Annotated in this window: 104 protein-coding genes and 3 pseudogenes (2 of these 107 cut by a window edge); 60 read left to right on the top strand and 47 right to left on the bottom strand. The window is 55.4% G+C overall.

From position 1 onward, the window contains the following. The 14 genes and pseudogenes from flhA to flhD form a co-directional block, all read right to left on the bottom strand. Nucleotides 1-189: the start of a flagellar biosynthesis protein FlhA gene (gene flhA, locus ACUTSU_RS07745; protein WP_445650503.1), read on the bottom strand. It extends 1,890 nt beyond the left edge of the window; the window shows 189 of its 2,079 coding nt (coding positions 1-189); its start codon is at nucleotides 187-189; its stop codon lies beyond the left edge, outside the window. Continuing rightward, nucleotides 182-1,333, bottom strand: coding sequence for a flagellar biosynthesis protein FlhB (gene flhB / locus ACUTSU_RS07740; protein WP_445650502.1), 1,152 nt, complete (start codon nucleotides 1,331-1,333; stop codon nucleotides 182-184). Before flhB ends, flhA begins: the two co-directional genes overlap by 8 nt. A gap of 176 nt (nucleotides 1,334-1,509) precedes the next feature. Further along, on the bottom strand, nucleotides 1,510-2,154 hold the full coding sequence (gene cheZ / locus ACUTSU_RS07735; RefSeq protein WP_445650501.1) for a protein phosphatase CheZ: 645 nt from the start codon (nucleotides 2,152-2,154) through the stop codon (nucleotides 1,510-1,512). 11 nt (nucleotides 2,155-2,165) lie between these two features. After that, nucleotides 2,166-2,555: a chemotaxis response regulator CheY gene (gene cheY, locus ACUTSU_RS07730; protein WP_012145701.1), complete on the bottom strand. Its 390-nt coding sequence runs from the start codon at nucleotides 2,553-2,555 to the stop codon at nucleotides 2,166-2,168. An 85-nt stretch (nucleotides 2,556-2,640) separates the two neighbouring features. Beyond that, nucleotides 2,641-3,690: a protein-glutamate methylesterase/protein-glutamine glutaminase gene (locus ACUTSU_RS07725; protein WP_445650500.1), complete on the bottom strand. Its 1,050-nt coding sequence runs from the start codon at nucleotides 3,688-3,690 to the stop codon at nucleotides 2,641-2,643. Further along, nucleotides 3,690-4,562 (bottom strand): protein-glutamate O-methyltransferase CheR, encoded by an 873-nt coding sequence (cheR, locus tag ACUTSU_RS07720; RefSeq protein ID WP_445650499.1) that lies wholly within the window; start codon nucleotides 4,560-4,562, stop codon nucleotides 3,690-3,692. The genes ACUTSU_RS07725 and cheR overlap by 1 nt, the downstream gene beginning before the upstream one ends. Nucleotides 4,563-4,599: 37 nt before the next feature. Then, on the bottom strand, nucleotides 4,600-6,216 hold the full coding sequence (locus ACUTSU_RS07715; protein ID WP_445650498.1) for a methyl-accepting chemotaxis protein: 1,617 nt from the start codon (nucleotides 6,214-6,216) through the stop codon (nucleotides 4,600-4,602). Between the two features lie 218 nt (nucleotides 6,217-6,434). Further along, nucleotides 6,435-7,986: pseudogene (locus ACUTSU_RS07710) on the bottom strand (methyl-accepting chemotaxis protein); the annotation flags it as partial. Nucleotides 7,987-8,141: 155 nt separating this feature from the next. Further along, the gene (gene cheW / locus ACUTSU_RS07705; RefSeq protein WP_012145706.1) at nucleotides 8,142-8,642 is read right to left on the bottom strand and encodes a chemotaxis protein CheW; all 501 of its coding nucleotides are present in this window, start codon (nucleotides 8,640-8,642) and stop codon (nucleotides 8,142-8,144) included. Nucleotides 8,643-8,674: 32 nt separating this feature from the next. Continuing rightward, entirely contained in the window at nucleotides 8,675-10,648 is a 1,974-nt protein-coding gene (gene cheA / locus ACUTSU_RS07700; RefSeq protein WP_445650497.1) for a chemotaxis protein CheA, read from the bottom strand. 4 nt (nucleotides 10,649-10,652) lie between these two features. Continuing rightward, nucleotides 10,653-11,618 carry a flagellar motor protein MotB gene (motB, locus tag ACUTSU_RS07695; protein WP_445650496.1) on the bottom strand — a complete coding sequence of 322 codons (966 nt, stop codon included), beginning with the start codon at nucleotides 11,616-11,618 and terminating at the stop codon, nucleotides 10,653-10,655. Continuing rightward, complete coding sequence (gene motA, locus ACUTSU_RS07690; protein ID WP_445650495.1) at nucleotides 11,615-12,505, bottom strand: flagellar motor stator protein MotA; 891 nt, start codon at nucleotides 12,503-12,505, stop codon at nucleotides 11,615-11,617. The genes motB and motA overlap by 4 nt, the downstream gene beginning before the upstream one ends. A gap of 158 nt (nucleotides 12,506-12,663) precedes the next feature. Beyond that, nucleotides 12,664-13,245 carry a flagellar transcriptional regulator FlhC gene (flhC, locus tag ACUTSU_RS07685; RefSeq protein WP_445650494.1) on the bottom strand — a complete coding sequence of 194 codons (582 nt, stop codon included), beginning with the start codon at nucleotides 13,243-13,245 and terminating at the stop codon, nucleotides 12,664-12,666. 2 nt (nucleotides 13,246-13,247) lie between these two features. After that, nucleotides 13,248-13,598, bottom strand: a complete 351-nt coding sequence (gene flhD, locus ACUTSU_RS07680; RefSeq protein WP_044552100.1) for a flagellar transcriptional regulator FlhD — start codon at nucleotides 13,596-13,598, stop codon at nucleotides 13,248-13,250. Nucleotides 13,599-14,984: 1,386 nt separating this feature from the next. On the opposite strand from flhD, the gene ydgT reads away from it, so the two are divergent. The 28 genes from ydgT (at nucleotide 14,985) to ACUTSU_RS07540 (ending at nucleotide 49,048) form a co-directional block, all read left to right on the top strand. After that, nucleotides 14,985-15,200, top strand: coding sequence for a transcription modulator YdgT (gene ydgT, locus ACUTSU_RS07675; RefSeq protein ID WP_445650493.1), 216 nt, complete (start codon nucleotides 14,985-14,987; stop codon nucleotides 15,198-15,200). 152 nt (nucleotides 15,201-15,352) lie between these two features. After that, nucleotides 15,353-15,772: a universal stress protein UspC gene (uspC, locus tag ACUTSU_RS07670; protein ID WP_135317048.1), complete on the top strand. Its 420-nt coding sequence runs from the start codon at nucleotides 15,353-15,355 to the stop codon at nucleotides 15,770-15,772. A gap of 76 nt (nucleotides 15,773-15,848) precedes the next feature. Further along, a complete protein-coding gene (locus ACUTSU_RS07665; RefSeq protein ID WP_445653983.1) occupies nucleotides 15,849-16,883 on the top strand; it encodes an NADP-dependent oxidoreductase in 1,035 nt (344 codons plus the stop codon). Between the two features lie 1,276 nt (nucleotides 16,884-18,159). Next, nucleotides 18,160-18,660 (top strand): type VI secretion system accessory protein TagV, encoded by a 501-nt coding sequence (tagV, locus tag ACUTSU_RS07660; protein ID WP_445650491.1) that lies wholly within the window; start codon nucleotides 18,160-18,162, stop codon nucleotides 18,658-18,660. A gap of 26 nt (nucleotides 18,661-18,686) precedes the next feature. Beyond that, the gene (gene tssJ, locus ACUTSU_RS07655) at nucleotides 18,687-19,217 is read left to right on the top strand and encodes a type VI secretion system lipoprotein TssJ (RefSeq protein ID WP_445653982.1); all 531 of its coding nucleotides are present in this window, start codon (nucleotides 18,687-18,689) and stop codon (nucleotides 19,215-19,217) included. Nucleotides 19,218-19,257: 40 nt separating this feature from the next. Continuing rightward, nucleotides 19,258-20,604: a type VI secretion system baseplate subunit TssK gene (gene tssK / locus ACUTSU_RS07650; protein ID WP_445650489.1), complete on the top strand. Its 1,347-nt coding sequence runs from the start codon at nucleotides 19,258-19,260 to the stop codon at nucleotides 20,602-20,604. Between the two features lie 21 nt (nucleotides 20,605-20,625). Further along, the gene (locus ACUTSU_RS07645) at nucleotides 20,626-21,828 is read left to right on the top strand and encodes a DotU family type VI secretion system protein (protein ID WP_445654017.1); all 1,203 of its coding nucleotides are present in this window, start codon (nucleotides 20,626-20,628) and stop codon (nucleotides 21,826-21,828) included. Further along, the gene (gene tssM, locus ACUTSU_RS07640; RefSeq protein WP_445653981.1) at nucleotides 21,828-25,466 is read left to right on the top strand and encodes a type VI secretion system membrane subunit TssM; all 3,639 of its coding nucleotides are present in this window, start codon (nucleotides 21,828-21,830) and stop codon (nucleotides 25,464-25,466) included. The genes ACUTSU_RS07645 and tssM overlap by 1 nt, the downstream gene beginning before the upstream one ends. 18 nt (nucleotides 25,467-25,484) lie before the next feature. Next, nucleotides 25,485-26,204, top strand: coding sequence for a type VI secretion system-associated protein TagF (gene tagF, locus ACUTSU_RS07635; protein WP_153860951.1), 720 nt, complete (start codon nucleotides 25,485-25,487; stop codon nucleotides 26,202-26,204). 23 nt (nucleotides 26,205-26,227) lie between these two features. After that, the gene (gene tssA, locus ACUTSU_RS07630; protein WP_445650487.1) at nucleotides 26,228-27,253 is read left to right on the top strand and encodes a type VI secretion system protein TssA; all 1,026 of its coding nucleotides are present in this window, start codon (nucleotides 26,228-26,230) and stop codon (nucleotides 27,251-27,253) included. A gap of 104 nt (nucleotides 27,254-27,357) precedes the next feature. After that, complete coding sequence (gene tssB / locus ACUTSU_RS07625; RefSeq protein WP_012145725.1) at nucleotides 27,358-27,894, top strand: type VI secretion system contractile sheath small subunit; 537 nt, start codon at nucleotides 27,358-27,360, stop codon at nucleotides 27,892-27,894. A 3-nt stretch (nucleotides 27,895-27,897) separates the two neighbouring features. After that, nucleotides 27,898-29,403: a type VI secretion system contractile sheath large subunit gene (gene tssC / locus ACUTSU_RS07620; RefSeq protein ID WP_261282731.1), complete on the top strand. Its 1,506-nt coding sequence runs from the start codon at nucleotides 27,898-27,900 to the stop codon at nucleotides 29,401-29,403. Nucleotides 29,404-29,683: 280 nt separating this feature from the next. Continuing rightward, nucleotides 29,684-30,166 (top strand): Hcp family type VI secretion system effector, encoded by a 483-nt coding sequence (locus ACUTSU_RS07615; protein ID WP_445650486.1) that lies wholly within the window; start codon nucleotides 29,684-29,686, stop codon nucleotides 30,164-30,166. A 277-nt stretch (nucleotides 30,167-30,443) separates the two neighbouring features. After that, the gene (gene tagH / locus ACUTSU_RS07610) at nucleotides 30,444-32,195 is read left to right on the top strand and encodes a type VI secretion system-associated FHA domain protein TagH (protein ID WP_445650485.1); all 1,752 of its coding nucleotides are present in this window, start codon (nucleotides 30,444-30,446) and stop codon (nucleotides 32,193-32,195) included. Beyond that, complete coding sequence (locus ACUTSU_RS07605) at nucleotides 32,195-32,968, top strand: PP2C family protein-serine/threonine phosphatase (RefSeq protein ID WP_445650484.1); 774 nt, start codon at nucleotides 32,195-32,197, stop codon at nucleotides 32,966-32,968. Before tagH ends, ACUTSU_RS07605 begins: the two co-directional genes overlap by 1 nt. 30 nt (nucleotides 32,969-32,998) lie before the next feature. After that, the gene (locus ACUTSU_RS07600; RefSeq protein ID WP_445653980.1) at nucleotides 32,999-33,985 is read left to right on the top strand and encodes a type VI secretion system-associated protein; all 987 of its coding nucleotides are present in this window, start codon (nucleotides 32,999-33,001) and stop codon (nucleotides 33,983-33,985) included. A gap of 17 nt (nucleotides 33,986-34,002) precedes the next feature. Further along, the gene (locus ACUTSU_RS07595; protein WP_445650482.1) at nucleotides 34,003-34,821 is read left to right on the top strand and encodes a type VI secretion system accessory protein TagJ; all 819 of its coding nucleotides are present in this window, start codon (nucleotides 34,003-34,005) and stop codon (nucleotides 34,819-34,821) included. Continuing rightward, complete coding sequence (locus ACUTSU_RS07590; protein WP_017893256.1) at nucleotides 34,821-35,396, top strand: type VI secretion system baseplate subunit TssE; 576 nt, start codon at nucleotides 34,821-34,823, stop codon at nucleotides 35,394-35,396. The genes ACUTSU_RS07595 and ACUTSU_RS07590 overlap by 1 nt, the downstream gene beginning before the upstream one ends. A 4-nt stretch (nucleotides 35,397-35,400) precedes the next feature. After that, entirely contained in the window at nucleotides 35,401-37,287 is a 1,887-nt protein-coding gene (tssF, locus tag ACUTSU_RS07585) for a type VI secretion system baseplate subunit TssF (protein ID WP_445653979.1), read from the top strand. After that, a complete protein-coding gene (gene tssG, locus ACUTSU_RS07580; RefSeq protein WP_445650479.1) occupies nucleotides 37,284-38,357 on the top strand; it encodes a type VI secretion system baseplate subunit TssG in 1,074 nt (357 codons plus the stop codon). The genes tssF and tssG overlap by 4 nt, the downstream gene beginning before the upstream one ends. Nucleotides 38,358-38,409: 52 nt before the next feature. Next, complete coding sequence (gene tssH, locus ACUTSU_RS07575) at nucleotides 38,410-41,073, top strand: type VI secretion system ATPase TssH (RefSeq protein ID WP_445653978.1); 2,664 nt, start codon at nucleotides 38,410-38,412, stop codon at nucleotides 41,071-41,073. A 48-nt stretch (nucleotides 41,074-41,121) separates the two neighbouring features. Next, complete coding sequence (locus tag ACUTSU_RS07570; protein ID WP_445653977.1) at nucleotides 41,122-42,567, top strand: serine/threonine protein kinase; 1,446 nt, start codon at nucleotides 41,122-41,124, stop codon at nucleotides 42,565-42,567. 84 nt (nucleotides 42,568-42,651) lie between these two features. Beyond that, the gene (locus ACUTSU_RS07565; protein ID WP_445650476.1) at nucleotides 42,652-44,589 is read left to right on the top strand and encodes a type VI secretion system Vgr family protein; all 1,938 of its coding nucleotides are present in this window, start codon (nucleotides 42,652-42,654) and stop codon (nucleotides 44,587-44,589) included. Nucleotides 44,590-44,602: 13 nt separating this feature from the next. Beyond that, the gene (locus tag ACUTSU_RS07560; protein WP_445653976.1) at nucleotides 44,603-45,409 is read left to right on the top strand and encodes a DcrB-related protein; all 807 of its coding nucleotides are present in this window, start codon (nucleotides 44,603-44,605) and stop codon (nucleotides 45,407-45,409) included. 3 nt (nucleotides 45,410-45,412) lie between these two features. Beyond that, nucleotides 45,413-46,651, top strand: a complete 1,239-nt coding sequence (locus ACUTSU_RS07555) for a polymorphic toxin type 46 domain-containing protein (protein ID WP_445653975.1) — start codon at nucleotides 45,413-45,415, stop codon at nucleotides 46,649-46,651. Then, entirely contained in the window at nucleotides 46,644-47,024 is a 381-nt protein-coding gene (locus ACUTSU_RS07550; RefSeq protein ID WP_445650474.1) for an immunity protein Tsi6 family protein, read from the top strand. Before ACUTSU_RS07555 ends, ACUTSU_RS07550 begins: the two co-directional genes overlap by 8 nt. 615 nt (nucleotides 47,025-47,639) lie before the next feature. After that, entirely contained in the window at nucleotides 47,640-48,122 is a 483-nt protein-coding gene (locus ACUTSU_RS07545; protein ID WP_012145741.1) for an Hcp family type VI secretion system effector, read from the top strand. Between the two features lie 14 nt (nucleotides 48,123-48,136). Further along, on the top strand, nucleotides 48,137-49,048 hold the full coding sequence (locus ACUTSU_RS07540; RefSeq protein ID WP_445650473.1) for a hypothetical protein: 912 nt from the start codon (nucleotides 48,137-48,139) through the stop codon (nucleotides 49,046-49,048). 140 nt (nucleotides 49,049-49,188) lie between these two features. Here ACUTSU_RS07540 and kynA read toward each other — a convergent pair whose 3' ends face one another. The 10 genes and pseudogenes from kynA to ACUTSU_RS07490 all read right to left on the bottom strand — a co-directional run. After that, on the bottom strand, nucleotides 49,189-50,031 hold the full coding sequence (gene kynA, locus ACUTSU_RS07535) for a tryptophan 2,3-dioxygenase (RefSeq protein ID WP_445650472.1): 843 nt from the start codon (nucleotides 50,029-50,031) through the stop codon (nucleotides 49,189-49,191). Nucleotides 50,032-50,228: 197 nt separating this feature from the next. Next, the gene (locus tag ACUTSU_RS07530; protein ID WP_445650471.1) at nucleotides 50,229-50,744 is read right to left on the bottom strand and encodes a MaoC family dehydratase; all 516 of its coding nucleotides are present in this window, start codon (nucleotides 50,742-50,744) and stop codon (nucleotides 50,229-50,231) included. Beyond that, nucleotides 50,738-51,694, bottom strand: coding sequence for an ornithine cyclodeaminase family protein (locus ACUTSU_RS07525; protein WP_445653974.1), 957 nt, complete (start codon nucleotides 51,692-51,694; stop codon nucleotides 50,738-50,740). The genes ACUTSU_RS07530 and ACUTSU_RS07525 overlap by 7 nt, the downstream gene beginning before the upstream one ends. Next, nucleotides 51,691-52,692, bottom strand: coding sequence for a 4-hydroxy-2-oxovalerate aldolase (dmpG, locus tag ACUTSU_RS07520; protein WP_445650469.1), 1,002 nt, complete (start codon nucleotides 52,690-52,692; stop codon nucleotides 51,691-51,693). Before dmpG ends, ACUTSU_RS07525 begins: the two co-directional genes overlap by 4 nt. Then, nucleotides 52,676-53,563, bottom strand: a complete 888-nt coding sequence (locus ACUTSU_RS07515) for an acetaldehyde dehydrogenase (acetylating) (protein ID WP_445650468.1) — start codon at nucleotides 53,561-53,563, stop codon at nucleotides 52,676-52,678. Before ACUTSU_RS07515 ends, dmpG begins: the two co-directional genes overlap by 17 nt. Continuing rightward, entirely contained in the window at nucleotides 53,560-54,423 is an 864-nt protein-coding gene (locus ACUTSU_RS07510) for an HpcH/HpaI aldolase/citrate lyase family protein (RefSeq protein ID WP_445650467.1), read from the bottom strand. The genes ACUTSU_RS07515 and ACUTSU_RS07510 overlap by 4 nt, the downstream gene beginning before the upstream one ends. Continuing rightward, nucleotides 54,420-55,643 (bottom strand): 8-amino-7-oxononanoate synthase family protein, encoded by a 1,224-nt coding sequence (locus tag ACUTSU_RS07505; protein ID WP_445650466.1) that lies wholly within the window; start codon nucleotides 55,641-55,643, stop codon nucleotides 54,420-54,422. Before ACUTSU_RS07505 ends, ACUTSU_RS07510 begins: the two co-directional genes overlap by 4 nt. After that, nucleotides 55,643-56,497 (bottom strand): cupin-like domain-containing protein, encoded by an 855-nt coding sequence (locus ACUTSU_RS07500; RefSeq protein WP_445650465.1) that lies wholly within the window; start codon nucleotides 56,495-56,497, stop codon nucleotides 55,643-55,645. Before ACUTSU_RS07500 ends, ACUTSU_RS07505 begins: the two co-directional genes overlap by 1 nt. Before the next feature lie 44 nt (nucleotides 56,498-56,541). Next, the gene (locus ACUTSU_RS07495) at nucleotides 56,542-57,768 is read right to left on the bottom strand and encodes an MFS transporter (RefSeq protein WP_445650464.1); all 1,227 of its coding nucleotides are present in this window, start codon (nucleotides 57,766-57,768) and stop codon (nucleotides 56,542-56,544) included. A 519-nt stretch (nucleotides 57,769-58,287) separates the two neighbouring features. Beyond that, nucleotides 58,288-58,464: pseudogene (locus ACUTSU_RS07490) on the bottom strand (IclR family transcriptional regulator); the annotation flags it as partial. Nucleotides 58,465-58,661: 197 nt separating this feature from the next. On the opposite strand from ACUTSU_RS07490, the gene ACUTSU_RS07485 reads away from it, so the two are divergent. The 3 genes from ACUTSU_RS07485 to ACUTSU_RS07475 all read left to right on the top strand — a co-directional run bounded on the left by ACUTSU_RS07485 (nucleotide 58,662) and on the right by ACUTSU_RS07475 (nucleotide 60,432). Continuing rightward, complete coding sequence (locus tag ACUTSU_RS07485; RefSeq protein WP_445650463.1) at nucleotides 58,662-58,841, top strand: hypothetical protein; 180 nt, start codon at nucleotides 58,662-58,664, stop codon at nucleotides 58,839-58,841. Nucleotides 58,842-59,059: 218 nt separating this feature from the next. Further along, nucleotides 59,060-59,656, top strand: coding sequence for a hypothetical protein (locus ACUTSU_RS07480; RefSeq protein WP_445650462.1), 597 nt, complete (start codon nucleotides 59,060-59,062; stop codon nucleotides 59,654-59,656). A 2-nt stretch (nucleotides 59,657-59,658) separates the two neighbouring features. Then, nucleotides 59,659-60,432, top strand: a complete 774-nt coding sequence (locus ACUTSU_RS07475; protein ID WP_445650461.1) for a DUF3307 domain-containing protein — start codon at nucleotides 59,659-59,661, stop codon at nucleotides 60,430-60,432. A 27-nt stretch (nucleotides 60,433-60,459) separates the two neighbouring features. Here the strand turns inward: ACUTSU_RS07475 and mgtA are convergent, their stop codons facing one another. Together mgtA and ACUTSU_RS07465 are read right to left on the bottom strand one after the other, a co-directional pair. Beyond that, nucleotides 60,460-63,159 carry a magnesium-translocating P-type ATPase gene (gene mgtA, locus ACUTSU_RS07470; protein WP_445653973.1) on the bottom strand — a complete coding sequence of 900 codons (2,700 nt, stop codon included), beginning with the start codon at nucleotides 63,157-63,159 and terminating at the stop codon, nucleotides 60,460-60,462. Nucleotides 63,160-63,357: 198 nt separating this feature from the next. Further along, nucleotides 63,358-64,056: an MgtC family protein gene (locus ACUTSU_RS07465; RefSeq protein ID WP_445650459.1), complete on the bottom strand. Its 699-nt coding sequence runs from the start codon at nucleotides 64,054-64,056 to the stop codon at nucleotides 63,358-63,360. Between the two features lie 581 nt (nucleotides 64,057-64,637). Between ACUTSU_RS07465 and ACUTSU_RS07460 the strand changes: the two genes are divergently transcribed. Continuing rightward, nucleotides 64,638-66,821 (top strand): glycoside hydrolase, encoded by a 2,184-nt coding sequence (locus ACUTSU_RS07460; RefSeq protein ID WP_445653972.1) that lies wholly within the window; start codon nucleotides 64,638-64,640, stop codon nucleotides 66,819-66,821. A gap of 62 nt (nucleotides 66,822-66,883) precedes the next feature. After that, nucleotides 66,884-68,272 carry a CoA transferase gene (locus ACUTSU_RS07455; protein WP_445654016.1) on the top strand — a complete coding sequence of 463 codons (1,389 nt, stop codon included), beginning with the start codon at nucleotides 66,884-66,886 and terminating at the stop codon, nucleotides 68,270-68,272. Nucleotides 68,273-68,274: 2 nt separating this feature from the next. Here ACUTSU_RS07455 and ACUTSU_RS07450 read toward each other — a convergent pair whose 3' ends face one another. Continuing rightward, nucleotides 68,275-69,147, bottom strand: coding sequence for a LysR substrate-binding domain-containing protein (locus tag ACUTSU_RS07450; protein WP_445650457.1), 873 nt, complete (start codon nucleotides 69,145-69,147; stop codon nucleotides 68,275-68,277). A 100-nt stretch (nucleotides 69,148-69,247) separates the two neighbouring features. Between ACUTSU_RS07450 and ACUTSU_RS07445 the strand changes: the two genes are divergently transcribed. Both ACUTSU_RS07445 and rcsA read left to right on the top strand, forming a co-directional pair. Next, on the top strand, nucleotides 69,248-70,681 hold the full coding sequence (locus ACUTSU_RS07445) for a pyridoxal phosphate-dependent decarboxylase family protein (RefSeq protein WP_445650456.1): 1,434 nt from the start codon (nucleotides 69,248-69,250) through the stop codon (nucleotides 70,679-70,681). A 726-nt stretch (nucleotides 70,682-71,407) separates the two neighbouring features. Next, nucleotides 71,408-72,037 (top strand): transcriptional regulator RcsA, encoded by a 630-nt coding sequence (gene rcsA, locus ACUTSU_RS07440; RefSeq protein ID WP_174353649.1) that lies wholly within the window; start codon nucleotides 71,408-71,410, stop codon nucleotides 72,035-72,037. A gap of 199 nt (nucleotides 72,038-72,236) precedes the next feature. Here the strand turns inward: rcsA and dsrB are convergent, their stop codons facing one another. Continuing rightward, nucleotides 72,237-72,458 carry a protein DsrB gene (dsrB, locus tag ACUTSU_RS07435; protein WP_445650455.1) on the bottom strand — a complete coding sequence of 74 codons (222 nt, stop codon included), beginning with the start codon at nucleotides 72,456-72,458 and terminating at the stop codon, nucleotides 72,237-72,239. A gap of 345 nt (nucleotides 72,459-72,803) precedes the next feature. Continuing rightward, a complete protein-coding gene (gene cspE, locus ACUTSU_RS07430) occupies nucleotides 72,804-73,016 on the bottom strand; it encodes a transcription antiterminator/RNA stability regulator CspE (protein WP_004946278.1) in 213 nt (70 codons plus the stop codon). 560 nt (nucleotides 73,017-73,576) lie between these two features. Here cspE and ACUTSU_RS07425 point away from each other — a divergent pair. The 3 genes from ACUTSU_RS07425 to ACUTSU_RS07415 all read left to right on the top strand — a co-directional run bounded on the left by ACUTSU_RS07425 (nucleotide 73,577) and on the right by ACUTSU_RS07415 (nucleotide 75,846). Continuing rightward, nucleotides 73,577-73,960 carry a hypothetical protein gene (locus ACUTSU_RS07425; protein WP_445653971.1) on the top strand — a complete coding sequence of 128 codons (384 nt, stop codon included), beginning with the start codon at nucleotides 73,577-73,579 and terminating at the stop codon, nucleotides 73,958-73,960. Nucleotides 73,961-74,470: 510 nt separating this feature from the next. Next, nucleotides 74,471-74,680 carry a hypothetical protein gene (locus ACUTSU_RS07420; protein ID WP_012145776.1) on the top strand — a complete coding sequence of 70 codons (210 nt, stop codon included), beginning with the start codon at nucleotides 74,471-74,473 and terminating at the stop codon, nucleotides 74,678-74,680. Between the two features lie 158 nt (nucleotides 74,681-74,838). Further along, on the top strand, nucleotides 74,839-75,846 hold the full coding sequence (locus ACUTSU_RS07415) for an NAD(P)H-quinone oxidoreductase (protein ID WP_445650453.1): 1,008 nt from the start codon (nucleotides 74,839-74,841) through the stop codon (nucleotides 75,844-75,846). A gap of 40 nt (nucleotides 75,847-75,886) precedes the next feature. Here ACUTSU_RS07415 and ACUTSU_RS07410 read toward each other — a convergent pair whose 3' ends face one another. Further along, nucleotides 75,887-76,966 (bottom strand): endonuclease/exonuclease/phosphatase family protein, encoded by a 1,080-nt coding sequence (locus tag ACUTSU_RS07410; protein ID WP_445650452.1) that lies wholly within the window; start codon nucleotides 76,964-76,966, stop codon nucleotides 75,887-75,889. A 109-nt stretch (nucleotides 76,967-77,075) separates the two neighbouring features. Then, nucleotides 77,076-78,128, bottom strand: coding sequence for an SDR family oxidoreductase (locus ACUTSU_RS07405; RefSeq protein ID WP_445650451.1), 1,053 nt, complete (start codon nucleotides 78,126-78,128; stop codon nucleotides 77,076-77,078). 115 nt (nucleotides 78,129-78,243) lie between these two features. Here ACUTSU_RS07405 and ACUTSU_RS07400 point away from each other — a divergent pair, with 115 nt between their 5' ends. Beyond that, nucleotides 78,244-79,176: a LysR family transcriptional regulator gene (locus ACUTSU_RS07400; protein ID WP_445653970.1), complete on the top strand. Its 933-nt coding sequence runs from the start codon at nucleotides 78,244-78,246 to the stop codon at nucleotides 79,174-79,176. Nucleotides 79,177-79,179: 3 nt separating this feature from the next. Here the strand turns inward: ACUTSU_RS07400 and ACUTSU_RS07395 are convergent, their stop codons facing one another. The 4 genes from ACUTSU_RS07395 to ACUTSU_RS07380 all read right to left on the bottom strand — a co-directional run bounded on the left by ACUTSU_RS07395 (nucleotide 79,180) and on the right by ACUTSU_RS07380 (nucleotide 82,138). Continuing rightward, a complete protein-coding gene (locus ACUTSU_RS07395) occupies nucleotides 79,180-79,569 on the bottom strand; it encodes a YidB family protein (protein WP_445650449.1) in 390 nt (129 codons plus the stop codon). Between the two features lie 94 nt (nucleotides 79,570-79,663). Then, nucleotides 79,664-79,912: a GlsB/YeaQ/YmgE family stress response membrane protein gene (locus ACUTSU_RS07390; protein WP_017893301.1), complete on the bottom strand. Its 249-nt coding sequence runs from the start codon at nucleotides 79,910-79,912 to the stop codon at nucleotides 79,664-79,666. A 496-nt stretch (nucleotides 79,913-80,408) separates the two neighbouring features. Beyond that, a complete protein-coding gene (locus ACUTSU_RS07385) occupies nucleotides 80,409-81,311 on the bottom strand; it encodes a LysR family transcriptional regulator (protein WP_445650448.1) in 903 nt (300 codons plus the stop codon). Between the two features lie 53 nt (nucleotides 81,312-81,364). Beyond that, nucleotides 81,365-82,138: an SDR family oxidoreductase gene (locus ACUTSU_RS07380; protein ID WP_445650447.1), complete on the bottom strand. Its 774-nt coding sequence runs from the start codon at nucleotides 82,136-82,138 to the stop codon at nucleotides 81,365-81,367. 271 nt (nucleotides 82,139-82,409) lie between these two features. Between ACUTSU_RS07380 and ACUTSU_RS07375 the strand changes: the two genes are divergently transcribed. Beyond that, nucleotides 82,410-82,826, top strand: coding sequence for a VOC family protein (locus ACUTSU_RS07375; protein ID WP_445650446.1), 417 nt, complete (start codon nucleotides 82,410-82,412; stop codon nucleotides 82,824-82,826). Between the two features lie 54 nt (nucleotides 82,827-82,880). Here the strand turns inward: ACUTSU_RS07375 and ACUTSU_RS07370 are convergent, their stop codons facing one another. Beyond that, nucleotides 82,881-83,075 carry a hypothetical protein gene (locus ACUTSU_RS07370; protein ID WP_445650445.1) on the bottom strand — a complete coding sequence of 65 codons (195 nt, stop codon included), beginning with the start codon at nucleotides 83,073-83,075 and terminating at the stop codon, nucleotides 82,881-82,883. Nucleotides 83,076-83,260: 185 nt separating this feature from the next. Here ACUTSU_RS07370 and ACUTSU_RS07365 point away from each other — a divergent pair, with 185 nt between their 5' ends. Together ACUTSU_RS07365 and ACUTSU_RS07360 are read left to right on the top strand one after the other, a co-directional pair. After that, nucleotides 83,261-84,811 carry a sensor domain-containing diguanylate cyclase gene (locus ACUTSU_RS07365; RefSeq protein WP_445650444.1) on the top strand — a complete coding sequence of 517 codons (1,551 nt, stop codon included), beginning with the start codon at nucleotides 83,261-83,263 and terminating at the stop codon, nucleotides 84,809-84,811. A gap of 321 nt (nucleotides 84,812-85,132) precedes the next feature. After that, nucleotides 85,133-86,029 carry a Kdo hydroxylase family protein gene (locus tag ACUTSU_RS07360; RefSeq protein ID WP_445650443.1) on the top strand — a complete coding sequence of 299 codons (897 nt, stop codon included), beginning with the start codon at nucleotides 85,133-85,135 and terminating at the stop codon, nucleotides 86,027-86,029. Here the strand turns inward: ACUTSU_RS07360 and ACUTSU_RS07355 are convergent. Together ACUTSU_RS07355 and paaZ are read right to left on the bottom strand one after the other, a co-directional pair. Beyond that, the gene (locus ACUTSU_RS07355) at nucleotides 86,026-87,123 is read right to left on the bottom strand and encodes an AAA family ATPase (protein ID WP_445650442.1); all 1,098 of its coding nucleotides are present in this window, start codon (nucleotides 87,121-87,123) and stop codon (nucleotides 86,026-86,028) included. The two genes, ACUTSU_RS07360 and ACUTSU_RS07355, sit on opposite strands and share 4 nt — an antisense overlap. Nucleotides 87,124-87,183: 60 nt before the next feature. Further along, entirely contained in the window at nucleotides 87,184-89,256 is a 2,073-nt protein-coding gene (gene paaZ, locus ACUTSU_RS07350; protein WP_445650441.1) for a phenylacetic acid degradation bifunctional protein PaaZ, read from the bottom strand. Between the two features lie 317 nt (nucleotides 89,257-89,573). On the opposite strand from paaZ, the gene paaA reads away from it, so the two are divergent. The 14 genes from paaA (at nucleotide 89,574) to pdxR (ending at nucleotide 102,610) form a co-directional block, all read left to right on the top strand. Continuing rightward, on the top strand, nucleotides 89,574-90,512 hold the full coding sequence (paaA, locus tag ACUTSU_RS07345; protein ID WP_445650440.1) for a 1,2-phenylacetyl-CoA epoxidase subunit PaaA: 939 nt from the start codon (nucleotides 89,574-89,576) through the stop codon (nucleotides 90,510-90,512). 12 nt (nucleotides 90,513-90,524) lie between these two features. Next, nucleotides 90,525-90,812 carry a 1,2-phenylacetyl-CoA epoxidase subunit PaaB gene (paaB, locus tag ACUTSU_RS07340; protein ID WP_017893307.1) on the top strand — a complete coding sequence of 96 codons (288 nt, stop codon included), beginning with the start codon at nucleotides 90,525-90,527 and terminating at the stop codon, nucleotides 90,810-90,812. Nucleotides 90,813-90,820: 8 nt separating this feature from the next. After that, the gene (gene paaC / locus ACUTSU_RS07335; protein WP_445653969.1) at nucleotides 90,821-91,579 is read left to right on the top strand and encodes a 1,2-phenylacetyl-CoA epoxidase subunit PaaC; all 759 of its coding nucleotides are present in this window, start codon (nucleotides 90,821-90,823) and stop codon (nucleotides 91,577-91,579) included. 9 nt (nucleotides 91,580-91,588) lie between these two features. Further along, entirely contained in the window at nucleotides 91,589-92,086 is a 498-nt protein-coding gene (gene paaD, locus ACUTSU_RS07330) for a 1,2-phenylacetyl-CoA epoxidase subunit PaaD (protein ID WP_445650438.1), read from the top strand. Between the two features lie 8 nt (nucleotides 92,087-92,094). Further along, on the top strand, nucleotides 92,095-93,153 hold the full coding sequence (paaE, locus tag ACUTSU_RS07325; protein ID WP_174353668.1) for a 1,2-phenylacetyl-CoA epoxidase subunit PaaE: 1,059 nt from the start codon (nucleotides 92,095-92,097) through the stop codon (nucleotides 93,151-93,153). A gap of 9 nt (nucleotides 93,154-93,162) precedes the next feature. Continuing rightward, a complete protein-coding gene (gene paaF / locus ACUTSU_RS07320) occupies nucleotides 93,163-93,936 on the top strand; it encodes a 2,3-dehydroadipyl-CoA hydratase PaaF (protein WP_445650437.1) in 774 nt (257 codons plus the stop codon). A gap of 3 nt (nucleotides 93,937-93,939) precedes the next feature. Beyond that, the gene (gene paaG, locus ACUTSU_RS07315) at nucleotides 93,940-94,731 is read left to right on the top strand and encodes a 2-(1,2-epoxy-1,2-dihydrophenyl)acetyl-CoA isomerase PaaG (RefSeq protein WP_445653968.1); all 792 of its coding nucleotides are present in this window, start codon (nucleotides 93,940-93,942) and stop codon (nucleotides 94,729-94,731) included. A gap of 2 nt (nucleotides 94,732-94,733) precedes the next feature. Continuing rightward, entirely contained in the window at nucleotides 94,734-96,254 is a 1,521-nt protein-coding gene (locus ACUTSU_RS07310) for a 3-hydroxyacyl-CoA dehydrogenase (RefSeq protein ID WP_445653967.1), read from the top strand. Beyond that, complete coding sequence (paaI, locus tag ACUTSU_RS07305; protein ID WP_445653966.1) at nucleotides 96,251-96,691, top strand: hydroxyphenylacetyl-CoA thioesterase PaaI; 441 nt, start codon at nucleotides 96,251-96,253, stop codon at nucleotides 96,689-96,691. The genes ACUTSU_RS07310 and paaI overlap by 4 nt, the downstream gene beginning before the upstream one ends. Then, nucleotides 96,688-97,893 (top strand): 3-oxoadipyl-CoA thiolase, encoded by a 1,206-nt coding sequence (pcaF, locus tag ACUTSU_RS07300; RefSeq protein ID WP_445650434.1) that lies wholly within the window; start codon nucleotides 96,688-96,690, stop codon nucleotides 97,891-97,893. Before paaI ends, pcaF begins: the two co-directional genes overlap by 4 nt. Before the next feature lie 17 nt (nucleotides 97,894-97,910). Next, nucleotides 97,911-99,218 (top strand): phenylacetate--CoA ligase PaaK, encoded by a 1,308-nt coding sequence (gene paaK, locus ACUTSU_RS07295; RefSeq protein WP_445654015.1) that lies wholly within the window; start codon nucleotides 97,911-97,913, stop codon nucleotides 99,216-99,218. A 78-nt stretch (nucleotides 99,219-99,296) separates the two neighbouring features. Beyond that, nucleotides 99,297-100,235: a phenylacetic acid degradation operon negative regulatory protein PaaX gene (paaX, locus tag ACUTSU_RS07290; RefSeq protein WP_445650433.1), complete on the top strand. Its 939-nt coding sequence runs from the start codon at nucleotides 99,297-99,299 to the stop codon at nucleotides 100,233-100,235. A 188-nt stretch (nucleotides 100,236-100,423) separates the two neighbouring features. Continuing rightward, entirely contained in the window at nucleotides 100,424-101,020 is a 597-nt protein-coding gene (gene paaY, locus ACUTSU_RS07285; protein ID WP_445650432.1) for a phenylacetic acid degradation protein PaaY, read from the top strand. A gap of 81 nt (nucleotides 101,021-101,101) precedes the next feature. Next, nucleotides 101,102-102,610, top strand: coding sequence for a MocR-like pyridoxine biosynthesis transcription factor PdxR (gene pdxR, locus ACUTSU_RS07280; protein ID WP_445653965.1), 1,509 nt, complete (start codon nucleotides 101,102-101,104; stop codon nucleotides 102,608-102,610). A 100-nt stretch (nucleotides 102,611-102,710) separates the two neighbouring features. On the opposite strand, the gene ACUTSU_RS07275 is transcribed toward pdxR, so the two are convergent. From ACUTSU_RS07275 to ACUTSU_RS07245, 7 genes and pseudogenes are all read right to left on the bottom strand, one after another. Beyond that, nucleotides 102,711-103,613, bottom strand: coding sequence for a DMT family transporter (locus tag ACUTSU_RS07275; RefSeq protein WP_445650430.1), 903 nt, complete (start codon nucleotides 103,611-103,613; stop codon nucleotides 102,711-102,713). Nucleotides 103,614-103,707: 94 nt separating this feature from the next. After that, on the bottom strand, nucleotides 103,708-105,108 hold the full coding sequence (locus ACUTSU_RS07270; protein WP_445650429.1) for an amino acid permease: 1,401 nt from the start codon (nucleotides 105,106-105,108) through the stop codon (nucleotides 103,708-103,710). Nucleotides 105,109-105,124: 16 nt separating this feature from the next. Then, complete coding sequence (locus tag ACUTSU_RS07265) at nucleotides 105,125-105,274, bottom strand: hypothetical protein (RefSeq protein WP_445654020.1); 150 nt, start codon at nucleotides 105,272-105,274, stop codon at nucleotides 105,125-105,127. Further along, nucleotides 105,249-105,419: pseudogene (locus ACUTSU_RS07260) on the bottom strand (aromatic amino acid aminotransferase); the annotation flags it as partial. The gene ACUTSU_RS07265 and the pseudogene ACUTSU_RS07260, both read right to left, overlap by 26 nt. A 56-nt stretch (nucleotides 105,420-105,475) precedes the next feature. Then, the gene (locus ACUTSU_RS07255) at nucleotides 105,476-105,847 is read right to left on the bottom strand and encodes a RidA family protein (RefSeq protein WP_409326509.1); all 372 of its coding nucleotides are present in this window, start codon (nucleotides 105,845-105,847) and stop codon (nucleotides 105,476-105,478) included. Nucleotides 105,848-105,850: 3 nt separating this feature from the next. Next, nucleotides 105,851-106,645 (bottom strand): alpha/beta hydrolase, encoded by a 795-nt coding sequence (locus tag ACUTSU_RS07250; protein ID WP_445653964.1) that lies wholly within the window; start codon nucleotides 106,643-106,645, stop codon nucleotides 105,851-105,853. A gap of 155 nt (nucleotides 106,646-106,800) precedes the next feature. Beyond that, nucleotides 106,801-107,706, bottom strand: a complete 906-nt coding sequence (locus ACUTSU_RS07245; RefSeq protein WP_445650426.1) for a LysR family transcriptional regulator — start codon at nucleotides 107,704-107,706, stop codon at nucleotides 106,801-106,803. Nucleotides 107,707-107,804: 98 nt separating this feature from the next. Between ACUTSU_RS07245 and ACUTSU_RS07240 the strand changes: the two genes are divergently transcribed. Both ACUTSU_RS07240 and ACUTSU_RS07235 read left to right on the top strand, forming a co-directional pair. Next, nucleotides 107,805-108,422 carry a glutathione S-transferase gene (locus ACUTSU_RS07240; RefSeq protein ID WP_445650425.1) on the top strand — a complete coding sequence of 206 codons (618 nt, stop codon included), beginning with the start codon at nucleotides 107,805-107,807 and terminating at the stop codon, nucleotides 108,420-108,422. A gap of 5 nt (nucleotides 108,423-108,427) precedes the next feature. Continuing rightward, complete coding sequence (locus tag ACUTSU_RS07235) at nucleotides 108,428-109,342, top strand: pyridoxamine 5'-phosphate oxidase family protein (protein ID WP_445653963.1); 915 nt, start codon at nucleotides 108,428-108,430, stop codon at nucleotides 109,340-109,342. Nucleotides 109,343-109,428: 86 nt separating this feature from the next. Here the strand turns inward: ACUTSU_RS07235 and ACUTSU_RS07230 are convergent, their stop codons facing one another. Next, entirely contained in the window at nucleotides 109,429-109,641 is a 213-nt protein-coding gene (locus ACUTSU_RS07230) for a glycogen synthesis protein (RefSeq protein WP_445650423.1), read from the bottom strand. Nucleotides 109,642-109,857: 216 nt separating this feature from the next. Here ACUTSU_RS07230 and gabD point away from each other — a divergent pair, with 216 nt between their 5' ends. Then, nucleotides 109,858-111,333, top strand: coding sequence for an NADP-dependent succinate-semialdehyde dehydrogenase (gene gabD, locus ACUTSU_RS07225; protein WP_445653962.1), 1,476 nt, complete (start codon nucleotides 109,858-109,860; stop codon nucleotides 111,331-111,333). Between the two features lie 186 nt (nucleotides 111,334-111,519). Here the strand turns inward: gabD and ACUTSU_RS07220 are convergent, their stop codons facing one another. Then, nucleotides 111,520-113,436, bottom strand: coding sequence for a hypothetical protein (locus tag ACUTSU_RS07220; protein ID WP_445650421.1), 1,917 nt, complete (start codon nucleotides 113,434-113,436; stop codon nucleotides 111,520-111,522). A 637-nt stretch (nucleotides 113,437-114,073) separates the two neighbouring features. Between ACUTSU_RS07220 and ACUTSU_RS07215 the strand changes: the two genes are divergently transcribed. Continuing rightward, nucleotides 114,074-115,343, top strand: partial view of a glucose/quinate/shikimate family membrane-bound PQQ-dependent dehydrogenase gene (locus ACUTSU_RS07215; RefSeq protein WP_445650420.1) — the 5' portion only. Its footprint extends 1,106 nt past the window's final position; 1,270 of the gene's 2,376 nt are visible here — the first part of the coding sequence; its start codon is at nucleotides 114,074-114,076; its stop codon lies off the right edge, out of view.

Genomic DNA, 115,343 nt, shown 5'->3' with positions numbered 1-115,343 from the left:
CATCGCGACCAGCAGCACCATGATCGACAAGGCAATATTGAAGGTGAACAACAGATCGAGGATAAATGCCGGTAACGGCAGCACCATCATCGACAGGATCATCAGAATCAGTATCGGCCCGGCCAATACCTGCCACTGCGTATCTTTAAAACTGCCCGGCAAACGAAGCAAGGCGGCCAAATTAGCCATTAGTGTCACTTTCTCCAGCAAAATCCAGTGCTTCCGGCACCGGTAAACGTTCAGGTTTTTTCGGGATCAGCCCCCCTTCGCGCCGCCAGCGTCTTAGCTGGTAAACCCAGGCCAGAACTTCGGCCACGGCGGCATACAGGGTGGCGGGAATATGTTGTCCAATCTCGCTGTGTCGATACAGCGCACGCGCCAGCGGTGGCGCCTCCAACATCGGGATGCGGTGTTCCATACCCAGTTCGCGGATTCGCAGCGCAATTTCACCGGCCCCCTTGGCCAGCACTTTCGGCGCGCTCATTTTTTTGTCGTTGTACTGCAGTGCGACGGCGTAATGGGTTGGGTTGGTGACGATAACATCGGCCTTCGGCACGTCGGCCATCATGCGCCGCCGGGCTATGGCACGCTGCTGTTGGCGAATACGCCCTTTAACGTGCGGATCGCCTTCCTGGTCCTTGAACTCGTCGCGGATGTCCTGTTTGGTCATCTTCAGCTTTTTGAAGTGGCTCCACAGCTGATAAAACACGTCAAACGCCACCATCGGCGTTAGCGCCAACACCACCAGCAAACCGCAAAAGATGATCATCTGCAGCGCATTCGCAAGCGCGTCGAGCGGCTGTTGCGTCACCAGATGCAGCATCGCCGCCCAGTTGTGCCACAGATATAAACCGGTGACCCAGCCCACCAGCGTCGCCTTCAGGATGCCTTTAAGCAGTTCCGCCAGTACCTGGCTGGAAAAGATCCGTTTCAGACCGGACAGCGGATTCATACGCTTTAAATCGAACTTGAGCGATTTGCCGCTGAGCAGCAGGCCACCGAGCAGCATCGGCGCGGTAATGGCCACCAGCGTCAGCCCCGCCATCACCGGCAACAGCGCCCATACCGCCTGGCGTAACAGCATCCCCAGCTGGCGCAGCATCTGTTTATCATTGCTGACCATGCTGTGATCGAAATTCAGGCCCTGCGTCAGCATCATCGCCAACTGTTGCGACATATTGCCGCCAGCTACCCAGATGATCGATAAGCCCGTCACCAACATCAACACCGACGTCAACTCGCGCGAACGCGGGATCTGGCCATCTTCGCGCGCCTTTTCCACCCGGTGGGGTGTGGGGGCCTCGCTCTTTTCCAGATCGCTGTCTTCAGCCACGGATGCGCTTCCTGTGCCGGGAGAGAATAAAATTGCCGCCAGCATGCCAAAAAATCACGGATGTCATTGATGGAACAGCGGGGAAAAAGGCGGGTTATTTGCTGGATGAGTGAATGGTGAAACGTTAAGACCCTTTCTGATACCTGGGACGCAGCAAAGCCGCGCCCCAGAGAACATCAGAAACCGAGGCTGTCGAGCAGGTCGTCCACCTGCGCCTGGTCGGCGATCACACCGGCACCGTTCTGGTCGAGCTGCGGACCATTGAGCAGGCTGTCGTTCGGCTTTTTCTCTTTCGCTGGCTGTTCAGGAATATTTTCCATCAGCACCATCAGCAACTGCTTTTCAATCTCCTGCACCACGTCCATCATGCGTTTGATCACCTGACCGGTCAGATCCTGGAAGTCCTGCGCCATCATGATTTCCAGCAACTGGGCATTGGTGAATGCCGTATGCTCCGGCACCTGCTCCAGATATTGACGGGTGTCGGTGACCAGTTCGCGCGCATCGTCCAGTTCGATCGGATCGGCGAACCAGTCGTCCCAGCGGCCTTTTAACGCCTTGGCCTCTGATTCCAGCGACGCCTGACGCGGCTGCGCGGCTTCCACACAGTTCAACGCCCGTTCCGCTGCCTGCGCCGTCATGGTGACCACGTAATCCAAACGATCGCGTGCATCCGGGATTGCCTCTGCCGCCTGGGCGATCGCCTGATCAAGCCCCAGTTCGCGCATGCTGTCGCGCAACATGCGCGTCAGTTGGCCAATGCGGGAGATAATTTCTCCCGCGGTTGCCGCATCGCTGGCAGGCATTGGAATGTCTCTCATCGCCTCTCTCCTTACATGCCCAGTTTTTCAAAGATCTTGTTGAGTTTTTCTTCCAGCGTTGCCGCCGTAAAAGGTTTCACCACGTAACCGCTGGCACCGGCCTGCGCCGCCGCGATAATGTTTTCTTTCTTGGCTTCCGCCGTGACCATCAATACCGGCATGCTCGCCAACGCACCGTCGGCACGAATGGTTTGCAACAGCTCCAGGCCGTCCATGTTCGGCATGTTCCAGTCGGAGACCACAAAGTCGAAATCACCGGCACGAAGTTTGTTCAGTGCGTCCGCGCCGTCCTCGGCCTCTTCAACGTTGTTGAATCCCAACTCTTTCAGCAAGTTTCTGACGATGCGACGCATAGTGGAAAAGTCATCGACCACCAGAAACTTGAGGCTCTTGTCTGCCATTTTTATTCCCAACCTTTAAATTATTCAAAACAACGGCCACCTCACGGCAGCCATTAGCGATAGCCCAGTAAAAAAGGGCACTAAATCAAATACGTAATGCCTGACCACCGGCAATTTGCGCCAGCATGCGTTGGCTCATGCGATCCAACTCCACCACTTCGTTGACGCCACCGGTAGCAATCGCCTCGCGCGGCATACCGAATACCACGCAACTGGCTTCGTTCTGCGCCAAGGTATAAGCACCGGCGCGATGCATTTCCAGCATGCCCATTGCGCCGTCATTGCCCATGCCGGTCAGGATCACGCCCACGGCATTGCGTCCGGCGTACTGCGCGACCGAGCGGAACAGCACGTCCACCGAAGGCCGGTGACGGTTGACCGGCGGGCCATCGTGCAGTTTCACCTGGTAATTCGCCCCGCTGCGTGACAATTCCAGATGGCGATCGCCCGGTGCGATATAGGCATGGCCCGGCAGCACCCGCTCGCCGTCTTCGGCCTCTTTCACCGTGATCAGGCACAGCTTGTTCAGTCGTTCGGCAAACGAACGGGTAAAGCCCGGCGGCATATGCTGGGTGATCAATAACGCAGGGCTGGTCGCCGGTAGCGGCTGCAATACCTGGCGGATCGCTTCGGTACCGCCGGTAGAAGCGCCGATGGCGATCAGCTTTTCACTGCTCAACAGCGGTGTATGACTGAGGATCGCCGGGGCTGGGCTAGTGGAACGCTGCGGTAGCCGCGCCTTGGCCGCCGTACGGATTTTCTCGGCAATCAGTTCGCTGTAAGCCAGCATGCCCTCACGAATACCCAACTGCGGTTTGGTGACGAAATCCACCGCACCCAGCTCCAGCGCACGCAGCGTAATTTCTGACCCCTTGCCCGTCAGTGATGACACCATCACCACCGGCATCGGCCGCAGACGCATCAGTTTCTCAAGGAAGTCGAGGCCATCCATGCGCGGCATTTCGACGTCCAGCGTCAGCACCTGGGGGTTAAATTTTTTGATCAGATCGCGTGCGACCAGCGGATCCGGCGCGCTCGCCACCATTTCCATATCGGGGTGACTGTTGACAATCTCGGTCATCAACTGCCGCATCAGGGCCGAGTCGTCCACGCACAATACTCTGATTTTATTCATTACTTCTCCTTGGTCAGGCCATACACGGTCTGCCCACGCAAGTAGAAATCCCGGCTGATCTGGCTGAAGTTCTCTGAGTGGCCGGCAAACATCAGCCCCCCAGGTTTAAGCAAGGGCACGAAGCGACGCAGAATGCGCTCCTGTGTCGCCTTGTCGAAATAGATCATCACGTTGCGGCAGAAAATGGCGTCAAATTGCCCCGGCAGTGCCCATTCGGGTGCCAATAGATTGAGCGACTGAAAATTCACCCGCCCCGCCAGTTCCGGTCGCACCCGAACCAACCCCTGATGCGGCCCGGTGCCGCGTAGGAAATAACGCTGCATCTGTGTCGGCGTCAGGGTACGCAAGTCTTCCTGGCGATAAACCCCCGCTTCGGCCTTTTCCAGGACCTGGGTATCGATGTCGCTGGCCCATACCTGGCAACCAGTGGCACGTTGTCCCAGCACTTCACTGAGCGTGATGGCGATCGAGTAAGGTTCTTCACCGGTCGATGCCGCAGTGCTCCACACGCAATAACCGTTAGGCCGCGATCGCGCATGCTCCGCCAGGATCGGGAAGTGATGCGCTTCGCGGAAAAAAGCCGTCAGGTTGGTGGTCAGCGCATTGATAAACGCCTGCCATTCAGCGCTGTTCGGATCGCTTTCCAATAGCGCCAGATAGTCGCCAAAATCGTTCAGGCCCAACAGTCGCAGACGTCGTACCAAACGGTTGTAAACCATCTCGCGTTTGTGCTCTGCCAGCACGATACCGGCGCGCTGGTAAATAAGCTGGCTGATACGGCGGAAATGTACATCCAGCAACGGCAGGCGCTGTGCCATCTGCGTCAATAAGGTCGCTGGGTCCCGGTTAGGGGCTGAGAGTGCCGGCTTCATACCATCTCACTCAAAAAAAACGGGCTGCTTATACGGTTTAACAATCTGGGGCTTCCTTTTCCACGGGTGAAAGTGCGTTTTGAGCGTTGGCCGGGGCGGTGAAGTTATCGTCCACGAGGCGGAATACCGCTACCGCGTCGGCCAGGGTAATTGCCTGTTCCTCCAGCGCGACGGCCGCCGAGGCCGCTTCCTCCACCAATGCGGCGTTTTGTTGTGTGACCTGATCCATCTGGGTTACCGCCTGCGTCACCTGTTCAATACCGCGGCTCTGCTCATCAGAGGCCGAGGCGATCTCCCCCATAATGTCGTTAACCCGGGTGACCGAACGCACGATGTCCTGCATGGTGGCACCGGAGTTTTCCACCAGCACCGACCCTTGCTTGACACGGCTGACCGATTCGTCGATCAGCCCTTTGATTTCTTTCGCCGCCTGTGCGCTGCGCTGTGCCAGGTTGCGTACTTCACCGGCCACCACCGCAAAACCTCTGCCCTGCTCACCGGCGCGCGCCGCTTCTACCGCTGCATTCAGCGCCAGAATATTGGTCTGGAAAGCAATGCCGTCGATCACGCTGGTAATGGCGCCAATCTTCTGCGAACTGTTGGCGATGTCATGCATGGTAGTGACCACGTCGCCCGCCAGCTCGCCGCCTTTGGCCGCCGTGGTGGAAGCATCACGCGCTAGTTGTGAAGCCTGGCGTGCGTTATCGGCGTTCTGTTTCACCGTGGCAGTCAGTTGCTCCATGCTGGCAGCGGTTTCCTCCAGCGAGGCGGCCTGTTGCTCGGTACGGGAAGAGAGATCGTTATTGCCCTCGGAAATGTCCTGCAGGCCGATCAGGATCGACTCCGCCCCGTCGCGCACCGCACCCACGGTGCCGATCAGCGACTGCTGCATGCGCTGCAGACTGGCGAACAATTGGCCGATTTCGTTACGGCCGTACACCTGGATCGGCGTCGCCAGATCGCCGGCGGCAATGCGGTCAAAATGACTGCGCATGATATCCAGCGGTCTTACCAACATGTTACGCAACCACCACAAGACACTACCGGTGACCACAATCAGCATCAGTACCGTACCGGCCACCAGCCAGCCGGACAGGGTAAAGGAGCGCTGATTCGCCGCATTGGCTTCGCTGACATTGGCGCTCACCAGTTGCAGGTACTGGACAAAATCGGCTTCAAACTGGTCCTGGGTTTTCTGCGTCGGCTGGTCCATAAACGCCTGCAGGTTATCGTTCTCCAGGAAGCCAATCAGCTCACGCAAGGTGTTGCGCAGCCGGTCATAGCTGGCCTTGGTGGTTACCGTCAGCTGTTGTTCCTGTTCGCTGTTACGCGGTATCGCCAGGAACTGGTTGAAATAGAGATCGGCTTTTTGCAGCGAACTACGCGCGTTGCCCATCAGCGCATTGACTTGATCCTGCGGCAGCTTGAGCGCCGCACGGGTTCCGGCGCGGTTGAGCGTATTGCGAGCCTGTAACAGCGATACCCAGCTCAGGCTGAGGGCATCGCGCTGCTGGCTGCCGAGGGTGATCAGATTCAGGTTGTGGTTATCGGAACGAAAAGCGGTGTACGACAAGCCGCTGGTGGCCAACTGCATAACACAAAAAGTCATCAACAACAGAAACAGACTGGTAGAGACGCGGATTCGGTTAAACACTGTGAACCTCCTTGCAGCCGGCCGGTGGCCAGCTCAGATTTCTGGCAAAGCAGACGGGGATTCGGCCTCCTCCCGAACAGCAAGGAGGCCCAATGCCGGTTAGAACGTTTCCCAGTTATCCTGCGGATCGCTGGCGTTAATTTTTTTATGATTGAGTTCCGGAGTGACTGTTGCCTTGCTGCTGGCGGACATTTTGAATTCGTCCTGGCCTGCCGCTTTTAAGCGGAACACCGCCACCGACTGGGTCAGCATGCTGGCCTGCTCTTCCAGCGCGGCGGCCGCAGAGGCGGACTCTTCCACCAACGAGGCGTTCTGCTGGGTGACGCGGTCCATTTCCGCCACCGCCTGGCCGACCTGATCGATACCACGGCTTTGTTCGTCGGACGCCGAGGCGATCTCACCCATGATGTCGGTAACGCGGGTGACGGCATTGACGATATCGCCCATGGTTTCACCGGCACTTTCTACCAGTACCGAGCCCATATCGACGCGATTGACGGAATCTTCGATCAATCCTTTGATTTCCTTCGCCGCCTGGGCACTACGCTGTGCCAGATTGCGCACTTCGCCAGCGACCACCGCAAAACCACGACCCTGTTCACCGGCGCGTGCCGCTTCTACCGCCGCGTTCAAGGCCAGGATGTTGGTCTGGAAGGCAATACCGTCGATCACGCCGGTAATGTCGGCAATTTTCTGCGAACTGCCGGCGATGTCATGCATGGTTTGCACCACATTGGCCACCACCTTGCCGCCTTTTTGTGCGGTTTCGGAGGCGCTCAACGCCAGTTGGCTGGCCTGACGGGCATTTTCGGCGTTCTGTTTCACCGTGGCGGTCAGTTGCTCCATGCTGGCAGCGGTTTCCTCCAGTGAGGCGGCCTGCTGTTCGGTACGTGAAGAGAGATCGTTGTTGCCGGCGGCAATTTCAGATGCACCGCTATAAATAGCGTCGGCCCCCTGACGCACGCCGCTAACGGTGTCGATCAGTTCGTTTTGCATATGCTTGAGGCTGGCGGCCAGTACGCCCATTTCATTGCGGCTGGTCACGGCGATCGACTGAGTCAAATCGCCGGCGGCAATCATTTTGATGTGTTCAATCATGCGGTTCAGCGGACGTACCAGAATGTGGTGAATGCCACTCCACACCAATACAATCACCGCCAGCACCACCAACAGCACCACCGCCAGCGTCCAGATAGCGAAGCTGAACGAGTTGTTGCTGTCTTCCACCGCGCTTTGGTAAAGCTTGTCGTTTTGCGCCAGGTAGGTGGTGTAGATGTCTTCGAACGCGTTCTGATAGCTTTGCGTCGGCTGGTCAAAGAAGGCGTTGATCTTTCCTTCGCCCAGCAGTTGAACCAACTCGGACAACGCGCCGTGCAAAATACCGTATTGCTGTTTGAGTTTTTCGGCAGACTGCGCGTCCTGGCGAGGATTTAGAGGGATTTTGTCATAAGCGGCATAATGTTGTTCCGCCACCAGCAGGTTGTTCTTGGCCCCAGCCAACAGTTCGGTAACGCTGGCGCCGCTGCCAATATTATTGCTATCCATCATGTGGCGGATACCGGCACGGTTCAGCGTGTTGCGCGCCTGCAGCAGGTTGACCCAGCTTTCGTTCAGCTCGGACTGTTGCTGACGAATGCTCTGCAATACGGTGACGTTTTCTTTGTCATTCTTCAGTGAGGAAAAGAAGAGCCCGCCTGAAACCAGCTGCAAGGCGCCAAATAACACCAGCACCAGTAACAGGCTGGTGACCACCTTCATACGATTAAACATTTTTTCCCTTGATAGACGCCCGCGCGGACAGGCCCTGATTACGTTGATTGACAGAGTTATCGGCGCGGTGGGGAAGAACTTTATGTGGGGAGGTAACTATTTTTATGTAGGTTTCAGGGCGCAGCATGCAGCGCCCCTACAGAGGGTTCGACAGATCAGGCGCTTTTTGCCACGCTGTCGACCAGGGACATCTCTTCGCTGCTCAGCAGCTTTTCGATATCCACCAGGATCAACATACGGTCACCCAGCGAACCCAAGCCGGTCAGGTATTCGGTCGCCAGTGTCACGGCAAACTCCGGTGCCGGACGGATCTGCTCGGTGGTCAGCGACAGCACGTCGGATACACCGTCAACCACGATACCCACCACCCGTTGACCAAAGTTCAGCACGATCACCACGGTGTTTTCATCGTAAGACACATCCTGCTGAGCAAACTTCACCCGCAGGTCGATAATCGGCACAATCACGCCGCGCAGGTTGGTGACGCCCTTGATAAAGGCCGGCGTATTGGCGATGCGGGTCACCTGATCGTATCCACGGATCTCCTGCACCTTGAGGATATCAATGCCATATTCCTCATTGCCCAAGGTAAAAATCAGGAATTCTTGCCCTACCGTTTCGCCAGCCAGTTTGCTGACGGTTGCCAGTCCTGCCATGTCATTCACCCTTCAAATCAATAGATTAATTATTATGCGGCCACGCCGGTCTGACGCTGTTCACGGTTCAGCGTTTGCAGCGCCGAGACATCGACAATCAGCGCCACGCTGCCATCACCGAGAATAGTGGCGGCGGAAATACCCGGCACTTTGCGATAGTTGCTTTCCAAATTCTTTACCACTACCTGATGCTGACCGACCAATTGATCGACCAGCAACGCATAGCGACGACCGGCACTTTGCAAGATCACCACAATGCCCTGGGTGGCATCGGTTTTGGCGCCGGCCACTTCGAACACCCGGAACAGCTCCACCAGCGGCAGATATTCACCGCGCACCTGCAACACCCGCTCGCCACCGGCCAATGGATGCAGATCTTCGGCCTGCGGCTGCAAGGATTCCATCACCGCGTTGAGCGGCAGGATAAACACTTCGTCGTTCACCTTGACTGACATACCGTCTAGGATCGCCAGCGTCAACGGCAGCAAAATGCGGATCGCGGTACCCTTGCCTGCCTGCGAATGGATTTCTACATGCCCACCCATCTCCTGAATATTTCGCTTCACCACGTCCATGCCGACGCCGCGACCGGACACATCGGTGACCTGTTCGGCAGTGGAGAATCCCGGCGCAAAGATCAACATGCCGACGTCTTCATCGCTCATGCTGTCACTGACGGCCAGCCCCTGCGAGGCCGCCTTGGCGAGAATTTTCTCACGGTTCAGACCGGCGCCGTCGTCGGTCACCTCGATGCAGATATTGCCGCCCTGATGTTCCGCCGACAGGATCAGATTACCCACCGCCGATTTCCCGGCAGCGACACGCGTATCGGGATCTTCAATGCCGTGATCCAGACTGTTGCGCACCAGGTGGGTCAAGGGGTCGATAATCCGTTCGATCAGGCTTTTATCCAGTTCGGTAGAACTGCCCTGCAGTTGCAACTCCACCTGTTTATTCAATTTGCCGGCCAGATCGCGCACCAACCGCGGGAAGCGGCTGAACACGTACTCCATCGGCATCATGCGGATCGACATCACCGACTCTTGCAGGTCGCGCGCGTTGCGTTCCAACTGGCTCATGCTGTTGAGCAGGTCACCATGATTCACCGGGTCCAGGCTGTCCGAACGCTGCGCCAGCATCGATTGGGTGATCACCAGTTCACCGACCAGGTTGATCAATTGGTCCACCTTCTCTACCGCTACGCGGATGCTGGTGGATTCACTGGCTTTGGCCCGTGGTTTGGCAGCTTCGACAGCCGCAGGGGCCGGTTTGACCACCGGCGCTACCGCGGCGGCAGGCGCTGACGGTGCGGGTGCGACTGGAGCGACTTCGGCCTGCGGCGGTGTGGCGAAGCTGATTTGCTCCGGCTCCAGCACAAAACAGAGTACCGCGCTGATGTCATCTTCGCTGGCGGAGGTCAGCAGCGTCACTTCCAGGCTGTTTTCGGTCTGCTGCGGGTTTTTCACCTCACCCAGATTCCCCAGCTCTTCGAGCATCAGCGGGACTTCGCTGGGCTTGAGGCCACTTAGGCAAATTCGCATCCCGCCTTCAATAGCCGCAGGGACCGCGACGGCATGTTCCGTGGCCGGATGCGCTGCGGGGGCATCCTGTTGCTGCGCGTCCAACGCCAGCTGCCGCAACGCCTGGCAGATGTATTCAAAGCTGTCGGCGTCAGGTTTTTGCGACGTTTTATAGGCGTCCAGTTGCTCCTGCATAATGTCTTTGGTTTCCAGAAACAGGTTGATAATCTCAGTGCTCAGGCTCATTTCCTGACGCCGCGCACCATCGAGCAGGTTCTCCAGCAAATGGGTGGTTTCCTGCAGTACCGTAAAACCAAAGGTAGCCGCACCACCTTTGATGGAATGCGCTGCGCGGAAAATGGCGTTCAGCGGCTCAATGTCCGGCGCCAGCGGATCCAACTCCAGCAGGTGTTGCTCCATATCGGCCAGCAACTCGTCTGCTTCATCAAAAAAGGTCTGATAAAACGCACTAATATCCATGCTCACGGGATCACCTCTGCTGTGAGTCGCTGTTAGTCGGTACAGGGTCAGCCGCCGGCTGCTCCGGTGCAATGAGGGTGGCCGGAGCCGTCGCCGCTGGGACCAGCGACTTTAGCTCGGCCGGCTGAGCGACATCCATCGCATTGCTTTCGCCATTTTCGTGTTCAATGCCCTGCTGGGTTTGCTTGTTCAGCACCAGCACGGTGATGCGGCGGTTGATGGCGTCATCGGCACCGTGTTGTTTCAGACTCATGGTGGCAGCCATGCCCACCACCCGCAGCACCTTCCCTTCCGACAGTCCACCGGCGATCAGCTCACGCCGTGAAGCATTGGCGCGATCGGCCGAAAGCTCCCAGTTGCTGTAACCCCGCTCACCCGTGGCATAAGGAATGTCGTCGGTGTGGCCGGACAGGCTAATTTTATTCGGCAGATCATTGAGGATCGGGGCAATCGCCCGCAGGATGTCACGCATATAACTTTCAACCTGCGCACTGCCGGTTTTGAACATTGGGCGATTCTGGCTATCGATGATCTGAATGCGCAGACCTTCATCCATCATGTTGATCAGCAGATGCGGGCGCAGCGCTTTCAACCGCGGATCGGACTCAATCAGCTCATCGAGCTTTTCCCGCAGCTTGTTCAACCGCAGTTCCTCGTCGCGTTTCTCCAGCGTATCAATCTGCCTTTTCACCAGTCCGTCCTGCTGAGTCGGGTCATCGCCACCGCCGGGGATCGGGCTGCTTTCAGAGCTGCTCTTGTCGCCGCTGGTCAGTGCCACTTTTAACGGTGTGCGAAAATATTCGGCAATTTGCGTGAGCTCCTGCGGGCTGGCGATAGCCAGCAGCCACATCACCAGGAAAAACGCCATCATCGCCGTCATAAAATCGGCGTAAGCAATCTTCCAGGAGCCGCCGTGATGGCCGGCCTGGTGCGACTTGCGTTTTCTGACCAAAACAACCGGGTGATTCTGCTTCATGCCTGTTCTTCTTCCGTCGCCTGCTGTGCCGGCGCTTTCACACTGCGCACATGTTCTTCCAGTTCGACGAAGGACGGACGCTCGGTGGTGTACAAGGTTTTACGGCCGAATTCGACGGCAATCTGCGGTGCGTAACCATTGAGGCTGGACAGTAAAGTGACCTTGATGCACTGCATCATTTTGACGTTTTCTGCACTTTTCTGACGCAGCAGGGTGGCCAACGGCGAGATAAAACCGTAGGCCAGTAAAATACCGAGGAAAGTGCCGACCATGGCGTTGGCGATCAGTGCCCCCAGCTCGGCTGCCGGGCGATCGGCCGAGGCCAGCGCATGTACTACCCCCATCACCGCCGCCACAATACCGAAGGCCGGCAACGAGTCACCGACCATCGCCAGGCTGCCTGCCGGGACTTCGCTTTCCTGCTCAAAGGTTTCGATCTCTTCGTCCATCAACGCTTCGATCTCAAACGCATTCATGTTGCCGCTCACCATCAGCCGTAAATAATCGGTAATAAACTCTACGAGGGTGTTATCGGCAAGAATGCGCGGATAATTAGAGAAAATTTCACTTTCTTGCGGATTATCAATATCGAATTCGAGGGACAGCATGCCCTGCTGACGAGATTTGGCCAGCAGCAGGAAGAGCAGCGCCATCAGGTCCATGTATAAATCTTTACTGTATTTCGAACGACGCATCAGCTTGGGGATGGCACGCAGCGTGGATTTTATCGCCTTACCATTGTTGCCGACGATAAAAGCGCCGATACCCGCGCCGCCGATAATCAAAAATTCTGCCGGCTGATAAAGCGCGCCCAGATGGCCCCCCACAATCAGGTAGCCCCCAAAGACCGTACCCAATACCACGAGATAACCCAAAATAACTAGCACACGCATTCCTTAAATTAACAATGTGGATGGAAGGTGGGATAAGCGCGTGTTTGAGACGCACCGACGCAGCAGTCTGGGCTGCGTCGATGGGTTCGGTATGCCGAACCTTGCGTGTCACAAATCGATTTAAGTCTGGATAAACCGGCGCTGTCGCCGGCTCAAATCACGCGTTTAACCTGCTCGTCCAGCAATTGAGGAATAATATCGGCCAGTTGCGGAGAAAGTTTACGTCTTTTTACTGCGCGGGATGGGGGCTGGCATAAACTGCATACAAAACTGTTCAACGGCTGGTGCGCGTGGGTGATGAAAGTGCCGCCGCAGCAGTTGCAGGCAGAGAGCTGCAGCATGCTGCTATCGACGAAACGCACCAGCGTCCAGGCGCGGGTCAGCGCCAATAACGGTGCCTCTCCCGGTTGGTGTGGACACTGTTCCAAATACAAACGATAGGCTTTAATCACCGCCTCAACGCCAGTGCAGTGCCCACTCTTCATCAGGAAGCTGTAAGCGTTATAAAACATCGATGAATGGATGTTCTGTTCCCAGGTCATAAACCAGTCGGTCGAGAACGGCAACATCCCTTTCGGCGGCGGACTGCCCCGCAATTCTTTATACAGTTTGATCAAACGCCCGCGGCTGAGCTGAGTTTCGCTTTCCAGCATCTGCAAACGGGCACCCAGCGTAATCAGCTCCATTGCCAGCTGAATATCCTTGGCTTCCTGAACAATACTTTTCTCTGTCATCTTCAAGCTCTTTTCTTCGTTGCACTACCGTCTTTAGCCGATAGTTCTTGCAGTAAGTGGCTTGATAGCAAAATGCCGGTATGGATTTGCTGCAGATCGTCCACGCGCGATTCTTTCGTCAGGCGCTCGATCGTCTGGTGATCGTTAAAACGGAAATGGCAGACCAGTTGGTTGGTCTCAGCCAGTTTAACCATTTGTGGCAACGTAAGTTGAGCAAGCGCATCAGCCATGGTCTCGTCGATCCCCAGACGGAACATTGCCGATGCTTTTTCATCATTAATCAGACGCTGTGCTAAAAGTAAATATGACAAATTGATGTCATAAATATGCTTAAGTAATTCAGACGTACCCATATTCCCCATCCCGACAGACTATGTTTAAAAACATACGCTGGGTGATAATTTTTATCGCCCGTGACCTGGGTTTGTTCCCTACGTTGGCAAATGAATCCCTGAATAACGACCGTTATAAATTTATCAACATCACTAATTTCGAACCGTCATTCAGTATTTGATACGTGCGTAAACCTACGTGTATGGATGTACAGCATTTTGCTTCAGCAGCGTGTAATCACTGTGAAACTATTTTTACAAAGTTAATAAGATTATTCCTAATGCAGCGCAACTCTACCCCCGAACCGTTAGCACACACAATGTAAGTGATAGGCAATTTTAAACACAATGTGACATACATCACAAATATAAAAAATAATTAAGCCAAATATCTCAATCTCCGCCTATTTTTTAACCTTGAGATTGACTAAAAAACAACCGCAAGTAAAAAAACGTCTTAAAAGCAATGCATATAAGCCAAAAAATCATCTTTTTTAGATCAATTCGAACAAAAGCATTACCAAACTAAAATAACAGAACAAAAATCTGCTCGTAGTCGATAAAGACAGTATAAATAACCATTAAATAAGTCATGAACTATCCACCTTGAAAAGTAACGTGCGTAAACTATATGGTTATGAGGTTTCGGATTTGACTTAAAATCGGCGTCGTTGGTTGTTTTAATTTTCATCTATTGTTCTTATTTGGTTAACAATAAATCGCTTAAATTGTGAACAATAAAATAGACGTAACTATATATTTCCAGGCTGAGAAAATGAAAGCGGCAGGTTTCGATATTTTTCGTAAAAATTATCTTAGAACGTTTTATCGGCAATGTTGATTTAAAACTTAATTGTTTTTTATCAAAATTAAAAATGACTAAAGCTTGGCTTATATTTATCAATCAATAGAGGTCACTATCACTCTTATAAATCATAATGCAGTTTCGTTTTATTTTATACCCGCGTTTCATCTAGGCCCTGTGGATTTGAAGTGACCACCAGACGGCCAGTCCATCCGTTTTGCCCTGGGTCGGGTATACCGCATGCAACATAATCGCTTACGTAAAGGCAAGATCCCAAGGCTTGATTTCGGGATCTTGGGCCTCCACGCCGCAGCAGGCAGTGGTCAGGGAAAATCCCCAGCTTCGAGCCACCTGGATTGATCGGCCCTGAAAATTTCCCTATTTTGCATGCCGAATGACAGCCAGGCATTGCCGACAATCCACGGGCATATTATTATTCGCCATGCAGGGCCACCTTGCACTCAGCCATTTATTACCGTATTGAAATTTATTTATTTGAAATTAATTTTTCAGGTCACACATCACACTCTTTTGCTACTGGCATGATGACAGGGTGATGTTTCTTCGTCCGACTACAACTATTAATAGGTTATATTTTAATCATGACTGATACCCTGGATTACCTGATGACATTCCGGAAATGCACCAGCCTGGACAGCGTAGAGAAAGTGTACGACAAGCTTAACTACTCCCTTGATAATGATATTGAAATCAGCAACATGTATCGTGCTGCCGATCATCGTCGGGCAGAGCTGGTTGCCGGGAAACTGTTCGATTTGGGCAAGATACCCAAAACGCTGTGGGCGCAGGTGCTATAATTTTCTTTAATTACACGCGCGTGCCTGTTTATCATTTATTGCTAAATAACGGCAATGCCCCATGATTTATTGACGCGCGTGATACAAAACACATTTATTAGTTTCGCCAGGCTCTACTCTTTTACCTTAACGACAGGAAACAGGAGCGGAAGATGGGATATCAAAACGTTTTGGTTACCGTCGCCGTGGCGGCAGACAGCCATCGCCTGGTTGAAAAAGCCGTCTCCATCGTGCGCCCCTACAACGGCAAAATTACCCTGCTGAGCATGATCGCCAATCCAGAAATGTACAATAACTTCGCCGGGCCGATGTTGGGCGATCTGCGTGCCTTAATGGAGGAAGAAACGCTGCTGTTTATGGAAGAATTACGGCTGCGGGCCGATTATCCAATAGCCGATACGTTGATCGTCCACGGCGAGTTGGGGGATAGCCTTAACTACGCCAGCCGTCAGCAACCTTTTGATCTGGTGGTTTGCGGCAATCATAGCGACAGCATGATGAACAAGGTTTCCTGCTCTGCAGCACGCTTTATCAATACCAGCCATATCGACGTACTGATCATTCCTCTTTAACGCTGAGCACATTCGGTTATTTGCTCTGGTTAATGATTGACTAGACTTGGGATCCTATCCTCATAAGGAATGTCTGATGTCCCAGTCTATGCAACACAACCGCCGTTTTTTACTTGCCTCACGCCCGCATGGTGAGCCTACCGCAGACAATTTCCGCCTGGAAAAAGTAGCGACACCGCAACCTGCTACAGGCCAGTTGCTGTTACGCACTGTCTATCTGTCACTGGATCCCTACATGCGCGGCCGGATGAGCGATGCCCCTTCTTACGCGCCACCTGTAGAGATCGGTGACGTGATGGTTGGCGGCACGGTATCGCGTGTTGTTGCGTCACAGCATCCTGACTTCAAACCCGGTGACTGGGTGTTGGGCTACGACGGTTGGCAGGATTATGCTTTATCTGACGGCAGCGGCTTGCGTAATCTTGGCCCGGATCAGAAACACCCTTCCCGCTTGCTCGGCGTCTTGGGCATGCCGGGCTTCACCGCCTATATGGGTCTGTTGGATATTGGTCAGCCAAAACCCGGTGAAACCCTGGTGGTAGCCGCCGCCAGTGGCGCTGTCGGTTCCGTCGTCGGGCAGGTCGCCAAACTGAAAGGTTGCCGCGTGGTCGGCGTGGCCGGCGGTAAAGAAAAATGCCGCTATGCCGTAGAAGAGCTGGGCTTCGACGCCTGTGTCGATCACCGGGCCCCTGATTTCGCCCAGCAACTGGCTGCCGCCTGCCCGCAAGGTATCGACATTTACTACGAGAACGTCGGCGGTGCAGTGTTTGATGCGGTGATCCCGCTGCTCAATACCCAGGCACGAATTCCGGTATGCGGCATTATCGCCCACTACAACGCCACCGCATTGCCTGCCGGCCCGGATCGCCTGCCGATGATGCAGGGGTTGATCCTGCGTAAACGCATCCGCATGCAGGGCTTCATTATTTTTGATGACTATGCAGAAGGCTTTGGCGAATTCCTGCAGCAGATGGGCGAGTGGGTCGAGCAAGGAAAAATCAAATTCCGTGAAGATCTGGTCGACGGACTGGAGAATGCTCCACAGGCGTTCATCGGCCTATTACAAGGCAAGAACTTCGGCAAGCTGGTGATCCGCGTCGGCGACGAGTAACACTAAAATCGGCAAGGGTCGAACATAGCTTCGACCCGATTTAATCCATTGATTAGGCTCGCGGGCGCAGCATGCGACGCCCCTACCATGAAACACTGAACACTTTACCAACAGGTTAAACGCGACCCTGCGCTCGCGTGGTTATACGGTACCCTCGGTCAACTCAATCTTCCCCCTTTTCACCGTTCTTCATCCATTCTGCTGCGCTAACAGCCATGCCAATCCCCTTGTGCAGGTGGCTTTGCACCCAGACCAATAGGAATACTCCTAAATTACATTCTCGCCATTTATATATTTAATCATCTTAATCCTTCAAATGGTAAGTACATAAAACAGCCTGTCACTTTGTTTTTGTTAAAAAAAGGTTGTTATTTAAGTGAATTGGCTAAAGTGTTACAAAATTATTTCATGGTATTACCAATGATCCATAAAATTAAAAAGAAAAAACAATCAATTCGCAACACTATGTTTTATATGAATTAAATAAAAAAAGCTGAGTAAGCTAACGAATTAAGCATTGATCCGGAAGGTTATTTTGCAAATTTTCAGGGCTATTGTAGACTGCAGATTCTCTGAATATATGTAAAGTTTGTTAATTTTTTCGTCAGGCCATGTCTCAAATCGTGACAGATACGCTATCGGGATCGCGCGTCAATTCTCGTGCGGTAGCTATGCCTAAAGCCATTAAAAGCACGAAATTATCTTATCATTGCTTGGTTATTCTCATCCGTTTAACAATGGTTTAAACATCTTCTGATACGAGAATTTCGCTGGCGCTTTTGAGTCTTGAAAACCTGACCACCACGGCGTACAAGCAGCCACCAGCATCAAGATTGTGAAGTAACCTGATATCTATTAAACCGGAAAACGGGATTGTTTTTGAGCGATGCAGTCAACTGTTCGCTGATATTTACAGGAAGCCTGACACACACAATGAAACTCATAAAAATATTGCGTCCAAGCGTACCTTATCGTTTTTGCCACCGGCAGGAACAACATCACCCGGATGTCTCCATTTTGGTGCTAACCGATATGGGAGTTTCCCCGCGTCTGCGCCCAGAGGCTGAAATACGGCTCCTCGCCGGTGAGGAGCTACGGCTTAATAGTGGCCCCCTCATCTCGTCATTCTCAAAGCCAAACTCCATCTGCAAAACTCCACGACTGCGTTGAGCACGCCCCCCCCAGTCGGTCAGAGATATTGCTGTTTGTCCCCTGAAATAGACGTTTTTATTACACAGCCCTTCATTTCTGCTCATAAAAAGATCAAGAGGAAATTGTGAAAACACGGATTACCCTAACGCTGCTAGCCGCCCTGACGCTCGCCGGTTGTTCCACCCCGCCACCACCGCCGCCGGCTCTTGATATCAACGCCCTGATCAGCAGCGAAGTGGATGGCGTCAAGCTTCAGCACCGCGCAGCCATCCAGGCCCCGCAACAGTTCAAACCCATCGGCAAGGAATACCGCAGCCTGTACGCGGCCAGCATCATGAGTAGCCCGGGTTACAACGGCAGCGCCATCGGCAGTCTGGACAATGCCGCCGTTTTCTATGTGCTGGGGGAAGTAGAAAATCATTGGCTGGCGATCACAGAAGCCAAGGGTGGAAACCTGATGGGCTACATCCAGACCAACGCCGGCGTGCCGGTTTCACGTTACAAATCAACACTGCGTAAAGATTTACCACGTCGTAATCGCGCGACCCGGCAGGACTGCGTGAAAGTCGGCGGTGACAGCAAAGCCTGTAAAGACAGCGGCTCTGCTACCTGGATCCTCCAGTAGTTTCTCCCTGGTTGACGAGACTCACCATGATAACAACACCCAACACCTCCGGCTGGTGCGGGATAGTGTTCCTGCTAATGGGCGCATTGCTGCTCAACGGCTGCATGTCCTCTGCCAAGAACGTGCCTTCGCGTTATAGCCTGGTCTTCGAGGCCGACAGCCAGGTGAACGCCGCGGCTGGCCAACGGCCGGCACCGATAAAAATTCGTGTACTGTTGCTACGTTCCGATGCCGAATTTATGGACGCCGACTTCTTCAGCCTGCAGAGCGATGCCAAAAGCGTGCTTGGCAACAGCCTGCTGGACAGCGACCAGTTCTTCCTGACGCCAGGCCAGAGAGGAAAAAAACTCGGTGGCCAAAGCACACTGGAAACCCGCTATATCGGCATCATCGCCGAATACCAGAACCTCGATGGCAAAGCATGGCGCATTTCACTGCCGCTGCCGGAACCGACCGAAACCAATTTCTACAAGGTGTGGCAATTCTCGCCGGATGAGCTGGAAGCCCGCATTGTGGCAGGCATTAATGGCCTGCACTCAGTGAAAGATCCCGACTGACCCGCCGCCAGGCCCAAGCGAAGTAACCATAGGTGTGACCATGAAAGATGCTCATAAGGTCGTCTGGACTGAAGGGATGTTTTTACGTCCTCATCATTTCCAGCAGGCGGAAAACTATCTCGAAAGCTACATGCGTAATTGGGGCCAGGCCCACCAGGGCTATTTTTGGGGCTTCCTCCATCTGGATTTGGATCAAACCCTGCTGCGTCAGGGCAAAATTGCGCTTAACGCCGCCAGCGGCATCATGCCGGACGGCACGCCCTTTCGTTTCTCCGGCGCCCAACAGGCACCGGCTCCGCTGAATATCGCCGAAAACAAGACCGGCGAAAACGTGGTTCTGGCGTTGCCGACCTACCGCGCGGGCCGTGAAGACGTGATTTTTCAGGAAGCACCGGACGCGCTGGCGCGTTATCTGGCCTATGAAAACGAAGTCGACGACCTGAACGCTGTTTCGGTCGGCAGTGCGGCATTGCAGTTTGGTCAGTTGCGTCTGCGTCTGATGCTGGAAAGCGAACTCAATGCCGAATGGACGGCCCTTGGCGTAACCCGTGTGCTGGAAAAACGCGGTGATGCCAGTCTGCGTCTCGATCAGACGCAAATTCCACCGATGCTGAACTGTCAGGGAAGCCCGGTGCTGAAAACCTTTATCAACGATCTGCAAGGCCTGCTGCAACAGCGCAGCCAGCAGATGAGTCAGCGTCTGCTGCAACCGGGGCGTGGCGGCAGTTCCGAGATGGTCGATTTCATGCTGCTGCAACTGATTAATCGCCATCTCGGCCAGGTGAGCCACGCTTACCATCTCGATCACCTGCACCCAGAACGCCTGTTCGCCGACTGGCTACAGTTCGCCACCGAGCTGGCCAGCTTTTCGGCACAGCGCACACCGGAAGCCCGGCTGCCGGTGTATGACCATGACAACCTGGCGTTGTGCTTCGGCAAGTTGATGCTGTTGCTACGCCAGGGGCTGTCGGTGGTGCTGGAAGACAACGCCATTCAGCTGACGCTGGTCGAACGCTCGCATGGTCTGAACATTGCCACCGTACAAGACACCAAAATGATGCGCGACTTCGGCTTCGTGCTGGCGGTACGTGCCGATGTCGCCGCCGAAGTGCTGCTGACTCACTTCCCGGCGCAAATGAAGATTGCCCCGGTAACGCGTATTCGCGATCTGGTGCAGTTGCAACTGCCAGGCATCGGGCTGCGTACCATGCCGGCAGCACCACGCCAGATCCCCTATCACGCGGGTTATACCTATTTTGAATTGGAAAAAGGCAGTGACCTGTGGAAGCAGATGGAAAAATCCAGCGCCTTCGCTCTGCACCTGGCCGGCGACTTCCCGGGGCTGGATATGGAATTCTGGGCGATTCGCAGCCATACGGACCGGTAACCTATGACTCAGGAAAATAACATGACGCCGGCAGGCAACCCGTTGGTAGAAGCCGCGAACCCTTTGCTGAACGCCATTTCGCAAATCCGCCAATCCGCCACCCACGCCAATCCGGCGCAACTGCGCCAGCAACTGATCGATAAAGTTCGCCACTTCGAACTCCAGGGTCAACGCGCCAATCTGCCATATGAAGTGATTATTGGCGCACGTTATTGCCTGTGCACCGCGCTGGACGAAGCCGCCGCGCTGACGCCCTGGGGCAGCAGCAGCGTCTGGTCCGGCAGCGGGCTGTTGGTCACTTTTCACAACGAAACCTGGGGCGGAGAGAAGTTCTTCCAACTGCTGGCCAAGCTGTCACAAAGCCCACGCGAACACATCCAACTGCTGGAACTGATTAACTTCTGCCTGCTGATGGGGTTCGAAGGCCGCTATCGAGTGATGGAGAATGGCCGCTCGCAGTTGGAAACCATGAAGCAACGCCTGCTGCAACTGATCCGCTCGGTACGCGGCGGTTACGCTCCCCCCCTGTCCCCCAACGCACTGGATCTGCCGGTACAGCAAAAATTGTGGCGTCCTCTGGTGCCATTATGGGCCTGCGTAGCACTGACCGGTTTTCTGGCGTCATTGCTGTTTATCGCCCTCAACTGGCGGCTAGGCGATGGCACCAGCCCGGTGCTGGCAGCCATTTATCAGACCAACCTGCCACAGGTTGCCATCAGCAATCCGGCACCGGCGGCTCCGCCGACGCTGAGCCTGAAAAGCTTCCTGCGCAAAGAAATTGCCGAAGGTCTGGTAGTGGTGCGTGACGAAGCGCAACAGAGCGTGGTGATCCTGAAAGGGGATGGCCTGTTCGACTCCGCCGCGACGACGGTACGCGGCAACTATATCCCGGTCATTGATCGCATTGCCGCAGCGATGAACGGCGTCAGCGGCAAGATCCTGGTCACCGGCTACAGCGATAATCTGCCGATCCGCAGCGCGCGCTTCGCTTCCAACTGGGAGTTGTCACTGGCACGCGCCGACGCGGTCAGCGCCCAACTGCAGAAACATCTCGACAACCCGCAACGGGTGAAGGCGGAAGGCCGCGGTGAAAGCAACCCGGTCGCACCGAACAATAGCAAAGTGAACCGCGCGCTGAATCGCCGGGTAGAAATTACGCTGTTGGTTGCGCCAGAAAATACCCAGGCGGAAATCAACGGCTTGCCGCAAGGAAACGGAAAGTAATGCTCAGTACGTTATTCTCCATCATCACCAGCCGCCTGTTATGGGGCTTTGCCGGCATTACCGCGCTGGCGTTCATCATCTGGATGATCGGCCCGTTAGTGGCGATCGGCGATTATCGGCCGCTGGAGCCGGAACTTAACCGCCAGTTAACCATCGGCGCTATCTATCTGATCTGGTTCCTGTGTCGCATTATTCCACGCATCTACAGTGCCTGGCTCAACCGCCGCCTGCTAAGTAACCTGCGTGCCGCCGAAGAAGTTCCGGCTGAAAATGGTAAGCCGTTAGCCAAACAGGATGAGCAGTTGGCCCAGCGCTTTGATGAGGCGGCGCAATTGTTGAAGAAAGCCCGTTTCGCACCGGGTCAGGGGGACAGCAAACACCGCTGGATGACCCACTTCAGCAGCCAGTACCTCTACCAGTTACCCTGGTATGTGATCATCGGTGCGCCAGGAGCCGGTAAAACCACCGCGCTGGTCAACTCCGGCCTGCATTTCCCGCTGGCGGACCGCTTCGGCAAGTCTGCCCTGCGCGGGGTGGGCGGTACCCGCAACTGTGACTGGTGGTTCACCAATGACGCCGTACTGCTGGATACCGCCGGTCGTTATACCACTCAGGAAAGCCAGCGCGAAGAAGACGCCGACGAGTGGAAAAGCTTCGTCGGACTGCTGAAAAAATATCGTACCCGTCAGCCGATCAACGGCGTGATGGTGACCATCAGCATCGCCGATCTGTTGAGCGACAGCAGCGAAGCCCGCGCCGCGCAGGCCAGCTCGTTGCGTAAACGCCTGATTGAGCTGCATGAACAGTTGGGGATCCATTTCCCGGTTTATGTCTTGGTGACCAAGACCGACCTGCTTAACGGCTTTATGGCCTATTTCAACGGCTTTGATAAGGCGCAGCGCGAACAAATTTGGGGGTTCACCTTCCCCTATGAGACATCGCGTCAGCCAGATTTCAATCTGAATGTCACCTTCGAACAACAGTATGGCTTGCTTCAGCAGCGGTTGGATGCCGCGCTGCCTGAGACCTTGCTGGTTGAACATGATGGCCGTCAGCGTGCTGAAAGCTATCTGTTCCCACAGGAGTTTGCGGCCCTGCGTCCTTTGCTGGGCCAGTATCTGGAACAGGTGTTTGCCACCTCCAGTTTTGAAACCCGCTTCACCCCGCGCGGTATTTACTTTACCAGCGGTACCCAGGAAGGTCTGCCGTTCGACCGGGTGATGGGCGAACTGAACCGTTACCTGCAATTGCCGACGGCGAGCAGCCAACCACACGCCAACCCGGCCTGGAACCATGTGGACTCGGCCGCGCCAATCCCGGCGGGCAAGGGCCAAAGCTTCTTCCTGAAAGACACGCTGGAATCGGTGATTTTCCAGGAATCCGGGTTGGCGAGTAGCAACCGCTGGTGGGAATACCGTAACCGCGCTGTGCATTGGGCGGGTTATATCCTGCTGGCGGCTTGCCTGGCGATCCTGGCGATTTTCTGGTTCACCAGCTACAGCAACAACAAGGCTTATCTGGCTGAAGTGGCCGCCAAGGTGCCCGGCGTAGAACGTCAGGGGCTGGGTCTGACGCAGTTGGGCAACGGCGATATGCTTTCGCTGCTGCCGTTCCTCAACAGCGTGCTGCATTTGCCGGACAGTCAGAATTTCTCGCTGGAAGATCCCCCATTCACCTATCGCATGGGGCTGTATCGTGGCGAGCAGGTCAGTGATGCCAGCGACTCGCTGTATCAAAAAGCACTGAAGGAATTGCTGCTGCCGCAGGTGGCACAGCAGATCGCCACTACGCTGCGCAACGACAACCATGGCGATGCCGATTTCAGCTACGAAGCGCTGAAGGCCTACCAGATGCTGTATCTCCCGAAACAGTACGACGGCAAATTCCTGCGCGCCTGGGTCATGCTCAACCTGCAACGCAACCTGCCGCAGGGCAGTACCCAGAAACAGCTACAGCAGATTGAATGGCACCTGAGCCAACTGCTCGACGGGCAGATCCAGGCTTCGCCTTACGCCAAAGATGAACCTATGGTGGAACAGGCGCAGGCCGCGCTAAACCGGGCGCCCCTGTCACAGCGGGTGTACGGCCGTCTGAAACGTCTGCTACTAAAGCAAACCGAGATTAAACCGGTCAGCCTGGTTGACCTGGCCGGCCCACAAACCGAACTGGCGTTTTCGCGCAAAAGTGGCAAACCGGTGACCGACGGGGTACCGGGCCTGTTTACCTCTCGAGGCTACTGGAAAACCTTCAACGACAATATTGATCCGGTGACCGATACCCTGCGTCAGGAAGATGTTTGGGTGCTGAACAGCAAAACGCCGGATCAGAAAAACGCCGATTTGATCAAGACCATTCGCCAACTGTACATGCAGGACTTTATCAGCGCCTGGGATGAACTGCTGGGTGATATTCAGTTGGCCAATATCGGAAACCTGAGCCAGCGTATCAGCAGCGCACGTTTGTTGTCCGGCAACCCTTCGCCGATGCGTAACCTGCTGATTAACGCCAGCAAGAATGTCACCCTGCGCGACGAGAAAAGTAGTGCTGACTCCCGTTCACTGCTGGATAAAACCGAAGACCGGCTGAGCCAGAGCGCTAACCACCAACTGGAAGCGCTATTCACCAATCGACCAGCCAACGCCGACGGCGATGTCTCAGCCCAGCCGGAACAACTGGTGATGGCGCATTTCGCCGCATTACTCGAGCTAGCGCAAAGTCAGGGTGAAGGCAACAAGGCGATCCCGTTCGACAGCGTGCTGAAACAGGTTGATGAGCTGTACAGCTACCTGACCGCAGTTCAGGGCGCGGCCAACAGCGGCATGTCGGCACCGCCCAGCGATATCATTCCACGCTTGCAGGCCGAATCGGGCCGTTTGCCGGTGCCGTTCAAACAGATGCTGCTGTCGCTGGCGATTGGTGCCAGCAGCGACACCCAACGCAAAGAGATGGAAAACGTCAAGAAACGCATCAGCGTCGAAGTCGGCAGCTTCTGCCGTCAGGCGATTGCCGGGCGTTATCCTCTGGTCGCCAGGGCGCGTCAGGAAGTCACGCCGGACGATTTGGCACGCATGTTTGCGCCCAACAGCGGGCTGATGGACAGCTTCTTCCGTGACAATTTGCAGGGCAAGGTCGACACCACCCGTGCCAACTGGCGTTTCACTCCCGGCGTAGACGGCAAAACGCTGCCCGGTGGCGAAGGTATCCTGCGTTCATTTCAGCAGGCGCAACGCATTCGTGACGCCTTCTTTGCCAACGGCACCGCAACGCCGTCTTACCGCGTGACCGTTCGACCGGTACGGATGGATAACGACATCCTCAACCTGACGCTGGATATCGACGGGCAACTGTTCAAATACAGCCACGGGCCGCAGGTGCCTCTGGTGATCAGTTGGCCAGGTACCCGTAATACCAATCAGGTGCACCTGCAGCTGGCGCTGGCCAACGGCTCTACGGCCAGCCTGGTCACCAGCGGCCCCTGGGCGCTGAACCGTTTGGTGGATATGGCGCAGACTTCTGCCGGTAGCAGCAGCCTCGGCCGCCAGGCAACCTTTAACCTGGATGGCCACCGCGTAACGCTGGAGTTCACTCCCAACAGTATCCGCAATCCGTTCCAGTTACCGGCATTCTCCTGCCCGTAGCCCCGAAAGGACAAGATGATGAGCAATGACCTGAGCCCGACCACAAGCATTGGCTGGTATGGCAAGATCCCTTCCGCCGGTGACTTCCTGCAGCGTCGCCTGCCGGATATGGTGGTGAACAATTGGGCCCACTGGTTCCATAACGGCCTGGTGAATCTGCAGCGTAATCCACCGGGCCCGAACGGAAATCCTTTCAGCAATGCGCCCGTATGGAACTTCGTCATTCCGGCCACGCTCGGCAGTCAGTATGTTCAGATGGGCTGCCTGCTGCCCGCTCGTGATCGGGTAGGTCGTCATTACCCGATCTGCGCCCTGCGCCTGTTCTGCCAGCAAGACTGGCGCACTCAGCAGTTGAACATGGCGGCGGAATGGTACAACCAGCTCGGCCACCGGCTGCTCAATGGCGTGCGCAATGGTTTTTCCGCCGAGCAACTCGACCGTTCGCTGCTGGAGATCCCTGCGCTGCCGACCCCACCGGCGGAGGCCGATTCCGAGATCCTGTCGATTATCGGCTTCCAGCATCCGGACGTGCCCGGCCTGGGCTGGCAACAGGCGGCCGACTGTTTCGACCCGGCGCAATACACCAGTTTCTGGTGGACCAATCAGGCTGATGGACATCCGCTCTATACCCATGTGCACAGCGGTAACCTTACCGTGCAACTGTTCTCTCTGCTGTTTGAGCCCAATGGCTGGGCGCGCCCCGGTCGTGGCGGTCAATATCCGCAGATGTTTGATTAACCTCGCCTGTTAAAGGAAATTTTATGGCTATCGATACCCTGTTAGCCCCGGTTGACGCAGAAAATCCCTGCGGTGAAAACCTGGAATATGACACCGACTTTCTGGCGATGGCGCAGGCTGCGACCGGCAAGAGCGAGCAGCAGTTCGGCAGCACCATCATTCCGGCAGAAGCGCCGGACTGGGTGCAGGTGGAACGACTCGCGACCACGCTGCTGACACGCACCAAAGATTTACGGGTAATGCTGTGCCTGACCCGCGCCTGGACACAGCTGCGCGGGTTGCAAGGCTACGCCGACGGCCTGATGCTGATCCACCAGGCGCTGGAGCGCTACTGGGACACACTGCTGCCGTTGCTGGAGTTCGACGGCGAAACTGACCCACTGTTTCGCATCAACGCACTGGCCGATCTCGGCGACAAAGCCGCGCTGACCACCAGCGTGCGCGCGGCGCCGTTGCTGAAAGGGGCAACCGGTGAAATCTCGTTACGCGACGCCGGGGCCCTGCTCGACGGCAGTAAGCTCGAGTGCCCTACCTTTCCTGGTGGCCGTGCGCGCCTGCAGGATGAATTGTCTCAGCCGGAGCGCCCGGAAGCGCAATTGGTGATACGCATCGCCGAAACCCTCGGAGCCATCCGTACTACGGTCACTCGCCATTTGGGTGAAAGTGCCCTGCCGGAAATGCACAACCTGACAAAAATTTTCGCCCTGGTCGCTCAGTTCGGCCAGGACAGCGCCCCGGTCAGCGAGCCAGCCGAACAGCCAGATGATATCGCCGCCCCCCCGGCGAGCGCTGCCACAACGACCCCGGCCGCCACGCTCAACTGGCGCAGTGCGCAAATTCAGTCACGCGACGACGCCCAACTGATGCTGGACAAGGTAAAACACTATTTTCGTCTTCATGAGCCCAGCCATCCAGCGCCGCTGATGATCGATCGGGTACAGCGGCTGATTGCACTGGACTTTATGCAAATAATCCGTGATTTGGCACCCGATGGTCTTAACCAACTGGAGACCATTCTAGGTCGCCCCGATAACGAGGAGAACAACTAGCCGCCGACCCCTTTGTTCTCTTAACGATACTCATAACCGCATTTGAACCTGACTCTCCAAGCCGGAAGAGGCGCGTTCCCAATCGCCATTAGATGGAGTAAATCATGCCAAACTCGAAATCCCGTAGCGGGCAGAAATTTATCGCCCGCAACCGCGCACCGCGCGTACAGATTGAATACGATGTCGAAATTTATGGCGCAGAGCGCAAAATCCAGTTGCCGTTCGTGATGGGCGTGATGGCAGACCTGGTGGGGAAATCGGTTGATCCACAGGCGAGCGTTGATGAGCGCAAGTTCCTGGAGATCGACATCGACAACTTCGATGAGCGCATGAAATCGCTGAAACCGCGCGTTGCCTATCAGGTCGACAACACCCTGACCGGTGAAGGTAAGTTGAATATCGATCTGACGTTTGAAAGCATGGAAGACTTCTCCCCTGCTGCAATTGCCCGCAAGGTCGACGCGCTGGACAACCTGCTGGACGCCCGCACCCAGCTTTCCAACCTGTTGTCTTATATGGACGGTAAAAACGGCGCTGAAGAGCTGATCTCCAAGATCTTGCAAAACCCCGCTTTACTGCAATCCCTGACCGATGCGCCGAAACCGGCCGCCACGGACGACAACAATCAGCGTGAGGACTAATCGATGAGCAACTCGCCTCAGCAACAAAAAGCGCTGCAGACCAGCGAAGCTTTCTCCAACGATGAATTCAGCGCGCTGCTGAACAAAGAGTTTCGTCCCAAAACCGACCAGGCCAAGGAAGCGGTGGAAAATGCAGTAAAAACCCTGGCGCAGCAGGCGCTGGAAAACACCGTGACTGTCTCCTCTGACGCCTACCGCACCATTCAGGCGCTGATCGCCGAAATCGACGAAAAGCTGTCGCAACAGGTTAACCAGATTATCCACCACGCTGAATTCCAGAAACTGGAAGGCGCCTGGCACGGTCTGCACTATCTGGTTAACAACTCCGAAACCGACGAAATGCTGAAAATCCGCTTTATGAGCATTTCCAAGCAGGAGCTGGGCCGCACGCTGAAGCGCCATAAGGGCGTGGGTTGGGACCAGAGCCCCATCTTCAAGAAAGTGTACGAGGAAGAGTACGGCCAATTCGGTGGCGAACCCTTCGGTTGCCTGGTGGGCGATTACTACTTCGACCACAGCCCGCAGGACGTTGAGTTGCTGGGCGAGATGGCGAAAATCAGCGCCGCCTCCCACTGCCCGTTCATCGCCGGTACCGCACCGAGCGTGATGCAGATGGAGTCCTGGCAGGAGCTGTCCAACCCACGCGATTTGACCAAGATCTTCCAAAATACCGAATACGCCGCCTGGCGCAGCCTGCGTGAATCGGAAGATGCCCGCTATCTGGGCCTGGTAATGCCGCGATTCCTGGCACGCCTGCCGTATGGCATCCGTACCAATCCGGTTGACGAGTTCGACTTCGAGGAAGAAACCGACGGCGCGAACCACGGTAACTACACCTGGACCAACGCCGCCTACGCCATGGCCGCCAACATCAACCGCTCGTTCAAAGAGTTCGGCTGGTGTACCGCGATCCGTGGGGTGGAGTCTGGCGGTGCGGTGGAGAACCTGCCGTGCCACACCTTCCCGAGCGACGACGGTGGCGTGGATATGAAGTGCCCGACCGAGATCGCCATCAGCGACCGTCGCGAGGCCGAGCTGGCCAAGAACGGCTTCATGCCGTTGGTGCACCGCAAAAACTCCGACTTTGCCGCCTTTATCGGCGCCCAGTCGTTGCAAAAGCCGGCGGAATACTACGACGCCGATGCGTCTGCCAATGCCCAGCTCTCTGCCCGCCTGCCTTATCTGTTCGCCTGCTGCCGCTTCGCGCATTACCTGAAGTGCATCGTCCGCGACAAGATCGGTTCTTTCCGCGAGCGCGACGATATGGAGCGCTGGTTAAACGACTGGATCATGAACTACGTGGATGGCGACCCGGCCAACTCCTCACAGGAAACCAAGTCGCGCAAACCGCTGGCCGCTGCGGAAGTACAGGTGGAAGAGATCGAAGACAACCCAGGCTACTACAGCGCCAAGTTCTTCCTGCGCCCGCACTATCAATTGGAAGGCTTGACCGTCTCCCTGCGTCTGGTATCGAAACTGCCTTCACTGAAGCAGAACGACGCCTCCTGATGTGCTGAAAGTCAGGCAGTGGGTCTGGTGACATCATTGCCGGTAATCCCCGTGATAGTTGTCACCAGGATAACCCTCAGTAATCAGCATTGGGCCATTGTCTTTTTTTAATGATGACTCGGTAATTAATACCGACAACATTCGGTATTTAATGAGGTGCATGGCACAAGGATATTAAATGGTAGTGCATCACCAAAATTTCAACTCCTGCTGCTATTACCTGAATTTTTCAACGCAACGTTAATACTACTGTTAACCCTTAATAAAGAGTGAAAATACTATGGCTATTGATATGTTTCTGAAAGTTGAAGGTGCCAGCGGTGAATCTAAAGATTCAAATCACAAAGGCTGGACCGACATTACTTCTTTCTCCTGGGGCGCTTCTCAACCAGGCAACATGAGTGTGGGTGGTGGTGGCGGTGCCGGTAAGGTTTGCTTTAACGATCTGCATGTCAACGCGCTGGTCGACAAATCAACCCCGGCACTGCTGAAACACTGCTCCAGCGGTAAACACCTGACCAAGATTGAACTGTCAGTCTGTAAAGCCGGTGGCAGCCAGGTTGAATACGTCAAAATCACTCTGGACGACGTGCTGGTCACTTCCGTGCAGTATACCGGTGCCGGCGGTGAAGACACCGTGGGCGTAACCTACTCCTTCCAGGCATCAAAAGTGAAACAGCAATACTGGGAGCAGAGCGATAAAGGTGGTAAAGGCGCAGAAAGCAGCGCAGGTTGGAATATCAAGGAAAATCGCGAAGCTTAATCTTTCCATAAAGATGCCCCTTGATTATGGGGCATCTCCTTACATAGGACGTAATGATGAATCACCCCTCTTTCCAACAATTCTGGCAATATTTCAAGCAAACACCGGGGCAAAGATGACAGCTGACTTTTATAACTGACCTCCGTTCTCAATTAACCCTTAAATATTTGCAAAAAACCCAGCATAAACTTGCTTACCAAAATAACCGCCGATTTTGGTAAGCCAGACACCGAAATAATAATTAACTGCAATATATCCTAATCAGCAGGAATGCCTTATGCGATTTTCTATTGTTAAGAATAAAAGTGGCCAGGTTCCGCCACAGAGCAGCTGCGACTTTTTACCGCCCGGCGGCACCATTGGCCGTAGCGTGGACAACAACCTGGTACTGCCGGACGAAGAGCGCGCCATCTCCCGGTTGCAGGCGATCGTACATATTTCTGCTGATGGCGAATGTCGCGTAACCAACCGTGGTAACGTCACCCGCGTGTTGCTGAACGATATCCCGCTGGAGCGTGGCCGTCAGGTGGAGCTGCAGGATGGTGACATTCTCGGCATCGACGATTACCAGATCCAGGTCACCTCCTTACAGCAAGCGGCTGCACCGCAGACTCAGCCGGCAGTGAAAAGCGCCGACACGGTGCCGGCCCCCTCATCACCGGCCGCCAAAGAAAAATCGGCAGCCCCCATCCCGAATGAGATCTGGGACAGCCTGGTAGAAGAGTTCACGCCAACCGCGACGGAGACTTCGCCCCCGGCGCCGGTTATCAATCATGACAGCCATCCGCTGCTGGAAACGGCGGAGCGCGAGATGAACCCGGCCGATCCGCTGGCACAATTGGCGGGTGACGTTGAACTGCGTCAACTACAGTCGCAGCAAACCGATCCGGCAATGTTGTTCAACACCGACATCACCTTCGAACGCGATCCTATTTTGGCCGATACCACCCCGAGTGCGCTGTTGGCCGAACAGCGCCCGACGACCAGTCAAGCTGCGTCGGTCAAACCCGCTGAGCTGGAAAAAAATGAACAGGAACTCGATCCGTTGGCGCTGTTTGGCGGTTCTTCGGCCCCTACATCACCGGACGCGTTGAACAGCAACGATCCTCTCGGGCTGCTGATGGGCAGTGCTGTCCCTCTGGCACAGCCAGAGCCTCCGACTGCGGTGCCACCACCAGCGCCCCCCTTACAGCAACCGGTGATGCCCCCCCCGGTGGAAGCACCACAACCCAAAGTCGCGCCGCAGCCGGTCGCTCAGCCGGAGCCCATGCCGCAACCAGAGCCACAGCTTTCTCCTTCAAACCTGCCGCCCCCAACGCAACCGCGTCCACGCCCGGCCAACCGCTTGGGTATCGATCCGATTGCCTATCAGACAGCGCGAGCCCAAAACGGTAGCGCACCGGCGGGGGAGCGCTTGGAAGGCCCACTGTTGGCCGCATTACTACAGGGGGTGGGTCTGGATGACTTGCAGCCACAGCCGCATTTTGATGAGCAGCAACTCCGTCAGGCCGGTCGACTGCTGAGCCTGTTTTCTCAGGGGACCGTCGCCCTGCTCTCTTCACGCTCAATCCTTAAGCGCGGCGTGAAGGCCGAGATGACCATGATCCTCGACGAGGCCAATAACCCGTTCAAACTGCTGCCCTCGGGAAAAACGGTATTAATGCAGATGTTCGGCAGCAAGATGCCGGGGTTTATGCCGCCGGAACAGGCGGTACGCGACGCACTGATCGACCTGCAGGCGCACCAGTTAGGCATGATCGCCGGTATTCGCGCCATCATCGCCGCCATGTTGCAGTCGTTTAATCCGGATCGTCTTGAAGAAGAGGCGCGCCAGGAAGGCGCTGCACCTCGTTTATCCCTGCCGGCCAGCCGTAAGGCGGCGCTGTGGGATTACTTCGTGAAAAGCTATCAACAGACCTCCGGCGAAATCGAAGACGACTTTCACACCCTGTTCGGCGAAGCCTTCCTTCACGCCTATGACGTTGAAGTGAATCAATATAAAGACTCACAGACCCAACCGGACGCGTAATGAATATCACTATAGCCTCTACCTCCAATCAGGGCGGCCGCGCCTCTAATCAGGATCAGACCGGTGAAGTGGTCGGTAACCGCGCCGCCTGTTTCGTGGTCTGTGACGGCATCGCCGGCTTTCCCGGTGGGGACATTGCCGCCAAACTGGCACACGACACCATCCTGCAAAACTTCGACGGTGAAAAACATCTGAATGCCCAGAGTATTCGCCAACACATTGCCAGTGCCAATGCCGCCATCCACCAGCAGCAGCGGCAGTCGGACGAATACGGCAAGATGGGCACCACGCTGGTCAGTCTGTTTATCGATCGCGATTACCAACTGGCTTACTGGGCGCACGCCGGTGACAGCCGTTTGTACCTGTTCCGGCGCGGCTATCTGCATTCGGTGACCACCGACCACAGCCTGATCCAGCAAATGCAGGACGCCGGCTACCAAACCAGCGGCATCAACAGCAACCTGCTGTATTTCGCCCTGGGTCTGAATGAAGAACGCGACGCCACCTATAGCGACGTGTTGCAACTGGAAGACGGCGACGTTTTCCTGCTGTGTACCGACGGTTTTTGGCACAGCTTTACCCAGTCTGAACTGGAACAATCGCTGCATATGGTCAACTCCCCCAGCGAATGGATTGCCCTGATGGAGCAGGCATGGAAGAAAAATAATAACAGCGATAACTACAGCGCTATCGCCGTCTGGATTGGCTCACCGCAGGAAACCACTCTGCTGCATTCTCTGGCGGATGCGGAGCGGTTTCTGTCCCGCGACTGAGTCAGGTACAAATTCACAGCAAGGTTACCTATGAAATACTGGATGCCCGGATTTATCGCCCTGGTGGCGATACCGGCCGCGCAGGCGGCGAATTATCGCTTGGTCTACTCCCCCAGCCAGAAGCTGGAAGTGTTTATAGACGATGTCAAAAACAGCCAACCGGCAAGCTGGTGCGGCAAAACCATCCCACTGCGCATCGTTTCGGCACAAAGCAAAGATCCCGCAGTCCTGGACGACTTCCTGCCACGCGTTGGCAACCTGTTAGCAAAGCAGTGTGCCAAAGCCAGCCAACTCCCCTGGATCCTGACCGACAAACGCGGTGAAAAACTGGCGTCCGGCGAAGCCAGCAAGGCACGGGGCTGGAAGCCGGTACACAAACAGCAGGCCGTCGAACCGGCTGCCCCCCCAGCACCGGTGATCCCCGCAGCCATGGCAGTCACCTCGCCGCAGGCAGATAGCGCACCGGTACCAAAGTTTGACCTGCCACAGGGCTGCCATTTCCGCACCTACTGGCGCGAAGAAGCCAACGGCAGCGCGCTGTTTATCCCGAGTGGCGACGCCCTGCGTTGTGGTGACGATGGCTGGTTAAACGGCAGCAGCAGCGTAACGCTACAGCAAGATGGCAAAACCGCCTCGCCGGCATTGTCGTTCTATCAAGGCTATCCGCTGGTGAAGATCAACGTTGGCGAGCGCCCCTTGAACGTTGTCAGCGCCAATGTGCAGCGGCTGCTACTCGGTGCCAACCCGCAGGCACCAGGCAGTTTCGCGCTGTTACCTTTTGCCCCGCAGCTTCACGCCTGGTCATTTAACGGTGAAGTGATTGTCGAAATGCCGCGTGAAGAAGCCGCAGACACCGCCAAAGTCAAACATCGTATTGAGCAGGCCCAGCGCGCCTGGCAACCACTGCTTACCAATCCGGCCACACCGCTGAACTTCAAGCTGGTGGAAAAGCTGGCCGACGATCGTCTTGACCCTGCCAGTGGCAGCTACTTGTCGGTAAACAACGCCACTCACTGATTATTAAGGGAAGCTCTGTGAAATCATTAACAAACATGTTGCAAGGCGGCTCGGTCAGCGCCGCTATCGGCGCAGTGGAAAATGAGATCAAAGCGCGACCGGCGGATGCCGATCTGCGTGCCGCGCTGGTGCAATTACTGTGTCTAAGCGGCAACTGGCAGCGCGCCAATGCGCAGTTGAAATCCTGGCAGGCATTGAAGCCCATCGCCCAGCCCACCACGTTGCTGTTAATGCAGTCGGTCAACGCGGAACTGCAGCGTCAGGCGGTGTTCGCCGGTGAGGCAGCCCCCGCATTGCTGCAACAAAACCAGCCCTGGTTGCAACCCATGATCCAGGCGTTGCGTCACGATGCTTTGGGCGAAGCCGAACAGGCACAGGCATTGCGCGACCAGGCTCTGGAAGCGGCACCGGCCAGTGCCGGGCAACTGACCCTGGCTGAACAGCCACAGTCCGTGGCGTTTGATTGGTTGACCGACGGTGATGGTCGTCTCGGCCCGGTTTGTGAACTGGCATTGAACGGCACTTATTACTGGCTGCCGTTCGCCGACATCGCGGAAATTCAGTTCCAGGCCCCGCAAAGTGCCGTTGATCTGGTGTGGAGCCACGCACTGGTGCGACTGAACGACGGTCGCGAGCAGGTCTGCCAACTGCCCGCCCGCTATCCCCTGATCGCAGGCAGTGATGATGCGCTGTTGCTCGGCAAACGTACCGAATGGCAAGCGCTTGGCGAAGGTCCGCACTACACCGGACAGGGCCTGAAAACCTGGCTGAGCGAGAATGATGAGTTCCCGCTACACAGCCTGCGCCACCTGAGTTTTAACGCGAGCGCCTATTGATGAACAGCAAGCGGCCAACCCAACATGATGATGGTGACCTGCGCCGTCAGGGCTATCGCTCCCGTCAGGACAGCGAACGCCTGACGTCACGCGACAAAATGCAGCCGGTGCTGCTCGACATGCTGACCGACGACGAACCGCAGAAAAAAAAGGAAGCTCAGGTACGCAACCTGGTCTCACACAGCGAACTGCGCCGCCGAGTGCTGCGCGACCTGCAGTGGCTGTTTAACTGCGTGAACAGCGAGTCCAGTCTCGATTTGGGCGATTTTCCGCAGGTACGGCGTTCAACCCTCAACTACGGCATCGCCTCGCTGGCCGGCAAACGCATGTCGGACATCGAGTGGCAGGATATTCAGCTGGCGCTGACTGAATCCATCCTCAATTTCGAACCGCGCATCCTGCCCGAAGGGCTGCAGGTGCGCTGCATTTCGGACACCGGCTCGCTGGAGCTGCACAACGTCTTGTCGATCGAAATCAAGGGACGCCTGTGGTGCGTGCCCTATCCGCTGGAGTTTCTGTTCCGTACCGACGTGGACCTGGAGAACGGCCACTTCGATCTGAAAGACATAGGGTAAGCCGATGGACAGTAAACTTTTAGACTATTACAACCGCGAGCTGGCCTATCTGCGTGAGATGGGCGCAGAGTTCGCCGAGCAGTATCCCAAAGTGGCGGGTCGCCTTGGCATGCGCGGTATCGACGTCGCGGATCCTTATATCGAGCGTTTGATGGAAGGCTTCGCCTTTCTCACCTCGCGCGTACAACTGAAGATGGACGCGGAGTTTCCGCGTTTCTCCCAGCGTCTGCTGGAGATTATCTACCCCAACTATCTGTCGCCAACACCATCAATGGCGATTGCCGAGCTGCAACCCGACAGCAACAAGGGCGATATCAGCAACGGCTTTGTGGTGCCACGCGGCACCATGATGGACAGTCAGTCGCTGAAAAAGAGTGGTATCACCTGCAGCTATACCACCGCGCACGACGTCACGCTGCAACCGGTGCGGCTGAAAAGCGTCGAACTGGGCGGCATTCCGGCCGATATTCCGTTGGCCAGCCTGGGGTTGCAACAAAGTGGCTGCGTCAGCGCGCTGCGCATCCGGCTGGAGTGCTATGACAGCGTCACACTCAACAACCTGCAGTTGGACCAGTTGATGTTTTATCTCTCCGGCCCGGACTTGCAGGCACAGCAACTACTGGAACTGCTGATGCAACACAGCGTCGGGCTGATTTGCCAGACGGTGGAAGCACAACCGCAACGGCGGGTACTGGCACTGGACGGCTTGCGGCAGGAAGGCTTTGCCGCCGATCAGGCGCTGCTGCCGAACGAGCTGCGCAATTTTGAAGGCTATCGCCTGCTGCAGGAATATTTTGCCTTCCCCGCACGCTTCCAGTTCTTCAGCGTCAATGGCATACGCCCGCTGTTGCAAAGCGTACGCGAAGGAAAAAAAGCGCTGCGGCAGTTTGAGATCCTGGTGCTGCTTGACCGCCAGGATGCGGCGCTGGAACGGGTAATCGACGTCGCCCATTTGGCGTTGCACTGCACGCCGGTGATCAATCTGTTCCCGAAAGTCGCCGAACGCATCACCGTCAGCGAAAAAAACCATGAATACCATCTGGTGGTCGATAATATTCGTCCACTTGATTATGAAGTGTTCTCTGTTCAGCGGCTCGGCGGCAGCGCCAGCGAAAAACGCTATGAGCAGGAATTCCGGCCGTTTTACAGCACCCTGAGCGCGGATGACGGCAACTACGGCGCCTACTTTTCACTGCGGCGCGAGCAGCGCACGTTGTCCGAACACGCCCGCCGTTACGGCACCCGCACCGGCTATGTCGGCTCGGAGGTATTCGTCTCGCTGGTGGATGAACGGCAGTCGCCCTGGCACAGCGACCTGAAATACCTCACTGCCGACGTACTGTGTACCAGCCGCGATCTGCCATTGATGCTGTTGCAGCAGGATCAGGGCAACTTCGTGATGCCGGACTCGATCCCGATCAAACAGGTGTCGCTGAAAAAAGGCCCGACGCCGCCGCGTCCGGCGCTGGCCGAAGGCATGATCACCTGGCGGCTGATCAGCCAGCTGCAATTGAACTACCTCAGCATGATGGACGGCGACCCGGAACAGGGGGCTGCCAGCCTGCGTCAGTTGCTCGGCCTGTACGGCAACCTGAGCGAGCCGGCGATCACCAAGCAAATCCAGGGCGTACGCCACTGTAACCTGCGCCCGGTATACCGCCGGGTCCCCGAGCCGGGGCCGATCGTGTTTGCCCGCGGTATCGCCATCGAGCTAACCGTCGATGAACAGTCGTTCTCTGGCAGCAGCCCCTACCTGCTGGGGAGCGTACTGGAGCGTTTGTTCTCCCGGCTGGTAGCGATGAACACCTTTACCGAAATGACGCTTTCCAGCCAGCAACGCGGTGAGATCGCTCACTGGCAGGCGCGCATGGGCAAAAGGACGCTGATTTGAACGCCCTCCACACCGAGGCGGAACTGACGGCACCGCCACAGATCAATGCCTTGCACCGCCTGCCGGAGGATTTCTGGCTGCGGCTGGTCAATGCGCCTTACAAGCACGATTTATTTCAGCTGTTGCGCCGCCTGGACGCCCAGGGTGGGCAGGCCTACCTGTTGGGGCGTGCCCCCCTGCCGCGCCATGAAATGCTGCGGCTGGGGCAAGAACCTTCACTGTCGTTCGCCCCGTCGACGCTGGCACAGGTCAGCCCACGGCCGCAAAGCCCGCTACACGACGTTTCGATTTTCAGCTTTGGTCTGTTTGGCCCCAACGGGCCGCTGCCGCTGCACCTGACCGAATATGTGCGTGAACGGGTCTATCACCACCAGGACACCACCCTGCTGGCCTTTGCCAACCTGTTTCACCACCGGCTGACGCTGCTGTTTTACCGTGCCTGGGCAGATGCACAACCCACGGTATCGCTGGATCGTCAGGATAACCGGCGTTTCGACCAATACCTTTCCAGCCTGATTGGCATCGGCCAGCCAGCGCAGCAGCAGCGCGACAGCATCAATGCCCATGCCAAGCATTTTATGGCCGGTCATCTGATTCGTCACAGCCGTGACCCGGAAGGTCTGAGCAAAATCTTGCAGCAGTACTTCAAGGTGCCAGTGCGCATCGTGGAAAACGTCCCACACTGGCTGCGGGTAGAACCACGTGAACAGGCGCGCCTCAAAGCAGGTCGCGGTGCTCCCCGGCTCGGTGAGTCTTCGTTCCTTGGGATTGCAGTGCGCGATATTCAGCACAAATTCCGCATCGAACTGGGGCCAATGTCGCAACAAAACTATGAACGCTTCCTGCCCGGAGCCGAACTGTGCCGGCAGTTGCGCGACTGGGTGCGCCAATATCTGGGCATCGAGTTTGTCTGGGAAGTGCGGCTGATCCTGGCGAAGGATCAGCTCAGCGGCACCCAACTCGGCGGTGCCCAGCGCCTGGGATTAAGCAGTTGGCTGGAAGATGCCCGTCACCAACGCGACCTTGACGATCTGATCTTCAGCCCCGAACCGCTGGAAAACCCGTTCTGACTATTATTTTGGCCGGAGCCACACAGCGCTCCGTCACGACCTGAGGAAAACCATGTCTGAAATCAGCCGCTCGGTATTATTTGGCAAACTCGATAGCCTGTTATTCACCTCTCTGGAAAGTGCGACGGCGTTTTGCAAGCTGCGCGGTAACCCCTACGTTGAGCTGGCGCACTGGCTGCACCAACTGATGCAGGCACCGGAGGCTGACCTGCAACAGGTGATCCGCCACTTTGCACTGGATGAGGGGCAACTGGCCCGCGACATCGTCGAGGCACTCGATCGCCTGCCTCGCGGTGCCAGCGCAATTTCCGATCTGTCCGAACATATCGACAGCGCGGTGGAGCGGGCCTGGGTTTACGGCTCGCTGAAATTCGGTGCTGCGCAGATCCGTGGTGGCCATCTGCTGCTCGGCATCCTGAAAACCTACAGCCTGCGCCACCTGCTGAAAGCCATCTCCCCCCAGTTTGATCGCCTCAACGCCGATCTGCTGATGGAGCAATTTGCCACCATCACCGCCCACTCGGCGGAAAACAGCCTGATGCCGAGCGCCCAGTCAGACACCACGCCGACGCCAGCGCAGACTGGCGGCAGCGTGTTGGCGCAATATGCTCAGGACCTGACGGCCAAGGCGCGCAACGGCGAGATTGACCCGGTGACCGGGCGTGACGAAGAAATCCGCCAAATTGTCGATATTTTAATGCGTCGCCGCCAGAACAACCCACTACTGACCGGGGAGGCCGGGGTCGGCAAAACCGCCGTGGTCGAAGGCCTGGCGCTGCGTATCGTGGCCGGTGACGTGCCGCCACAGCTGCGCGACGTCCAGCTGTATCTGCTGGATATTGGCATGCTGCAGGCCGGGGCCGGGGTGAAGGGCGAGTTCGAAAAGCGCCTGCAGACGGTGATTGACGAAGTTCAATCCAGCCCCACCCCGATCATTTTGTTTATCGATGAAATCCATACGCTGATTGGCGCCGGTGGCGCACAAGGCACCGGTGACGCAGCCAACCTGTTGAAACCGGCGCTGGCACGCGGCCAATTACGCACCGTCGGGGCCACTACCTGGTCGGAATACAAGAAATACATTGAGAAAGATCCGGCGCTGACCCGCCGTTTCCAGGTGGTGCAGGTACATGAACCGAGCGAAGACAAAGCGCTGCTGATGCTGCGCAGCACCGTCAGTCCGCTGGAACAGCACCACCGCGTGCTGCTGCTCGATGAGGCGGTGGACGCCGCCGTGCGCCTGTCGCATCGCTACATCCCGGCACGCCAGTTGCCGGACAAAGCCGTGGCGCTGCTGGACACCGCCTGCGCCCGCGTGGCGGTCAGCCAACATGCCGAGCCGGCCCAGGTGGAAGACTGCCGCCACCGCATTGAAGCACTGCAGATTGAATTGGATATCGCCCGGCGAGAAGCCAAGGTCGGCATCGGTAATCCGCAGCGCCCACAGGATATTGAAGCTCAGTTGACGCTGTTGCAGCAACAACTGGAGCAGCTCACTGCCCGCTGGCAGGATGAGTTGGCGCTGATCCAACAGATTATCGACCTGCGCGGCCGGTTGCATCGGGAAGATATTGAGGCTGAGCCGACTGATGAGTCAACCCAGGAACCACAGCCCGAGCCCTCTGCCGATGAACTGCGCGCGCAATTGGCGCAGTTGCAGCAACAGCTTGGTGACCTGCAGGGCGAGGCCCCGCTGATTTTCGCCGCCGTCGATGCCAACGTGGTGGCCGCTGTGGTGTCCGACTGGACCGGCATCCCGCTGGGTCGCATGGTGAAAAACGAGATCGACGCGGTACTGCAATTGGCGGATACGCTGAACCAACGGGTTATCGGTCAACGGCATGCACTGGATCTGATCGCCCGCCGGGTACGCACCTCCCGCGCACGGCTGGACGATCCAAACAAGCCGGTCGGGGTTTTCCTGTTGGCAGGCCCTTCCGGCGTCGGGAAAACCGAAACCGCGCTGGCGCTGGCGGAAACGCTGTACGGCGGCGAGCAGAACGTGATTACCATCAACATGAGCGAGTTCCAGGAGTCGCATACCGTTTCTACCCTGAAAGGCGCCCCTCCCGGCTATGTGGGTTACGGCGAGGGCGGTGTATTGACCGAAGCGGTGCGCCGTCGCCCTTACAGCGTGGTGCTGCTGGACGAAATAGAAAAAGCCCATCCGGACGTGCATGAGATTTTCTTCCAGGTGTTCGACAAAGGCTGGATGGAAGACGGCGAAGGCCGCCACATCGATTTCCGCAACACCATCATTATTCTGACCTCTAACGTCGGTACCGATTTGATCGCCGGATTGTGCAGCGATGCGGACCTGATGCCGGAGCCGGAGGCACTGAGCGGTGCCCTGCGCGAACCGCTGCTGTCGGTATTCCCGGCGGCGCTGCTCGGCCGCTTGCTGGTCGTGCCTTACTACCCGCTGACCGACGCCACGCTGGGCAATATCGTGCGCCTGCAACTGGGCCGAGTGCAGCGCAGACTGGCGGAGAACCACGATATCGTCTGTACCTTCGACGATGCGGTGATCGAACAAATCGTCAGCCGCTGCACCGAGGTGGAGTCCGGCGGCCGCATGGTCGACGCTATTTTAACCAACACCCTGTTGCCGCAGATCAGCCACACCTTACTGACCGGCGGCGCCAACGATCAGCGCTATCGCCAACTGCATATCGCGCTGCAGCAAAACGAATTTATTTGTCAATTTCAGGCATAACGCCGCGGCCGCCGGTCTGGCGGCGATTGTTCACAGAGAGTCATCATTATGTCGGGAACCGGGGTAAGCAAACCGAATTCAAACAGCCTGCCAAACGGCTATAGATTTAATGAATTCGAGATCAAGGAAGCTATCGGCGAAGGCGGTTTCGGCATCGTCTACCGCGCGTACGATCATCAACTGGAACGCACCATTGCCATCAAAGAGTACATGCCGACCTCGCTGGCCATGCGTAATGACGATCTGAGCGTCGGGCTACGCGGCGAGCGTTTCAGCAAAACCTTCCAGGCCGGGTTAAACAGCTTTATTCAGGAAGCCCGCCTGTTGGCGCGTTTCTCTCACCCAGGGTTGCTGCACGTACTGCGCTTTTGGGAAGAGAACGGTACCGCCTACATGGGCACCCAGTTTTACAGCGGTACCACCCTGAAGAACCTGCAAGCGCAGCAACCGGAGAAAATCGACGAGGCCTGGATCCGCAGACTGTTGCCACCGCTGTTCAGCGCCATCAACACCATCCATCAGGAAGGTTACCTGCACCGCGATATTTCGCTGGATAACATTCAGATCCAGGAAAACCAGCTACCGGTGCTGCTGGACTTCGGCTCAGCGCGCAAAGAGATCGGCAACCTGTCCGACGAAACAGAAATCATGCTCAAACCGGGCTTCGCGCCGATTGAGCAATACACCGAGAACAGCGACGGTGAGCAAGGCCCCTGGACCGACATTTACGCTCTGGGTGCCGTGCTGCATACGCTGATCGTCGGTTCACCGCCGCCGGTCAGCGTGGTGCGCAGCATCGAGGACAGCTACCAACCGCTGACCGAGCGTCGCCCGGCGGGCTATTCACTGGAACTGCTGCGCACTATCGACCATGCGCTGGCGTTGAAACCGGAAGACCGGCCACAAACCATCGACGAAATGGCCGAACTGCTGCATCTGCCGATTGCCGATGAAAACGAAATCATCAGCACCCCAGCCGCCGCACCGGAAAATCTGCTGGTAGCCACCAATCCGGCCGCCGGTGCCGCAGCGGCAGGCACCGTGACCGCGCACGGCATGAAGCTGACACGCCCGATGATGGCAGGTGCAGGCGTGGCGGCTTTGCTGGTGATCGGCGTCATCACCTGGCTAAGCGGGGCCGACAGTACCCCAGCCCCAATAGCGGCCAATACGCCAGAAAGTGCAGCGGTGGATAAACCCGTAACGCAGCCACCAAGCGCACCACAGACGGCGGCCGAACAGCCGCCTGCAGCCCAGACCACTCCGGCACCACCGCCGGTGGCACTGGTGTATTTCAAACTGCAACCCGGTGAGCAGGTCAGCCTGGACGGCAAACCCCAGCAGGTGACCCCAGGCGACAACGGCTTTGCCCGCCTGAATTTGGCACCGGGCAGCTATCAGCTGGAAATCCGCCATAACGATCAATTACGCCGTCAGCAGCTCAGCATCGAGAACGCCGGCACCTGGCTGGTCAACCCGGTTGCAGCAGGCTAAACCCCGCTTATCCGGCCCGTCACCGCGGGCCTTCACCGTATTTTCATGAGATTGACGCATGCGTCATTCACAGAGGACGTTCTCATGTTGGATCGTATTATTGCGCATACGCCACTGGGCCAGGAGTCATTGCTGTTTCGTTCGCTGGAGGGGACTGAAGCCCTTTCCACACCCTTCGATTTCGCCATCGAACTGCTGAGCAAAAACGCCCGCCTCGACCGCAAGGCGCTGTTGGGTCAACCCCTGACGCTGGAGATCCCGACCCAGGGTTTTCTTGGCCCACCCCGCTACCTGAACGGCAAGATCACGTCGATCGCCGTCAGCAGCGAAGAGATCGGCGGTACTCGCTATGCAGTGTATAACCTGCACGTGCAGCCGGATCTGTGGCCGATGACCAAGGACCGTAACTTCCGCATCTTCCAGGAACAGACGGTGCCACAGATCGTCAAAACTCTGCTGACCGAACATAATGTGCAGCTGGAAGACCAGCTCACGGGCGACTACCGTCTGTGGGGCTACTGCGTGCAATACAACGAGAGCAGCTTCAACTTCGTCAGCAGGCTGATGGAACTGGAAGGGATCTATTACTATTTCAAACATGAGATGGGTAAGCACACTCTGGTATTGGGCGATGCGCCCCACCATCATCAGCCCTATCCCGGCTACGAGATGATCCCTTACCATCTGACGCCGTCTGGCGGCAGTACCAGTGAAGAAGGCATCAGCCAGTGGACCCTGTCCGATCACGTCACGCCGGGTATTTACAGCCTCGACGATTACGACTTCCGCAAACCCAATGCCTGGCTGTTCCAGGCCCGTCAGAACCCTGCCTCACCGACACCGGGCCAGATTGACGTTTACGACTGGCCGGGACGCTATACCGAGCATCAGCAGGGGGAATTCTACGCCCGTATCCGTCAGGAAGCCTGGCAGGCCGAGCATCAGCAGATTGAAGGCACCGCGACCGCATTGGGCATTGCCCCCGGCAGCACTTTCACGCTGTATAACGCCCCGCATATCGACGACAACCGGGAATACCTGACGCTGCAGGCTAAATATCAGCTGAGGGAAAACCGCTACGCCAGCGGCGACGATCAGCACAGCGAACACCGTATCGATTTCACCGTGCTGCCGGCGGATATCCCCTGGCACCCGGCGCAACGGGCAAGTTGGCCGAAAACTCACGGTCCGCAGACGGCAAAAGTGGTCGGCCCGGCCGGTGAGTCGATCTGGACCGACAAATACGGCCGCATCAAGGTGAAATTCCACTGGGATCGCTTCGGGCCCAAAGACGACGGCAGCTCCTGCTGGGTGCGCGTGTCCAGCGCCTGGGCCGGCCAGGGTTACGGCGGGGTACAGATCCCGCGCGTCAACGACGAAGTGGTGGTGGACTTTATCAATGGCGATCCGGACCGCCCGATCGTGACCGGCCGCGTGTATAACGACGCCAGCATGCCGCCCTGGGCGCTGCCGGCCGCCGCGACCCAAATGGGCTTTATGAGCCGCACCAAGGATGGCACCGCCGACAACGCCAACGCCCTGCGCTTTGAGGATAAAGCCGGTTCGGAACAGGTGTGGATCCAGGCGGAACGCAACATGGACACCCAGGTAAAGAACGATGAAAGCCATAGCATCGATAAGAACCATACTCATTTCGTTGGTGCTAATGAGGAACAGCGGGTTATCGAAGACCAGACTATTGCAGTTAAAGGCCACTCAACCATGCTGACTGAGCATACGCGTACAGATAATGTTGTCGGCGCATTAGTTATTGGTTCTGGTACATCGATTCGTCTTGAATGTGGCAAAAGTGTGTTGGAACTGACCAAAGATGGCGACATTAATATTACCGGTGTTAATTTTAATATTACCGTTGACCAATCTGGCGAAATTAACACATCCAGCGGTAAGCTAAATCTCAACCCTTCGAGTGGCCAGAAGAAAACCGATGCGCCAGGCGACAAACATCAAAAAACAATACAAAGTCAAATAGACAGTTTTTTCTCGCAGGAAGAAAAGTAATACAGGATATTGAATGAGTCATTATTTAACGCAAGAAGCCAGCTTCGAACTGCCCGACGCATTTAAAGACCGGACAATGAACATTTTCACACTCAGCGAAAACAACGCCAGTGAATTTACCTTTGTTGTTTCACGTGCTAATGCAACCGTAGAGGATACGCTGCAAAAAGTTGCTGCGCGGTTGACTCAGGATCTTCAGACCACTGTTCAAGGGTTCGAGTTGATATCCTCATCTCATGGGGATATAAATCACCAGCCATCCATAGAGCTTTTTTACCGATTCAAGTCTGCAGAAGCACTAATCTGGCAAAAGCAGAATATCGTTCTGCTGAAAGATGAGCTACAAGGCAGAAAAATAGTTTGTTTTATTGGCACCTGTCAAAATAGCTTCAATGATTACTATGACAGACAGTATAAAGGGATTATTGCCAGTATTGTTTTCAATGAAAAAGAGGATGACACTCATGTTCCCGTCATGCTTGCGACCGACTCCATTGGCAATTTTTTTGTATTTGACACCGACAGTAAAGAACTTTCCGTATTCACGGCTATCAGCGAACTTTATCAACATATCGACCTGAAAAGGGCATTAAACGGCAGCTACCTGTTTTACCACTCACTGGGTGAGCCGTTGCATATTGCCCCTGTAGTTACCAACAGTTCCGCTGAGTTTACTCGTTATGCACTGTGGACATCCTCTCTCGAGAGCAACCAGCATCTTTCATCGATACTGTTGCTTTGCCGCTCTGTTAATGGGCCACAAGAACTAAACAATCCCGGGCAAATTGCGGAGTATCTTCGGACCGCCAGGGAGTCCTAGCCCATGAGTGAACTTGGTGCAGCACGAGAGCTGGATGAAATAGCCCATACGGCCTCCCAGGGCTGGATGATCGCCGGGTTGATTGGTGGCGCGATTGTCGGTGCCGCACTCATCGCCGTTACTGGTGGCACGGCTGCGGTCGCTGTCGCCGCCGTAGTGGCAGGCGCTTCTGCCGGAGGCGGGCTTGGTGAAGTGCTGGGCAGCATGTCCTGGGCACCTCGGCATGTCACCGGGGTACTTGCCGATGGCTCGCCGAATGTCTACATCAATGGTAGACCTGCCATACGCGCGCATATCTCAACAGGAGAATGCAGTGAAGATGGCCCGGCCAAAAAGGTCGTTGCCCAAGGCTCAGCCAAAGTCTATATCAATGATTTCCCTGCGGCCCGTATCAATGATTTGCTGGCATGTAGCGCCGAAATTCACACGGGTTCACCTAACGTCATTATTGGCGGAGAAAAAGAGCAAACGGATGATATTGAACCAGAGATCCCCGACTGGGTGAACTGGACGCTGCTTGCGGCGGGAGCCGCTGCCGCTGCCGTACTCGCCACCCCTGCCATAGCCATACTGGGTACGCTGGGCGGATTGGGGGGCGGTTTCGCAGGCAGTTTAATTGGCGGTGTTTTCTTCGGTGAAGGCAGCGATGGTCAGAAATGGTCAATGCTGGCGGGAGGATTCGTCGGCGGATTTGCCGGCGGGAAAGGCGGTGCTAAGTTTGATGCATTCAGGCAAACAAAAGCAGTTAGTGCTCGTCGTGCTTACTTAAATGAAAAGTTTGAAAGAACCGGAGATATTAATAAAGACATTAACATCCGTGAAAATAGAGAGATCGCGACTAATTTCATGAGAAAAGATGGAGTTCGTGAAAGCTCTATTGACGATTATTTAATGGGGATAAACCTTGAGAACAGAGTTTCTGTTGAAGCTATCAGCCCAGGGAAGATCGCCTATCAAAATCAATCACCCGGTAACTGGCAAGGAAATTGGTATTCAATGGATGCAAACACACCGCCAACAAAACTAGGAATTAATCCTGAAGGACAAATTCGTGGTACCGATCTTATCGTACCAAAAGAGGTGAAAGCCTACCAATCACAAAATAAAGTTGAAATGTTAAGAAGTACTGCAACACCAGCTCTCGACAACTGGTCTGTGCCAGCCAAACCTTTTCAGACGGAGGGCGGTGGTATACAATGGTTTTCAACAAATAAAGATACGTGGGTTCTAAAAAATGATTAATGACACGGCTATTGATTACATAAATAGAGCATTGGCTTTAGCGAGGGTTCGTCATGCTGAAATTTTAGCTGCCAAAAACAATGGCGGTTTAGAACCTATGTATAACTCTATAGTTCAACAGCTAATTTACTTGAAAAACGTTGTAACGGGACAAGAAAAGGACAAAAGTAAACTTAAAGAATTCACAATGGGTTTATATGCGGCAAAAGAATTTGAAGCATCCGATCCTGTGTTTGCCGATCGAATTTTTAGCGCATCTTTCATAGCGCACCAAATAAGAAAGGGATTGAAAATAAAACTACCACATGAAGTGGAATCTGATTACTACGAAAGGCAGAAAAAACTAAGGAATGAACACCCTAATGATTTTTAGGGTTAATATTAGCCAGTAACTGATAACACAAATAATGCATAAAGCAACCATTAACTATTTAAACGAGGCTTTGTTGATTCTCAAGTAAAGACAGACCAAAATTGAGAATGGAATATGCCCCTTTAAAGCCCAATTTGCCTACATCTGGAGAAGAGCAGAATAGCAAACCAGAATGGCTCAATACACCTCCCTGATTAATTCCAGATTTAGGTAGGTTGGTTATTTAGAAAAGCAAGATCATATAAATACATAATTAATATAACCAAGTGAACACTCCATCCTTTTCTTAATATCCAAACACATTATAAAAATAGATAACCACCCTATCTCATCAATAACTGTTTGATAAAAATCGCTCATTAATTTATTCATAAATTTAAAAACCTGTGATAGTGCGACTTCTCTGCGCTGCACAACCAAGCTCACCCTAAAAACCAAAGGAGAGATACCCACCTATAGCCGTTGCAATCACCATTAATATTTAGTTCAAACTTAATTCCGGGTATGTTGGCAATATGCTGCCAACTGCCCAGAAGCACCACCTCACTTATTGGCCTTGATGGATATAAATCCGCTTCGCCAATGCAAATTAATCAATTTCATATAGGTATCAAAATGGCAATTGACTCATTTCTGAAGGTTGACGGGGTTACTGGTGAATCTAATGATTCTAATCACAAAAATTGGACTGATATTCTGTCATTCAACTGGGGGGCGACCCAGTCAGGCAATATGGCCGTAGGCGGTGGCGGCGGGACAGGGAAAGTAAATTTCAAGGATTTGGAGGTGCAGGCACTTATCGATAAATCTACACCGGCCATTCTGAAGTTTTGCTCCAGCGGTAAACATGTAACCAAAGTTGAACTTTCTATCTGCAAGGCCGGGGGGACCCAGGTCGAATATACCAGGATCGTGCTGGAAGATGTCCTGGTCAGTATGGCGGACTTTACCGGTGTTGGGCACACCGACAATATCCTGGTTAAATATCGCTTCCAGGCTTCCAAGGTCAACCTGCATTACTGGGAGCAAAGCGCCAGCGGAACCAAAGGTGCAGAAACCAAAGCCGGTTGGGATATTAAACAGAATAAAGAGATTTAAACGAGGGCAGCACTATGGCAGACCCAACGCTGGCGATAGACAATCTGCTCAACGACCTCTCGGTATACAATGCTGACGAGCTGCGGATAATTATCGCCTTTGTTAATGAGCTGGATAATACAGCGCTCAACCAGTATGAGAATGACTCCGAACGGGCAATCATGTCCAGTTTCGAACGATTGCGCCAGAGCAGTGATGCTCAGCGCAATGGTGGAGAAGATAACACCAACGAGATGGAAATGGGGCTATTAAATCATGGCAACAATACCACTCTGCAAGAAAACTCTGGTTTCTTCCAAAAATATAAAACCTCGTTGCGGGGTTATGGAGGCAACGTCTATAACGACAGGCAAAAGAGTAACTATGATTATGCCGCCAAGGCAATAGGTGCCGTCGGTGCATTATCGGGCGCGGGGGCTACCTATGCAGCGATCGCCGCCGCTCAGGCAGCAGACACGCTGATGACCAATATCTATATCCGGTATGCCATGACGACGATCGGCGCGACCGGCATCGTCAGTGCCGGCCTGTTAATGCTCAGAAACACCTTGTCCGAGCGTCAGCAGACGGATAATAAAGACTTGCTGGAAGCCACCAAAAGAACGGCCAAGGCGAGGATCAAGCTGATTGAGTTCGTTAACGAAACGCGGATAAAAATCATCAAGGATGAAGAAAAATGCCGCAGTAATGCCGAGCTCTATATGGGCCGGCGTTATACGGACCAGGCCAGGGGCAGAGCGGATCCGAATCTGGATCGCATCGAAACTCTGTTATTTACCACCCTGAACGAACGATCCGCGCCGTTACAAGCCAAAATCCTGTTAACCAGCGAGCAGCAGTATGTCTCGGTAATCAGCGATAGCGGCACGACGGATATTTCAAAGGCGCATATGAAGTTAATGTATGAAATCGCCAGTACCTTCTAGCAGATAATATAGGGAACTGAACCCGGTATTCGCCGGGTTCAGCCCCTTTTCTCTCCCTGACGCCTCAGCATTTCCCTTCCCTGCACCGCAAACTCAGCCTTTTTTCACCGTTTGGTAAATATCCAGGTCAAAGATACCGTTCAGGCACCGATCTCGGTTCGCACATCCAGCAGTTCCGGGAAAAAGGTCAATTCCAGCGCCTTTTTCAGGAAGTTGACGCCGCTGGAACCGCCGGTGCCAGTTTTAAAGCCTATAATCCGCTCCACCGTTTTCATATGGCGGAAACGCCACAGGTGGAAGTTCTCCTCGATATCCACCAGCTTCTCGGCCATTTCATAGGCTTCCCAATACTTTTGCGGGTGGTCGTAGATCTCTTTAAACGCCGGTAGCAGGTTCGGGTTACGCTGGTAAGGCTGGGTCCAGTCACGTTCAATGCACTCCTGCGGAATGGGCAGGCCATAGCGTGACAGATAGAGCAGGTATTCATCGTACAAACTCGGTGCCTCGAGGATCGCCTTCAGCGCGGCGTGTTTATCTGCATCGTTGCTGAACACTGCCAGCATGGCGGCATTCTTGTTGCCCAGCAAAAACTCAATCGAGCGATACTGATGGGATTGGAAGCCCGATGAGTTGCCCAGCACGTCACGGAACTCAACGTATTCCGACGGTGTCAGGGTTTCCAGCACCGCCCATTGCTCAAACAGTATACGTTGGATCTGCTTGACCCGGGCCAGGATTTTGAAGCAGTGGCTGAGTTTGTCCTGCTGTACCAGCATCCGCGCCGCCTGCAGCTCATGTAGCATTAACTTCATCCACAGTTCAGAGGTCTGGTGCTGCACCACAAACAGCATCTCATCATGATGCTGCGGGTTGGACAACGGATGTTGGCAGTCCAGCAGTTGGTCCAGGCACAGATAGTCACCGTAGCTCATGCGTTTGGAAAAGTCGGTGACAATCGCGCTTTCTAATTCCCGTTTGTTCATCTGTTCTCTCCGCTGCGCTCACGACCGGAAGCGGTGTGTAGCGTGCTGCAAACAGAAAACATAGTACAGAACCCCCAGCCCTGAAGGACTATCAAGCAGAGTTGCCACGCAGATCTCAGGCTGGGTAACAACGCTTTCATTCAATGGTTTTTTCTGCTCATCCCCGCTGCGGTGATCAACGGGAATGAGCCAGGTATTTATTCCTGCGCGGATGAAGATTTGGCGGCAATATAATCCCGCCGCATAACCATAAACGACCGCTCAAAAGTAATCACCGTCTCACCGGTGGATTTGATACCCAGGGTTTCTACCGTGACAATGCCTTTATTCGGCTGGGATTTTGAAGGACGTTTTGCCAGGATTTTACTGGTGGCATACAGCGTATCGCCGACAAAAAGCGGATCTTTCAAACGCACTTTTTCCCACCCCAGATTAGCCACGGCTCGGGCAGACAAAGCTTGCACGGTCATGCCGCTAACCAACGCCAGGGTAATGCTGCTGTTCACCAATACGCGGCCATATTCAACCTGAGCGCCGTAGGCCTGATCGAAATGCAACGGGTGCTGGTTCATGGTCAGCAAGGTTAGCCAGGTGTTGTCGGCTTCGGAAAGCGTGCGCCCCGGCCAGTGTTTGATGGTCATGCCGGGTTCGAAGTCCTCGTAGTCGCCACCGTGTTCTTCAACGTACTCATTTTCGCCAACTCGTCTTAGCATGGTTTCTTCTCTGTGGATGGATAGAGTGCGATCGCGGCGGCCGTGTCTTCAATCGCCAGCCCCACACTGCGAAACAAGGTTGTCTGCCCTTCGCCCGCAGCAGACTCGCCAAGAATGACGGCGCCAAGTTCATTAAGATCTTCAGGCTGGAGGTAACCCTGCGTGAGGGCGGTTCGCACCTCTCCCGCGTCCTCCCTGGCGGCAGCGGCGGTTTCCACCACCACAAACGCCGTTTTCAGCAAGGCCGGATCAACCTCAACAGCCTCTTCATGGGTGCCGCCGATAATATTCAGATGCGCCCCCGGCGTTACCCAACCGGCCTCAATCAAGGGTTTGGAAGATGAGGTTGAGGTGGTGGTGCAGATGATATCCGCCCCCCGCACGGCTTCGAACACGCTCTGGCAAATGGCAATCTCTGCCGTCGTCACCGTTCGCGCCCACTGCACGAACAGATCGGTCCGGGCTGGCGTACGGGAAAAAATTCGCACCTTGTGGATCGGGCGTACGGCAAGCATTGCCAGCAGCACTGCCCGGGCCTGTACCCCAGCGCCCAGAATGGCCAGGTTCCCGGCATCGGCATTAGCACACAGCTCGGTTGCCAAACCGGCCACTGCGCCGGTGCGTACTGCCGTTAGGCTTGCACCATCAAGTAATGCCAGCATCTGACCGGTATTGATGTCGGTCAGCACCACCACGCCGTGGATCAGCGGCAGCCCTTGGGCGGAGTTACCCGGCGTGAGCGTGGTGATTTTGACGCTGGCGACACCGCGTTTCAGCCAGCTGGCCGGGCTGACCAGCATCTCTGAACGGCCATGATCCAGTAAGGTGCGCGGCGGCGATTGTTCTTTACCGCTGCGTAAATCCTGGAACACGTCACTTAGGGTCGTCATCACCTGTCGCAGACGATCACCTCCTGCCATTTCAGCGGCGTCGATGATTGGCAGGGTCATGAAGCGGCCCTCTTCAGCTCGGCGACGACCTCAACAATCAGGTCTTCCTGCCCGGCAATAATTTGTCGCCGTCCCAGTTCGAAGAAAACATCGCGCGCATCCACTCCAGCGTTGCAGGCATGGTTTAGCACCGGGTTTTTGAAACCGGAAAAAACGCCGGCCAGACCGCTGACGATGCCCAGAGAGTCGATCATTGGCGGAACCACCATTAACTCTCTGGCGGCAAGATCGGCGGCATCAAGAAAATGATAGAGATCGATGCCGGTGTTGAAACCCAGACGCTCCAATACCGGGATCAGCACTTCCAGTTGGGTATTGCCCGCCCCGGCACCGAACCCACGAGCGCAGCCGTCAATAATACCGGCGCCTGCCTGAACGGCGGCCAGTGAATTCGCCACCGCCATACCCAGGTTGTTATGTGCGTGGAAAATCAGCGGTACCTCTACCTGCATGCGCATGGCAGTAATACGTGCGGTGACATCCTGCGGCAAGAGACTGCCGGCCGAATCCATAATGCCGACCGCCTGCGCGCCGTAACCCACCAATAACTCGGCCTGGTCAGCCAACTCGGCCGGGGTGGCCATATGGCTCATCATCAGCACCGCATGAGCCTCCGCGCCCTGCTCCCGCAGCCAGCCCAGATGGCGTTCGGCCAGCGTAGCCTCGGTACAATGGGTACCAATGCGCACTACATCCGTGCCGTAAGCCAGAGCTTTGGACAAGTCGGCGATGGTGCCCCAACCGGGCAACATGAATACCCCCATCTTGCTGTTTTGCAAAGACTCGCGCACGGTGGTCAGCATCTCTTCGTCACTCAATGCCGCACGCCCCACCTGATAGGAGGAAGCTCCCAGCCCGTTACCGTGGCCGACTTCAACTATCGCAACGCCGGTTTTGTCTGCCGCAGTGGCGTAGTTTCGCAACTGTACCGCGGTGAGTTGGTGCTTGACCGCATGCTGGCCATCGCGCAGGGTTGAATCGTTAATGAGAATAGTCATTGGCCACCTCCGCTTTATTTCGATAGTACGCATACTGTTCGGCGACCAGAATGGCAGCGGAATTAATCAGGTCCAGGTTGCCTGCATATACAGGCATGACCTTGCTGCTGGCAGTCACCTCCAGCGAGATTGACGCTCGCCCTTCGTTCACTTTGAGTGCCGTTAACCTATAGCCCGCCGAAAACTCCCGCACCGCCGCCGCCGCCGCAGTGACCACCGGGGTTATCTGTTCTGCCGTCACGCCGGGGATATCAGCAAAAATAGTGACCCTGAACATGGCTGGCGGCGTTGCCGGACTGATATTTAGGATCGCCTTGGTATTTGCCACGCCAGTGAAAGCGCTCAGCGCAATCTGGGTGGTTTCTACGTATTCATCGATGTTGACTCGTGTCGCTCGCCCCAAAATATTGCTGGCTACGGTCGCCACCACCTCGATGTCGTTCATTTGGAAATGTCGGCTCAGGGCATGCAGGATGGGGATCGATGCCTGCCCACCGCAACTAATCAAACTGACATTGCGATCGGTCAGGGCTTCGGTACCGGTGACCGTGGGGACGATCATTTTCCCCAGGTGGCTGGGGGTCAGGTCAATCAGCAACGTCCCCAGCGGGCGTAGCAGCTCCCAGTGTTTGACATGTGACATGGCATTGGTGGCATCGAACACCACATCGAATGGCTTGGGGGCAGCCAAAATGGCGTCGATACCGCCAGCGCTGATCGGGCAGCCCAACTGAGTGGCGACAGCCAAACCGGCTGAATCCTTGTTGCGCCCTGCCACCAGCCCACAATGCAGCCAGGATGAGCGATATATTTTATTGACCAGATCCATACCTATGGCGCCGGTCCCTATTACGGCAACGGAGAGCGTCATGAGTTGCTCCTGTTAAAACGCGCAGCCCAGGCCTGGCCTAATCCCAGGGTGGTATGGGCCATGCGGGCGAAAGGTGGCCCCACCATATGACCATCCAGCAAGGCAATGCCCCCTTGCGCAGCCTTGACCGCCTCGGTGATGCGGCGCGCCGCCAATAACGCGCCCTCGTTAGGCCGTAACGCTGAATTGATAGGCTCAAGTTCACTGGGGTGAACGGTAGCTTTGCCATGGAAGCCCAGATCCCTGATGTTCTGGATTTCGTTAGCCAGCACCTCTGGTTCAGAAAGACGATAGTTGGCGGTATCAATGCAACCAATGCCGTGTCTGGCACTGGCCAGAACCATCGCCTGACGTGCCGCCAGCATCCCCGACCAGGTGATGGGCACGCCCAGCGTGGCCGCCAGATCCGCAGAGCCAAAAATCAGGCCATCAGCTACGGCCGCGACGGCATCGAGATCGGTAATGGCTTCAACGGTCTCTATCGTCAGATAAATCTCCGGATATTTGCCCGCAGAAGCAAAAGTCTCACGCAGAAAAACCACCTCTGCTGGTGACCTGACCATCGACATGACGATAAACCCCGGCGCGGTGTCGCCGCCACAAAGCATCACCAGGTCATGCAGCGCATCAACCGTACCCAGCGCGTTGATGCGCACGGCAATATTCGCCGACGGAGGGGCATTATCAAGCGCGGTGCGGCAGATGATCCGCCCTTGTGCCTTCGACGGGCCGGGAACCGAGTCTTCCAGATCGATCAGGTGGACATCGGCGTCATAAGTCAGCGCCTTGACGACCCGGTTGAGCGACAAGGCAGGCGTATACAGAATGCTGCGCGGAATGGCGCGTGTGTTAACCGTCATTGGGGAGCCCTTACTTCAGCCAGTATTTTGCACAAACGGCGAATTTGATCTTCTGTTTGCCCGGCACGCATCATGACCCGCAGACCGGCAGTGCCTTTGGCGACGATCGGGAAGAATACCGGTGAGACATAAAAACCGGCTTCAATCACCTGGCGCCCTTCGCTGATCACCGTCTCATCGCTCATCGGCACCAATCGGATCGGGTAAGTATTGCCGCTCTGCTCGGTCGGGATTAGGGAGTCGAACAGCGCGATGTTGTCGTACAATTTCTTTTGCAGCATCGGTAGCTCTGCCGTGCGGTGAATTTCAGCAGAGGCCAGACTGGCACCGATGGCCGCGGTGTTCAGATTTTGCGAATAGTTAAGCCCGCCGCCAAAGCGCTCGACCAGGCGCAACATCGGTTGTGAATAGCCGTTGAGCAGTATTGCTGCCCCACTGGTGCCGAAAGCCTTGTTGAGCGTGACCACCATAACGGTGTTCTCATTCAGAGCCGGGCTGTGTGAGCGAACGTAACCGATCCCACGTTCGCCATAGGCGGAAATAGAATGTGAATCATCGTAGAACACCATCAGGCCGTATTTGTCCTGCAGTTCGGCCAACTCTTTAACCGGCGCATAGCCGCCCAGGCTATCGCTGCCGTCAACCACGTAGCAAACCCGCTGGTATTTCTTGCAGCAGTCCTTGATGAACTCCAGATCGTGGTAATTGCTGGTGACAACCTCGGTTTCATCGGCACAGGCGGGTTTTGCCGCCGCCAACGACACATGAGCATGTTTATCGAAGATCATTAACGGCCGAACACCGTTACCCAAATGCCCCGAGGCGATCAGCGGCAACAGTCCCCCACTGATGCTGCTGGCCGACACGCCGCTGAGAACATCGGCCTGGAACAGTTCACCGAGCGATGCCTCCAGCTCTTTCAACACCGGAAGCTGGACCCGGCTACGGGCGATACAGTGATCCAGCACGCCGTAGCGACGTACCGCGTCGATAGCCCCTTCTATCACCCTGGGATGGGAGTCCAGATTCAGGTAAGAACAGCAGCTAAAATTGACAAATTGATGACCACCCGGGGTGGACAGCAGATCGTTTTCGAGTCCGGCGACGATCCCTGCGAGTCCGTTTTGTTCTGACATATCCCAGAAGGGATTACCAATACCGATAGCTTTGTCGTTGTTGCGATATTGGTTGGTTGGCATGATCTTCTTGCGGCTGGTCATCAAATTCCTTCCTTCTTGGCAGGTTCGGGTTGATAGTTATAAATGCCTTTGAATTTACGGTAGGCGGCCGTGTAGAGTGCGGAATACAAAACATAAGGCCTGCGCAGGATTTTCAGATCCCACAACCAAAAGTTAACGTTGATATTCAGGTCGTCTAACGATTCGGCCTGATGCCACCAGCCCAGTGGCAAATACAGCATTTCACCGGGCTCCAGAATAAAATCGCGGCGCTGCGGGGATTTCGCTGCCAGCCGTGGAAAACGCTGTGGGTCAATATTGTTAAAATCGAAGGCCTGCGATTTGTCGCCAAATCCCTTTAGGATAGATCGCGGGTAATAATCGCGTCGGCCGGGCGGATAAAGGATGAATCGTTTTCTTCCCTGCAGGGCGATATTAAAGTTTTCGAGTTCATCGAAGTGACTTTGGGTAAATACACCGTGGTAACTTATCCATAAATTGGCCGCATTCAGACCACGACGAGAAGCCAGTAGCGAAAATGCATCGAAACCGAGAAGAGTATTGATGTCTTCTGGCCGGTGCATAATATTGGAAACCACTCGGTACCAGGTGCTGTTGTCTCGTCGGTATTCTTCATTTTCCAAAAAGCCACGGAGTTGAATTTTCGTGGTCTGCCATCGCTCGGTATTTTCCTTATTACTCGCCTCCCGGAATAATGTGACATTGTCATCACCTAACCGTTGAGCAATAAGGTCATTAGCGCTATTGCTGGTATCAAGCGGTAAATCAGTAATAATCACAGGAACGTCGGCTCGGAAAATAGCCTCCACTCCCATAGCGACAAATTCATTAAAGCTAATACGTGGAACGGGAATACCCGTGGTTAACTGGTTCACGATGGCCGTTTTCCTGTCTCGGTAATAAGAGTGAAATAACTCGCTTAAATAGGGCTTGGCATTGATTTCTTACTGAGTAGTGATTGGCTGAACAGACTGGCTAATAAGGCGAGCATGCCGGCGGCCAGAGCGATCCAGGCGACCTGGGCAGCCCCTGTTTGATCTGAAAGTTGCCCGCCGACCGAGACGCCGAAGGAAAAACCCAGCCACCCGGCGCTTGAAAGCCAGGAAAAACCTTCGGATAAACAGCCTTTCGGCGTTAACGATTCCAGCAGGTTACTGCAGGTGATTAGCAACGGTGCCACCGACAAACCGGCGATAAACGCAGACAACCCCATAACCAGCGGGGAACTGGTGAGAACCAGGGGAACAGTACCTGCGCAAAGCGTGGCGGAAGTGAGCAACAGCAGCCGGGGCTGCGGTATAGACCAGTTCATCGCACCATAGCACAGCCCCCCGACCAGGCTGCCCCCGGCGCAAATAGACAACAGCACGCCGGCGAGAGTGGGATTACCCACCTCTTTGGCAAAGGCGATCATCATCACATCAATCGAGCCAAGGAAGATTCCCACCGCCGCATAGGAGACCATCAGACTACGCACCCAGACCATGCTAATAGCTCTGCGGTTTTTTTCGTCGACCTTCTGCACAATCACCGGCTCTGAACGCCGATGCAGCACCAGCGCCATCGACCCACTGAAAGTGAAGATGGCACATAAAACCAACCCTGCAGCGGGGTGCAATACCGTGGCTAACACAATGGCGACCAATGGGCCCAACAAGAAAATAATCTCGTCGAGGACGGTTTCTAAAGCGTAGGCAGTTCGCAGAGCCTCATCGGTGACCATCGCCGCCCAACGGGTACGAATAAAACCATCAACCGGTACTGATGAACAGCCAATAGCAATAGCAGCGGCCATAATTAGCCATAAATGGGCATCAAGAAACACCAGTGCAATCAGTAAAGCTATGGCGATAACATGACAGCAACTGGTAACAATAAGCACTTTTCGCTGGCTGAATCGGTCAGCAAAGCCACCCAGTATCGGGCTGGCCAAAGCCTGGGTAATCATTAAGGCTCCGGCGACGGTACCTGCAATCCACAGCGAATTGGTCGTGGCAGAAAGCAGCATAATGCAACTGATAGATCGCATCGCTACTGGAAAGCGCAACAATAGCCCAAATAACGAAAGCGCTGCATGTCCGGGGCCGGACAGTAATCGGGTATAGGAGCCAAAACTGAATTTAGACTCAACGGCATTTGTTTCCATAAGGACTCTCGTTAAAAATATCGCTTATACCCAGGTAATTAAATATATTCGTAAGAATACATCCACCCACCTATTAGATTAAGTGCACGCAATAGAGATAATAATTTAATTATTTACACGTAATGATCTGAGGGAGTTAATGCACGCCCCGAGATTAAATTTCGCCATACTAAATATACTCCCCAAATTTTATAAATTTATTTAATACGATGGGCATTAAGAATTAGCAACGCTAATGAATATTAGCAAGAGCATTTTTGCATCACATTGATGCGTTATTGCATTATCTAGATAATATAACCAGTTAGCGACAAAACAATGACCGAATATAATTTTTATTTCGTTAAAATCACCATTTTCAGCAAAATTTGTTGGCACTCTGGCGCATCAGGATGCCAGCAAAAGAAACTGTGACGTGATCGACAACTTTCTTATCTAATAAAGCCAAGTTTTGTCGCTGTGGTTTACTTATGATGAAGGGATACGCTGGCAGTCTGTCGTCAACATGGCCGGGGAAACTCATCGACAAGACTTGAGCTGGTCCATGATTGCCGTGCGTTGCAGCTGTGGCAGCACCCGCTCACGTAACTCTGCCGCCGAAATTGGCGAAGCATTGCCCCCCACGTTCATCGCCGCCACCGCGCTGCCATTGCGGGAATGCATCGGCACTGCGATAGAGCACGGGCCAATTTCCAACTATATTGCCTGCCCGGATCTCTTCAACCGCAGCGTTGTCGAGTTCCTGTCTGAGAAGATTTGATGCGCTGAAAGGTATGACGAAACGTCAGGTTAAGTTTTAGCTATCGAATCCATACGTCAAAGCGTCTGTTCATTATGTGCTCTTTGGTTACAATCCTTAGCACTGTAATCCACCGTTTCGAGGGCTAACCACTATGTACAACTTCTCACGTTATCAGGCAAAAGAACTGGCGCTGGCTTATATGAGCGGCAAAAAACACGACCTGTCCCCGCAGGAGTTTCTGCAGCAACTGAAAAACAGCGAGAAATCCTTCGACTATCTGTTGAAGCACGGCAGCGAACAGCCGCGTGAAGTGTTGGTACAAAACTTCTGAAAACCCGTTCATAACCGCTATATCCCCCGCTTCGCCGGTGGCGAGCCCCCTGGCCCGTGTATTCCCGGCTGAACCACTCAGCCCACTCAGCCGAACCTCAATTTTTCGTATTGAGAGACGAATAACCTTTATATTCGTATTTAGATGCGAATTATTGACATATTCGTATTTAGATGCGAAATTCACCCCTAACTCCCCGCTTCAGAGCAGACAAACACATGACAGCCCAAGTCAGCGTGATCACCGGCGATCTGGTCAATTCCCGGCAGTCAGACACCACTCACTACCTTAGTGGCTTAAATGCCCTGCTTAGCCAGTTGCAACAGGCTAAGCTAATTGAGCAGTTCGAGATGTTCCGTGGCGATGCCTTTCAGGCTGTGAGCGAACCGCAGTCTGGTTTGCTGCTGGCGGTATATATCCGCATCGCGCTCAAAGCCATGGACGCTCAACGCTGGGATGCCCGCATTGCTGTCGGCCTGGGGACAAAGCAAGCTCAGAGCGCCGGCTATGGCAGCGCCTTTGTGAATTCGGGTCAGGCGCTGGACGGCCTGATGAAAAATTGCCGACTGGCTCTGAAAAATGATAACGATCAGACCAATGCCATTGTCAACGATCTGTTGCCAATGTTAGATCATGTGGTTAGCCGCCTTTCGCAAACCGAAGCGCGGATAGCCCAGGCGCGTATCTTCGCCACCAGTAACCAGGAAGTGGCAGAGAAACTGCAAAAGGCCGCCTCTACGGTCTCTGCAACGCTCAAACGCGCAGCCTACGAGGAAATCATGCGATTTATTCACGCGATTAACAGGATCACCTGAATATGGATTTAAGCTACCTGCCCCTGCTGATCTGGTTGCTGATAGCCCATTTGCTTGCCGACTTCCCACTGCAACCGCGTAGTTGGGTTGAGGATAAAATACGTCATCGGGCAGGCTCTCGCTTCCTTCTGCTGCATGCCCTGCTGCACGGCGTGCTGGCCGCCTGGGTCGTGGCCGGTTTTGCTCTGTTGCATGGCGGGATCTCTTCTGCTCAAGTGCTGTTCGCCCTGTTGGTTATTGCCATTAGTCACTGGCTGACCGACCTGCTGAAAGTCACCCTGTTAACCCGCCTCAGCCAGGCACGCGGTTTTCTGCTCGATCAGGGCCTGCACCTGACGGTGATTGTTTTGCTGTGGCTATTGCTGACACCGGATGCCCTCGCCCTGATAAGCGTGCTGGCTAACGCCGCGGCTCGCTGGCAATCCGGTCTGGTGCTGCTGGCTTATTTATTGATTTATATGCCGATGGGCATTCTGATGGGGCAATTGCTGGCGCGCTGGACGCCACAGATGCCGCCGTCAGCCAAAGCGGATAACGATTCACTGTTACGCGCAGGCAAACAAATCGGTTATCTGGAAAGGACGCTGATCCTGACTTTTGTGCTGATAGGGCAGATCCCGGCGATCGGTTTTTTGCTGGCGGCCAAGTCAATCTTTCGCTTTGGTGATTTACGCCAAAGTGATGACAAAATGCGTACCGAGTATGTGCTGCTCGGTACGCTGTTTTCCTTTACCCTGACCATCATGCTGGGTTTATTGGTGAAGAAACTGCTTTAGGGGCGCAGTAGGCTGCGCCCGCAATAATTACAACCACTCTCCGAAACGGCGAATATAGAACCGCTTCATTAGTTGAGCGACAACGCAGTAGCTGATCAAGGTACCGGCCAGCCACGGGAAGTATTCCCAGGGCAGCGGCTGCAGCCCAACCAGGGCGCCAAGCGGTGAGAACGGCAGATAAATCCCCAACGCCATCACCAATATTGTGGTCAGCAGAACCGGCAATGCTGCCGTGCTCTGAATAAACGGAATTTTCTGGGTACGCAGCATATGCACCACCAACGTTTGCGACAGTAAACCCTCAATAAACCACCCGGACTGGAACAGGGCCTGATGCTCCACGCTGTTGGCAGCGAAGACAAACCACATCAGCGCATAGGTAGTGATATCGAAGATCGACGAGGTCGGCCCAATCCACAGCATAAAGCGGCCAATGTTTTTCGCATCCCACTTGCGTGGTTTACGCAGGAACTCCTTGTCCATCTTGTCCCACGGCAGCGACAGCTGAGAAATATCGTACATCAGGTTCTGGATCAGCAGGTGGATCGCCAGCATCGGCAAGAACGGAATAAATGCGCTGGCCACCAGCACGGAGAACACGTTGCCGAAGTTGGAACTGGCGGTCATGTTCAGGTACTTGATGATATTGCCGAAGGTCTCACGCCCCTTGATCACCCCCTCTTCCAGCACCATCAGGTTTTTTTCCAGCAAAATGATGTCTGCCGACTCCTTGGCAATATCCGTACCGGTATCTACTGAAATACCTACGTCCGCATCGCGCAGCGCCGGGGCATCATTAATGCCGTCCCCGAGGAAACCAACGGTATGACCATTCGCCTGCAGCATTTTCAACACCCGCGATTTTTGCAGCGGTGTCAGTTTGGTAAATACCGTGCGCTGCTCCACTTCGCGCGCCAATGTGGCATCGTCCATCTCGGCAATTTGCGGACCGGAAAGCGGTTCGCCAGGCTCCAGGCCAACATCGCGGCAAATCTTGCAGGTGATCACCGGGTTATCACCGGTCAAGACTTTCACCGCCACACCGTTTTCCTGCAGTGCAGCAATCGCTTCTTGCGCGCTCTCTTTCGGTGGGTCGAGGAAGGTCAGGACACCCTGGATCACCATATCGCGCTCATCTGTCACGCTTAGCGGCAAGGCATTTTTCTGTTCCCCCAATTCTCGGGTTGCCAGCACCAGTACGCGGAATCCATCCTCGTTATACTGGGCGGCCAACGCCTGCAGTGCCTCACGACGCGCCGGATCCAGCGGTAAAATCTTCTGCCCTTCACGTACGTGGGTAGCGATTTCCAGCATTTCCTCCACGGCCCCTTTACAGATCAGCCGCTGTTGCTGGTTTTCATCCGCCACGACGATCGACAGGCGACGACGCACAAAATCGAACGGCAACTCATCAACCTTGCTGAAACGCCCCAATACTTCAATGCCAGGTTTGCCACGCCCAAAGCGGATCACCGCCTGATCCATCAGGTTTTTCATCCCGCTCTGGTGGAAGCTGTTCAGCCAGGCCAGGTACAACACTTCATTGTCTCTGACGCCGCTGACGTCCAGGTGGTGTTCGAGGATGATGCGATCCTGGGTCAGGGTGCCGGTTTTATCGGTGCAGAGTACGTCCATCGCGCCAAAGTTCTGGATGGCATTCAAACGCTTGACCACCACTTTGCGCCGTGACATGGCAATGGCGCCTTTCGCCAGATTGGAACTGACGATCATCGGCAGCATCTCTGGCGTCAGCCCGACCGCCACAGCCAAAGCAAACAGCGCCGCTTCGCTCCAGTCGCCTTTGGTGAAGCCATTGATCAACAAGACGATCGGCACCATCACCAACATAAAGCGGATCAGCAGCCAACTGACGCTGTTCACCCCGCGATCAAACGCGGTTTGGGAACGGGAACCGACTATCGACTTTGCCAAGGAACCAAAATAGGTGCGCCCACCGGTCGCAACCACCACCGCCGTGGCGGTACCGCTGGCAACGTTGGTGCCCATCAGGCAGATGTTCGACAGTTCCAGCAGCGCATGTTCACTGGAAACTTCATCCTCGCTCGATTTTTGACTGACGTTGCCCATCGCGTCGTATTTCTCGATCGGGATCGCTTCCCCAGTCAGGATCGCCTGGCTGATAAACAGATCGCGTGAAGCCAGCAGACGCACGTCCGCCGGTATCATATCGCCGGCAGAGAGCTTAATAATATCGCCCGGCACCAGTTCGCGGATCGGTATTTCCAGCGTCAACGCCTGTGCGCTGTAACTGCTGCGACGCAGTACCGTGGCGGTAGTACGCACCATCGACTTTAGCGTCTCCGCCGCCTTGTTGGTGCGGTACTCTTGCCAAAAACGCAGTAACCCGCTGAGTGAAACCATCACCAGTATGATGATCACGCCAGTAAGATCGGTTTCTTCACCGCGCCGGGCCGGCAGCCAGTAATCGGTAAAGAAACTGATCGCGGCCAGCACCATCAGCACATAGATAAACGGGTTGTTAAACGCGGCGAATAACTGCACCAGCGCATGGGGCGCCTTCTCATGAGCCACCTGATTAACGCCATACTGCTCCAGGCGTTCGACTGCATCGTCCTGGGTCAAGCCATTGCGATTACATTTTAAATTGGCCAGCGTCTGATCAACGCTGTTTTTCGCCTCTTGGGCGATGGCGTAAGGCGTCGTTTTTTTATCACGACGGCGTACGTTTTCATTAATATAGGTCATGACGCAATTCTCTTATTTTACTCTGCGCACAGGGTTACCCCGCCCGATTAATGGGTGAATAAACACAGAGTGGAATTTATTTAATTGACGTAATTAACACGGTTTATTTCCACGCCAAAAACGCTGAATAATCAAATTTTCGGGGTCACCGTCCATGACGCCTCCTTATCACTGAATACAGTGAATATTAATCAATAACTAAACGGGCAATTCAGAAGCAATGCGCCAGCGCACGGCACTCACACTTTTTTCCAAACTGACACGGCAAACTATTCCCTCAATTTCTTTTTGCTCCGAGGCATTCGCGGTTATTTCCGCACAAACTTCAAGTTGACCAGGAATGGAAATATCAGCGCTGCGCAGGGATTGTAATCTTAATGCCACGCCATTGAGCGCCTGCAATATCAAGGTACGTACCAGTATTTCATCCTGCTCGCCGCAGGTGATCTGAATGCGGTAACACACTTCCAGATCGATCGCCTGCTGCTGGGGTTGCAGGTTGATGCGCTGTGCCGCTTCACGCAGCAGAATATTCGCACTCAGGATCACCAGCGTTGCCAGTACCGCATCCCAATACTGCCCAAGACCGCACAGCACACCAATCGCCGCAGAACACCACAGAGTGGCGGCGGTATTCAGCCCGCGGATGTTCAGCCCTTCACGCATGATCACCCCGGCCCCCAAAAAGCCGATGCCGGAAACAATTTGTGCGGCAACTCGCCCGGCGCTGGAAGGATCGGTAGACATGGAGCTGAGAATAAATACCGCGGCTCCGGTGGCCACTAATGCATTAGTGCGCAGACCGGCCATACGTTGGCGCCATTGCCGCTCAGCGCCAATAACCGCGCCCAGGCTCATCGCCAGTAATAAATTTAAAACAAAAGGAGTCATAGCCATGACTTTCCCCTTAAATAACTGCAGGAGATAAAATCATGTGCTTTTTAGCACACGCGAAATCGCGCCGATAATAAATCAGCGGTTGAGCGTGTTAATGCCTGGAGGGAAAAGGCTGTGGCTGAAAGTGGCCATAATAGCGTCCAAATCAATTCACCCGATGCCATTGGCAATAGGGACGATAATAAAATTCGGGTTTGCACAGCTCAGAATAAATTGAGAGGGGTGCTGCCCGCCGTTTTCGGCAAGCAACAAATCAGAAGAGGATCGGTCAGCTTGCCTTGTTTATATCACTGCAACTAAAACTGTCCACTTGTGTTTCCTCACTGAAATTTTGGCTGAGTATAGTGACCTGGGGTAATGATGTAAAGGCCAAATTATTAAACAAAAACTAAACTCAATAATTTTGTATATTCGACCCATCACACGATTATATACCCTATCGCTTTCAAGTTGCAGCGGGCGCAGATAACAACGCTGCCACTTGAAAGATGACGGGTATAGATTATTGACGTTGGGCCGCCCGTTAATTCCCGATAAACTGAAAGTTCAGCAGGACAATCATCAGCAAGGACAACTATTCGATGAACATGCTTCGCCTCTCTATCAGCCTCGCCCTGCTTGCTGGTTTCCCCGCCCAGGCCCTGCTCTTGCAACAGGGTGATACCCGGTATGAAATCGATCCGGCCACGCTGCAGATCACCGCAGGCGAGATCCTGGTCAACCAGGCGCTGGCCGGGCAAACCGTGACCAGCCTGCAAAGCACGCCTGCCCAGGCAAGTTGGCAATGGCCCAACAGCGCCATGCAGCTCACTGCCAGGCTGGAAGGCAGCGATTTGCGCCTGAGCTTCAGCAGCAGTCGTGCGCAAACGCTGAATTGGTACACCCTGCCGTCACAGACCACCACTGTACTGTTACCGATTGGCGAAGGCAGCCGTATCCCGCTGGATAATGCCGTTTGGCAGCGCTACCTGCTAAAAGAGATGACGCCGCTGGATACCAACTGGGATCTGAAGCTGCCGCTGTGGAGCCAACAACAGCAAGGCAAGGTGTATAGCTGGTTACTGCTTACCCCATTCAGTAATCAGGTCAGCTTCGCCAGTGCCAAAAACCGGCTCACCATGCACAGCAGCCACCAGTTCAATCGTTTTAATCAACAACAGGCATTCGAGGTGTTACTGCATGTGGGGGATTCCCCACTGTCCGGTGCTCGCCGTTACCGCGAGTATCTACAGCAAAGCGGGCAGTTCAGCAGCCTGCGCGATAAAATCCGTATCGCGCCGGAGGGAGAGAAACTGATAGGTGCCACCCATATTTATCTATGGGGCGACAAACTGTTGGCACCGGCCGACGTGAAGAATTGGCCGGGTTTGCTTGCCTGGCTGGCATCGCCCACCGGCGAAACGCTGTGGCAGAAAATGGACGCCGAAAGCCAGAAAACCGTGCACAAACTGGCAGGAAAAAAGCCAGAAGCCTGGCAGCAACAAACCCTGGTTGATGCCCTTAATCAAGCGTTGGTGGTACTAACGCCACTGAAGGCCACGCCGGATGACGGGGATTTTCTACAGGCACAGCGTCAACAAGCCGTTGACATCCGGGCATGGGCACAACGACAGCTTGGGGCCTACCTGGCACCGGCGGATAGCTGGGGACAGGGGCTGGCGAAACCGCTGGTCGAGGCGTTGCACCAGGCCGGCCTGCCCCGTTTGTGGCTGGGTACCGATAACTGGACCGCCGAATTCCTGCATCCGCAGGCGGTGGAAAGTGCCAAAAAATCGGGTTACCTGATTGCCAGTTATGACTCTTACGACACCGCGATCCCTCGCGGAGTCAATGACAGTTGGCTAACCGCCCAACTGCCGACGGCGCTACGTGAAGAATGCGCCATAGTACGGGCCGACGGCAGTAAAAAACCCGGCTTCGGCAAGCAGGGTTATTATCTGAATCCGGGCTGCGTGCTGCCTTACTCTCAGCAACGCATGCGCGAACTGGTGCAATTGGCCGGGCTAAACAGCCTGTTTTTGGACGTTGACGGTACCGGGATGGTTTCCGACGACTATCAGCCCGATCACCCGACCGGTGCAGCGCAAATGGCGCAGGCCCGCAATACGCGGCTGGCCTGGTTCAGCAATACCCTTAAGCTGCCCCTCGGTTCCGAGGATGGCAACGCGGTGACGGCACGCCACATCATGTTTGCCCACGGCATGGAAACCTGGGGATTTGGCTGGGGGGACAAACAGATGAATCAGGACAAGTCCTCGCCTTATTACCTGGGGGCCTGGTGGCCCAATGCCCAGCCGGCCTTTTTCTTCAGCCCGGCCAAGGTAAAAGAGCCTTATCGCACGGTGGAATTTGATCCGCGCTATCGCCTGCCGATGTATCAGGCGGTATTTCACGATGCGGTGATCAGCAGCCACCACTGGAATTACGACAACCTGAAGTTCAGCGATGTCCAAACCACCCGCAGCCTGCTGAGCCTATTGTACAACACCGCGCCGATGTTCCATCTCAGCCGCGCGACCTTGCAGACACGCCTGCCACAAATCAAACAGGCCGATGCGGCCTTCCGTCCGCTGCATCTGGCACTGTGGGATAAGGCACTGACCGACTTCCAATGGCTTGATCAAGCCGGTTGGGTGCAGCAGACCACCTTCAGCGACGGTTCAACCCTGACGGCCAACTTTGGCCAACAAGCGTTCGACGGCATTGCCGCCCATAATCTGCGCGCCAAACTGGCGGACGGTCGCACCCTGAACATCACGCCATAGCAAGTCCGGTCGGGGTGAACCAGGCTAGGCACAGTCCCCCAACCGGCAACCTGGAGTTGATGATGGATACCCTTACTCAAACACTGCTCGCAGAAATCGGGCAAAGTTTCGGCCAAAGCGACAACACGCCAGCAATTCCGCTGACGGTCAGCGGCCAAGGCAGCCTGAACAGCGTATTCCCGGTCAGCGAGCTGGCAACCGCCAGCCTGGGGGCCGCCGGGCTGGCCTGCGCCCAACTGCTGCAACAAAATCAGGGCGATGAACCGCAGGTGTTGGTCGATCGCCGCCTGGCATCGCTGTGGTTCGGCTGGACCTTACGGCCGCTAGGCTGGTCATTGCCGGCCGCCTGGGACGCGCTGGCAGGCGACTATGCCACCAGTGATGGTTGGATCCGCCTGCATACCAATGCCCCTCATCACCGCAAAGCCGTAGAACAAGTGCTGGGCCCGCATCTGGATAAAAACGCACTGGCGCAAAAGGTGCTGACGTGGAAAAAAGGTGAACTGGAGCTGGCAGTGATCGAAGCCGGCGGCTGCGCGGCTGAAATGCGCTCGGTCGAGGCGTGGCGGCAACATATTCAGGGCAAGAGCGTTGCGCAGGAACCGCTTTGCCATCAACAACAACAAGCGGAAGCTTCGCCCCCCGGCTGGGCGCTGCCTGCCGCCAGACCGCTGCACGGCGTGCGGGTGCTCGATTTGACGCGGATTATCGCCGGGCCGGTCGCCACCCGTTTTCTTGCCGGTCTGGGGGCCGACGTATTACGCATCGATCCCTACGGTTGGGATGAGCCCGGCGTCGAACATGAAGTGATCCTCGGCAAGCGCTGCGCACGGCTGAACCTGAAAAACCCGCACGATCACCACACCTTCGAGCATCTACTGAAAAACGCCGACGTTCTGGTTCATGGCTATCGCGCCGGGGCGCTGGAAAAGCTGGGTTATGGTGCAGAACAACGCCGCACACTGTCACCGGGATTGATCGACGTTTGCCTCAACGCCTATGGCTGGAGTGGCCCGTGGCGAGGACGGCGCGGTTTCGACAGTCTGGTGCAAATGAGCTGCGGGCTGGCAGAATCCGGTATGCAATGGAAAAACGCCGCCATACCTGTCCCCCTGCCGGTACAGGCTCTGGATCACGCAACCGGCTACCTGATGGCGACGGCGGTGCTGCACGGCATGCGTCAACGCCTGCGACAGGGTACCGGCTACAGTGTCCGGCTATCCCTGGCACGGACGGCACAACTGCTGCTTGAACATCCTTACCCACAGCAATATCCATTGACGCCACTGACGGCGGCCAGCGCGGCGGATGAAAACCCGGAAACCGAGCTGACCCATTGGGGCGCGGCACAACGCCTTATCGCGCCATTACGGTTGAACGGCACAGCATTGCTCTGGGCATTGCCCGCAACAACCCTTGGCAGTTCGCAGCCGCAATGGCTACGCCGCTAAACTCAGGCCAAATGCCGCTGCAACCATTGCAATAATACTTCGACCGCCGGCGTCAATCCGGCACTCTGCGGCCAAACCAGATAAAAGTCTATCTGATCAAAATGTCGTGCCGGTGCCAGTGCGGTCAACCGGCCCTCTGCCAGCGCATCACTCACCAGCAGTTTTTTCACCAGCGCGATACCAAACCCTTGCTCAGCCGCGCGGATCAACAATCCTGCATCATTGAATAATACCAAGGGGCGACCGGACTCCACCTGCTGATGCGCAGTGAACCAGCTACGCCACGGCGTAACATCATGTTCCAGCAGCGGTATGCCTGGCGCACCACGGTCAAAGGCTGCCTGCCACTGCTCGGCCAGCGCCGGGGTCGCCACCGGCACCACCTCTCCGGAGGCAATCCACTGTGCCTGCATCTCTGGCCATTGACCATTGCCGAGGCGAATAGCCGCATCAAACCCTATACGCACCAGATCCTGCACTGCCAGCGAGGCATCGATATCCAGCGCAATGTCGGCACAGGCGGCATGAAAAGATGGCAGACGCGGCATTAACCAGTAATGCGCGAAAGAGGGTAGCACGCTGATACGCAGAGCCTGACTTTGCGCAATCTTCCTGACCCGACTGACGCCCTGCTGCAATGCCTGTAGCGCCGGTTCGGCAACGGCCAACAGCTCACGCCCGGCACTATTCAGGCGTAGCCCGCGCCCCTGCCGTTCAAACAGCGGGCAACCGATCGCCCGTTCGAGCTGTTGGATCTGCTGGCTAACTGCACCATGGGTAAGATGAACTTGCAGGGCGGTAGCGCGCAAATTCTCTAACCGAGCGGCAATCACAAAGGTCGGCAGAATGTGCAGTGGGATCGCGTCATTTAGCATTGGTTAGCCAGACTATCCAAAAAGGCTATTTTTCATCGATTTTCGCCACAAAGCAAATGTTCTAGGCTGTCACTCATGCCCTTTACATCTGGAGTCAGTAATGCACCCACGTTTACAGCTGGACCTTGAGCAATTTCCACAGATACTCGACCGTACCCGGCAGTTGGCCGAAGGCTTCCTGACGGGCCTGCAACAGCGCCCGGTTTGCCCTCCTCTGGCCGCTCAACAGCTACAACCGGGGGACAATTTACTGGCAAACGGCGGCGATGGCGCACTGGCGGCACTGGACGATTTCTGGCTGCGTTATGCCGAGGGCCTTTCTGCCAGCGCCGGACCGCGTTATTTTGGCTTTGTTACCGGCGGCTCGACCCCTGCTGCATTGGCCGCAGATTGGCTGGTTAGCACTATCGACCAAAACAGTCTGCTGAGTGACGATACCGTGGCCGCGGCAATTGAACTGGCGACCCTTGTGCAGCTAAAAGACTTGTTGGGTCTGCCAGAGACATTCAACGGCAGTTTTGTTAGCGGGGCAACCATGGCCAACTTTGTCGGCATGGCCATCGGCCGCCAGTGGCTGGGGCAGCAGCGTGGCATCAATGTCGCGGAACAGGGGTTGGCAGCCTTGGGAGCCATACAGGTTTTGTCAGCAAATGCGCACTCCAGCAGCGAAAAAGCACTCAGCATGCTCGGCATCGGTCGCGACGCATTGAGAATTATCGACAGCCTGCCGAACTCTGAAGCTATCGACCCGGCCGAGCTGGAACGGCATCTGGCCGCCAGCGTCGGCATACCGACAATAGTGCTGGCCAGCGCCGGAACGGTGAATACCGTGACCTTCGACGACCTGCAGCAGCTGTTGGCGCTGCGCGAGCGCTACCCGTTCTGGTTACACGTTGATGCGGCCTTTGGCGGAGTGGCAGCCTGTTCACCGCACTATGCGCCACGCTTAGCCGGTTGGGAGCAGGCTGACTCGATTACCGTCGATGCGCATAAATGGTTGAATGTGCCCTACGACAGCGCGATCCAATTCAGCCGTCATCTGGCATTACAAATGCAGGTTTTCCAGAACCATTCGGCTTATCTGGAAGCGCCGACGCTGCGGCCAGACAACTACCTGCACCTGACTCCGGAAAACTCGCGGCGTTTTCGCGCTCTGCCGTTGTGGATGGCGCTGAAAGCATATGGCCGCAGCGGTATGCAAGATATGGTTGAGCGCAATGTTCGACTGGCACAGTTGCTGGGGGCAGAGCTGACGGCCAGCGCGGGTTTCCACCTGCTGGCGCCAGTCAATTTGAACGTGGTGTGTTTTGCGCTCAAAAATGCCCCAGGCGATGCTACTGCTGCACGCGATCGCTTTATAGCCCGCCTCGATCGGCACGGCGTAGTGCGCTGCACCCCGACCCGTTATAACGGACAACCGGGGATCCGTGCAGCATTGGTCAATTGGATGACCGAGGAAAACGATATCCATCTGGCGTTGGAATCGATGCGTCACTGTCTGGCAGAGTCTGGTTGCTCGGGCAGGTCAAAGTAACGCCACTCTATTGATTGCTGCCGGTGATTATTCTACGGCAGCAGTAAGCCCACGGCCGAGCAATGGATATTGGTGCCCTTGGGTGCTGCCCAAATAGTTCAGTAAAACCAATTAATCACTCGCTGACATTTATCACATTTGTCATAACAGCACGAATAATCACATCAACTCTTTGTTATAACGCCAATTTTTGTAACAAAAAGACCAATCAATGTTAACTCTGTGTGACTATTAGTTGTCGCAAGTGATAAGGAGTGGAAAAATTATCATTATCAAAAAACAACAAAACCAATATAACCTTATGATAATATTATTAAAAATAAAATCATTAAAACCTTACAGCATTAGCACTGATGAATAAATAAACTAAGGAATGTTAAAAAAACAACACATGAATTTTTTTTAAGATTTTTCCTAGCAATCTAAAATTTCGTTTCGTGACATGATGGGCAGATTCAATGATAAAAATACCAACGAGCACGCGGATCAAGCACCAGTTGGCGTTACTGCCCCACAATCCTTGTGCCAGCAGATTATTCTGACTTAAGCTAAACTTATAGGTTCATGATGTTAATTAGTTTAGAAAGAAAATATCGTTGAGTACTACCGTATTTATTGATAGAACATTCCTAGATGTGACTCTTTTTGTTCTTTTTTGCCTTTTTGGCTTCAGGTTTTTTCTTTTTTTATTACCGCGGTAAAACGGATTTAAGTGGGGGGTGAGATATGCCAACGATCATTATGGATTCATGCAGCTATACCAGATTGGGTTTGACAGACTACTTGACAACGCACGGAGTAAAAAAACGCCAGATTAATGCTATTGGTGATATCGACGATCTACATGAAAAATGCAGCAAGTTGAAGCCTAGCCTGGTGTTTATTAACGAAGACTGTTTTATACACGAAGCGAACGCGACGGAACGTATAAAAGGGGTGATTTCACTGCATCCTGACACCTTATTCTTCATCTTTATGGCCATCACCAACGTACATTTTGACGATTATTTATATGTTCGTAAAAATGTCATCATCTCGTCAAAATCGATCAAGCCAGAGACTATGAATCAACTACTTAGTCACTACCTGGAAAGAAAAACTCCTCGCACTGAAAAAACTTCATTTGATCAGACACCGGTTACGCTCAGCCAAACTGAATCAAACATGCTGCGCATGTGGATGTCGGGCCAGGGTACCATCCAGATATCCGACCAGATGCAAATTAAAGCCAAAACTGTCTCTTCCCACAAGGGAAATATCAAAAGAAAAATTAAAACGCACAACAAACAGATTATTTACCATGTTGTTCGTTTGACCGACACGCTAACCAGTGGGATATTTGTCAATAGCCGCTAGGTTAAAAGCTTTGTTGTGTACTCTGCCAAACGTTGGTTTTAAATGTTGTTCAGAACAGAGTACTGGAAACCACGCATTTAAATAACCTAAATACCTGCTCGCGACGAAAATCTCGGCCGCGGCGGGTATTCCCGCAGCAAAAAGCAGATTATTCCTAGCTCTGTAAAATAATCACCCACCGTAAACCTTGCAAATTAAATTAACAAATTGGACTATTTGGAGCCTGAGAAGCGCCCTGTCGCAGTTCAACAAAGGTGCCGTCACGGCTGTCTATCTCGTTAAAGAACCAGACACCCGCAGGATAGTCAGGCAAAGAGACCAGATACATAACCCCCTCGTTAAACTCTTCTACCGCCAGAATCACTCCCTCACGCCGTTGCTCACCATCAGTTTTTACCGTTACCAGATCGTTGGTTTTCATGCTCTACCCCATTATTTATCACTGATGTCAGTGTATTACAAAATGAGGTGAGAAAAATACCGTACACCGCGCTAAATCCGCAGCCCACCTGCGTAGTGCCTTTCTACAAGCGTAGCAGGCCATTCGGGCTGTGGCCTTTTCACTTTCTTAACGTTTTGTCCGCAGAATCCTAAACGCGCAACAGGTAGTCTGTTCCCTGGTGCTTCCCCCCAGAGAAGTACCTGCAAATGAAGAAGTAACAAGGAACTTTTGCCCGCAGACTTGCGGGCTTTTTTTTGCCTTAGGCAAATAGCAGGCACAAAAAAACCCGCCTTAGCGGGTTTTTATTAATCAGCGAGAGGCCGATTAGATAGCGGTAACGTTAGCCGCTGACGGACCTTTAGCACCGTTCTCGATAGAGAACTGTACGTTCTGGCCTTCAGCCAGGGTCTTGAAGCCTTGATCCTGGATAGCAGAGAAGTGTACGAACACATCTTTGCTGCCGTCTGCTGGAGTGATGAAACCGAAACCTTTAGACTCGTTGAACCACTTCACTTGACCTTTGATCATGTTAGACATGTTTAATTCCTACAATATTAAATTTACGCCACCATGGGCAAGAAATAGCCGGTCATCAGTTACTTATGGAGGCACTAGAAAGGAAATTCGTCAGTGAAGAGCTATCTAGGATAACGCTTTAAATTTGAACTACTTTACTCAAAATGTCGTGCATAAATAGGTCTGTACCACAGGCCGAGAAGCATTAACTCATGATGAGGCTTTAATAGCAACTCTTTTTATAAGCACCTCATTAGAAACGAGGCTAAACGCACAGGATTTCACCCGACCTGCTTAATTCTTCGTCATTTGTGACTGTGTTTCCCGGCTAGCGGGGGTAAGGCACGGCCACAATATTTACAAAATATCGCCTCTGTCTCATGGCCACCTCTTTGACATTGCTCACAATTACGCCTTTCACGGTTACGCTGCAGCTCCTGTGACATACAGGCCGTCAGAATGCCGGTCGGCACCGCGATGAAGGGTTTATGGGGTAGTGATTAATTACCGGCTACAAATGATAGTAATTCTCGTCTGGCTGTTTTATAGTTACGCAGCGTAACTATAAAGGGAGATTGACCATGCTGAGATGGCATACGCTGGCAGCGTCCTGCTGCACCGTTCTGTTGATGCTGAGCGCTCCGGCCCAGGCGCTGGACCTGTCCTACACCGCACCGGACCCCAGTATCAAACCGGCACCCGCACCGCAAACTGCCCTTGGCCCAGAAAAAAAATCGGCCAAACCACCGGTGGTGTGGTCGGAAACCGAAGACAAAACCGGTTTTCGTGTTGATATGGAATGTGATCATCCCGGCTGCAGTCGCCCGCGCGCCAAACCGTATTCGTCACTTAAATACGGTCCGAATAACGGCCCGGTGAAAAAAACCGATCGCCGCCGCCAGTCGGATCCTTACTCCACCGATCAGGAACCTGATTACAATGTGAGCATGGGTTATCAATGGTAATGCGGCTTTAAGAGTTATCCCTATATCGGCCGCAGCAGAGTGTTCATACAATGACACTCTGTTCACCACTCCTCCTGGTGCTGAACACAACAAGCTGTGTTGCAATATTTTATGCGCCTCCCTATAGGCGCTTTTTTTATGTGTAAATATCAACCACCTGCCGACTTCCAGAATGATCCCATTGCTGCGTAACGTGATAGCTGTCACAAATAGCCACTCCTTAGCCATGCTTTATCGGAGGGTTGTCAGATGGCGACTGAATATTTATCCTTGCTGGCCGTATTAACCGGCATCGCAGGGTTCGCGCTGTATAAGCACTTTAAATCTCAGAAGAAAAGTACCCTGCTGCGTCCACACGATCGTTAATGCAAGCGTACAGGGGTATGGCATTAACACCCTGCCCCTGGCCACAGAACTGCACTCTGTCATTTTTTTATCACAAAATTGTCACAATATGGCCATATCATGGTTGGCGATTATCCGCACTGGCTTAATACCAAGGATTTCGTTATGACCACCATTAGAGCAACCAACCACCAGGAAGCCGAAAAGCTGATCCGCTACGGCACGGCAAAAAAAATCGAACTGGCCTATGACATCGACAGCGACGACTTTTTCCAGCTCGCCAGCCTGTGGTGTGATCGAGGCGCCAAAATCTCCAAAGGGAAAGAACATTTTATCGTCTCGCTAAAAGGTTTTCGCATCCCGCCCAATGACTAATCCCATGCCGCCCCTGCGGCGGCGCCCCACCTTTCCCCTTGCGGCCGCCCTATGATCCACATTCTCCCTTCGGCATTTCTGTAAGATAAAACATGAATTACAGCAGGCGGTTACCTACACTGGTTACTGCGCCTGAACGCCAACTGAGGAGAATCACCATGTCAGCCAACCCAGTGCTGCCCAGCACCATGAAAGTCGTCGAAATCAGCCAGCCTGGCGAACCAGAGGTACTGATTAGCAGCCAAAGGCCGCTGCCTACCTTGCAACAGGGTGAAATTCTGGTGAAAGTCGCGGCCGCCGGCGTTAACCGCCCTGATGTGATGCAACGTCGCGGCCAATACGCTCCGCCTGCTGGCGCATCGGATATTCCTGGCCTGGAGATCGCCGGTACCGTTGTCGCTACCGGCGTTGGGGCACAAAATTACGCCATCGGTGACGCAGTTTGCGCCCTGATTGCCGGCGGCGGCTACGCAGAATACTGCAAAGTACATGAAAGCAATGCGCTGCCGGTCCCCGCGGGCTTTAGCCTGATTGAAGCGGCGGCGATCCCGGAAACCTTCTTTACGGTTTGGGTCAACGTGTTCCAACGCGGGCGTCTTAAGGCCGGTGAAACCGTGTTGATCCACGGCGGCACCTCCGGTATCGGCACTGTCGCCACCCTGCTGGCGAAAGCCTTTTGTGCCAAGGTGATCACCACCGTCGGCTCCGAAGAAAAACGCCAGGCCAGTCTGGCATTGGGTGCCGATGTGGCGATTAACTATCGCAGCGAAGATTTTGTTGAGCAGACCCAGCGCACCACTAACGGCAAGGGAGCCGACGTTATTGTCGATTTGATTGCCGGTGACTACGTGGCGAAGAACTATCAGGCGGCGGCGATGGACGGCCGCATTGTGCAAATCGGCACCCAGAACGGCGTGGTGAAGGAGTTGAACCTGATGCCGCTGCTGATCAAGCGCCTGACCCATACCGGCTCGACCTTGCGTGCACGCAGCGTGGAAGACAAAGCGCAAATTGCCGCTGATTTACGCCAAAAGGTGTGGCCACTGCTGGAGCGCGGTGCATTAAAACCGCAGATATTCAAAACCTTCCCGCTGGATCAGGCTGCCGAAGCCCATGCGCTGATGGAGTCCAGTCAGCATATCGGTAAAATCATGCTGACTATCTAGCTCACACGCCCCCCGCAGTAGTGGTTGCGGGGGGACGTTTTCAACTGCCTGGGGTGTGTACGTCCTCCGGCATGGAGCCGGTATTGGCTAACTTCTCTTGCGCCAGCGCTTCGTCTTCGCTGCCTTTCTCCAGGCTTTCCTGCTGTGCCCCCTGCTTCGGCGAGTACACCAGTTCCACCATAATCGGGAAATGATCCGAGCCGACGCGGGTTAAGCGGCGCAGTGAGCCAAGCACAAAATGATCGCTATGAAACACATGGTCCAGTGGCCAACGCAGCAACGGATAACCGGCGTGGAAAGTGCTGAACATGCCACGCCCACGGCGCGGATCCAACAGGCCGCTGACTTTCAGAAACAGCCGCGTGGTGGTCGACCAGGCCACATCGTTCAAATCGCCGGTCACAATCACCGGAAACTCCGATTTGGCCGCACTTTTTCCCACCATTACCAGCTCGGCATCGCGATCTTCCGACTCTTCATTCTCGGTTGGGCTCGGCGGCATCGGGTGTACACAGTGCAGGCGCACCTGCGGTCCTTGCGGTAAATGCACCATCATATGCATTGATGGGATCTGCTCATCCACCAGATATTGTATTTGCGCATCGCTGAGTTTCAGCCGCGAATAGACATGCATGCCGTACAGGTTATCCAGCGGGCATTTCAAGCTGTGAGGATAATCCTGTTCCAGCACCGACAACTGCTGCTCCCACCAGGCGTCGGTTTCTACCGCCACCAGCACGTCCGGCCTTTCGGTCGCCACCAACGCCAGCAGTTTCTCCGCCTGGCGATTGGGCGTTAATACGTTGGACACTAAAATGCGGATACGCGGTTTCTTCTGGTAGCCGGTAAAATCCAGCACCTGGGGTTTGCTCAGCCGGGTATAAGGGTAAATCCACGCGGCCTGATAAGCCACGCAGGCCAGGTTCACGGCCATCATGCCCCACACCCAGGGTGACAGCGGTACAAACAGCAGGTTAAGCAATAACACCAGCAGCGAGAGCGCCAGTATTTGCAGGCGGGGAAAATCCCACACCCGGATCCACCAGGCTGCATGCTTTGAAAGTGGCACAATAGTCACCAGCACCAGCAAAAGCGTCAGTATGGCAGTTATCCCTGTCACGGTTAATTCCTCATCATTGATCCGGGCCTGTCGGGGTGACGGCCTCCTGACTGCCGCTTGGTGCGGCAGCCAAAGATTGCCATAAAAAACGCCCGTCCCGCCAGCCGACTTAAGGAATTATCTTGCGACGGCGAAATTCGTCAAACAGCGAGAACAGCATCGCTTCGGTTTCGACAAATTGATGGAAGCCAAAACGACGTGCCTTACTGCCATCGGCAAACATGTCGTAATCCCACGAGAAAACAAAATCGGCAAAACGCCAACTCGCCACCGCACGGTAATCCATCTCGACCAAATCATGCCGTTGCGCCAACGTCTGCCACAGCTCACGTTTATCCGCCATCACCGACTCCAGCGGCATCGGCAACGGCGGCGCCACTTCCAGATCAAAATAGCCGGCAATTTTCGGCCACAGCTCGCTCCAGCGGAACAGGTCACCGTTATTGATGTTAAATGCCTGATTAGCCGCCGCCGGCTCCGTCGCCGCCCACAGGGTAGCCCGCGCCAGTAACCCGGCATCGGTCATTTCCAGCAGGCTGTGGTAAGCCCCAGGTTTGCCGGGAAAGCGCAGTGGCAGCCCCAGCGCCTTGCTGATCGAGGCATAAACGGCCAGGGTCAGCGCCAGATTCATCGGGTTGCCAAGCGAGAAGCCGCCAACGACGCTGGGGCGAATGGCGCTCCAGTGCCAGTTTTTCCCCTGCTGACGCTGTTCAAGATAGCTTTGTTGCTCCAGGTTGAACTCCGGCGGCATGTGCCCGGCATCACTCTCGCGTGCCGGGGTTTTGAATGGCCCCAAATGGGCACCATACACTTTATAGCCTTGCATCAGGCTAATGTGCTCCAGCCCGTGCGCCACCGGTTCCAGCGCCTCCACCACATTGCTTAACATCGCCAGGTTTGGCGCCACCAGCCCCGCCCAGTCCGGTGCATCCTGATAGGCAGCGTAGAAAATGTGGCTGACCTGGGTCAGCGGTCGCAAGACATCAGCCGTTGCCTGTGCATCCAACAGATCGACCGCCAGATAACGCACCTGCGGCCGATCAACGCCGCCGCGCCGCGACAGACCAATCACCTGCCAACCTTGTTGTTCCAGCTCTTCAATCAGCTTGCCGCCAATAACGCCGTTAGCGCCGACCACCAACGCCAGTTTTTCGTTTTGCATGTTATGTCTCCGCTTCAGTATCTATTGAGACTTTCACTGTGATTGATTAGTTAAGCTTGCGGTAGATGGGGTTTATGACTATCACTTATAAGTAAAATCTATAGATGGAGGGCCGATGGACAAGCTAAACGCCATGCAGACTTTTGTTCGGGTAGCCGAATTGGGCAGCCTATCGGCCGCCGCTCGCGATCTGGGCCTGACACAACCGGCGGTCAGCCAACAGATTGCCGGCCTGGAGCAACAGTTGCGCGCACAACTGCTGTTTCGCAGCACCCGCGCCGTTACGCTGACCGATGCCGGCGCAGGCTATTATCGGCAAATCAAACCGATTCTGGCGGCGATGGGTGAAGCGGAAGAAGTGTTACATGGCCAAAACCTGCGGCTGCAAGGGGCGTTACGCATCCATGCACCAACAGGTTTCGGCCAACAACACCTGACGCCGCTGGCGATCGCCTTTCAGCAACAACATCCGCAACTGAACATCGAGCTGCTACTGGACGATCGTCGCGCGGATGTGATCGGTGAAGGCATTGATGTCGCGATCCGCTTTGGCGAACTGAGTTCACCTGGCACGGTGGCGCGACGGCTGGGAGAGTTACAACGTATTCTGGTGGCCTCGCCGGCCTACCTGGCGGCACAGGGTGAACCGCAAACCCTGGCAGAGCTGGCAACCCATCCACACATCCGCTATAGCGGTCTGAGCGACGCAGACACGCTGACGTTAATCGGCCCACATGGCCCTGAGATGGTGGAGCTGCGTCCGGTATTTCGCGCTAACAATACATTTTCACTGCTGGCGGCGATTGAGTCGGGGCTGGGTATTGGCGGCGCACAGCGACCGTTGATCGGTCGGCAATTGGCGAGTGGCACACTGGTGCCCATTTTGCCGGCCTGGCGTTATCCACCGATGGCGCTGCATGCGGTTTATCCCGCTGCGCGCTTTATTCCCGGTAAGGTGCGGGCCTGGGTGGAGTATTTGCTGACGGCATTGAGGAACATTGAAGGCATGACGTTAAACTATGCCCCCGACCAGAGGCCGGGGGCATAACCATTATTTGAACAGTTTACCGACCATATCGCCCAGTTCATTACTGTCCTGCTGCACTTCGCCATTTGGCGATGCGGCGTCAGCGACCGTTGGCAGGAACTGCGCAATAGTGGCGGATGCCTGAGCCGGATCGACGCCCAGCTTTTCGGCCAGTTGGTTGATGGCGTCGCTGCCCAGTGCCTGCTGCACGTTATCGCCGTTGATCTGCTGGTTTTCACCGTTGCCCAGCCATGAACCGACCACATCGCCGAATTGCCCCTGACGGAGCTTGTCCAGGATAGCCTGCAGACCACCCTGTTGCTCAACCCATTGCATAATGGCGACGTAATCGATGCCTTTACCACCGTTGGCACCGCCGAGAATGTTACCCAATACGCTATCAAAAAGACCCATGGTAATCCCCTTCCAGCCGTCGGCTCAGGCCGCTCGACCCTTGTGATTTAACGAAAAAAGGGCCGCCGCAGCGACCCCATTGATCAGCATCTGATTAGTTTCTGATCTTTCTGTAGACAAAAAGCACCACCAGGGCACCGATAACTGCGACAACAAAGCTGCCCAGATTAAAGCCATCAACGCGCCCCATACCGAAGAAGGTACTGATATAGCCGCCGACAACTGCACCGATAATCCCCAGAATGACGGTCACGATAAAGCCACCACCGTCTTTGCCCGGCATGATCCATTTAGCCAAGATACCGGCGATTAACCCAAAAATGATCCAGGAAATAATGCCCATTTTTACTCTCCCTATTACCTTTTGCCTTAAGAAACCCTATCACCAGACCCACTACGGCGCCTGCTCGGTACTTTTACACCTGTCCCTTCCCTTAACGGTAGAACGATACAGGGTAAACCTCGATAAACACGCGTCTTCACACAACTACTATAGTCAAATATCAGCAGTTTACCCATTTCCGTCCGTCTGAATTTGTCTGTGCAAAAATTAGCCGCATTCATCTCGCTGTCATTTGTACAGGCTATAACGACAGGCGAGGCTTCGCGCCGGAGACCGAGCATGACCAACACGCCGTTTCTGCTGATACTGGCCGCAATTTATGCCCTGGCGGCAGCCTGGAATGGCTCAGTCGCCCTGCTGTTGATGTAATGTTACACATCCTTTGTCACTTTTTTGGCAGTTTTAATTGTGTCTTGTTTTTACAGAAATTTAATTACCTGAAAGCCAAGAAGAAATAGGGGTTCACCTGGATAAAAATCCCATTAGCCAGCAGGCCTCAGGTCTCGCAAAACGGCTTGATTAACTGGCTGAACCATTCGGCAAATGCGGTTAAACGCGCCGAACGTTGACGACGATGGGGATAAAGCAAGGCAATGCCCATTGCCGGTGGCCGGGCCTGCGGCAAAACCTCACACAAGCTCCCGTCCTCCAGGTAGTGCTGAACATCAAAGCGCGGTATCTGAATCATCCCCAACCCTGCCAGACAGCACCCAATATAATTTTCCGCATTGTTTACCGTGACCCGGCTACGCAAGATTTTTTCCATGTGCTGATCGCCCCGCTGCCAAACCCAGGTATCTGCCCCGGCCAAAGTCGGCTGCGCATAGCCCACCACCCAGTGATCCTCCAACTGGGCAGGTTGCTCCGGGATCCCGTAGCGCTGCAAATAATCCGGGCTGGCACAGTTGATCATACTCAGGCGGCCCAGCGGCTGACTGACCAGACTGCTGTCGTTGAGGCTACCGACACGCACCACGCAATCGATCCCTTCCTGGATCAGATCAACTGAACGGTCGCTGGCGCTGAGAAACAGTTGAATTTCGGGATACTGCAAAAAAAAGTCAGGCAGCGCCGGCACGATCATTCTCCGGGCGATACGGCTGGGAACATCAACCGTCAAACGCCCCCCGATCAGGCCGTTTTGCCGATGAAACAGACTTTCCAATGCCTGCACGTCAAACAGCAGGCTGCGTGCCTTTTCGAGCAACAGTTCACCGTCGCTGGTCAGTTGTACCCGGCGAGTGGTGCGATGAAACAGGCGGGCGCCCATTTCATGTTCCAATTGCTGGATCGCGGCCGAAACCGTGGTTTTTGGCATCAGCAGGATCTGCGAAGCCCGGATAAAACTGCCCACTTCGGCCACCTGGATAAAGACCCGCAATCTCCCTATTTTATCCACCGGCAGTGCATCCTGTTAAACAAGCTGCGGCACCGGCCGCAGCAAAATTGATATTAACGGGTAGTATAGCCACCGTTGGCAAACAGCGTCTGCCCGGTGATCCACCAGCCGTCGGTGACCAGAAATTTGACGATCGGCGCGATGTCCTCAATGTCGGTCAGGCCGGTTTTCGAGAACTTGCTCAGCGCCGCGGCGCTGCGGTGATATTCCACCGCCTCTTTGCTTTCCTGCCCGTAGAAGAACGGCGTATCCATCGGGCCAGGGCCGATGGCATTCACGCTGATGCCCCGCTCGCCAAACTCTTTGGAGGCGGCGCGGGTAAAGTGCTCCACCGGTGCCTTGCTGCCCGGATAGACGGCATAAAACGGCGTATAAGCCGCCAGCAGCGAACTGACGATGGACACAATGCGACCGTTGTCGGCCAAATGCTTGCCTGCCTGCTGGATAAAGAAGAAAGCCGCTTTGGAATTGATGTCAAAACTGCTGTCGTAATCCGCTTCGGTCACCTCGGCAATCGGTTTTTTGATCACCAGGCCGGCAGTATTGACGGCAATATCCACTTTGCCGAATGCCTTGATTGCCTGCTCAAACAGCTGCGCCACGTTGCCAGGCTTGGTCAGATCGCCCTGCACCGTTATCGCCTGGGCGCCCGCCGCGTTAACCGCCTTCAGCGTTTCCTCCGCTGCCGCCCTGGTCGCATCGCTGTTGTAATGCACCACTATCGCTGCTGCCCCACTGGCCGCCAGATCGCGCGCCACCAAGCCACCCAGGTTCTTCCCACCGCCAGCGATCAACACCACTTTTCCATTCAAAGATTGCTTGCTCATTACAGTGACTCCGTTAGTGAAGGTTGTAACGAGTATAGGAACTGTGACCGCTCAGATAATCTGTCCAAACCGGGATGAACCATCCTGGTTTTTTGGTCAATACTTCCAGGTGGGCGAAAAATGCCCACAGCGTGATCGGCAGCCAAGCATTCAGCGGAAATCGCACTACACTTGTAAGTTTCCAACAGCAATAGTCGCAATTAGAAACTATTGTTTCCCGCCCGCCGTAGGCCACTAAACGCCCAGACGGGTCATAACAGAGGTCAATGTCATGGTGATTCAACCCTACTTATTCTTTAGCGGAAACTGTGAACAGGCAGTGAACTTCTACGTGCAGCAGTTGGGTGCCACGCTTGAAATGATGATGCGTTACAAAGAGATGCCCGAAGAAGCCAAACAGGGCAACCCTCAAGACGTCAATCCGGAGTCCATCATGCATGCCCGGTTGCTGATAGGCGACACCGCGCTGATGGCCTCGGATGGCTGCCCGCAGGATGGTGCCGACGCATCACACAAGGGATTTGCCCTGTCACTCAACCCAAGTACCGTTGATCAAGGGCGCGAACTGTTTGAAAAACTGTCGCAAGGAGGCCAGGTCACCATGCCTTATCAGTCCACCTTCTGGGCCAAAGGTTTTGGTATGCTGACCGACCAGTTTGGCGTCAATTGGATGATTAACGTTGAATAGTTCGTCATCCCGCTCGGTGTCCGCCTCTGATCGCGGGCACCCTGGCATCAACTATCAGTTGTAGTGATACCAGTCATAGGCCGCCATGGCGAACAGCACGAACAGCGCCGCCAGCAGCACCAATCCCAAACGCCAGTACGGTGACTTACGCTGCCGCCAGGCAAACAGGATCATTAACGCCAGCACTCCCAGCGTCACCGGGTAATAAACCACCAGCGTCAGCAAAGTAATAATGATGTAGTCAGACATGCGAGCGATCCCTGTATTCTCTCCGTAGGTTTAATGCGGAGGGTATAATCGGAGCCAATATATTCTTCCTCTGCCCTCAACAACTTATTCATTTTCACCGTTTAATGTGTAGTGGTCCAGGTGATTAACGAATAATATGCAGGATTGTTCTTACCTCGATTTAAAGATTGTACAGCAAGGGTGACATGACACAGCAGCAACTGCAGGATGCCGAACGGCCTCGCAACGGTAAAAACTCCCCGTTATTATTTCAGGCCGGCGTGTTTGTCGTCATCGTTGCCGTTACGCTGATCCTGTTTAACGCCTGGCAAATTTGGAATGCCCATCAGCGCGACTTGCAAAGTGCCGAGTATGAATCGGCCAATTTGGCCCGTGCGCTGGCGCAGCATGCCGATGACACCGTTATGCAGACCGACAGCACGTTGTCCGAACTGAGTGAACGCATTCAGGTTGACGGGCTGGCTAGCCCACAACTGTTACGATTGCAAAAAGTGATGCAAACCCAGGTGGGTAACCTGCCGCAGCTGCACGGGCTGTTTGTTTACGATGCACAAGGCAATTGGATCGTCACTTCATCGGGCCGCTTGGTACAAAACGCCAACAATGCCGACCGGGAATATTTTAAATATCACCTCGAGCACAACAGTAATGCAGTTTATATCGGCAAGGTGGTGCGCAGCCGCTCTACCGGCGATTTGATCATTCCGGTGTCACGCCGCATCAACCACCCGGACGGCAGCTTTGCCGGAGTCGTGCTGGCCACATTGTATATCAACTATTTCCGCCAGTTTTACGATACCTTTGCGCTAAACAGCGATGCTTCACTCAATCTGTTATTGGCCGACGGTATCATCCTCTACCGTCGCCCTTATTCCCTGGCGGCCATCGGCAAGAATATTTCCGAGGGCGTGCTGTTCCGGGAAATATTGCCACACTCCGAATTCGGCAATGCCACCATTACCTCGCGCTACGACAAGGTAGAACGGATTTACGGCTATTCACGGGTTAACCGCTATCCGCTGGTGATTGCTGTCGGGTTGTCGAAAAAAGATGTGCTGGCTGGTTGGCGCAACGACTCCGGCCTGTTTGCTCTGGGTGGCGCCACCCTGCTTGCCATCCTGTTGGCCATGGGGACGGTGTTGATGCGTCAGATTAACCACAGCGTGCGCACCGAAGCCGAGCTGATGCGCACTCGCGATCAGCTCACCAGTATCAACCAAACCCTGGAAGAACTGGCCTTGCTGGACGGACTGACCGGGCTGGCCAACCGCCGCCAGTTTGATTTCGCCTTAAAGAATGAGCAGATGCGCGCCTCACGCAACTACCGCAGCGTGGCGCTGTTGATGTTGGATATCGATTATTTCAAGCAGTATAACGACATCTATGGCCATGTCGCCGGCGACCAGTGTCTGCAACAGATCGGACAAATGCTCAAGGGAATGGCCAGCCGCAGCAACGACATCATGGCCCGCTACGGCGGCGAAGAAATGGCCATCATATTGCCGGACACCGACGCCCAGGGTGCACTGGTATTCGCCGAACGCGTCATCGAAGCGGTGCGGGCGCTAAAAATACCTCATGATGGCAACCCGCATGGCATCATCACCATCAGCATAGGGATCTACGCCAAGGTGCCGCATATGTATAACGACACGCCGATGAGCTTTATCAATCAGGCTGACAGCGCACTTTACCAAGCGAAAGCCCAGGGCAAAAACCGCATTTACTCCGCTTGACCCAATGAGCCGCCTTTAGCAAAAGGCGGCTCCAGATAAAAAGACCAGGCCAAATAATAGAATTATCATGCCTGCTCGATGCTTTTGATTAATTTCCAATAACAAACCCATTAATTCCGCTTACGTCTATTTTTGCCCTTTCGTGCGATTAGCATATCGTTTAATTTCTGTTTAGTGTTTGGTGAGTTTTAATAATGCTACCATTATTAAATCCAGCTTATTATCCACGAATTCAATTCGGGAATAATTCCCGCTGGTTATAAATTCCATTCAAATATAAAAAATTAAAATATCCCTACATTGCAAGGAGATAGGATGCTTATGGATAGCCTTATGCCGGAACAGGCATTGATGACATTGCCACAACGACAGTGGGACAGTGCTACTCTGCCAGTTTCCCACACTGCCGCCCTGGCGCTGGAACAAGGAAAAGTATTGTTTTTGCCCGAATTAAAATTTCCATTGTTAACCGATGAAATAACGTTATTGGATCCCGCACTGGTGGATATAAAACGTAAAAACATCAGCTATTGGCCAGAAAGTCAAAAATTATCTGGCGTAACGATAACGGCGCAACGACCACAGGTACAGGCACTGCTGCACCGTTATTATCAGGCCTGCCGACAGTTAATCGCCGGTTTACTGCCTCATTATCAGCAAACCTTGCATTCACCGGTTAACAGCCTGCGCCTGCACCCGGTTTCGTCCTGGCGTGCGACCAACTCATGGCGTAAGGACGACAGCCGTTTGCACGTTGACGCCTTCCCATCACGCCCCAATCAGGGTGAGCGCATCCTGCGTATTTTTACCAACATCAATCCGCATGGTGAGCATCGCCAATGGCGCGTCGGTGAACCTTTCCCCCAATTGGCACGACGTTTTATACCGCGCCTACCGCGCTATTCACCCTTGAGCAGTTGGCTGCAGCATAAGGTCGGCATCACCAAACGCCGCCGCAGCCATTACGACCACCTGATGCTGCACCTGCACGATGCAATGAAAGCCGACCAATACTACCAGCAGCAAGGCCCACAGCTGGCACTCGACCTGCCGCCGGGCAGCAGTTGGATCTGTTTTTCCGATCAGACGCCGCACGCAGCGATGGCCGGCCAGTTTATGTTGGAACAAACCTTCCTGCTGCCGGTCAGCGCGATGAAAAACCCACGGCAGTCGCCGCTAAAAATGCTGGAAACGCTGTTGCGCAAACCCTTGATTTAATCCGCGGTTAGCAGCAGGGTTTCCCCCTGTTGCTGCGCCAGTTGATAATGTGTGACCAGGCTGTGGCGGCCAATCAGTTCGGCCAATTGTGGTGAATGGCTGGTGATCCACAGTTGGCTGTATCGACTGGCTTCGGCGATCAGCATTGCCAGTGCCGGCAGCAACTGCGGGTGCAGGCTGTTTTCCGGTTCGTTAAAGGCCATAAATGCCGGGGGGCGTGGGCTAAGCATCGCCACGGCCAGGCAGAGAAAACGCAGCGTACCGTCCGAAAGCTCGGCACTGTCCAAAGGCCGTAAAATCCCGGCCCGATGCATCAATAGCTGAAAACGCCCCTGCGGTGCCTGTATTTCAAACTGACTGTCCGGAAAGGCCTGCCCCAGGATCTCATGCAGCAACTCCCCGTTGCCTATCTCGCAAACGGTTTCAAAAGCGGCGGCCAGATTACTGCCGTCATGCGCCAGTACCGGCGCGCGGATGCCCACCTGCGGTGCGCGCAGTGGTGAACCGGGCCAAACGGCAAACTCATGATAAAAGCGCCACTGGCGCAGGTTTTCCCGCACCTGCGACACCTCGGGATACAGGTGGGGGTCGGCAAGCTGACCAAACACCGATTCCTCCGCATGTAAACTGGCGGGATAAGTCGTGCGTTCTCCCTGAATATTCGTCAGGAATGCGCTTTGATTGCGCCGCTCCAGCACCCTCGTCGACGGGCGACGGCCATGGCCAGCTACCCACAGCGACTCCTCTTTGACCAGCGGATCGAGTTGAAACAGGCTGTCGGTAGGATCGGGGAACCCCAGCTGCAACTGATAATCAAAGTCCTCAAGGGTGGCAGACAGCAACATCCGTTTCGGATCGCCCCGCCGATCGCCCGGGCGCAATCCTCCGGCCCACATCGCCTTCTGAATGCCGCCCTCCTCGGCCAGCGCCGTAGACAGGCGCCCACATGCCGCCTCGTGGATCAGCCGTACCGCTTTATACAGGTTGGATTTACCGCAGCCGTTCGGGCCGCTGATCACATTCAGGCGGCCCAGTTGCAGTTTCAGGTTGCGGATAGAACGGAAACCACTTAGCTGGAGTTGTTGGATCGTCATAGGCACAATTTTTAGTCAAAGGGATAGCGTATCTTAACATAGCTGCCATCCCCGCCGTCTTTAGCTTGCCGCCTCAAAATCCCCTTTCTGGCGTGCTACCAGCGTCAGAATGCTGTACAACGCCACCGCCTGCTGATGCTGATTAAGCACCTGTACATCCCATACCACCACGCCATGCGGACGATCTTCCGCGGTTTTCTGCGGCTTGCGGATTTTCTTCTTGCAGGTCAGCCGCACCTGGATAGTATCGCCAATTTTCACCGGCTCGATAAAACGCAGGTTTTCCATGCCGTAGTTGGCAATCACCGGCCCCACACCTGGGTCGACAAACAGACCGGCAGCAGCAGAAACCACAAAGTAGCCATGCGCGACCCGTTCGCCAAACAGGGATTCGGCGGCACCGATCTTGTCCATATGAGCATAAAAATGGTCACCGCTCAGGCAGGCAAAGTTAACGATGTCTGCTTCGGTCAGGGTACGCCGTGCGGTGAGCAGGCTTTCACCCAGCCGCAGTTGTTCAAAGTATTTACGGAACGGATGAACCGGATCCTCAATCACCGTCGCCCCGCGTACCCACTCACGGCCAATTGCCGCCATCATCGCCGGGCTGCCCTGGATCGCCGTGCGTTGCATATAATGTTTCACCGCCCGTAATCCGCCCAGTTCCTCGCCGCCCCCCGCTCGCCCTGGCCCACCATGCACCAACATCGGTAACGGGGAACCGTGGCCAGTGGACTCTACTGCCGCCTGTTGATCCAAAATCAGCATACGGCCATGGGCGCAGGCCGTCGCACGGATAAACCGCGTTGCCAGAGTTTCATCGGCGGTCACCAGCGATCCCGCCAGGCTGCCCTGGCCCATTAACGCCAGTTCGATCGCCTGTTCGGTGTGCTGGTAAGGCATCAACGTCGCCACCGGGCCAAAGGCTTCGGTACCGTGCACCGCCTGATGGGTAAAGGGATCGGCGCAGTACAACAGGGTAGCCGGGTAAAATGCACCGTTATTTGCATTTTCTCCCATCACAGTCAGTTTATCCGCCACAGCACCGCACAAAGGTTCACAGCCGTTATGCAGCAGAAAATCGACCTTTTGCTGTACGTCATTGCGTTGTTCGTAGCTGACCAGCGCGCCCATGCGCACCTGCTCCAGTTTAGGGTCACCCACCGTGATACCGGCCAGGCGCTGCAACAGCGCCTGCTGTACTTCTGCCACCCACTTTGCCGGCACGATAATCCGCCGGATAGCGGTACATTTTTGCCCAGCCTTGGCAGTCATCTCGCGGCACACTTCTTTGATAAACAGCGCAAACTCCGGCATTTGCGGCGTCACATCTTCCCCCAACACACAGCAGTTGAGCGAATCGGCCTCCATGGTGAAGGCAATGGATTTTTCCAGCAGGCGCGGATGGGCCCGCAGTTGCTGACCGGTCTGCGCCGAGCCGGTAAAGGTCACCGCATCCTGATAATCGAGATGTTCAAACATATCGCCGATACCGCCGCACACCAGCTGCAGCGCGCCCTCCGGCACCAAGCCGCTGTCGATAATCAATTTGACCATCGCCTGTGTTAACTGCGCGGTGGCGGTTGCCGGTTTGATGATCGCCGGCATCCCCGCCAGCCAGGTCGGTGCCAGCTTTTCCAGCATCCCCCAGCAGGGGAAGTTAAAGGCGTTGATATGCAGAGCCACACCAGGACGCGAAGTCAGCACATGGCGGGCGGCGAACTGCGACTGTTTGGACAGCGGGATCAGTTCGTCTTCCGGCCACAGGGTATCGTCCGGCAATTCACGCCCCGCCAGACCGGCATAGGCGAACAGCGTGGCGATACCGCCTTCAATATCCACCCAGCCGTCACTGCGGGTCGCGCCGGTCTGGTACGAAATTTCATACAGCGCTTCTTTATGAGCCAACAGGTGCTTGGCCACCGCTTTCATCATCTGTGCGCGCTGCTGGAAAGTCATCTGCGCCAGCGCCTTGCCACCCCGGCTGCGTGCATACTCCAGGCTGGCGGCCAGCGGCAGCCCGTCGGAACAAACCTGATACAGAGGTTCGCCGGTAACGGCGTGATGGATTTCGCGGGCGGTGCCCTGGCCGAACACCCAGCCGCCAGAAAGGTAACTGTGTAACTGCTGCATTTGCTCCTCCGTAATTCATAAATTTACACAACAATAATTAATTACGTATCAGGTATTGTCCAACTTTCTCCTGAATAAATTTAACAAAAGAAAAACATCACGACCTTTAATCTCGAAAAACAGGCTATTTTTCGCTGCCAGTAACTTTAAAATAAACATAAATAACAATAATTTATAAAATAAACCTGTGATTATTATCGCAAAACCACATAAATGTCGTTTGATCTTTTTGTTATCAGTTTGTAGCCTTATGGTTACTTAACATGATTCAATTTTTTATATTAAACATTAAAAATACGAATCAACAAGAGGCAAAAATGACAACTAACGCGCAATATCAACAACACTTCGACGACAAGATTGCGGCGGATACCTCTATTGAGGCCAAAGACTGGATGCCGGATGCCTACCGCCAAAACCTGATCCGTCAGATTGGCCAACACGCTCATTCCGAAGTGGTGGGTATGTTGCCGGAGGCCAACTGGCTGACGCGAGCGCCGACGCTGCGCCGCAAGGCGGTGTTACTGGCCAAGGTGCAAGACGAAGCCGGTCACGGTCTGTATCTGTACAGCGCCGCCGAAACCCTGGGCTGCTCACGCCAGGACATCTACCAGAAAATGCTCGACGGCAAGATGAAATACTCTTCGATCTTCAACTACCCGACGCTCAACTGGGCGGATATCGGGGTGATCGGCTGGCTGGTCGACGGCGCGGCTATCGTCAATCAGGTAGCCCTGTGCCGCGCTTCTTATGGCCCCTACGCACGGGCGATGGTGAAAATTTGCAAAGAAGAGAGCTTCCACCAGCGCCAGGGTTATGAGGCGGTGATGGCGATGGCTAACGGCAGCGAACAGCAAAAAGCCATGCTGCAGGACGCGATTAATCGCTTCTGGTGGCCGGTGCTGATGATGTTCGGCCCAAGCGACACCGATTCACCCCACAGCGCGCAAAGCATGGCCTGGAAGATCAAACGCCACAGCAACGACGAGCTGCGGCAGAAGTTTGTCGACAATACCGTACCGCAACTGGAAGCCCTGGGGATGAACGCCCCGGATGCCGATTTGGCCTGGGATGAAGCCAGCGGCCACTATCGCTTCGGCGAAATCGACTGGAGTGAACTGCACGAGGTGATTAAAGGCCGCGGGCAATGCAACCACGAACGGCTGCAGGCCAAACGCCGCGCCTGGGACGAAGGAGCCTGGGTGCGTGAAGGCGCCCTGGCCCACGCGGCCAAAAACACCTCAACCGCCGCATAAAAGGAACCGATGATGACACACGTTGAATGGCCGCTGTATGAAGTGTTTATCCGCAGCAAACAAGGGCTGGCGCACCGTCACGTCGGCAGTCTGCACGCTGCCGATGACCAGATGGCGCTGGAAAATGCTCGCGACGCCTATACCCGCCGCAACGAAGGCTGCTCAATCTGGGTGGTGCAGTCCAGCCATCTGATCGCCTCGCAGCCGGAAGATCGTGAAGCCTTCTTCGATCCGTCCGATGACAAGATCTACCGTCATCCGACGTTTTACACCATTCCCGACGGCATCAAGAACATGTAGAGGCGGCCATGACTCTTAACGATCCTCTAATCACCTATGCCCTGCGTCAGGGCGATACGCCACTGATCCTCGCCCAGCGGCTGTGTGCCTGGTGCGGCCACGCGCCGGAACTGGAAATTGACCTGGCGCTGGCGAACATCGGCCTTGATCTGCTCGGCCAGGCGCGCAACTTCCTCGGCTACGCCGCTGAACTGACCGGGCCGCATTGCAGCGAAGACCGTCTGGCCTTTGGCCGTGACGAACGCGAGTTTCACAACCTGCTGCTGGCGGAACAACCCAACGGCGGTTTCAACGACACCCTGGTGCGCCAGTTCCTGATTGACGCCTACCACGTGCAACTGCATCAGGCATTGAGCAACAGCCGCGACGCGCAGTTGGCCGCCATCGCCGCCAAGTCACTGAAAGAAGCCCATTACCACCTGCGTTTCAGCCGTGGCTGGATGATTCGCCTGGGTGACGGCAGCCCGCTCAGCCGGCAAAAAATTCAGCAGTCACTGGATAGTCTGTGGCGCTTTACCGCCGAGCTGTTCCACGCCGATGAGCTGGAACTGCAACTGGCACAACAGGGCATCGCCGCCGATCCACGCCAATTTGAAGCCCCCTGGCTGGCGCTGGTGAGTGACACGCTGCAACAGGCCGGCCTGCAGTTACCGAGCGAACAGGCTTTCCGCCACGGTGGCAAACAGGGACGACACAGCGAGCACCTCGGCCCGTTATTGGCGGAGATGCAGTTTCTGCAACGCGCCTATCCCAACGCGAACTGGTAGGGGGCCGTCATGAACATTACCCGGCTGCAAGCCGCTGAAATTCCGCAAATCTGGCACTGCCTGCAACAGATCAGCGATCCGGAACTGCCGGTGCTGTCGATTACCGATCTGGGCATGGTGCGCGACGTAGCAGCAGACGGTTGCGGCTGGCGTATTACCTTCACGCCGACCTATTCCGGCTGTCCCGCCACCGAGTTCTTGCTCGCAGCGATCGAACAGCAGTTGGCCGCGGCCGGCTTCAGCCCGGTAAAAGTGGATATCCGTCTTAGTCCGGCCTGGACCACCGACTGGATGAATGCGGCTGCGCGTGAGCGACTGCGGGAATATGGCGTCGCGCCGCCACAGGGCCATACCTGCGACAAACCCCAGGCACACGGCCCGGTGCCCTGCCCGCGATGCGGCAGCACCCACAGCGAGAAAATCAGCGAATTCGGCTCCACCGCCTGTAAGGCGCTGTACCGTTGTTGCGATTGCCGTGAACCCTTCGACTACTTCAAATGCATTTAGGAAAAACCATGACGGTCTTCCATCGCCTGAACGTCGCCGCCATCGAGCGCGAAACGCCGGACGCCGTAGCTATCACTCTGCGGGTGCCCGAAGAACTGAAAAGTCACTATTGCTATACGCCCGGCCAGCACCTGACGTTGAAGGCGCTGGTCGACGGTGAAGAGCTGCGCCGTTGCTACTCCATTTGCAGCTCGCCGCAGGAAGGGTTACTGCAGATCGGCGTGAAAGCCATTCATCAGGGCCGCTTCTCCTCGTTCGTTAACCGCATGCTGAAAGTCGGCGACGCACTGGAAGTGATGGTGCCGCAAGGACGATTCGGCTATCAGCCACAGGCGGAGAACAGCGGTAACTATCTGGCGATTGCCGCCGGTTCCGGCATTACGCCGATGCTGTCGATCATCAAGGCCACGCTGCAACTCGAGCCAAACAGCAGTTTCACGCTGATTTACGGCAACCGCAGCAGCCGTTCGGTGATGTTCAAAGAAGCGCTGTCCGATTTGAAGAACCGCTATCCCCAGCGCTTTCAGCCGCTGTACTTGTTCAGCCAGGAAAATCTTGATAGCCCACTGCTCAGCGGCCGTATCGACCGTGAACATCTGCTGGCGATCGGCGGTGCATTACTCAATTACCGCGACTATGACCACGCCTTTATCTGCGGGCCTGAAAGCATGATGGACGATGCCCAGAGCGTACTCGAACAGGCGGGCGTGCCTGCCGGGCACATTCACAGCGAACGTTTTAACACCAGCGGTATGGTGGCCCGGCCGGTCAATGACGCCAACCGCAACGCCACCCGGGTTGAGATTTTGCTCGATGGCCGCCGGTTGAATATCGAGGTGGGCGCTCAGGATGACAGCATTCTGGATGCGGCACTGCGCCAGGGTGCCGACCTGCCCTACGCCTGCAAAGGCGGGGTATGCGCTACCTGTAAGTGCCAGCTAAAGGCCGGTCAGGTGGATATGGCGGTCAATTACAGCCTGGAGCCGGATCAACTGGCGGCGGGTTACGTATTAAGTTGCCAGTCGTGGCCGCGCGGCGACGGTGTGGTACTGGACTTTGACGTATAGGAGCCGCCAATGGAAACCCCTTTTGTCCTGCGACAGCAACACCAGCGGGTGGTGACACTGACACTGCATCGCCCTGAGGCGCGCAACGCCCTGAACACTCCGTGTCTGGAGCAGTTGGTTTATTTACTGGAACAGGCCGATGCAGATGCCGGCGTTGGCGCAGTGGTGATTACCGGCGCGCCCCGCTTCTTTGCCGCCGGTGCCGACCTGCACGAGCTGCAAAAACAGGACTTGCCCGCCACGTTGACGGATCGCCGTCCGCTGTTGTGGCAGCGCCTGGCCCAGTTCAGCAAACCGCTGCTGGCGGCGGTCAACGGCTATGCGCTGGGTGCCGGTTGTGAACTGGCATTGGCCTGCGACATCGTTATCTGCGGCGAAAGCGCCCGTTTTGGCCTGCCGGAAATCACTCTTGGCCTGATGCCGGGAGCCGGAGGCACTCAGCGTTTGATCCGCTGCGTCGGCAAGTCCCGCGCCAACCAGATGGTGCTGACCGGTGAAGCCATCAACGCCAGCTGCGCACTGCAAAGTAGCCTGGTCAGCGAAGTCTGTGTCGATGCGCTGACGCTGGAGCGCACGCAACAGGTGGCCGAACGCATCAGCCTACAGGCGCCGCTGGCATTACGCGCCGCCAAGCAGGCATTGAAACAGGCTGAAGAAACCGGTCTGAGCCAGGGGCTGGCCATCGAACGCCAGCAGTTTGTCACCCTGGCCGCCACCGACGATCGCCGTGAAGGCATCAAAGCCTTCTTCGAAAAACGTACGCCAAACTATCAGGGGCGCTGATTTATGGATAACGCATTGATTCTCACCCATCTGGAAGCCGGGGTGCTGACCCTGACCCTTAACCGGCCCGATCGGCTCAACAGTTTTAACGATGAAATGCACCGCCAGCTAGCTGAAGCGCTGACCCTCGCCGAGCGCGACGAAACTGTACGCTGCCTGTTGATTACCGGTGCCGGACGTGGTTTTTGCGCCGGGCAGGACTTGAACGATCGCAACGTCAGCGTTGAGCAACAGGCGCCGGATCTCGGCCTGTCGGTGGAACGTTTCTACAACCCGCTGATCCGCCGTCTCACCGCCTTGCCAAAACCGGTAGTATGCGCCGTCAACGGCGTGGCGGCGGGTGCCGGGGCCGCTTTGGCACTGGCTTGCGATATCGTCATCGCCGCCGACAATGCCAATTTTATCCAGTCCTTCTGCCGTCTGGGACTGGTACCGGACTCCGGTGGCAGTTGGTTCCTGCCGCGTCTGGCAGGCCACGCCCGTGCCATGGGGATGGCGATGCTGGGGGACAAAGTCAGCGCACAGCAGGCGCTGGCCTGGGGCATGATCTGGCAGGTGGTTGCTGCAGATGAGCTGGCCACCACCAGCCAAACGCTGGCGCAACATCTGGCTACTCAGCCGACCTATGGGCTGGGACTGATTAAAAAAGCGCTCTACCGTTCGGCCAACAACACCCTCGACCAGCAGCTGGATTTGGAACGCGATCTGCAACGTCTGGGCGGTCGCAGCGACGACTACCGCGAGGGCGTCAGCGCCTTCTTCGCCAAACGCGCGCCAAATTTCAGCGGGAAATAACCATGAACCAGCCGAACTTAAACCTCAGGGTGGCGGTGATTGGTGCCGGGACCATGGGCATCGGTATCGCTCAGGTGGCCGCCGCCGCCGGGCATCAGGTGCAGCTGTTTGATATTGTCGCCGATGCTGCCCGGCAGGCACTCGATGCACTCGCCCAGCGGCTGCATCAGCGTGTTGCGGCCGGCAAGGCCGACGCCACCACCACCGAAGCCCTGCTGGCGCGCATTCAGCCGGCAGAGTCGCTTAATTCGCTGGCCGACAGCGGTCTGGTGGTAGAAGCGGTGGCGGAAAAGCTGGCAATCAAACAAAGCCTGTTCCGTGAGCTGGAAACCCTGTGCTCCCCCGCCACGCTGTTTGCCAGCAACACCTCCTCGCTGTCGATTACCGCGATCGCCGGTGCGCTGCAACATCCACAGCGTCTGGCCGGGCTGCACTTCTTCAACCCAGCCCCGTTGATGAAGCTGGTGGAGATCGTCAGCGGACTGGACACCAGTGCCGAAACCGTCGCCACACTGCAAAGACTAACCCGGCAATGGGGTAAGCAAAGCGTGCTGTGCCGCTCCACACCGGGCTTTATCGTTAACCGCGTGGCACGGCCGTTTTATGCCGAGACCCTGCGCGCACTGGAGGAACAGGTTGCCGACGCCGCCACGCTGGATGCGGTGATGCGCGACGCGGGTGGCTTCGCCATGGGGCCACTGCAACTGACCGATATGATTGGTCAGGATATCAATTACGCCGTGACCGAATCGGTATTTCAGGCTTTCTTCCAGGATCCTCGTTTTACCCCCTCGCTGGTACAACAGGAACTGGTGGCGGCCGGGCGCTTGGGCCGCAAAAGCGGCCGTGGTTTTTATCGCTATGGCGATCATCAACTGCCGGCGGCTGAAGTTCTGCCGGAATCCACGGCGGAATTGCCGCGCAGCATCAAGCTGCATGGCGATGCCGCGGGCATGGCGTTACTGAGCGAATTACTGAGTGGAAATGCGCAGTCGATCAAACAACCTGGCCAGACCAGCGCCTACGCCCGGATTGATGAAGTTACACTTATGTTAACGAATGGTAAAACAGCCAGCCAGGTGGCCAATGAAACCGCAACTCCCGTGGTGCTGTTTGATCTCTCAGCCGACTACTCGCAGGCCCCCACCGTCGCTATCAGCTGCGCGGCGCAAAACGAGGCCCGGCACAACGCCACCATCGTGCGTTTGCTGCAATCTCTCGGCAAGAAGGTGATCGTTTTGCCGGACTATCCCGGTCTGTTGGTGATGCGCACCCTCGCCATGTTGGCCAATGAGGCGCTTGACGTGGTCAACAAGGGCGTCGCCAGTGCCGGGGATACCGACCACGCCATGCGCTTTGGCGTCAACTACCCACGCGGCCCGCTGGAATGGGGGGCGGCCCTGGGTTGGCGACAAATCCTGACCACGCTGGAAAACCTGCAAAGCCACTACGGCGAGCCACGTTACCGCCCGATGCCGTTGCTGCGTCATTACGCATCCCTCTCTTCAGGAGCCCAACCATGAACGCCAATACGCCACATGCACTGGCGCAACGCTGCGCTGAACAGATGTTTCAACAGGATACCTGTGCTCAGGCAATGGGCATGCGGGTGGATGCGGTTGATACCGGTTTTGCCCGCGTCAGCATGACCGTCGGCCCGCAGATGCTCAACGGACATCAGACCTGCCATGGCGGCCAACTGTTCAGCCTGGCGGACACCGCCTTCGCCTATGCCTGCAACAGTCAGGGGCTGGCAGCGGTGGCCTCTGGCTGCAATATCGAGTTTATTCGCCCGGCACTGGCCGGCGACCGCCTGACCGCCAGCGCCGAGGTACGCCATCAGGGCAAAACCACCGGGCTGTACGACGTGGAGATAGTCAACCAGCTGGGTAAAACCGTCGCCTGGTTTCGCGGGCGGGCACATCGCCTCGGCCATGCCATTTTAGGGGAACAACCATGAGTCAGGCGTTTATCTGCGATGGCGTTCGCACACCGATTGGCCGCTACGGCGGCGCATTGGCCAACCTACGTGCCGATGATTTGGCCGCGCTGCCGCTGCGTGCCCTGTTGGCTCGCCACGCTCAGGTGGACTGGTCACTGGTGGATGACGTGATCCTCGGCTGCGCCAATCAGGCCGGGGAAGACAACCGCAATCTGGCCCGTATGGCGGCTTTGCTGGCAGGCCTGCCGGTGAACGTTTCCGGCACTACTGTCAACCGCCTGTGCGGTTCGGGGCTGGACGCACTGGCGATGGCGGCACGCAGCATCAAGGCTGGTGAAGCCGGGCTGGTGCTGGCCGGCGGCGCAGAATCCATGACCCGCGCACCGCTGGTGATGGGCAAAGCCGATAGCGCTTTCAGCCGTCAGGCACAACTGTATGACACCACGCTGGGCTGGCGCTTTATCAATCCACTGATGCAGGCACAGTACGGCACCGACTCGATGCCGGAAACCGCCGAAAACGTGGCGGAAAAATTCAACATCAGCCGCGCCGATCAGGACGCCTTCGCGCTGCGCAGCCAGCAACGCGCCGCCCGGGCGCAAGAACTTGGCTTACTGGCGCAGGAAATAGTGCCGGTCAGCCTCAGCGGTAAAAAAGGCGCGGTGACGTTGTTCAGTCAGGACGAACACCCGCGCGCAGACACCCGACTGGAACAATTGCAGGCGCTGAAAACGCCGTTCCGCCAACCTGGAACCGTGACCGCCGGTAACGCCTCTGGCCTAAACGACGGTGCAGCGGCGCTGATTGTCGCCTCCGAGACGATGGCCGCCAGCCAGGGGTTGACACCACGAGCACGCATCGTCGCCACCGCCACCTGCGGCGTCGAACCCGGCTTGATGGGGATCGGCCCACTGCCGGCCACCCGCAAGGTACTGGAATTGGCCGGGCTAAGCCTGGCGCAAATGGACGTTGTCGAACTGAATGAGGCCTTTGCTGCCCAGGCGTTGGCGGTACTGCGCCAGCTTGGCCTGCCGGACGACGCCCCTCAGGTGAATCCCAACGGTGGCGCTATTGCCCTTGGCCACCCGCTGGGAATGAGCGGTGCACGTCTGGCGCTGGCCGCCTTGTTTGAACTGGAACGGCGTTCCGGCCGCTATGCGCTTTGCACCATGTGCATCGGCGTCGGCCAAGGCATCGCCATGATCATTGAGCGAGTTTAACCCCGAGGCTAATAATGATGACTACCAATCCACCGCCACTCGACGCCATTGAGTTCGCCTCGCGTGATGAAATTGAAGCGCTGCAGCTGGAACGGCTGAAATGGACACTGCACCACGCCTATAACAATGTGCCGATGTATAAACGCAAGTTCGATCAGGCGGGTGTGCACCCCGATGATCTTAAACAGTTGAGCGATCTGGCGCGTTTCCCCTACACCACCAAACAGGACTTACGCGACAATTACCCATTCGATACCTTCGCCGTACCAATGGAACAGGTGGTGCGTATTCACGCCTCGTCGGGCACGACCGGCCGACCTACCGTGGTCGGCTATACCCAGCGGGACATCGATAACTGGGCCGATATCGTCGCCCGCAGCCTGCGCGCCGCCGGGGCTACGGCCAAAGACAAGGTGCACGTGGCCTATGGTTATGGCCTGTTCACCGGAGGGCTGGGCGCTCACTACGGCGCGGAGCGGCTGGGGGCCACGGTGATCCCGATGTCCGGCGGCCAAACCGAAAGGCAGGCGCAGCTGATACTGGATTTCAAACCCGACGTGATCATGGTGACGCCATCCTACTGTTTAACGCTGATCGACGAACTGGAACGCAAAATGGGCGGCGATGCCCGTGGCTGCTCATTACGTCTCGGGGTGTTTGGCGCAGAGCCATGGACCGAAGCGCTGCGGCATGAAATTGAAAGCCGCATGGGCATCAAGGCGCTGGATATTTACGGTCTGTCCGAAGTGATGGGGCCAGGGGTGGCGATGGAGTGCGCCGAAAGCGGCGGTGGCCCGACTATCTGGGAAGATCACTTCCTGCCTGAGATCATCTGCCCGGAAACCGGTATTGCCCTGCCGGATGGGGAGCACGGCGAGCTGGTGTTTACCACCCTGACCAAAGAGGCGCTGCCGGTGATCCGCTACCGTACCCGCGATCTCACCCACCTGCTGCCGGGCGATGCACGCCAGATGCGCCGGATGGGAAAAATCACCGGGCGCTCCGACGACATGCTGATCATCCGTGGCGTCAATGTGTTCCCGTCGCAGGTGGAAGAACAAATTATGCAGTTCGAACAGCTGTCGCCACATTATCAGCTGCAGGTCAGCCGCAGTGGGCACCTGGATACATTAGCGGTACGCGTAGAATTAAAAGAGGCCGCGCTCAGCCTCAGCCATCAGCAGCGCTGTGAGATTTGCCACCAGCTTCGTCACCATATCAAATCGATTATCGGCGTCAGCACCGACGTCAGCATTGCCAACTGCGGCGATATCCCGCGTTCGGAAGGCAAGGCCCAGCGGGTGGTCGACCTGCGCCCCCGTTGATTCTCTTCGCGTCACGGATGACGCCTCAAGAATTTGTGGTAATGTTGTGTCTCATCGTCAGCTAACCCATGGGAAAATATGGAACATAAACTGGATGAGTTTATCCGCCATGCTATAGACGCCCAGCCGATCAGCGGCACGTCACTGATTATCTCCCTGTACGGTGATGCGCTGAGTCATCGCGGTGGCGAAGTGTGGCTCGGCAGCCTGAGCGCACTGCTGGAGGCGATGGGTTTCGGTGACCGCTTTGTGCGCACCTCGGTATTTCGCCTGCAAAAAGAGGGCTGGCTGGAGGTCGAAAAAATCGGTCGCCGCAGCTTCTATCGGGTGACCGAACAGGGTATGCGCCAGTTCCGCCACGCCGAGTCGAAAATCTACCTCAGCGAGCCACCGGCCTGGGACGGGAAATGGGATCTGCTGTTGCTGGAAAGCGCGGAGAAAAGCGAACGGGCACGGCTGAAAAAAGAGCTGGGCTGGCTGGGTTTTGGCCAGATAGCCAATAACCTGATGGCGGCCCCTACCCATGTACAAACCGACGTCACCGCCCTGCTTGGCGAGCTTAATGCCAGCGAGCAAGTGATCTATTTTCGTGCCGACTACCCCTATAACCGCTCCGAACAAACCCTGCAGCAGCTGGTGGCCAACTGCTGGGCGCTGGGCGAGGTCGCCGCCGATTATCATGAGTTTATCGTCTCTTTCCGCCCACTAATGGCGCTGCTGCGCGAAACCGACGATGCCCTGCTGACACCCCAGCGCTGCTTCCAGATTAAGCTATTATTGATCCACTTCTTCCGCCGCGTGGTGCTCAAAGATCCGCTGCTGCCGGACGCCCTGTTACCCGTTCAGTGGGAGGGACAGATCGCCCGCAACCTGTGTATCAATATTTATCAACGGGTGGACCGCGCCGCGACCGAGTATGTCAGCGCGCTGGCGGAAACTACCATCGGCGCTCTGCCCGCCCCGGCGGCCGGCTATTACCGGCGCTTTGGCGGCCTGCCGCGCGATCCTTCACTGTAGGTCGTGTCCCACAATAGGACGTGGCACCGTCGCAGACCCGAAGGGCTGGGGCCATTTGAACGCGCACCTGTGTTACGAGCCGCTTATTTGGCCCACCAAACCTCACGACCCGCGCCTTGCTGCGCGCTCAAATGACCGCCAGCGTCGCTCACGTACTATTATGGGAAACAACCTTAGGAGTTTTTGCTATGCCCGTGTATCAGATTGATGGCCTGACCCCAGTAGTAGACCCCAGCAGTTATGTGCACCCGACGGCGGTATTGATTGGCGATGTGATCGTCGGCAAACAGGTGTATATCGGCCCCAATGCCAGCCTGCGCGGCGACTTTGGCCGTCTGGTGATTGGTGACGGCGCCAATATCCAGGACAACTGCGTGATGCACGGCTTTCCGCAGCAGGACACCGTGGTGGAACAGGACGGTCATATCGGCCACGGCGCGATATTGCACGGCTGCCGCATCCGCCGTAACGCCATGGTCGGCATGAATGCGGTGATCATGGACGGCGCGGAGATCGGTGAGAACAGCATCGTCGGTGCCATGGCGTTCGTTAAGGCCGCCGCGGTGATTGAAGCCAACAAGCTGGTGGTCGGTAGCCCGGCACGGGTATTGCGCGACCTGACCGAACAGGAACTGGCGTGGAAAGTGGTCGGCACGCGTGAATACCATGATTTGGTACTGCGCTGTAAATCTTCTCTGCAAGAAGTCGCCCCACTGAGCGAAATCGAACCGGGCCGTCAGCGCTTAAGTTTTGGCGACCACCTGATACCAAAAAGTCAGCTTTAAGCATCACAAAATACGCTATTTCGGTAAAAAGTGGTTTACAGTGATTACCCTGTTTAACTCTTTTTACCTGGACCGGAATCGATGCCAAGAACGGCCAAAACGGTTGAAGTCCCCGCCATCGGCGAGCTTGATCGTCAAGCGGGGCAGCTTAGCCTGCAGCTTGCTCAAGCGTTGCGGGCCGCTATCAACAGAGACGAACTTAAACCTGGCGAACTGCTCCCCTCCACCCGCGTGCTGGCAGGTGCGTTGCAGTTGGCCAGAGGCACGGTGCTGGCAGCCTTCGAACAGCTGACGGCCGAGGGCTTTCTCGAAGCGCAACCCGGTTCAGGTACCCGCGTCGCCCTGTCACTTCATCGCCAGCCCCCGGCACCACTCAATCCGGCTGATATTTGTGACATTCCCCTTTCCAGCCAGGCGCAGGCATTGGCGCGATTTGCCGGTCAGTTACGGCCGCTGCCGCCGATTCCCTTCACCGTCTCGGTGCCCATCAATGATACCGCGCCCGATGACGTCTGGCGTCGTCTCGGCAACCGCATCCGCGCCCGTGGGCCAGGCGCTCCGGCAGGCTACGGCGAACCACTGGGGGCACTGCCGTTGCGCAAGGCGGTCTGTGAATACGTCCGCAAATCCCGTTCGGTACTCTGTACGCCGGAACAGGTGATTATCACCTCCGGCACTCAACAAGGGCTGTATCTGGCGACGCAAATTCTGCTGGACACCGGTGACACCGCCTGGGTGGAGGATCCGGCCTATCACGGCATTACCGCCATCTTTAACAGCGTCTTCAGAGACCGGCGAATGGTCAGAGTGCCGGTGGATGCCGAAGGAATAGACGTGGTGGCAGGCAGTAAAATCGCGCCGCAGGCCAAAGCTGTTTTTGTCACGCCTTCTCACCAATACCCGCTGTGCATGCCAATGAGCATGACGCGTCGGCTCGAGCTACTGGCGTGGGCCAAAAAGCACCGGGCCTGGATTGTCGAGGATGATTACGACAGTGAAATGCGCTATTCAGGCCATCCGTTTCCGTCATTGCAGGGGGTAGACCCGGCGAGAGTGGTCTACCTAGGCACCTTCAGCAAGATCCTTTTCCCTTCGTTGCGGCTGGGTTACGCCATCGTACCCAGGCCGCTGGTGGATGCCTTTTGCGGCGCACGCGTACTGATGGACCGCCACCCGCCCAGCGCCGATCAGCACGTGCTGGCCAGCTTTATGGCGCAGGGGCATCTGGATCGTCATATCCGCCGTATGCGCGGCGTGTATGCGGAAAAACGGCGGGTATTAACCGCAGCCATCAATGCCCATGTTTCTGCCGAGCTGGCGACGCTGCACCCCAGCGATCAGGGCATGCATATGGTGTTGTGGTTGAAGGCGGGGCTGGACGACCAAATGGTCGCTCGCCATGCCGCCGAGGCTGGAGTAGCGGTAAGTGCGCTTTCACCAATGTATGGCGTCGGCAGCGGGAAAAGCGGCTTGATACTCGGACTGGGCGGCTACGATGATCTGCAAATCCACCGCGCCGCCCAACGACTGAATCAGGTGCTGATGACGTTAGCCGATGCAGCAATCCCCTCTCCTTTGGGAGAGGGTTAGGGTGAGGGTGAGGGGAAACATGCAAAACCGAGACTTAAGCCCCTCACCCCGGCCCTATCCCCTGGAGAGGGGACTCACTTGAGAATATCGTATGCCCGATTCAGCGCGAAAACCGCTTTGCGCCGTACACGCAAACCAATACCCCGGCCATCACCGCAATCATCGAAGGCTGGATGGTTTCATGCAGCACCCACGCGGCCAGCGCCAGACCAAAGAAGGGTTGCAGTAGTTGTAACTGACCTACGGCGGCAATGCCGCCCAGCGCCAAACCGCGATACCAAAAGATAAAACCAATCCACATGCTGAACAGCGAAATATAGCCCAGAGAAAGCCACGCCCCTACGCTGACCTGCGGCCAACTCGCCGGTGCAGCCCAAACGGCAACCCCGGCCGTCAGCGGTAAAGCCACCACCAACGCCCAGGAGATCACCTGCCAGCCACCGAGCTTACGCGTCAGCATCGCGCCTTCCGCGTAGCCCAGACCGCAAAGCAGTATCGCCGCCACCATCAGCAGGTCACCCACCCAGGAAGCGCCCGCCCCCTGACTTAGCGCAAAGGCCCCCACCAGTAGACTGCCCAACACAGAGAACAGCCAGAAAGCGATTTTCGGACGTTCTCCTCCGCGCAGTACGCCAAAACAGGCGGTAGCCAGTGGCAATAGCCCGATATACACCAACGCATGCGCCGAGGTGGTGTGCTGCAAGGCCAACGCCGTCAGCAACGGGAAACCGATCACGACCCCGATCGCGACCATCACCAGCGGCACAAAATCCTGCCGCTGCGGCCAACATTGACGCATTAGCCCCAACGCGCCAAGCGCCAGTATGGCTGCCAGTACCGCCCGCATCGCGGTCAGGAAAAGCGGCTCAAATTCTTGCACCGCCAGACGCGTGGCGGGCAAAGAACCGCTAAAAATCAACATCCCCAGAAAGCCGTTAACCCACCCCTGTGCCGAATTATCGCTTCGGCCGACAACCTGAAATTTTTCTGTCTCACTGCTCATGGCAACACCACTCTATACCGGCGAAAGATCCCTTATTCTCCGGTTAAAGTGGTTTATTACCAGAACCAGATAACGACATTATCAGCAAACCACTTTACTCTAACTCCGACGTTTCCATCACTGCGGGCAGCCGCTGATGGCGGCTATAGAAGAAGTAGATGGCCACCAGCAGCAGGGTGAACGGGATACCGAACCACAGCGTCATCTTGAAAAACTCGGTGAACGCCGTCGAGATCAACAGTGCGGTCATCAGTCCGGCACCGGCCAGCGTGGTGTAGGGAAAACCCCACATGCGGAATTTCAGGTGGGTTTGGCGATGCTGACGGCGGAAAAACAGGTGAGTGACAAAAATCATCAGCCAGGTAAAGCAAGCGCCGTACACCGAAATAGACATCATGGCGGCAAAGGCTTTCTCCGGATAAACCAAGCTCAGTACGATCGACACCACAATGCCAATACACGACATCACCAATGCGCTCACCGGAATACCGCGTTTGCTGACCTGGCCCAGCACAGCCGGGGCTTGCCCGGCGCGCGACAGCGAGAACATCATACGGGTGGTGATATACAACTGGCTGTTCATCGCCGACAGCGCAGCCACCAGCACAATAAAATTGAAGATACCGGCGGCGGCGGGCAAGTGGATGACGTTCATCGCCATCAGGAACGGGCTTTCACCGGTTCCGGACTGCCGCCAGGGAACGATCGCCAGCATCAGCGCAATCGACAGCATATAGAAAATAAACAACCGCAAGATGGTGCCCTTGAAGGCAGTCTTCACCGCAATCACCGGGTTTTTGGCTTCACCAGCGGCCACTGCGATCATCTCAATACTCAGATAGCTGAAAATCGACACAATCACCGCGAACCACATGCCCTTGACGCCAAACGGGAAGAACCCACCATTGGCAGTAAAGTTGTGAATACCGTAGGCCGGGTTAGCGGAAAACACCAAAATGCCGATGCCAATGGCGATAAAGGCCGCGATGGCCACCACCTTGATGGTCGACAGCGCATACTCCACCTGGCCGAAGGACTTGACGCCAATCACATTGATGACAATTACCGCCGCAGAAAACAGCAGCACCCAGGGCCAGATCGGCGTGGTCGGGAACCAGAACTGCATATACATACCGATAGCGGTGACCTCGGTACCCACCGCCAAGACCACGCAGGACCAGTAGGAATAACGCACCAGAAAACCGAACAGCGGACTGATATAAAACTCGGCATAGTCACCGAAAGAGCCCGGCGTTGGGTGTTCAGAGGTCATTTCCGCCAGGCATCCCATCAGCAGCAACGCCACCACGCCACCAATAAAATAGCTCAGCAGGACGCTGGGGCCGGCCATCTGAATGGCATAGGCACTGCCGAGAAACAGCCCAGTACCGATCGCCCCCCCTATCGCCAGCATGGTCATCTGCCCGGCGGTGAGCTGTTTCTTCAAACCGCCCTGCCGCCGCGCAATTTCTTCAAAACCTTTCATCTGTTTCATGGCATTCCTACCTTATTCACGCAGTACGGGTGACATCCAGGATGGTGGCAGTAACGTTGGCGACCAAAAATTCCAGGCCGGTTTTCAATGCTTCACGCAGCGCGAAACAGCCCTCGTCCAGACCGTCACCAAACCCCTGATAGGCAATATCGAACAGCGGCAACAACCGTTTGCATCAGCGGGATCCGTCCTTGCTGATCGTAATAAAGATCGATACCCAGATTCACTTTCTGTGTATTTTCATCCTGTAAATAAGCTTCCATCAACGACATAATAGGATCGGCCGCCGAACGGCCAATGTGATTATACATAGTGGTTCCTTAATTCATTATTTAATGAATTTTCGGGCGGGGTGTGGTTATATATTTCAGGCGGTAGCAGTGACGGTTATTTCTATTTTCATTCCCGGCACCACCAGCTTGTCAACAATTACCGTTGAACGATTGGGGTAAGGATAATTAAAATATTGCTTATAAATTTCATCGAGTAATTTAACGTCGCTCACATCGGTGAGATAAACAATAACCTGCAGAACATTATCGCTGTGGCTTTCTGCCGCCTTTAACGTCCGGGCCAGATTATCAAAGGTCAGGGTAATCTGTTTTTCCGGCTCGCCAGTTTCAATGCTGCCGTCCGGCCTGACCGGGCCATGGGCGGTGAACAGCATGCCACCGCCTTTGGTCGCCCAGGAAAAGGGTTGGCCAATCTCCGGTAAGCCGGTATCGATAATGGTACGCATGGTTTATTTCCCCGTAGTGGTTAACTGGCAGATCAACGCCCCATCCTTGGCAAACAGTGAATCCAGCACGTTGTAATGGTTGGCACCGTCGACCGCAACCAGGCGGACGGGCAGCTGTTTTTCTTGTAGCGCAGCATAGTAATGCCGTGACTGGCCAATCAGTTCCGGCAGTTCAGCAGCGCCGTAAAATAGCGTCATCGGTTTAATGCGTTCAGGTATATTGCGCGCCGGACTTAACTGCGCAATTTGCTGCTGGGTCAACTGCAATTGTCGGTTAACGTAGGTGGTTAACAGGGGTTCCAGCTCGAAAATACCGCTGATCGGTAACACCACGTCGACCATAGGATGATGCTGCCAGAAACTGGCCAGATGCCCTCCGGCGGAATGGCCACACAAGTAAACCGGCGCGAGTTTATTGGGTGCCAGGCGTTGTTGAATCGCGTTTAGCGCCGCACCGGTTTGCCGACAAATATCGTCAAGCGAGGCCTGTGGTGCCAGCGTATATTCCAGCAGCACCACGTCAAAACCCAATGCCAATGGCACGGTGGCAATAAAGGCAAAGTCATCCCGGGAACAAAATTGCCAATATCCTCCGTGAATAAATATTAATGTCCCCTGATGCGTCTCGTCAGAATATAACCAGTCAAAAACTTCCCTGGGTGAACCCCCATAGGCAATATTACGTTCGCTGCGGACTTGCTGATAAACCGCCTGACTGCGAGTTTGGAATGAGTTCAGAATTTCATCCTCATTGTCCACCGTCGAACCGTTATCGTAACTGCCTGCCAAAATTTTCATATATTAAACTTCGTTTATTATTTAAGATATGCGTTAACTATTAGCACTGGGAATAATATTGTCAAGAAGGGGACAACAGCAATGCGTGCAGGGTAATATAAATCTTTTCTGCGGCTCAACAAGTTTTACCAGTGAAACTTATTGAGCCTTAATCGCTATTTTAACGGCGGCTGAATTTGCGCCAACTGACTTAATTCCTGCCAGGCATAATCCCAGAAGGTACGCACTTTTAGCGGCATGCGTTGGCTATGTTGCGCCACCAGTTGCACCGGCATCGGCAAGGGTTCAAACGCCGGCAGCAGGCGCACCAGTGTCCCCGCCGCCAGGTCGTCTGCCACCTGATACGACAGCAACCGGGCGATGCCCTTGCCTGCCCGCGCCGCCAGCAACTGGGTTTCAACGTCATTGAGCAACAAGCGCGGCGTCAGCCTTACCCTGTCACCGTTTTCCTGTGGACCAAACCGCCATTCGCGCAGCGACGCCCGCTGGGTGCCGACGATGGTGTCATGGTCGACCAACTGCGCCGGTTCCAATGGCTCGCCACGTAGCGCCAGATAGGCCGGACTGGCGACCGCCACTCGGGATACCTGCCCCAACCGACGCGCCACGCGGGAAGAGTCCTGCAAATGGCCGATGCGTACCGCCACGTCCAGCCCTTCGTCGATCAAATCCAGGTTGCGATCGTTGAGCACCATTTCAATTTGCATCTGCGGATAAAGCTCGAGAAACGCCATCACCACCGGTGCCACGTGCTTACGCCCGAACTGCACCGGCGAGGTAATACGCAGCAGGCCGCTGAGCTGGCTATCCGCCGTATCCAGTACCGCCGCCTGGTATTCATGCAGCAGTAAATGCGCCCGCTCCGCCAGCCGCAGTCCGACCTCGGTCGGGGCCAGCCGCCGGGTCGTACGTTCAAGCAACCGGGCGCCAAAACGCTGCTCCAGCGAGGCGATGGCCCGGGTCACCGCCGGGGCGGAACGTCGCAGTTTGCGACCGGCGGCAGCCAGGCTGCCATGCTGGATCACCGCTACAAAAATCGCCAGTTCGTCCAACCGATCCATAGACTGTTCCATAAAGTGAAATTATCAATTTCCAGATTGCCGGATTTCTCTCACCGACTGCAAGAGTATGCTGATTAAAATCCTTCAGGAGTGTGATTATGCAAAAGCTAAAACTTTACGGTACCCCGCTTTCCGGCCACGTCCACCGCGTGGAGTTGCTGTTGCGGATACTCGAACTACCGTATGAATTTATCCCAGCCCCCGCAGCGGTGCGCCAAAGCGAAGCCTTTCTGCGCCTGAACCCTTTCGGCCAGATCCCGCTACTGGTGGATGGCGAGCTGGCGCTGGCCGACAGCAACGCCATTTTGGTGTACCTGGCCAAGCGCTATGCGCCGGATAGCCATTGGTTACCCGAAGAACCCGTGGCGGCGGCCCAGGTACAGCAATGGTTGTCTAAAGCTGCGGGAGAAGTCCGCTATGGGCCGGCTTCCGCTCGTTTGATCGCCCAATTCGGCGTGCCAGAAGATTATCAGGTCGCGCAGGCCATCAGTGCGCGCTTCCTTCCACAAATGGAGCAGCATCTGACCGACCATCAGTTTCTGGCGACGGAACAGGCCACCATTGGCGATCTGGCCTGTTACAGCTATGTGGCGGTAGCGCCGGAAGGTGGCATTTCGCTGGCCCCGTACCCGGCAATTCAACGCTGGGTAGCGCGTATTGCCGCATTGCCGGGCTTCTTTGCCATGCCGTCACTGCCGTACCCCGTCGAGAGGTAAATCCGATGATCCCGCAGATGTTCCACCCCGATGAACTACGTGCCCAGACCCTGGCCGGATTTAACCAGGTGGGCGGCGGTATTTTCCCCAGCATGCCAGACCAGCACCGCAAGTTTTTCGAAGCGCTGCCTTACTTGTTTGTTGCCACTCTGGACGAGCAAGGTTGGCCGGTAGCTACGTTGTTTAGCGGCCCACCCGGTTTTTTGCGCACGCCGGACAGCACCCACCTGCGTATCAGTACCTCACGCCGCAACGACGATCCGGCGCAGGCAGCATTACAATCCGGCCAGCCGGTGGGAGCGCTGGGGCTGGATTTTAGCAACCGACGCCGTAACCGCGCCAACGGTGTGATCGGACGTACCGACAAAAACCGCATTGAGATCGAAGTCAGGCAAAGCTTTGGCAACTGTCCGCAGTATATCCAGCGGCGCGAGCTGTATCCGGCACCCGCCAACCCTGCGCCAATCGAACATCTCACTACGTTGGATGCGGCGGCCCAGGCGTTGATTCGCAGCGCGGATACCTGTTTCGTGGCCAGTGCCGCCCATATCCAGCAGGTGCAAGGTGGCGTGGATATTTCGCACCGGGGCGGAAAACCGGGATTTATCTATCTGGAGGGAAGCACCCTGTGGATACCGGATTTTCGTGGCAATCGCTATATGAATACCCTGGGTAACCTGTTGGCGCAACCGCGGGCAGCGCTGCTGTTTATCGATTTTGAACGCGGGGATGTTTTACATTTGCAGGGGGAAACGCAGATCCTCTGGCAAGCAGAGATCGGCCAGGAGGTGGTAGGGGCGGAACGCTACTGGCGTTTCGATATACAGCGCGCATGGCGTTTTTCACAGGCGCTGCCGTGGCGGGGGCGTAATCTTGAGTTCTCCCCGGCAACGCTCAATACCGGGGTGTGGACGGAATAAAAAACCCTGCGTTGGCGGGGGTATTCCCACATCTGTTCTGCCTGTCTCACCTCACCCTCTCCCAAAGGAGAGGGGACGCCAGGAGTTTATACGCTATGTTCCACCGTTGACGCGGTTTGATAAAGCTGGCGGAAATAGCTCAGGCGTTCAAAGAACAACCGGCTTTGCGACTCCGACATATTACCGGCCACTTTGCCGGCGTCGAGCTCTCGCCCCTGCCACTCCATCAACGCAATGCTGGAAGCCAAAAAATCCATTTCTCCGCCGCCATAAAGATGTCTGTCCACTGATTTCATCATTTGCACACTCCTTTTAATCACATCGAAAAGGGTCATATGCCTGCTGGTTTCAGTATCGTCCCGACGGCGGATGTTTTTTGTACAGAAGGTGCTCATGGCGGCAAATTGATTAGTTGCCACGGAGCGGGCAAATAGAGGCGGAAAAGTTTGCTAGGGTAAAGGGGTGCCGTTTGGGGTAGGTCACCCTGTGTTGAATTCTGATAAGGAAGAAAACCGATGAGCAATCACTTCTCTGCCACCCTCAAAGATCCTGCGCTGTTCCGCGAGGCCAACTATATCGACGGGCAATGGCTGCCGATCAAAGGCGACCAGAGCATCAAGATCCACAATCCCGCCACCGGCGAACTGGTCGGTCAGGTGCCGGCGTTGGGGGCCAAAGAGACCGCGCAGGCGATCGCCGCCGCGAAAAAGGCCCAGCCGGCCTGGCGCGCATTGACCGCCAAAGAACGGGCCGGCAAACTGCGCCGCCTGTTCGAGTTGATGATGGAAAATCAGGACGATCTGGCGCTGATCATGACCGCAGAACAGGGCAAGCCGCTGGCGGAAAGCCGGGGTGAGATTGCCTACGCGGCGTCCTTTATCGAGTGGTTTGCCGAAGAAGGCAAACGCGTCTACGGTGACACCATTCCTCAGCCCCAGGCCGGCCGCCGCATTATCGTGCAGAAAGAACCGATTGGTGTATTTGCTGCTATTACGCCGTGGAATTTCCCGGCGGCGATGATCACCCGTAAAGCTGGCCCCGGCTGGGCTGCGGGCTGTACCGGGGTGATCCGCCCCGCAAGCCAAACCCCCTTCTCTGCACTGGCCATCGCCGTGCTGGCCGAGCGAGCAGGCTTACCGGCCGGAGTTTGCAACGTCATTACCGGCCCGAGCCAGGCCATAGGGGCGGAGCTGACCGCCAACCCGGACGTACGCAAGCTCTCCTTCACCGGCAGCACCGAGGTGGGTGCGCAACTGCTGGCGCAGTGTGCTCCGACCATCAAAAAGACCAGTATGGAACTGGGCGGCAACGCGCCGTTTATCGTGTTTGACGATGCCGATCTGGACGCCGCTGTGACAGGCGCCGTGGCTTCCAAATACCGCAATGCCGGCCAGACCTGCGTGTGTACCAACCGTTTTCTGGTGCAGGACGGCATCTACGATGCCTTCGCCGAAAAGCTCAAAACGGCGGTAGAGAAGCTGAAGGTCGGCAACGGCCTGGACGACGGTGTAACTATCGGCCCGTTGATTAACCCGGCCGCCGTGGAAAAAGTCAGCGAGCATATCGCCGACGCGGTGCGGTTGGGTGCCAAGGTTCTGCTGGGTGGCAATCCTCATGCGCTGGGCAATAACTTCTTTACGCCGACCATCCTGACCAATGTGCCACAACAGGCAAAAATCTTCCATGAAGAGACCTTTGGCCCGGTAGCGCCGTTAATCCGTTTCAATAGCGAAGCCGAAGCCATTGAGCTGGCCAATGACACGCCGTTTGGCCTGGCCTCGTACTTCTACAGCCGGGATATCGGTCGGGTCATGCGCGTCGCCGAAGCGCTGGAATACGGCATCGTCGGCATTAATGAAGGGCTGATTTCTACCGAAGTCGCCCCTTTCGGCGGGGTTAAAAACTCTGGGCTGGGCCGTGAGGGGTCAAAATACGGTATCGAGGATTATCTTGAGATTAAGTACCTGTGCCTCGGCGGGCTGGGGAGCTAACCACCTGATGTCTTTATATGGCCCGCACGACGCGGGCCAAAGATTATCATGAGGTCAACAATGGAATTCTCCGCCGCTAACAGTTTGTGAGCAACAGGACTGACATAAACTAAAAAGTCCTACAGCATCGCACGCAGGGCAAGGGTGAATGAAACAATTATTGATATGCAGCGATTGGGGAACAGATCAGCTGTAGTTCTGTGGCGTTAGAAAACCAATGTCCTGACCATCAAGAGCAACATGGATCCGCGTCCCATCCCAGGCTAATGCCAGCTCTGCAGCGGTTGCCTGCCCACTTCCCGTTTTCAGCGTAAACCCGCCCTGAGCCACCGCAGTAGTGGCCTTGCTGTAGTTACCGCCAACCGGTTTACTAATACGTACATCCGAAGATAACGGTGTATCAATATACCACGGTAAACCGGTGTACTGGCCTAAAGTCAGATGCACATCCGGCCCGCGCAATGCCGGTAACACACTGTTTTTCCCTTTTATACTCCAGTTTCCGGCCACACTTTGCCCCGCGCCCAGCAACTTCACAGGCGAATCAATCGCCTCACTGCTCTGTTCTATAGTCAAATTGCGCGGGACTTTGATAGTAGTGGCCGTAGTTACCAGGCAAACGGCCTTCGTCTCTTTAATAATCAATTCGTCAATATCACAATCGGCTGCCAGTAGAACAATTGGCAGCACACCCTCAGGTAATCCGTGAGCAAAGCTCAAGCGTCGAATAGAGCAAGGTTCCAAAATTCGACAAATCGCAGAACCGGCAGTATAAGCAGCTGAATATTCACGTACGTTAATCTCGTCGATCACCAACTGTGGCATTCGGATATAAATACTGTCCGCACTATCGACTTTTCCGATATCCAGGCGACCAATGCGGCAACGGCTCTGCTGGCCTGACGCGGTTAACGCGAAGCTATGGAAACAGGAGCGCAGAGAAACACCATCGATTAAGTTGTCTTCAGAACCGTCATGCAGTTCAACGCCACTGAGGCAGGCACCGGCAGTCACATTACGGACAACCTGTCCTTTCCCTGAAACATAAACCGCGCAAGCACGGTTATTGATCGCGCTACTGGTTGGGTTGTTTAAAAAATAGCAATCTCCCGCTTGAATGTTAATACAGGTATTATTGCTACCAGATAAAATGGCTATCCCGCTCCCCCACTGACCGCACTGAATATTCGAGATATAATTATTACTTCCCATATCTTTATCTTGCGCAACACTTAACACTGCACCGGAAAGATAGCCAGCCTCAGGCTTGTCCGAAGGAATACCCGCCCCCTGCATGCGAATATTGGTCACATTGTTATTATTTCCCTTAACCAAAAATCCATCGCCGAGGCAATAACCACAAATAACGTCGGAGATCACATTACTGTCATTATAGGTGGCGAAGAAATCATCACGGCATTCATCCACAATAATGTCGTGTGCCATCGACCGCCCCTGGAGGCTGAATCCGTCGTTAAAACCACTCAGTTGCATATGGTGGAAATAGCTACCGTCAGCGCCAGAATAACCAACATGACTTTTTACCGAATTGTAAACACTGTCGCGGTTGGCTACTCCCATCAGCTTCCCGCCAAACATTTCAACGCCGTGAAGAAAGTCATAGGCTTCTGCAGTCGACGTTTCATTGGCGAACATCGGTTTCACATGGCCCGCTTTGGCTTTGATCGTGGCACCATTTAAATTGATGGTTTTACGTGACGTCCTGCCATCTTTGATTCTGACCGTATCAGACGTCAAATAAGTGGCACCTGCCCGGCAAATCACGGCGTAAGGGGAAAGAAAACATGTAGTAAGAGGTAGAGTATCGTCGGCAAGATTATCACCACGCGCCCCATACATCGCGGGAGTAACGGTACCCGAGACGTCCAAAACTCGTACCCAGACCCAATTACCCGTTGATTTGATGTACATCCCCCCGTCATCAGTCAGCGTTGACGATTGCACCGCACTGAATAAACCGCCACCGTCCGGTAACGTCACCGGAGCATTCCAATTGGAATAATAGGAGGTCACCTCAATCAGTTCTCCGACAGCAGCCGGTACGAGGGTGCGCAACGTAGATATATCAGGACAGTTGTTCATGGCATTTACCTTATTGGATTAATGACCGACAGTCGGCTTATCCAAGGTAAATGAGAACCAACCCGCAGGTCATGAATTGGCTGTTGTGCCATCGCTGGCCAATCCTTCGCAAACCCCACTGGCACCCGGCAAGCCATATTGCCTGGAAAGTCGGGCATCATCGTTGCGCAACCATTATTTTTGGTACTGCGCGTCGCTGACCTGCTCCAACCACTTCACCGGGTAATTCCTAACGGGTGACGGGTGTTGAAGAATAGCTATGCGTTAAATCTGCTTGAGCTTATGAGTCAGATTCATAAAGCCAACAAAAAACTGCCGAAACAGCACAAGGTATGCAACGAAAGAATAACAATTAGAGTAACCTAGCCGCGCTTCAGGCGAAGCGGTTGCCAGCCTCTCAATGAACCGGCAAAACACTACGCCGAATGCAGTGCTTTTTTACTTTCGTCCCCCATGACAGAGTTTTTCAACAAGCCAAAACCAGCCCCACCATTTTAACTGCCACTGCCTTTTAGCCTTGGCGCTGGAGAGGGTTTGCCGAACGCACGGGATGGATTTTTAGGGAGAAACCGCGTGTTTTTTTGGATATGGCTTAATCTCTAAATCGGGGACTTTTCATTTTGGTAAGGATAATACTATGCAAAATAAAGCATCATTGTCGCCGCTCATCATCATCACGGCGCTATTTGCCGCGCTGAGCGGACTCTATCTGCTAGGAGGCGGCATCTGGCTGGCCAAACTCGGCGGTTCGCTGTACTACATCATTGCCGGCCTGGTGTTGCTGGTTACCGCCTGGCTGTTGGCTCGCCGCCGCGCCACTGCCCTGCTGCTGTATGCCGTATTTTTACTTGGCACCACCATTTGGGCACTGTGGGAGGTCGGCCCGGACTTCTGGGCACTGACGCCGCGTCTGGACGTCACCTTCTTCTTCGGCCTGTGGCTGGTACTGCCGTTTATCTATCACAAGCTGATTGCCAGCGGCAAGTTGGCCTACAGCGCACTGAGTATCGCGCTGGTGTTCACCGTCGCAGTACTGGCCTATGCGGTGTTTAACGATCCACAAGAGATCAACGGCACCCTTGAACCGGCCCAGGTGAAAGTTGCCCCTCAGGTATCAGACGCCGATTGGCCGGCCTATGGCCGTACTCAGGAAGGCACACGTTATTCCCCACTGAGCCAGATCAACGACAAGAACGTCGGTCAGCTCAAGGAAGCCTGGACCTTCCAGACTGGCGATCTGAAAACCGCCAACGATCCAGGGGAAATAACCAACGAAGTGACCCCGATTAAAATCCGCGACACGCTCTATCTGTGTACCCCACACCAGAAGCTGTTCGCACTGGATGCGGCCACCGGTAAGCAAAAGTGGCAATTTGATCCTCAGTTGAAGTTCAACCCAACCTTCCAGCACATCACCTGCCGTGGCGTCTCTTATCATGAGACCCCTGCCGCCGCAGGCAACGCCACCGACGCCTCTCCGGCACAGTGCGCACGCCGCATTATCCTGCCGGTGAATGATGGCCGCCTGTTTGCTTTGGATGCCGAGACCGGCCAGCCTTGCGCCGATTTTGCCAATAACGGCGAACTCAATTTGCAAAGCAATATGCCGTATGCCACTCCAGGTCATTATGAGCCGACCTCACCGCCGGTGATCACCGATAAGGTGATTGTCATTGCCGGTGCGGTGACCGATAACTACTCCAATCGCGAACCTTCGGGCGTGATCCGCGGTTTTGACGTCAACAGCGGTAAACTGCTGTGGGCGTTTGATCCAGGTGCAGATGACCCTAACGCCATCCCGGCGGATGAACACCACTTCACACCGAACTCGCCAAACTCCTGGGCGCCTTCAGCCTATGATGCCAAGCTGGATATCGTTTACCTGCCAATGGGGGTGACCACTCCGG

This window comes from Serratia sp. NA_13, from assembly GCF_052691735.1.
Note: the sequence above shows the minus strand (reverse complement) of the source record. Positions and strands in the feature narration are given on the sequence as shown.

Bases quoted from the DNA above. Each gene is read 5' to 3' on its own strand.
- ACUTSU_RS07530 (WP_445650471.1), bottom strand. From the start codon at position 50,744: ATGCTAAGACGAGTTGGCGAAAATGAGTACGTTGAAGAACACGGTGGC.
- ACUTSU_RS07645 (WP_445654017.1), top strand. From the start codon at position 20,626: ATGACGCCGGCAGGCAACCCGTTGGTAGAAGCCGCGAACCCTTTGCTG.
- ACUTSU_RS07220 (WP_445650421.1), bottom strand. From the start codon at position 113,436: ATGAACAACTGTCCTGATATATCTACGTTGCGCACCCTCGTACCGGCT.
- ACUTSU_RS07495 (WP_445650464.1), bottom strand. From the start codon at position 57,768: ATGGAAACAAATGCCGTTGAGTCTAAATTCAGTTTTGGCTCCTATACC.
- ACUTSU_RS07415 (WP_445650453.1), top strand. From the start codon at position 74,839: ATGTCAGCCAACCCAGTGCTGCCCAGCACCATGAAAGTCGTCGAAATC.
- ACUTSU_RS07570 (WP_445653977.1), top strand. From the start codon at position 41,122: ATGTCGGGAACCGGGGTAAGCAAACCGAATTCAAACAGCCTGCCAAAC.
- ACUTSU_RS07420 (WP_012145776.1), top strand. From the start codon at position 74,471: ATGACCACCATTAGAGCAACCAACCACCAGGAAGCCGAAAAGCTGATC.
- cheZ (WP_445650501.1), bottom strand. From the start codon at position 2,154: ATGAGAGACATTCCAATGCCTGCCAGCGATGCGGCAACCGCGGGAGAA.
- ACUTSU_RS07235 (WP_445653963.1), top strand. From the start codon at position 108,428: ATGATCCCGCAGATGTTCCACCCCGATGAACTACGTGCCCAGACCCTG.
- paaC (WP_445653969.1), top strand. From the start codon at position 90,821: ATGACTCTTAACGATCCTCTAATCACCTATGCCCTGCGTCAGGGCGAT.
- ACUTSU_RS07465 (WP_445650459.1), bottom strand. From the start codon at position 64,056: ATGGCTATGACTCCTTTTGTTTTAAATTTATTACTGGCGATGAGCCTG.
- cheY (WP_012145701.1), bottom strand. From the start codon at position 2,555: ATGGCAGACAAGAGCCTCAAGTTTCTGGTGGTCGATGACTTTTCCACT.
- rcsA (WP_174353649.1), top strand. From the start codon at position 71,408: ATGCCAACGATCATTATGGATTCATGCAGCTATACCAGATTGGGTTTG.
- motB (WP_445650496.1), bottom strand. From the start codon at position 11,618: ATGAAGCAGAATCACCCGGTTGTTTTGGTCAGAAAACGCAAGTCGCAC.
- ACUTSU_RS07250 (WP_445653964.1), bottom strand. From the start codon at position 106,645: ATGAAAATTTTGGCAGGCAGTTACGATAACGGTTCGACGGTGGACAAT.
- mgtA (WP_445653973.1), bottom strand. From the start codon at position 63,159: ATGACCTATATTAATGAAAACGTACGCCGTCGTGATAAAAAAACGACG.
- paaE (WP_174353668.1), top strand. From the start codon at position 92,095: ATGACGGTCTTCCATCGCCTGAACGTCGCCGCCATCGAGCGCGAAACG.
- tssA (WP_445650487.1), top strand. From the start codon at position 26,228: ATGGCTATCGATACCCTGTTAGCCCCGGTTGACGCAGAAAATCCCTGC.
- ACUTSU_RS07445 (WP_445650456.1), top strand. From the start codon at position 69,248: ATGCACCCACGTTTACAGCTGGACCTTGAGCAATTTCCACAGATACTC.
- paaZ (WP_445650441.1), bottom strand. From the start codon at position 89,256: ATGCAGCAGTTACACAGTTACCTTTCTGGCGGCTGGGTGTTCGGCCAG.
- cheW (WP_012145706.1), bottom strand. From the start codon at position 8,642: ATGGCAGGACTGGCAACCGTCAGCAAACTGGCTGGCGAAACGGTAGGG.
- tssJ (WP_445653982.1), top strand. From the start codon at position 18,687: ATGATAACAACACCCAACACCTCCGGCTGGTGCGGGATAGTGTTCCTG.
- ACUTSU_RS07230 (WP_445650423.1), bottom strand. From the start codon at position 109,641: ATGATGAAATCAGTGGACAGACATCTTTATGGCGGCGGAGAAATGGAT.
- tssH (WP_445653978.1), top strand. From the start codon at position 38,410: ATGTCTGAAATCAGCCGCTCGGTATTATTTGGCAAACTCGATAGCCTG.
- paaG (WP_445653968.1), top strand. From the start codon at position 93,940: ATGGATAACGCATTGATTCTCACCCATCTGGAAGCCGGGGTGCTGACC.
- paaB (WP_017893307.1), top strand. From the start codon at position 90,525: ATGACACACGTTGAATGGCCGCTGTATGAAGTGTTTATCCGCAGCAAA.
- ACUTSU_RS07425 (WP_445653971.1), top strand. From the start codon at position 73,577: ATGCTGAGATGGCATACGCTGGCAGCGTCCTGCTGCACCGTTCTGTTG.
- ACUTSU_RS07725 (WP_445650500.1), bottom strand. From the start codon at position 3,690: ATGAATAAAATCAGAGTATTGTGCGTGGACGACTCGGCCCTGATGCGG.
- ACUTSU_RS07590 (WP_017893256.1), top strand. From the start codon at position 34,821: ATGAACAGCAAGCGGCCAACCCAACATGATGATGGTGACCTGCGCCGT.
- gabD (WP_445653962.1), top strand. From the start codon at position 109,858: ATGAGCAATCACTTCTCTGCCACCCTCAAAGATCCTGCGCTGTTCCGC.
- paaX (WP_445650433.1), top strand. From the start codon at position 99,297: ATGGAACATAAACTGGATGAGTTTATCCGCCATGCTATAGACGCCCAG.
- ACUTSU_RS07510 (WP_445650467.1), bottom strand. From the start codon at position 54,423: ATGACGGTTAACACACGCGCCATTCCGCGCAGCATTCTGTATACGCCT.
- ACUTSU_RS07360 (WP_445650443.1), top strand. From the start codon at position 85,133: ATGGATAGCCTTATGCCGGAACAGGCATTGATGACATTGCCACAACGA.
- pdxR (WP_445653965.1), top strand. From the start codon at position 101,102: ATGCCAAGAACGGCCAAAACGGTTGAAGTCCCCGCCATCGGCGAGCTT.
- cspE (WP_004946278.1), bottom strand. From the start codon at position 73,016: ATGTCTAACATGATCAAAGGTCAAGTGAAGTGGTTCAACGAGTCTAAA.
- pcaF (WP_445650434.1), top strand. From the start codon at position 96,688: ATGAGTCAGGCGTTTATCTGCGATGGCGTTCGCACACCGATTGGCCGC.
- ACUTSU_RS07480 (WP_445650462.1), top strand. From the start codon at position 59,060: ATGACAGCCCAAGTCAGCGTGATCACCGGCGATCTGGTCAATTCCCGG.
- ACUTSU_RS07380 (WP_445650447.1), bottom strand. From the start codon at position 82,138: ATGAGCAAGCAATCTTTGAATGGAAAAGTGGTGTTGATCGCTGGCGGT.
- uspC (WP_135317048.1), top strand. From the start codon at position 15,353: ATGGGATATCAAAACGTTTTGGTTACCGTCGCCGTGGCGGCAGACAGC.
- ACUTSU_RS07460 (WP_445653972.1), top strand. From the start codon at position 64,638: ATGAACATGCTTCGCCTCTCTATCAGCCTCGCCCTGCTTGCTGGTTTC.
- ACUTSU_RS07515 (WP_445650468.1), bottom strand. From the start codon at position 53,563: ATGACGCTCTCCGTTGCCGTAATAGGGACCGGCGCCATAGGTATGGAT.
- ACUTSU_RS07600 (WP_445653980.1), top strand. From the start codon at position 32,999: ATGAAATACTGGATGCCCGGATTTATCGCCCTGGTGGCGATACCGGCC.
- ACUTSU_RS07505 (WP_445650466.1), bottom strand. From the start codon at position 55,643: ATGACCAGCCGCAAGAAGATCATGCCAACCAACCAATATCGCAACAAC.
- ACUTSU_RS07355 (WP_445650442.1), bottom strand. From the start codon at position 87,123: ATGACGATCCAACAACTCCAGCTAAGTGGTTTCCGTTCTATCCGCAAC.
- ACUTSU_RS07565 (WP_445650476.1), top strand. From the start codon at position 42,652: ATGTTGGATCGTATTATTGCGCATACGCCACTGGGCCAGGAGTCATTG.
- ACUTSU_RS07540 (WP_445650473.1), top strand. From the start codon at position 48,137: ATGGCAGACCCAACGCTGGCGATAGACAATCTGCTCAACGACCTCTCG.
- paaF (WP_445650437.1), top strand. From the start codon at position 93,163: ATGGAAACCCCTTTTGTCCTGCGACAGCAACACCAGCGGGTGGTGACA.
- ACUTSU_RS07275 (WP_445650430.1), bottom strand. From the start codon at position 103,613: ATGAGCAGTGAGACAGAAAAATTTCAGGTTGTCGGCCGAAGCGATAAT.
- ACUTSU_RS07485 (WP_445650463.1), top strand. From the start codon at position 58,662: ATGTACAACTTCTCACGTTATCAGGCAAAAGAACTGGCGCTGGCTTAT.
- tssB (WP_012145725.1), top strand. From the start codon at position 27,358: ATGCCAAACTCGAAATCCCGTAGCGGGCAGAAATTTATCGCCCGCAAC.
- ACUTSU_RS07390 (WP_017893301.1), bottom strand. From the start codon at position 79,912: ATGGGCATTATTTCCTGGATCATTTTTGGGTTAATCGCCGGTATCTTG.
- tssM (WP_445653981.1), top strand. From the start codon at position 21,828: ATGCTCAGTACGTTATTCTCCATCATCACCAGCCGCCTGTTATGGGGC.
- paaK (WP_445654015.1), top strand. From the start codon at position 97,911: ATGACTACCAATCCACCGCCACTCGACGCCATTGAGTTCGCCTCGCGT.
- ACUTSU_RS07255 (WP_409326509.1), bottom strand. From the start codon at position 105,847: ATGCGTACCATTATCGATACCGGCTTACCGGAGATTGGCCAACCCTTT.
- ACUTSU_RS07450 (WP_445650457.1), bottom strand. From the start codon at position 69,147: ATGCTAAATGACGCGATCCCACTGCACATTCTGCCGACCTTTGTGATT.
- ACUTSU_RS07545 (WP_012145741.1), top strand. From the start codon at position 47,640: ATGGCAATTGACTCATTTCTGAAGGTTGACGGGGTTACTGGTGAATCT.
- tagH (WP_445650485.1), top strand. From the start codon at position 30,444: ATGCGATTTTCTATTGTTAAGAATAAAAGTGGCCAGGTTCCGCCACAG.
- ACUTSU_RS07550 (WP_445650474.1), top strand. From the start codon at position 46,644: ATGATTAATGACACGGCTATTGATTACATAAATAGAGCATTGGCTTTA.
- ACUTSU_RS07605 (WP_445650484.1), top strand. From the start codon at position 32,195: ATGAATATCACTATAGCCTCTACCTCCAATCAGGGCGGCCGCGCCTCT.
- tssK (WP_445650489.1), top strand. From the start codon at position 19,258: ATGAAAGATGCTCATAAGGTCGTCTGGACTGAAGGGATGTTTTTACGT.
- ACUTSU_RS07525 (WP_445653974.1), bottom strand. From the start codon at position 51,694: ATGACCCTGCCAATCATCGACGCCGCTGAAATGGCAGGAGGTGATCGT.
- cheR (WP_445650499.1), bottom strand. From the start codon at position 4,562: ATGAAGCCGGCACTCTCAGCCCCTAACCGGGACCCAGCGACCTTATTG.
- ACUTSU_RS07560 (WP_445653976.1), top strand. From the start codon at position 44,603: ATGAGTCATTATTTAACGCAAGAAGCCAGCTTCGAACTGCCCGACGCA.
- tssF (WP_445653979.1), top strand. From the start codon at position 35,401: ATGGACAGTAAACTTTTAGACTATTACAACCGCGAGCTGGCCTATCTG.
- ACUTSU_RS07615 (WP_445650486.1), top strand. From the start codon at position 29,684: ATGGCTATTGATATGTTTCTGAAAGTTGAAGGTGCCAGCGGTGAATCT.
- paaD (WP_445650438.1), top strand. From the start codon at position 91,589: ATGAACATTACCCGGCTGCAAGCCGCTGAAATTCCGCAAATCTGGCAC.
- ACUTSU_RS07310 (WP_445653967.1), top strand. From the start codon at position 94,734: ATGAACCAGCCGAACTTAAACCTCAGGGTGGCGGTGATTGGTGCCGGG.
- ACUTSU_RS07395 (WP_445650449.1), bottom strand. From the start codon at position 79,569: ATGGGTCTTTTTGATAGCGTATTGGGTAACATTCTCGGCGGTGCCAAC.
- ydgT (WP_445650493.1), top strand. From the start codon at position 14,985: ATGACTGATACCCTGGATTACCTGATGACATTCCGGAAATGCACCAGC.
- ACUTSU_RS07555 (WP_445653975.1), top strand. From the start codon at position 45,413: ATGAGTGAACTTGGTGCAGCACGAGAGCTGGATGAAATAGCCCATACG.
- flhC (WP_445650494.1), bottom strand. From the start codon at position 13,245: ATGACAGAGAAAAGTATTGTTCAGGAAGCCAAGGATATTCAGCTGGCA.
- tssC (WP_261282731.1), top strand. From the start codon at position 27,898: ATGAGCAACTCGCCTCAGCAACAAAAAGCGCTGCAGACCAGCGAAGCT.
- paaY (WP_445650432.1), top strand. From the start codon at position 100,424: ATGCCCGTGTATCAGATTGATGGCCTGACCCCAGTAGTAGACCCCAGC.
- kynA (WP_445650472.1), bottom strand. From the start codon at position 50,031: ATGAACAAACGGGAATTAGAAAGCGCGATTGTCACCGACTTTTCCAAA.
- ACUTSU_RS07270 (WP_445650429.1), bottom strand. From the start codon at position 105,108: ATGAAACAGATGAAAGGTTTTGAAGAAATTGCGCGGCGGCAGGGCGGT.
- ACUTSU_RS07240 (WP_445650425.1), top strand. From the start codon at position 107,805: ATGCAAAAGCTAAAACTTTACGGTACCCCGCTTTCCGGCCACGTCCAC.
- flhD (WP_044552100.1), bottom strand. From the start codon at position 13,598: ATGGGTACGTCTGAATTACTTAAGCATATTTATGACATCAATTTGTCA.
- ACUTSU_RS07455 (WP_445654016.1), top strand. From the start codon at position 66,884: ATGGATACCCTTACTCAAACACTGCTCGCAGAAATCGGGCAAAGTTTC.
- dsrB (WP_445650455.1), bottom strand. From the start codon at position 72,458: ATGAAAACCAACGATCTGGTAACGGTAAAAACTGATGGTGAGCAACGG.
- paaI (WP_445653966.1), top strand. From the start codon at position 96,251: ATGAACGCCAATACGCCACATGCACTGGCGCAACGCTGCGCTGAACAG.
- ACUTSU_RS07375 (WP_445650446.1), top strand. From the start codon at position 82,410: ATGGTGATTCAACCCTACTTATTCTTTAGCGGAAACTGTGAACAGGCA.
- dmpG (WP_445650469.1), bottom strand. From the start codon at position 52,692: ATGACTATTCTCATTAACGATTCAACCCTGCGCGATGGCCAGCATGCG.
- ACUTSU_RS07405 (WP_445650451.1), bottom strand. From the start codon at position 78,128: ATGCAAAACGAAAAACTGGCGTTGGTGGTCGGCGCTAACGGCGTTATT.
- ACUTSU_RS07370 (WP_445650445.1), bottom strand. From the start codon at position 83,075: ATGTCTGACTACATCATTATTACTTTGCTGACGCTGGTGGTTTATTAC.
- ACUTSU_RS07665 (WP_445653983.1), top strand. From the start codon at position 15,849: ATGTCCCAGTCTATGCAACACAACCGCCGTTTTTTACTTGCCTCACGC.
- ACUTSU_RS07400 (WP_445653970.1), top strand. From the start codon at position 78,244: ATGGACAAGCTAAACGCCATGCAGACTTTTGTTCGGGTAGCCGAATTG.
- paaA (WP_445650440.1), top strand. From the start codon at position 89,574: ATGACAACTAACGCGCAATATCAACAACACTTCGACGACAAGATTGCG.
- ACUTSU_RS07245 (WP_445650426.1), bottom strand. From the start codon at position 107,706: ATGGATCGGTTGGACGAACTGGCGATTTTTGTAGCGGTGATCCAGCAT.
- tagF (WP_153860951.1), top strand. From the start codon at position 25,485: ATGAGCAATGACCTGAGCCCGACCACAAGCATTGGCTGGTATGGCAAG.
- ACUTSU_RS07365 (WP_445650444.1), top strand. From the start codon at position 83,261: ATGACACAGCAGCAACTGCAGGATGCCGAACGGCCTCGCAACGGTAAA.
- ACUTSU_RS07475 (WP_445650461.1), top strand. From the start codon at position 59,659: ATGGATTTAAGCTACCTGCCCCTGCTGATCTGGTTGCTGATAGCCCAT.